Source organism: Kribbella sp. NPDC051587 (assembly GCF_044453945.1).
Taxonomy (GTDB): domain Bacteria; phylum Actinomycetota; class Actinomycetes; order Propionibacteriales; family Kribbellaceae; genus Kribbella.
This window is the reverse complement of sequence record NZ_JBITDE010000013.1, coordinates 1-99,523: the sequence shown is the minus strand read 5'-3', so window position 1 is coordinate 99,523 and position 99,523 is coordinate 1. Positions and strand designations below refer to the sequence as shown.

Annotated in this window: 78 protein-coding genes and 2 pseudogenes (1 of these 80 cut by a window edge); 54 read left to right on the top strand and 26 right to left on the bottom strand. The window is 64.5% G+C overall.

Going from position 1 to position 99,523, the window contains the following annotated elements; all coding sequences use genetic code 11:
- Both ACIA49_RS33970 and ACIA49_RS33965 read right to left on the bottom strand, forming a co-directional pair.
- A protein-coding gene (locus ACIA49_RS33970) for an LLM class flavin-dependent oxidoreductase (RefSeq protein ID WP_396382123.1) crosses the window boundary here: on the bottom strand, positions 1–1,157 show its 5' portion. The gene continues 76 nt to the left of window position 1, outside the view; only the first 1,157 of its 1,233 coding nucleotides appear in the window; its start codon is at positions 1,155–1,157; its stop codon lies off the left edge, out of view.
- Positions 1,154–1,309, bottom strand: coding sequence for a hypothetical protein (locus ACIA49_RS33965; RefSeq protein WP_396382120.1), 156 nt, complete (start codon positions 1,307–1,309; stop codon positions 1,154–1,156). The genes ACIA49_RS33970 and ACIA49_RS33965 overlap by 4 nt, the downstream gene beginning before the upstream one ends.
- 212 nt (positions 1,310–1,521) lie before the next feature.
- On the opposite strand from ACIA49_RS33965, the gene ACIA49_RS33960 reads away from it, so the two are divergent.
- The 18 genes from ACIA49_RS33960 (at position 1,522) to ACIA49_RS33875 (ending at position 20,619) form a co-directional block, all read left to right on the top strand.
- Complete coding sequence (locus tag ACIA49_RS33960) at positions 1,522–2,505, top strand: LacI family DNA-binding transcriptional regulator (RefSeq protein WP_396382118.1); 984 nt, start codon at positions 1,522–1,524, stop codon at positions 2,503–2,505.
- Positions 2,502–3,380, top strand: coding sequence for a carbohydrate ABC transporter permease (locus tag ACIA49_RS33955; protein ID WP_396382117.1), 879 nt, complete (start codon positions 2,502–2,504; stop codon positions 3,378–3,380). Before ACIA49_RS33960 ends, ACIA49_RS33955 begins: the two co-directional genes overlap by 4 nt.
- A complete protein-coding gene (locus tag ACIA49_RS33950; protein WP_396382114.1) occupies positions 3,377–4,210 on the top strand; it encodes a carbohydrate ABC transporter permease in 834 nt (277 codons plus the stop codon). The genes ACIA49_RS33955 and ACIA49_RS33950 overlap by 4 nt, the downstream gene beginning before the upstream one ends.
- 22 nt (positions 4,211–4,232) lie before the next feature.
- Complete coding sequence (locus ACIA49_RS33945; protein ID WP_396382111.1) at positions 4,233–5,504, top strand: ABC transporter substrate-binding protein; 1,272 nt, start codon at positions 4,233–4,235, stop codon at positions 5,502–5,504.
- On the top strand, positions 5,504–6,643 hold the full coding sequence (locus tag ACIA49_RS33940) for an ADP-ribosylglycohydrolase family protein (protein WP_396382109.1): 1,140 nt from the start codon (positions 5,504–5,506) through the stop codon (positions 6,641–6,643). The genes ACIA49_RS33945 and ACIA49_RS33940 overlap by 1 nt, the downstream gene beginning before the upstream one ends.
- Positions 6,643–7,932: an ADP-ribosylglycohydrolase family protein gene (locus tag ACIA49_RS33935; protein WP_396382106.1), complete on the top strand. Its 1,290-nt coding sequence runs from the start codon at positions 6,643–6,645 to the stop codon at positions 7,930–7,932. The genes ACIA49_RS33940 and ACIA49_RS33935 overlap by 1 nt, the downstream gene beginning before the upstream one ends.
- Positions 7,922–8,821: a ribokinase gene (locus ACIA49_RS33930; RefSeq protein ID WP_396382105.1), complete on the top strand. Its 900-nt coding sequence runs from the start codon at positions 7,922–7,924 to the stop codon at positions 8,819–8,821. The genes ACIA49_RS33935 and ACIA49_RS33930 overlap by 11 nt, the downstream gene beginning before the upstream one ends.
- The gene (locus ACIA49_RS33925) at positions 8,818–10,806 is read left to right on the top strand and encodes an SUMF1/EgtB/PvdO family nonheme iron enzyme (RefSeq protein WP_396382103.1); all 1,989 of its coding nucleotides are present in this window, start codon (positions 8,818–8,820) and stop codon (positions 10,804–10,806) included. Before ACIA49_RS33930 ends, ACIA49_RS33925 begins: the two co-directional genes overlap by 4 nt.
- On the top strand, positions 10,803–11,990 hold the full coding sequence (locus ACIA49_RS33920; protein WP_396382102.1) for a CaiB/BaiF CoA transferase family protein: 1,188 nt from the start codon (positions 10,803–10,805) through the stop codon (positions 11,988–11,990). The genes ACIA49_RS33925 and ACIA49_RS33920 overlap by 4 nt, the downstream gene beginning before the upstream one ends.
- A 15-nt stretch (positions 11,991–12,005) precedes the next feature.
- A complete protein-coding gene (locus tag ACIA49_RS33915; RefSeq protein ID WP_396382101.1) occupies positions 12,006–12,818 on the top strand; it encodes an HpcH/HpaI aldolase/citrate lyase family protein in 813 nt (270 codons plus the stop codon).
- Between the two features lie 44 nt (positions 12,819–12,862).
- A complete protein-coding gene (locus ACIA49_RS33910) occupies positions 12,863–13,117 on the top strand; it encodes a type II toxin-antitoxin system Phd/YefM family antitoxin (protein ID WP_396382099.1) in 255 nt (84 codons plus the stop codon).
- Entirely contained in the window at positions 13,114–13,365 is a 252-nt protein-coding gene (locus ACIA49_RS33905; protein WP_396382098.1) for a type II toxin-antitoxin system RelE/ParE family toxin, read from the top strand. Before ACIA49_RS33910 ends, ACIA49_RS33905 begins: the two co-directional genes overlap by 4 nt.
- 10 nt (positions 13,366–13,375) lie before the next feature.
- Positions 13,376–14,971, top strand: coding sequence for a phytoene desaturase family protein (locus ACIA49_RS33900; RefSeq protein ID WP_396382095.1), 1,596 nt, complete (start codon positions 13,376–13,378; stop codon positions 14,969–14,971).
- The gene (locus tag ACIA49_RS33895) at positions 14,968–15,378 is read left to right on the top strand and encodes a TIGR03668 family PPOX class F420-dependent oxidoreductase (protein WP_396382093.1); all 411 of its coding nucleotides are present in this window, start codon (positions 14,968–14,970) and stop codon (positions 15,376–15,378) included. Before ACIA49_RS33900 ends, ACIA49_RS33895 begins: the two co-directional genes overlap by 4 nt.
- Positions 15,379–15,762: 384 nt before the next feature.
- The gene (locus tag ACIA49_RS33890; protein WP_396382091.1) at positions 15,763–16,788 is read left to right on the top strand and encodes a DUF4037 domain-containing protein; all 1,026 of its coding nucleotides are present in this window, start codon (positions 15,763–15,765) and stop codon (positions 16,786–16,788) included.
- A 2-nt stretch (positions 16,789–16,790) separates the two neighbouring features.
- A complete protein-coding gene (locus ACIA49_RS33885) occupies positions 16,791–18,017 on the top strand; it encodes an RNA polymerase sigma factor (RefSeq protein ID WP_396382374.1) in 1,227 nt (408 codons plus the stop codon).
- 86 nt (positions 18,018–18,103) lie between these two features.
- Positions 18,104–19,408 (top strand): acyl-CoA dehydrogenase family protein, encoded by a 1,305-nt coding sequence (locus ACIA49_RS33880; RefSeq protein ID WP_396382089.1) that lies wholly within the window; start codon positions 18,104–18,106, stop codon positions 19,406–19,408.
- Complete coding sequence (locus tag ACIA49_RS33875; RefSeq protein WP_396382088.1) at positions 19,408–20,619, top strand: acyl-CoA dehydrogenase family protein; 1,212 nt, start codon at positions 19,408–19,410, stop codon at positions 20,617–20,619. Before ACIA49_RS33880 ends, ACIA49_RS33875 begins: the two co-directional genes overlap by 1 nt.
- 39 nt (positions 20,620–20,658) lie before the next feature.
- Here ACIA49_RS33875 and ACIA49_RS33870 read toward each other — a convergent pair whose 3' ends face one another.
- Entirely contained in the window at positions 20,659–21,003 is a 345-nt protein-coding gene (locus ACIA49_RS33870) for a tyrosine-type recombinase/integrase (protein WP_396382087.1), read from the bottom strand.
- 2,332 nt (positions 21,004–23,335) lie between these two features.
- Between ACIA49_RS33870 and ACIA49_RS33865 the strand changes: the two genes are divergently transcribed.
- From ACIA49_RS33865 to ACIA49_RS33805, 13 genes are all read left to right on the top strand, one after another.
- Complete coding sequence (locus tag ACIA49_RS33865) at positions 23,336–23,953, top strand: putative sugar O-methyltransferase (RefSeq protein ID WP_396382086.1); 618 nt, start codon at positions 23,336–23,338, stop codon at positions 23,951–23,953.
- Between the two features lie 12 nt (positions 23,954–23,965).
- Entirely contained in the window at positions 23,966–24,751 is a 786-nt protein-coding gene (locus ACIA49_RS33860) for a glycosyltransferase family 2 protein (protein ID WP_396382084.1), read from the top strand.
- A gap of 22 nt (positions 24,752–24,773) precedes the next feature.
- Positions 24,774–25,703 carry an alpha-1,2-fucosyltransferase gene (locus ACIA49_RS33855; protein WP_396382082.1) on the top strand — a complete coding sequence of 310 codons (930 nt, stop codon included), beginning with the start codon at positions 24,774–24,776 and terminating at the stop codon, positions 25,701–25,703.
- A 261-nt stretch (positions 25,704–25,964) separates the two neighbouring features.
- Positions 25,965–26,978 carry a hypothetical protein gene (locus tag ACIA49_RS33850; RefSeq protein ID WP_396382080.1) on the top strand — a complete coding sequence of 338 codons (1,014 nt, stop codon included), beginning with the start codon at positions 25,965–25,967 and terminating at the stop codon, positions 26,976–26,978.
- Between the two features lie 225 nt (positions 26,979–27,203).
- Positions 27,204–28,616, top strand: a complete 1,413-nt coding sequence (locus tag ACIA49_RS33845) for a class I adenylate-forming enzyme family protein (protein ID WP_396382078.1) — start codon at positions 27,204–27,206, stop codon at positions 28,614–28,616.
- Between the two features lie 9 nt (positions 28,617–28,625).
- Positions 28,626–29,618 (top strand): NAD-dependent epimerase/dehydratase family protein, encoded by a 993-nt coding sequence (locus tag ACIA49_RS33840; protein ID WP_396382077.1) that lies wholly within the window; start codon positions 28,626–28,628, stop codon positions 29,616–29,618.
- Positions 29,615–29,890, top strand: coding sequence for a phosphopantetheine-binding protein (locus ACIA49_RS33835; protein WP_396382075.1), 276 nt, complete (start codon positions 29,615–29,617; stop codon positions 29,888–29,890). The genes ACIA49_RS33840 and ACIA49_RS33835 overlap by 4 nt, the downstream gene beginning before the upstream one ends.
- Before the next feature lie 9 nt (positions 29,891–29,899).
- Complete coding sequence (locus ACIA49_RS33830) at positions 29,900–31,015, top strand: DegT/DnrJ/EryC1/StrS family aminotransferase (RefSeq protein ID WP_396382073.1); 1,116 nt, start codon at positions 29,900–29,902, stop codon at positions 31,013–31,015.
- Complete coding sequence (locus ACIA49_RS33825; protein WP_396382071.1) at positions 30,984–32,486, top strand: class I adenylate-forming enzyme family protein; 1,503 nt, start codon at positions 30,984–30,986, stop codon at positions 32,484–32,486. Before ACIA49_RS33830 ends, ACIA49_RS33825 begins: the two co-directional genes overlap by 32 nt.
- Entirely contained in the window at positions 32,483–33,730 is a 1,248-nt protein-coding gene (locus ACIA49_RS33820) for an FAD-dependent oxidoreductase (RefSeq protein ID WP_396382069.1), read from the top strand. Before ACIA49_RS33825 ends, ACIA49_RS33820 begins: the two co-directional genes overlap by 4 nt.
- Before the next feature lie 149 nt (positions 33,731–33,879).
- Positions 33,880–35,040: a glycine cleavage T C-terminal barrel domain-containing protein gene (locus ACIA49_RS33815; RefSeq protein WP_396382068.1), complete on the top strand. Its 1,161-nt coding sequence runs from the start codon at positions 33,880–33,882 to the stop codon at positions 35,038–35,040.
- 25 nt (positions 35,041–35,065) lie between these two features.
- Positions 35,066–35,752, top strand: a complete 687-nt coding sequence (locus ACIA49_RS33810) for a hypothetical protein (RefSeq protein ID WP_396382067.1) — start codon at positions 35,066–35,068, stop codon at positions 35,750–35,752.
- A gap of 11 nt (positions 35,753–35,763) precedes the next feature.
- Positions 35,764–36,918 (top strand): pyridoxal-phosphate dependent enzyme, encoded by a 1,155-nt coding sequence (locus ACIA49_RS33805; RefSeq protein WP_396382064.1) that lies wholly within the window; start codon positions 35,764–35,766, stop codon positions 36,916–36,918.
- 17 nt (positions 36,919–36,935) lie between these two features.
- On the opposite strand, the gene ACIA49_RS33800 is transcribed toward ACIA49_RS33805, so the two are convergent.
- From ACIA49_RS33800 to ACIA49_RS33785, 4 genes are read right to left on the bottom strand one after another with little or no spacing between them, the layout of a single operon-like run.
- Entirely contained in the window at positions 36,936–38,075 is a 1,140-nt protein-coding gene (locus ACIA49_RS33800; protein WP_396382062.1) for a glycosyltransferase, read from the bottom strand.
- A gap of 21 nt (positions 38,076–38,096) precedes the next feature.
- Positions 38,097–38,891 carry an ABC transporter permease gene (locus ACIA49_RS33795; protein ID WP_396382059.1) on the bottom strand — a complete coding sequence of 265 codons (795 nt, stop codon included), beginning with the start codon at positions 38,889–38,891 and terminating at the stop codon, positions 38,097–38,099.
- Complete coding sequence (locus ACIA49_RS33790; RefSeq protein WP_396382056.1) at positions 38,888–39,637, bottom strand: ABC-2 family transporter protein; 750 nt, start codon at positions 39,635–39,637, stop codon at positions 38,888–38,890. The genes ACIA49_RS33795 and ACIA49_RS33790 overlap by 4 nt, the downstream gene beginning before the upstream one ends.
- Before the next feature lie 10 nt (positions 39,638–39,647).
- Positions 39,648–40,667 (bottom strand): ATP-binding cassette domain-containing protein, encoded by a 1,020-nt coding sequence (locus tag ACIA49_RS33785; RefSeq protein WP_396382055.1) that lies wholly within the window; start codon positions 40,665–40,667, stop codon positions 39,648–39,650.
- 57 nt (positions 40,668–40,724) lie between these two features.
- On the opposite strand from ACIA49_RS33785, the gene ACIA49_RS33780 reads away from it, so the two are divergent.
- Complete coding sequence (locus ACIA49_RS33780) at positions 40,725–41,819, top strand: FAD-dependent oxidoreductase (protein WP_396382372.1); 1,095 nt, start codon at positions 40,725–40,727, stop codon at positions 41,817–41,819.
- Positions 41,820–41,847: 28 nt separating this feature from the next.
- Here the strand turns inward: ACIA49_RS33780 and ACIA49_RS33775 are convergent, their stop codons facing one another.
- Together ACIA49_RS33775 and ACIA49_RS33770 are read right to left on the bottom strand one after the other, a co-directional pair.
- Complete coding sequence (locus ACIA49_RS33775) at positions 41,848–42,651, bottom strand: glycosyltransferase family 8 protein (protein ID WP_396382054.1); 804 nt, start codon at positions 42,649–42,651, stop codon at positions 41,848–41,850.
- Entirely contained in the window at positions 42,652–43,491 is an 840-nt protein-coding gene (locus tag ACIA49_RS33770; protein ID WP_396382052.1) for a glycosyltransferase family 8 protein, read from the bottom strand.
- Between the two features lie 170 nt (positions 43,492–43,661).
- On the opposite strand from ACIA49_RS33770, the gene ACIA49_RS33765 reads away from it, so the two are divergent.
- The 5 genes from ACIA49_RS33765 to ACIA49_RS33745 all read left to right on the top strand — a co-directional run bounded on the left by ACIA49_RS33765 (position 43,662) and on the right by ACIA49_RS33745 (position 49,014).
- A complete protein-coding gene (locus tag ACIA49_RS33765; RefSeq protein ID WP_396382050.1) occupies positions 43,662–44,420 on the top strand; it encodes a DUF268 domain-containing protein in 759 nt (252 codons plus the stop codon).
- A complete protein-coding gene (locus ACIA49_RS33760; protein ID WP_396382049.1) occupies positions 44,417–45,769 on the top strand; it encodes a DegT/DnrJ/EryC1/StrS family aminotransferase in 1,353 nt (450 codons plus the stop codon). Before ACIA49_RS33765 ends, ACIA49_RS33760 begins: the two co-directional genes overlap by 4 nt.
- Before the next feature lie 17 nt (positions 45,770–45,786).
- Entirely contained in the window at positions 45,787–46,695 is a 909-nt protein-coding gene (locus tag ACIA49_RS33755) for an aminoglycoside phosphotransferase family protein (protein WP_396382048.1), read from the top strand.
- A gap of 6 nt (positions 46,696–46,701) precedes the next feature.
- On the top strand, positions 46,702–47,457 hold the full coding sequence (locus ACIA49_RS33750; RefSeq protein ID WP_396382046.1) for an SDR family oxidoreductase: 756 nt from the start codon (positions 46,702–46,704) through the stop codon (positions 47,455–47,457).
- Between the two features lie 114 nt (positions 47,458–47,571).
- Complete coding sequence (locus ACIA49_RS33745; protein WP_396382044.1) at positions 47,572–49,014, top strand: alkaline phosphatase PhoX; 1,443 nt, start codon at positions 47,572–47,574, stop codon at positions 49,012–49,014.
- A gap of 111 nt (positions 49,015–49,125) precedes the next feature.
- Here ACIA49_RS33745 and ACIA49_RS33740 read toward each other — a convergent pair whose 3' ends face one another.
- On the bottom strand, positions 49,126–49,782 hold the full coding sequence (locus ACIA49_RS33740; protein ID WP_396382041.1) for a class I SAM-dependent methyltransferase: 657 nt from the start codon (positions 49,780–49,782) through the stop codon (positions 49,126–49,128).
- Between the two features lie 521 nt (positions 49,783–50,303).
- Between ACIA49_RS33740 and ACIA49_RS33735 the strand changes: the two genes are divergently transcribed.
- From ACIA49_RS33735 to ACIA49_RS33705, 7 genes are all read left to right on the top strand, one after another.
- Positions 50,304–51,614 carry an MFS transporter gene (locus ACIA49_RS33735; RefSeq protein WP_396382040.1) on the top strand — a complete coding sequence of 437 codons (1,311 nt, stop codon included), beginning with the start codon at positions 50,304–50,306 and terminating at the stop codon, positions 51,612–51,614.
- Between the two features lie 43 nt (positions 51,615–51,657).
- Positions 51,658–52,530 (top strand): class I SAM-dependent methyltransferase, encoded by an 873-nt coding sequence (locus ACIA49_RS33730; RefSeq protein ID WP_396382038.1) that lies wholly within the window; start codon positions 51,658–51,660, stop codon positions 52,528–52,530.
- Complete coding sequence (locus ACIA49_RS33725) at positions 52,527–53,330, top strand: MTAP family purine nucleoside phosphorylase (RefSeq protein ID WP_396382036.1); 804 nt, start codon at positions 52,527–52,529, stop codon at positions 53,328–53,330. The genes ACIA49_RS33730 and ACIA49_RS33725 overlap by 4 nt, the downstream gene beginning before the upstream one ends.
- Complete coding sequence (locus ACIA49_RS33720) at positions 53,320–54,129, top strand: alpha-1,2-fucosyltransferase (protein WP_396382034.1); 810 nt, start codon at positions 53,320–53,322, stop codon at positions 54,127–54,129. The genes ACIA49_RS33725 and ACIA49_RS33720 overlap by 11 nt, the downstream gene beginning before the upstream one ends.
- Before the next feature lie 30 nt (positions 54,130–54,159).
- Positions 54,160–54,735, top strand: a complete 576-nt coding sequence (locus ACIA49_RS33715) for an alpha-ketoglutarate-dependent dioxygenase AlkB family protein (RefSeq protein WP_396382033.1) — start codon at positions 54,160–54,162, stop codon at positions 54,733–54,735.
- Complete coding sequence (locus tag ACIA49_RS33710; RefSeq protein ID WP_396382031.1) at positions 54,729–55,493, top strand: putative sugar O-methyltransferase; 765 nt, start codon at positions 54,729–54,731, stop codon at positions 55,491–55,493. The genes ACIA49_RS33715 and ACIA49_RS33710 overlap by 7 nt, the downstream gene beginning before the upstream one ends.
- 183 nt (positions 55,494–55,676) lie before the next feature.
- Positions 55,677–56,189: a polyprenyl synthetase family protein gene (locus tag ACIA49_RS33705; protein WP_396382029.1), complete on the top strand. Its 513-nt coding sequence runs from the start codon at positions 55,677–55,679 to the stop codon at positions 56,187–56,189.
- Positions 56,190–56,273: 84 nt separating this feature from the next.
- Here ACIA49_RS33705 and ACIA49_RS33700 read toward each other — a convergent pair whose 3' ends face one another.
- A complete protein-coding gene (locus tag ACIA49_RS33700) occupies positions 56,274–57,590 on the bottom strand; it encodes an MFS transporter (protein WP_396382027.1) in 1,317 nt (438 codons plus the stop codon).
- Between the two features lie 346 nt (positions 57,591–57,936).
- Between ACIA49_RS33700 and ACIA49_RS33695 the strand changes: the two genes are divergently transcribed.
- The 6 genes from ACIA49_RS33695 to ACIA49_RS33670 are packed head-to-tail and all read left to right on the top strand — an operon-like array spanning position 57,937 to position 63,118.
- A complete protein-coding gene (locus ACIA49_RS33695; protein ID WP_396382025.1) occupies positions 57,937–58,731 on the top strand; it encodes a 2-keto-4-pentenoate hydratase in 795 nt (264 codons plus the stop codon).
- The gene (locus tag ACIA49_RS33690; RefSeq protein WP_396382023.1) at positions 58,728–59,624 is read left to right on the top strand and encodes an acetaldehyde dehydrogenase (acetylating); all 897 of its coding nucleotides are present in this window, start codon (positions 58,728–58,730) and stop codon (positions 59,622–59,624) included. Before ACIA49_RS33695 ends, ACIA49_RS33690 begins: the two co-directional genes overlap by 4 nt.
- Before the next feature lie 5 nt (positions 59,625–59,629).
- Complete coding sequence (gene dmpG / locus ACIA49_RS33685) at positions 59,630–60,667, top strand: 4-hydroxy-2-oxovalerate aldolase (RefSeq protein ID WP_396382021.1); 1,038 nt, start codon at positions 59,630–59,632, stop codon at positions 60,665–60,667.
- The gene (locus ACIA49_RS33680) at positions 60,664–61,134 is read left to right on the top strand and encodes a RidA family protein (RefSeq protein WP_396382018.1); all 471 of its coding nucleotides are present in this window, start codon (positions 60,664–60,666) and stop codon (positions 61,132–61,134) included. The genes dmpG and ACIA49_RS33680 overlap by 4 nt, the downstream gene beginning before the upstream one ends.
- Positions 61,127–62,320 carry a trans-sulfuration enzyme family protein gene (locus ACIA49_RS33675; protein ID WP_396382016.1) on the top strand — a complete coding sequence of 398 codons (1,194 nt, stop codon included), beginning with the start codon at positions 61,127–61,129 and terminating at the stop codon, positions 62,318–62,320. The genes ACIA49_RS33680 and ACIA49_RS33675 overlap by 8 nt, the downstream gene beginning before the upstream one ends.
- Positions 62,321–62,332: 12 nt before the next feature.
- Positions 62,333–63,118 carry an IclR family transcriptional regulator gene (locus ACIA49_RS33670; RefSeq protein ID WP_396382014.1) on the top strand — a complete coding sequence of 262 codons (786 nt, stop codon included), beginning with the start codon at positions 62,333–62,335 and terminating at the stop codon, positions 63,116–63,118.
- 413 nt (positions 63,119–63,531) lie between these two features.
- On the opposite strand, the gene ACIA49_RS33665 is transcribed toward ACIA49_RS33670, so the two are convergent.
- The gene (locus ACIA49_RS33665; protein WP_396382012.1) at positions 63,532–64,131 is read right to left on the bottom strand and encodes a peptidase inhibitor family I36 protein; all 600 of its coding nucleotides are present in this window, start codon (positions 64,129–64,131) and stop codon (positions 63,532–63,534) included.
- A 186-nt stretch (positions 64,132–64,317) separates the two neighbouring features.
- Here ACIA49_RS33665 and ACIA49_RS33660 point away from each other — a divergent pair.
- The 3 genes and pseudogenes from ACIA49_RS33660 to ACIA49_RS33650 all read left to right on the top strand — a co-directional run.
- Positions 64,318–65,061: pseudogene (locus ACIA49_RS33660) on the top strand (ATP-binding cassette domain-containing protein); the annotation flags it as partial.
- Positions 65,062–66,422: 1,361 nt separating this feature from the next.
- A pseudogene (locus tag ACIA49_RS33655) lies at positions 66,423–66,609 on the top strand (IS3 family transposase); the annotation flags it as partial.
- 399 nt (positions 66,610–67,008) lie between these two features.
- A complete protein-coding gene (locus tag ACIA49_RS33650) occupies positions 67,009–68,769 on the top strand; it encodes a fatty acyl-AMP ligase (RefSeq protein WP_396382010.1) in 1,761 nt (586 codons plus the stop codon).
- A 2-nt stretch (positions 68,770–68,771) separates the two neighbouring features.
- On the opposite strand, the gene ACIA49_RS33645 is transcribed toward ACIA49_RS33650, so the two are convergent.
- The 13 genes from ACIA49_RS33645 to ACIA49_RS33585 are packed head-to-tail and all read right to left on the bottom strand — an operon-like array spanning position 68,772 to position 96,422.
- Positions 68,772–71,084 carry an amino acid adenylation domain-containing protein gene (locus tag ACIA49_RS33645; RefSeq protein ID WP_396382008.1) on the bottom strand — a complete coding sequence of 771 codons (2,313 nt, stop codon included), beginning with the start codon at positions 71,082–71,084 and terminating at the stop codon, positions 68,772–68,774.
- Positions 71,085–71,097: 13 nt separating this feature from the next.
- Positions 71,098–71,904 (bottom strand): SDR family oxidoreductase, encoded by an 807-nt coding sequence (locus ACIA49_RS33640; protein WP_396382371.1) that lies wholly within the window; start codon positions 71,902–71,904, stop codon positions 71,098–71,100.
- 17 nt (positions 71,905–71,921) lie between these two features.
- Positions 71,922–72,596, bottom strand: coding sequence for a thioesterase II family protein (locus ACIA49_RS33635; protein ID WP_396382006.1), 675 nt, complete (start codon positions 72,594–72,596; stop codon positions 71,922–71,924).
- An 11-nt stretch (positions 72,597–72,607) separates the two neighbouring features.
- Positions 72,608–73,396: an ABC transporter permease gene (locus ACIA49_RS33630; protein WP_396382005.1), complete on the bottom strand. Its 789-nt coding sequence runs from the start codon at positions 73,394–73,396 to the stop codon at positions 72,608–72,610.
- Complete coding sequence (locus tag ACIA49_RS33625) at positions 73,393–74,319, bottom strand: ATP-binding cassette domain-containing protein (RefSeq protein WP_396382369.1); 927 nt, start codon at positions 74,317–74,319, stop codon at positions 73,393–73,395. Before ACIA49_RS33625 ends, ACIA49_RS33630 begins: the two co-directional genes overlap by 4 nt.
- Positions 74,320–74,341: 22 nt before the next feature.
- The gene (locus ACIA49_RS33620) at positions 74,342–75,619 is read right to left on the bottom strand and encodes a SidA/IucD/PvdA family monooxygenase (protein WP_396382003.1); all 1,278 of its coding nucleotides are present in this window, start codon (positions 75,617–75,619) and stop codon (positions 74,342–74,344) included.
- Between the two features lie 13 nt (positions 75,620–75,632).
- Positions 75,633–76,847, bottom strand: coding sequence for a diaminobutyrate--2-oxoglutarate transaminase (locus tag ACIA49_RS33615; protein WP_396382001.1), 1,215 nt, complete (start codon positions 76,845–76,847; stop codon positions 75,633–75,635).
- 12 nt (positions 76,848–76,859) lie between these two features.
- The gene (locus ACIA49_RS33610; protein ID WP_396381998.1) at positions 76,860–77,810 is read right to left on the bottom strand and encodes a TauD/TfdA family dioxygenase; all 951 of its coding nucleotides are present in this window, start codon (positions 77,808–77,810) and stop codon (positions 76,860–76,862) included.
- Positions 77,807–78,016: an MbtH family protein gene (locus tag ACIA49_RS33605; RefSeq protein WP_396381996.1), complete on the bottom strand. Its 210-nt coding sequence runs from the start codon at positions 78,014–78,016 to the stop codon at positions 77,807–77,809. The genes ACIA49_RS33610 and ACIA49_RS33605 overlap by 4 nt, the downstream gene beginning before the upstream one ends.
- Complete coding sequence (locus ACIA49_RS33600) at positions 78,013–92,928, bottom strand: amino acid adenylation domain-containing protein (RefSeq protein WP_396381995.1); 14,916 nt, start codon at positions 92,926–92,928, stop codon at positions 78,013–78,015. The genes ACIA49_RS33605 and ACIA49_RS33600 overlap by 4 nt, the downstream gene beginning before the upstream one ends.
- The gene (locus tag ACIA49_RS33595; protein ID WP_396381993.1) at positions 92,925–93,179 is read right to left on the bottom strand and encodes an acyl carrier protein; all 255 of its coding nucleotides are present in this window, start codon (positions 93,177–93,179) and stop codon (positions 92,925–92,927) included. The genes ACIA49_RS33600 and ACIA49_RS33595 overlap by 4 nt, the downstream gene beginning before the upstream one ends.
- Positions 93,180–93,195: 16 nt before the next feature.
- On the bottom strand, positions 93,196–94,701 hold the full coding sequence (locus ACIA49_RS33590) for an acyl-CoA dehydrogenase (protein WP_396381990.1): 1,506 nt from the start codon (positions 94,699–94,701) through the stop codon (positions 93,196–93,198).
- A complete protein-coding gene (locus tag ACIA49_RS33585) occupies positions 94,698–96,422 on the bottom strand; it encodes an acyl-CoA dehydrogenase (RefSeq protein ID WP_396381988.1) in 1,725 nt (574 codons plus the stop codon). The genes ACIA49_RS33590 and ACIA49_RS33585 overlap by 4 nt, the downstream gene beginning before the upstream one ends.
- A gap of 576 nt (positions 96,423–96,998) precedes the next feature.
- Between ACIA49_RS33585 and ACIA49_RS33580 the strand changes: the two genes are divergently transcribed.
- Positions 96,999–97,985, top strand: coding sequence for a catalase (locus tag ACIA49_RS33580; RefSeq protein WP_396381987.1), 987 nt, complete (start codon positions 96,999–97,001; stop codon positions 97,983–97,985).
- A gap of 76 nt (positions 97,986–98,061) precedes the next feature.
- Here ACIA49_RS33580 and ACIA49_RS33575 read toward each other — a convergent pair whose 3' ends face one another.
- Entirely contained in the window at positions 98,062–99,228 is a 1,167-nt protein-coding gene (locus ACIA49_RS33575; RefSeq protein WP_396381986.1) for a hypothetical protein, read from the bottom strand.
- Between the last annotated feature and the right edge of the window lie 295 nt (positions 99,229–99,523).

The window sequence follows — 99,523 nt, the reverse complement described above, 5'->3', positions numbered from 1 at the left end:
CGTCCGCCGCCCCCCCCCCCCCCCCCCGCCCCCCCCCCCCCCCCCCCCCCCCCCCCCCCCCCCCCCCGCCGGTGCCAGAGGTTGTTGCGGGCCAGGAGGGGTAGGACGGACTCGCCGAACCAGTAGGCCTCTTCGAGGTGGGGGTAGCCGGAGAGGATGAACTCGTCGATGCCCAGGTCGGCGTACTCCTTGATGCGGTCGGCGACTTCGCGGTGGCTGCCGACGAGCGCCGTACCGGCACCGCCGCGGGCGAGGCCGACGCCGGCCCAGAGATTGGGGTAGATCTCGAGGTCCTCGGGGCGGCCTTCGTGCAGGGCGAGCATGCGCTTCTGGCCTTCGGATTCGCTGCGTCGCAAGCCTTCCTGGACCCGGGTGATCGTTTCGGGCGGTAGTGCGTCGAGGAGTCGGCGGGCTTCGCGCCAGGCGTCTTCGGAGGTGTCGCGGGTGATGACGTGCAGCCGGATGCCGAAGCGTACGGTGCGACCGGCGTCGGCGGCGAGCTTGCGGATCCAGGCGAGCTTCTCTGCGACCGCGGCTGGTGGTTCGCCCCACGTCAGGTAGACGTCGCTGTGCGCGGCGGCCACTGGGCCGGCGGCTGCGGAGGAACCACCGAAGTAGATGGGTGGCGTGGGGTCGGGTACTGAGACGAGTCGGGCCTGCTCGACGCGAAGATGCTTGCCTGCATAGTCGAACGGGTCGCCGTGTTCCCACAGCTTGCGCACGATCGCCAAGAACTCGTCGGTCCGCGCATACCGCTCGTCCTTGCTGAGGAAGTCGCCGAACGCCTTCTGCTCGGTCGGCTCACCACCGGTCACCACGTTGAGCAGGAGCCGGCCACCGGACTGGTTCTGGAACGTGGTCGCCATCTGCGCGGCCAGCGTGGGGGAGAGCAGACCGGGCCGGAAGGCGACCAGGAACTTCAGCCGATCGGTCGAGTCGAGTAATGATGCCGTCGACAACCAAGCGTCGTCACACCACAGGCCGGTCGGGGTCAGCGCACCGACGAACCCGAGCTCCTCGGCCGCCGTGACGATCTGCCGCAGGTAGCGCGTCGTCACCCGACGATCCCGGTGTACGACGTCCGCGCCGTGGCCGCCGCCGACGATGTTGCGCGAGTCGCCCGACGTGGGCAGGAACCAGTGGAAGGTGAGGGTCATCGAACAGCTCCATCCAGTACACGCTTGTCAGAGTCGAGAGAACGGCCGAGCGCTCTCGCGGAGAGCAGGCTGATGATCGCGATCAGCACGTTGTACGTCGCCAGCCACCACAGGTCGCCGCCGCCGAGACTCACCAGCCAGGCGGCGATCAACGGGGTCAGCCCGGAAGCGACGATGCCGGAGAGGCGGTGGTCTGTCGGTCATCGAAACTCCCGGGCGGTGGGCAAGGGCTACTAAGTCGATGAGGCTAGTTGGGTTTGGTGGAGTGTGGAGCCGATCCCAGCATGTGAGCTGTTGACGTTGCCGGAGCCGCCGCTTAGGGTCGCTCTGTAAACGATTACAAGAACGATTACAGGAGTCCGCCGTGAGTCGTCCGACGATCGCTGGAGTGGCCCGGGCCGCGGGGGTCTCGGTGGCGTCGGTGTCGCGGGTGCTGAACGGGCTGCCGGCGACCGAGGAGATGGCCGAGCGGGTACGGCGGGCTGTCGACCAGCTCGGATATGTACCGGACTCGCGGGCGCGGTCGCTCAAGGTGGGGCGGACGTTCCAGCTGACGTTGGCGGTGGCGGATGTCGGTAACCCCGTCTACGTGACGATGATGCGCGCGGTCGAGGAGGTCGTGTCCGCGGCCGGGTATCGGCTGGTGGTGACCACGACCGGGCCGGACGTGGTCGACGAGGTCGCGCTGGTGCGGGGGATGGCCCGCGGGTACGCCGACGGGCTGGTGATCAGCCCGCTGCGGGTCGATGACGACCTGATCAAGTCGATCCAGGAGTGCGACGTACCGGTGGTTGTCGCCGGCAACGTCCCGGCGAAGGCCGGGGTCGACACGGTGCGGGCGAACTCGCCGAAGGGGATGACGCTGGCTGTCGAGCACCTGGTCGCCCGGGGACGGCGGCGGATCGCGTTTCTGAACGGCCCGGCGGACACGGTGCCGGGGGAGGCGCGAGCGAAGGGGTTCGCGGATGCGTTGCGCGCCCACAAGCTGCAGCCCGCGGCGCAGGTCGAGGCGGTGGACTTCACGTTCGCTGCCGGCCGTGCCGCAGCTCCACAGTTGTTGACCTCGCAGTTCGATGCCGTGATCGCGGCGAACGATCTGCTGGCGGTCGGGCTGATGCACGAGCTGGCCGCGGCCGGGCTCGACGTACCGAAGGATGTTGCGCTGGTCGGGATGGACGACAGCGAGCTGGCCGAGCAGTGCTTCCCGCCGCTGACGAGCGTGAACCTGGGGTCGGCCGAGCGGGGGCGGCGGGCGGCGGAGTTGTTGCTGGCCCGGATCGAGGACGGAGAGCGCTCCCCGCGCCGGATCATCGTGCAGCCGTCTCTCAGTGTCCGGCGGTCCACATGAGTCGCCCGAAGCAGAACCGGGAGGCGATCTTCCTCTTCCTGCCCGCGCTGATCCCGGTCCTGCTGCTCAGCGTCTACCCGCTGGTCCGGGGAATCGCTCTCGGGTTCACGAACGCGCGCGCCGGCCTGCGCGTCGACACGGACTTCATCGGCCTCGGCAACTTCGGCAAGCTGCTGCACAACGATCTTTTCTGGGAGTCGTTCCGGATCGGCGTGATCTGGACGCTCTCGGTGACGATCCTGCAGTTCGTCGCCGCGCTCGGTCTGGCGCTGCTGCTGAACACCAACCTCAGGTTCCGCGGCGTCGCCCGGACGCTCGCACTGATCCCGTGGGCGATGCCGCCGGTGGTGGTCGCGATCATGTGGCGGCTCCTGCTGCACCCGACCAACGGCCCGGTCAACAAGATCCTCCAGGACCTGCACCTGACCGATCACCCGATCAACTTCCTCGGCGACTTCAGTACGGCGTTGCCGGCCGTGATCGTGGTCGGAATCTGGGTCGGTATGCCGATGACCACCGTGACGTTGCTGGCCGGGTTACAAGGGATAGACCGCTCTCTCTACGAAGCTGCGGCCGTCGACGGCGCGAGTGGGTGGCGCCAGTTCTGGAACATCACGCTGCCGCAGCTCAGGACCGTCGTGGTGGCGATCACCAGCCTGGATCTGATCTGGAACTTCAACTCGTTCGGCCTGGTCTACGTGCTCACCGCGGGTGGTCCGGGCGGCAAGACCATGCTGCCGATGCTGTTCGCCTACAACGAGGCGTTCCGCTACGGGAACTTCGGCATGGCCGCGGCCATGGGTGATGTGATGGTCGTGGTCATCATCGTGTTCCTTGCCTTCTACCTGCGCAACCGGCTCCGGAGCCAGGCATGAAGACACGTCCGCTCGCCCGCGCCTTCCAGTACGTCGCTGTGCTCGGCTACCTGGTGTTTCTCGCGTTCCCGCTGCTCTGGCTGATCTCCAGCTCGCTGAAGTCGCCCCGCGAGTTCGCCTCGATCACCCCGAGCTTGCTCCCCAAGCACCTCGACCTCTCGAACTACACCAGCGCTCTCGAAGAGCAAGGCCTGGTCCGATCCCTCGGCAACAGCCTGCAGATCTCGATCCTGACCACGATCCTGGTGCTGATCGTCGCGCTCCCGGTCTCCTACGCGCTGGCCCGGTTCCGCAGTCGCCTGCGGCCGATCACCAACGGCTGGATTCTGGTCAGCCAGGTGTTCCCGGTGATCCTGATCGTGATCCCGCTCTTCATGATCCTGCGACCACTGCACCTGACCAACACCATCCCCGGGGTCGTGCTGGTCTACCTGGTCTGGTCGTTGCCGTTCGCCCTCTGGATGCTCCAGGGGTACGTCGCCGCTGTGCCGCGCGAACTCGAAGAAGCGGCCGCGGTGGACGGCGCGAGCCGGATCCGGACCATCGTCGCGATCGTGATGCCGCTGCTCCGGCCGGGGCTGATCGCGACCGCGATGTTCACGTTCATCTCGGCGTGGAACGAGTTCTTCTTCGCTCTGGTCCTGCTGCAGGATCCGGAGCTCAAGACCCTGCCGCTGGTCCTCGCCCGCTTCGTGGGCGCGGAGGGGCAGGTCCAGTTCGGCCCGCTCGCCGCCGCGTCCGTGCTCGCGACCGTGCCCAGCCTCGTGTTCTTCGCGTTCCTCCAGCGCCGGCTGACCTCCGGCCTGCTGAGCGGCGCCGTCAAAGGCTGACCCATCCCCTGAGGAGAGACAGATGAGGAAACTAGTAACCGCGTTGCTCGCGGCAAGCGCTCTGGTGACGCTTGCCGCCTGCAACAACAACGACGAAGGCGCCTCTGATCCCAATGAGAAGGTGACGCTGAAGTTCCAGAGCCTCGCCTTCCAGAAGACGACCGTCGCCGCGACCAAGAAGATCGTCGCGGACTGGAACGCCGCCAACCCGAACATCCAGGTCGAGTATGTCCAGGGCAGCTGGGACTCGGTGCACGACCAGCTCGTCACCCAGTTCCAGGGTGGGACCGCGCCGGACATCATCCATGACGAGTCCGCCGACATCACCGGTTTCGTCAACCAGGGTTACCTGGCGGACCTCTCGCCGTACCTGAGCCAGGCGACCAAGGACGCCGTACCGCAAGGGGTCTGGGACACCGTCTCCAGTGAGGGCAAGGTGTATGCGGCGCCTACCCTCCTGCAGTCGTACGTCGTCTTCGCGAACACGACCGCGTTGAAGCAGGCCGGGATCACCACGACTGGGGATGCGCTCAGCTGGGACGACCTGGCGGCCAACGCGAAGAAGCTCACCACCGGTGGGAAGCACGGCCTCGGCTGGGGTCTGAAGAGCCCGACCGCGACCGTGCTCAACCTCGGGATGAACTTCGACGCCAAGTTCTTCGACGGCACCGGCCGTGACGCCAAGGCCGCGATCGGCGATGCCGAGCTCGAGGTCCCGAAGCGGATCCACGAGATGGCTTATACCGACAAATCGATCGACCCGACCTCGTTGACGCAGAGCGGCTCGGACGTGCTGCCGGGCTTCTATGCCGGCAAGTACGCGATGGTTGTCGGTGGCAACTACGCGGCGCAGCAGATCCAGGCCGAGGCGCCGAAGGGCTTCCAATGGGAGGTGCTGCCGCCGCTCAAGGGGACCAGTGCCAAGCAGGCCGCGAACCCACAGACCCTCTCGGTACCGGCGGAGAGCAAGCACGTGAAGCAGTCGGCACAGTTCATCGACTACTTCATGAAGGCCGACAACCTGGCCGCGGTCGGTCAGGGCGACTGGCTGATCCCGACCACCCAGGCGGCCCGGGACGTGATCCTGAAGACGACCGGTGGCAAGGACGGCTGGCAGCAGACGCTCGCCAGCGGTTCCGAGCTGACCAAGGCGCCGTTCCAGAGCGTGGAGAACTACCCGAAGTGGAAGGACCAGATCGCGACTCCCGCGTTGCAGGAGTACCTGGCGAACAAGACCGATCTGGAGGCCCTGGGCAAGAAACTGAGTGACGGATGGGGGCAGGTCAACAGCTGATGCCTGACAGTGCGTTGGAAGACAAGTCGACAGGTGCCCTTGTCGGTTCCGCCGTTGGCGATGCGATCGGTGGCGCCGTCGAGGGCTGGACCCCGACGGCGATCCGCGAACGGCACGGCGGTTGGGTGACCGGCATCGTCGGTCCCTGGTACGACGACTGGCGCACCGCGCGGCCGATCGCGCCGTACCACAAGGGCGATGGGCACATCACCGACGACACCTTGATGACGCACGCGTTGGTCGAGGTGTACGACGAACGCCGGGCGCACCTGGATGCGTACGCGATCGCCGAGTCGCTGGTACCGAAGATGATCACGGGCCGCCGCTGGGTTCCCGAGCTGGAGGCGGACGCGTTGTTGCTGCAACGCGTCTTCCTGGCCGAGAAATGGCTCGTGACCCGGTTGCACTATGGGCATGTCGACCCGCGCGAGGCCGGCGTCGGCAACATCGTCAACTGCGGCGCCGCGATGTACATGGCGCCGGTCGGGATCGCGAACGCCGGTGATCCGGTCGGCGCCTACACCGAGGCGATCGACGTCGCCGGTGCGCATCAGTCGAGCTACGGGCGGGAGGCGGCCGGGGTGTTCGCGGCCGCGGTCGCCGCGGCAATGGTGCCGGGGGCAACAACCGCGGAAGTAGTCGAAGCGGTCCTCGCCGTCGCCAAGGACGGCACCCGGGAGGCCATCCAGGCGGTGGCCGAGGCGGCGAGCGGTGTGACGGACTGGGAAGAGGCGATTCCCCTGCTGCGTAACGCGGTTGAGCCGTTCGACAGCGTCGGTCCGGACTATCGCGATCAGTCGCTGGACGCGAGAAGGCCGAGCCGGACGAAGGCGATCGAGGAGCTGCCGATCGCGCTCGGCTTCGTGCTGGTCTCCGAGGGTGACGTACGGCGCGCTGTCCTCGGCGGCACGAACTACGGTCGGGATGCCGACTCGATCGCGTCGATGGCCGGCGCCATCACCGGTGCACTCGGCGGACTGAACGGCGTACCGGCTGAGTGGGCGGCTGAGGTCGCGGAGGCGAGCCGGACCGATCTGGTCCGGCCGGGGATATTGATGGCGTCGGTGGCGCGCGAGTTGCACGAGGCTGATGCGCGTCGGTGGGCGCGGCGGGCCGAAGTACTGGAGAATCTGTCCTGATGAGATTGACGTGGGTACAGCCGGAGGATCTGCTGCCGCATCAACTGGTCCAGTGTCGGTCGCAGGGTGTCGACGTCGCTGACCTGCAGAAACGCTGGATCGACGCCGGGGGAGTGGCCGAAGCCCCGGTCTCGGGTGCGTCCGACAAGCCGGCCAGTTCCGAACTGCGCGCCTTGGCGCGTGTGCTCCTGAGCCAACTCGATGCACGCACGCCGAATTGGGTCGAGCCCGAAATCCCGTCGCTCCCCCATCTCGGTACCTCGACGGATCGCATTCACGACGCGTGGGTCGGCAGGGCCGCCGGGAATCTGCTCGGGAAACCGGTGGAGAAGATCCCACGCGAGGGCATCCGCGAGATCCTGCAGTCGTCAGGCCAGTGGCCGCTCACGCAGTACGTGACCGCCGTCGGCGTACCGGAGGAGGTCCTGCGGCGGTGGCCGTGGAACCGGGCGTCCGCACCGACCAGCCTGCGGGAGGTCATCGACGGGATGCCGGAGGACGACGACCTCAACTACGCCGTCCTCGCGCTGCGGATGCTCGAACAGTACGGCGAGGCGCTGACCACCGAGGATGTCGCGCAGACCTGGTTGCGGGATCTCCCGGCAGCAAGGGTCTTCACCGCCGAACGTGTTGCCTACCGCAACCTTCTCGACGGTGTGGACCCCAGCAGAGCGGCCGTCGTCGGCAACCCGTTCCGTGAATGGATCGGCGCCCAGATCCGGACCGACGTCTACGGCTGGACACACCCAGGCGACCGTACGGCGGCCGCCCGGCTCGCGCTCGTCGACGCGCGGCTGAGCCACACCGGTGCCGGGGTGGACGGCGCGCTGTGGGTGGCCGCGATGTCGGCCGCAGCGATGGTGGTCGACTCGCCGGTCGAGGCTGCGCTGGCGGGGCTGGACGTGATCTCGGTCGATGGAGCGCTCTCCCGTGCGGTCCGGTTCGGGCTGGCGCTCGCGGGGTACCCGTTGGATGACGCTCTGGATGCGCTCCACGCGGAGTACGGCGAGCTGCACTGGGTACATGCGGTGAACAATTCGGCACTGACCGGATACGCGCTGACGGCACCCGACTTCACGACGGCGATTGGCCGGTCCGTCATGGCAGGGTGGGACACGGACTCGGTCGGGGCCACCGTCGGTGCCGTATTTGGTGCCGTCCGGGGAGTTCCGGCAGAGTGGTCTGCACCACTCAAGAACCGGTTGGCCACCAGCCTGCCGGGGATGGCACGGCTGGCGATCGACGAACTGGCGAACAGGACTGTGGAGGTGGCCCGGGGTGGAGTCTGACGTTGTCGTCGTGGGGAGCGCGAACGTGGATCTGGTCCTCCCCGTGCAGCGCATCCCACGCCCCGGCGAGACCGTGCTCGCGGGCGTGATGACGCGCGGCCCCGGCGGCAAAGGCGCCAACCAGGCGGCGGCGAGCGCGCGGGCCGGCGCACAGACGGCGATGGTCGCGTGCCTCGGCGCCGACGACGGTGGAGCGCTGCTCCGCGACACCCTGACCGAAGCTGGAGTAGACCTCGCCCTGGTCACCACCTCGGACGCCCCGACCGGTACGGCGATCATCACGGTCGAGGCGAGTGGTGAGAACTCGATCGTGGTCGCGCCCGGTGCCAACGGCGAGCTGGCCCTGTCGCCCGAGGCGGCCCACGTGATCGGCGGCGCCAAGATCGTGCTGGCCCAGCTGGAGATCCCGATGGCGACCGTGCAGGAAGCCGCGGCGACCAGCTCGTACTTCATTCTGAACGCGGCCCCGGCGGCCGAGTTGCCGAGCGCATTGCTGGCCGACGTCGACCTGCTCGTGGTCAACGAGAGTGAGGCCGAGGCGATCGGTGGTTCGGACCGCAACGACCTGCTGAAGCTGGTGCCGGCCGCCGTGGTCACACTCGGCGGCGCCGGCGCGGTGATCCTGACCCGGGGGAACGACGAGATCACGGTTCCCGGCGTACCGGCCGAGGTCGTCGACACCACGGCCGCGGGGGACACCTTCTGCGGGGTGCTCGCAGCAACCTTGTCTTCCGGGTCAGCGATCGAGCCGATTACCCCCCGCGACCTGACGAACGCGGTCCGACGCGCTAACGTTGCTGCTGCACTGAGTGTTCAAACCGCGGGAGCCATTGCCTCGGTGCCTCACGGGGATGCGATCGACGCGCGTTACGCGGAGGTGTATCTGTGAGTCCGCACGAACCGAGACCTATCGATCTGCCGTCCCGGGTGGATCTGGGGTTCCGGACCGACCTGTCCTTCCTCGACGACGCCAAGATCCTCGGCGCGCCGGAAGACCCGGCGGATCTGCCGCGGTGGCGGGCCAAGCTCGCCGAGTGGCTGATCGGTTCGTACGAGCGCACGCCGTACAACGGCAGCCAGTACGACGTGCCCGAGCGGGCGTGGACCCAGACGGCGTACTCGGTGGCGCTCGTCTGGTTGTGGGACGACCTGCTGTACGACGTCTCGACCGGGCGGTTCACCCCGGAGAAATTCGTCCGGCACGGGATCGAGCAGTTCGGTGGGCACGACGCGATCGTGCTGTGGCACGCGTACCCGGTGATCGGGATCGACTCGCGGAACCAGTTCGACTTCTATCGCGACGTCCCGGGGTTGCGGGAGCTGATCGATGACCTGCATCGCCTTGGGGTCAAGGTCTTCTTCGACTACAACCCCTGGGATGTCGGGACGCGGCGGGCTGCTCGTCCGGACGCGGCAGAGTTCGCCGCACTGGTGGCGGACTACGCCGTCGACGGCGTCTTCCTCGATACGTTGAAGGAAGGCGATCCGACCTTCACCCGGGCCTTGCGTGCGGCCAATCCGGCGATCGCGCTCGAGGGTGAGTCACGGTTGCCGATGGCAAGGGTCAGCGATCATGCGCTGTCCTGGGCGCAGTGGTTCGCCGACACGCATGCGCCAGGTGTCCTGCGGGCGCACCTGTTCGAGCGCCGGCACATGATGCACCACACCCGCCGCTGGAACCGCGACCACAGCGCCGAGCTGCAGTCCGCGTGGATCAACGGCGTCGGGATCCTGGTCTGGGAGTCGGTCTTCTCCAGCTGGGTCGGCTGGAATGCCCGCGACCGCGCGACCCTGCGCCGGATGGTGGCCGCGCAGCGTGCCTTCGCGCCGGTGCTGATCGACGGCGACTGGATCCAGCTGACGCCCGAGATCCCGGACAAGGCGCGCGTGCACGGCATCTACGGTTCGCGGTTCGACCTGCAGGACATCACGTTCTGGACGTTGATCAACCGGCACGAGGACGACTTCGAGGGCATCGTGCTGCGGTCGGAGGATCAGGTCGGCGACTGGTACGACGTGACGTCCGGCGTACCGATCACGGCGAACGACGACGGCGTCCACCTCGTCGTACCGGGTCGTGGTGTGACCGGAATCGTCCGAGTCGGTGCGACCGCCGGAGCGAGTTGCCGGACGACCGCGCGCAAGCTGGGCACGCTCGAGCGGCCGCATGTCGATGATTCCGCGTTCCCGATGCGGCCGGCCGAACGGTTGCCGGTGTCAACAGTCTCCGGTACGGCGTCGATCGGCCCGACCGTCGACGTACCGGCTGGGGCTCAGCGGCTGACCGTGAAGCACCGGCGTCGCGAGACCGGGTTGTACGACCAAGCGCCGTACGTGGAGGAGTGGAAGCCGTTGCCGCCACGCCTGCACGACGTCCGCACGATCACGCGCGACGTTGAGCTGCCGGGGATCGCGGTCGCGGTCTCCGAGGTGACGAACGCGGAGTACTTCGCGTTCGTGCAGGCGACCGGGTATCGGCCGCTGATCGCCAATCGCTTCCTCGCGCATTGGGTCGACGGTGCGCCGGCGGCCGGTACTGAGGACCAGCCGGTGACGTATGTCGATCTGCCGGATGCACGGGCCTATGCGGACTGGCGCGGTGGGCGGTTGCCGACCGAGGACGAGTGGCAGGTCGCGGCCGGGCTGGACGGATTCACCCGGGCCGAGCCGTTGGTGTGGAACCTGACCGAGAGCGAACACCGCGACGGCCGCAGCCGGTTCTGCATCCTGAAGGGCGGTTCGCATTATGTTGCCAAGGGCTCCGATTGGTACGCCGATGGTGGGCCGCGCGAACCGGAAGTGAGCTTCAAGTTGGTGCTGACCGGTGGTGGTCTCGACCGGTCGGAGACCATCGGCTTCCGGTGTGCGGGATGAGACCTGCTCCTCTTGACGGGGTGAGGGTGCTCGAGGCGGCGACGCTGTTCGCGGGACCGCTGGCGGCGACATTCCTGGGTGACTTCGGGGCGGACGTCACGAAGATCGAGCACCCGGCACGCCCGGATGCGGCGCGCACGCACGGTGCGTCGAAGAACGGCGTCGGGTTGTGGTTCAAGACGCTCGGCCGGAACAAGCGGCTCGCGACGCTCGATCTGTCCCAGGGTCGGGACGTCTTCCTGGATCTCGTGCGGCGGAACGACGTACTGGTGGAGAACTTCCGGCCGGGGACGCTGGAGCGCTGGGGGCTCGGGCCTGAGGTGTTGCTGGCGGCGAATCCGCGGTTGGTGATTGCTCGGGTGACGGCCTTTGGCCAGGTCGGGCCTTGGTCCGGGCGGCCCGGGTTCGGATCGTTGGCTGAGGCAATGAGTGGGTTTGCGGCGGTAACCGGTGAGCCCGATGGGCCGCCCACGCTGCCGCCGTTCGGGCTCGCTGACGGGATCACCGCGCTCGCCACCGCGTACGCCGTACTGGTGGCTTTGCGCGAACGGGATCGGTCCGGAGCCGGGCAGGTGATCGACATGGCGATCATCGAGCCGATTCTGATGATGCTCGGTGGCGGGATCACGGCATACCAGCAGACCGGGTACGTGCAGCCGCGGTTGGGGAATCGGTCGTCGAACAACGCGCCACGCAACGTCTATCAGACCGCTGACGGGCGTTGGGTCGCGGTGTCGACGAGCTCGCAGAGCATTGCCGAGCGGGTGATCACGCTGGTCGGACGCGGCGACCTGGTGGCCGAGCCGTGGTTCGCGACCGGGCGAGAGCGCGCGGAGCATGCCGACGAGCTGGATGAGGCGGTTGGCTCGTGGATTGCCGCGCGGCCGCTTGACGAAGTGATGGACGCGTTCGAGAAGGCCGAGGCCGCGGTGGGGCCGGTGCACGACATCCGCGGGATCGTGAGCGATCCGCAGTACGCCGCACTGCAGACGATCGTTGCCGTGGACGACGATGAGCTGGGCGGGCCGGTCGAGATGCAGAACGTGCTCTTCCGGCTGTCCGAATCACCGGGATCGATCCGCTGGGCGGGGCGGAAGCATGGTGCGAACACCGACGAGGTGCTGGCCGAGATCGGGGTGACTCCGGAACAGCTCGCGGCATTACGTGCAGCAGGCGTGGTCTAGTGGTAGGGGGAGCTTGTGCTGACAGGTTTGTACGTTCCAGCGAATCGGCCGGATCGATTTGCGAAGGCCGTTGCCGCGGGCCCGGATCTGGTCGTGTTCGACCTGGAGGACGCCGTACCGGTCGATGCGAAGGCGACGGCGCGGCAATGGGCGGTGGCCTGGATCGCTGCCCATCCGCAGGATCGGGTGGAGCTGCGGGTGAACGCGCCCGGGACGCCGTGGCTTGCGGACGACCTGGCCGCGGTGGCCGCCGTACCGGGGATCCGGCTGCGGCTGCCCAAGGTGGAGAGCGCTCTCGACGTTCTCGAGGTGCTGGAACAGGTGCCGTCGGCGAAGATCACGGCGCTGATCGAGTCACCGCTCGGGTTGGAGCGCGCCTTCGAGATCGCCTCGGCGGATCCGCGCGTGATCGCGGTCGCGTTGGGAGAGGCGGATCTGCGCAGCTCGCTCGGGGTGGACGGTTCGGAGGGGCTCACCTGGGCGCGTGGTCGGCTCGTGTCGGCCTCGCGGGCCGCCGGGCTGGGCGCGCCGATGATGTCGGTTCACGCGCGCGTCGATGACGATGAGGGGCTGCGCCGGACGAGCTTGGCCGGGCGGGCGCTCGGGTTCGTCGGTCGGATGGCGATCCACCCGGACCAGTTGGCCACGATCGTGGAGTGCTTCACCCCTAGCGCCGCACAGGTCGCCGAGGCACTCGAACTGTTGACGGCCGTCGACCAGACCGGTGGCGTCGTGGTGCTCCCGGATGGCCGGATGGCCGATCCTGCGATGATCGGGCGCGCCCGGGAGGTCACAGCGCTCGCCAGGGAGATAGAGCGCAGGTCGTAGGCGACAGCTATCGACGTACTGACATGAAGTGTACAGTTCTGTACATGAGTGACACGTTGCCGATCACCGAGGCCCGCGGCCAGCTGGGTGCGCTGGTGCGCCGAGCCTCCGCCCGCCGTGAACGGACGACGATCACCGATCACGGTGAGGCCGCCGCGGTGATCATCTCCGCGCAGGAACTGGCCGATCTCGAAGACCAGCTGGCAGTCGCGTTGTACCAGGCCGCGAAGGCGATGGGGCAGGTGCCGACGGTGCCGCACGACGAGGTTAGGCGCCGGCTTGGCATGAGCCAGGCGTGACCTATCAAGTCGTCTGGAGCGAACGTGCTCTGGACCAGGCCGCGGGCTACCTCGAGGAAGATCCCGCCGGGCTCGAACAGCTCATGACCGCCATCGACACCCTCGCCGACGAACCGCGGCCCGAGTGGTCCGTCGAATTCGGGTCGCCTGGAATCCGGCGGATGGACGTCGGACGTTTCCGGGTTCTCTATGACATCTACGCGAGTTCAGTGGTGATCGTCGTCATCCACGCCGGGCAGGCCAGCTAAGGTCGTAGGCATGCTGCCGCGCAGTGTTGATGCCGTGGTGATCGGTTCGGGGCCCAACGGGCTGGTGAGCGCGATCGGGTTGGCCGATGCCGGGTGGGACGTCCTCGTGCTGGAGGCCGCGGACACCTTCGGAGGTGCCGTCCGGTCGACCACCGCTGACGGCTGGGTCAGCGACCGATTCAGTTCGAACTATCCGCTGGGTGTCGCGTCGCCGGTGATCCGGGCGCTCGGGCTCGAGCGGTTCGGGTTGAAGTGGGGGCACGCGCCGCTGCCGCTGGCGCACCTGCTCGACGCCGACGAGGGGACGGCGGTCGCGATTCACCCCGATCCCGAGGACACCGCGAAGTCGGTCGGTGCTGATCATCCGGGTGACGGCGAGGCGTGGCTGCGGCTCTACCAGCAGTACGTCGCGTTGCGGGAGCCGCTGCTGAAGTCCCTGCTCACCGGGTGGCCCCCGGTCGCGCCGGCGGTCAAGCTGGTCCGCAAGCTCGGGTCGGCAGGGGAGCTGCTGCGGTTCGCGCGTTTCATGGCGATGCCGATGCATCGGATGGGCAAGGAGCTGTTCGCCGGGCCGCGAGGTAGTGCATTGCTGGCGGGGAACGCGATGCATGCTGATTCGCCGTTGTTGGGCAGTGTCAGCGGGACGATGGGCTGGTTGCTGGCGATGCTGGCGCAGGACGTCGGCTATCCGGTCGCTGTCGGTGGATCCAGTGCGTTCTCCGGTGCGTTGGTAGCGCGGGCTGAGCGGGCGGGCGTGCTGTTCGCTGCGTCGATGCCGGTGACTTCGGTCGAGGTGACCGGTGGCCGGGCGACCGCCGTACTGACTGCTTCGGGGGAGCGGGTCGCGGTCTCGCGAGCCGTGATCGCGGACACCTCGGCGCCGGCGCTGTACGACGCTCTGTTGTCGGGGGCAACTATCCCGTCGGGGTTGCGGCGTGATCTGGACGAGCGCTTCGAGTGGGATTATCCGACCGTCAAGCTCAACTTCCGCCTGAGTGAGCCGATTCCCTGGAAGGCGGCCGAGGCGCGGTCTGCCGGAGTGGTGCACCTTGGCGGGACGGCCGACGAGTTGGTGCACCTGTCGGCGGATCTGGACACCGGGCGGGTACCGGCGCAGCCGTTCCTGCTGATCGGGCAGACCACGAAGTCGGACCCGTCGCGCTCGCCGGAAGGGACCGAGGCGGTCTGGGCGTATGCGCATCTGCCGCGCGGGATCGCCGACGACGAGGCCGCGGAGAAGTTGTCGGGGCGGATGGAGCGCGCGATCGAACGGTTCGCGCCTGGCTTTGGTTCGGTGGTGATCGAGCGGGAGTTGCAGCGGCCGAGTGTGCTGGAGGCGGGCAACGCCGCGCTGGGCTTCGGAGCGCTCGGCGGCGGCACGATGCAGCTCCAGCAGCAGCTGATCTTCCGGCCGACGATCGGCCTCGGGAGCCCGCGCACCTTCGTCGACGGCCTGTACCTGGGCAGCTCGGCGATCCACCCGGGCGGCGGCGTCCACGGTGCCTGCGGTCACCTCGCAGCCCGTACGGCGTTGCGCGACGCCTCGCTGCTCGGCCCGGTCACTCGCTCGTTCCCCACCGCTGCGCTCCGTCGCCTGCAGAAGTGAAGCTCCCCGAGTCCACCTGCCGCTCCCGTTTCGCGGGAGCGCGAGTGGCCCGGCTGGCGACCGTCAGCGCGGACGGACAGCCGCACCTGATCCCGGTGACCTTCGCAGTTGCCGGCGACGAGGTGTTCATCGCCATCGACCACAAGCCGAAGACCACCACGAACCTGCGGCGGCTCCGGAACATCGCCGCCAACCCGTCAGTGACGCTGCTGGTCGACGAGTACGACGACGCGGAGTGGGCTCAGCTCTGGTGGGTCCGCGCCGACGGCGTCGCCCGAGTGCTCGACACCCCGCCGCCCGAGGTCGAACTGCTGATCGCGAAGTACCCGCAGTACGCCGCGAACCCGCCGCGCGGGCCGGTGATCGCCGTACAGGTCGATCGCTGGAGCGGTTGGGCGTTCGCCTGATCAGGCCCTCCTGCCTGAGGTATCGACGCGCAAGGCACCGATCGAACGCACCGGGCGGCCCGCGCCATGGCTGAACTCCCGCTCCACTGAACCCACCACGCCGTCGCGAGTGAACCCACCACGCCGCCGCGAGTGAACCCACCGTGCGAATGTGTCGTCGAGTGTGCGGACCGTGTCGCCGGAAATCGATGTCCAACGGCACGGTCCGCACACTGGATGGCCGACCGCACACTGGCGGCACTCGCGGGGTCGCGGCTTGGGCGGATGGGGGAGCGCAGCTCGCCGGGAACGGGTAACGCTCCCCAATCTCCCGCAACCAGGTGAGTCGCTGGCGACGTGGTAATTGCCTGTACATCCGCGAGACGGCCGCTGAATGATGGGCCGGTGACGGGATTCAGGTCGGCTCGGGAGCTCAGTGCGGCGTTCTACGCAGACGTGATCAGGCCGGTGGTCGACGTACCGCATGCGGCCGGGTTGCTGGGGTGGGGCTCGGATGTCCTCGGGTACGACACCGAGCGGTCGATGGATCATGGGTGGGGACCGCGGTTGCACATGTTCGTGGATGAGCCGGAGCCGGTGCGTGCGGCGGTTGAGCCGGCGTTGCCGGACGAGTACGACGGGCATCCGGTGCGGTTCGGGTGGGACACGCAGGAGCCGATTCACCACATCACGGTGACGACCCTTGGGGACTGGCTGGTGGACCTGCTCGGGTTCGACGCCTCGCTCGGGGTTGGCACGGCCGACTGGTTGATCACGCCGCAGCAGAAGTTGCTCGGCGTCGTCGCCGGGCAGGTGTTCGCCGATGACGGACGACTCGCGCCTGTCCGGGACCGCTTGCAGTGGTACCCGGAAGAGGTCTGGCGCTGGTCGATGGGGTGTCAGTGGGCGCGGATCGGCGAGGAGGAGCCGTTCGTCCAGCGCACCCACGAAGTTGGTGACGAGCTGGGCTCACGCGTGCTGGCGGCTCGGCTGACCCGGGATCTGATGCGGTTGGCGCTCTTGCAGTCGCGGACCTACGCGCCGTACTCGAAGTGGATGGGAACGGCGTTCGCGCAGCTCGGTCACCCGGACGGACTCGATCGCGTACTGGCTGACGTCCTTGCTGCGGACAACTATCCGGCCCGGGAGCAGGCGCTGACGACCGCCTACCGGTTGCTGGGGGAGCGGCACAACAAGCTGTCGATCACGCCGGCCGTCGATCCGACGCCGCGGCCGTTCCATGAGCGGCCGGCGCTGGTTCTTGGTGCCGAGCGATTTGCCGAGGCCTGTCTGGCGACGGTGACCGATGCGGGGCTGCGGGCGTTGCCGTTGATCGGGACCATGGACCAGTTCTCCGACAACACTGCCCTGCTGAGCAACCCGTTGGCGTACCGTCGGTTGACCGGAGCGGTGGCACAATCGGCGGGGTGAGCATGGAGGAGTTGCTGCGTGAGCTGACGCCGCAGGTGCTCGGGTTCCTGACGCGGCGTTACGCGCAGTTCGATCTGTGTGAGGACGCCGTACAGGAGGCGTTGCTGGCGGCCGCGACGCAGTGGCCTGTGGACGGCGTACCGGACAACCCGCGCGGCTGGCTGATCACGGTCGCGACCCGGCGGCTGACGGATCAGTTCCGCAGCGAGAGCTCCCGGCGCCGGCGCGAAGACTCTGTCGCCGCGATGGCTGGAGCCGAAGAGCTGGTTGCTCCGGCTGCCGATTCCGTCGGCGACCCGGACAGCGACGACACACTCACGCTGCTCCTGTTGTGTTGCCATCCGGCGGTCACGCCGGCCTCTCAGGTCGCACTCACCCTGCGCGCGGTCGGCGGCCTCACCACCGGCGAGATCGCGCGCGCCTTCATGGTGCCCGAGGCAACGATGGCGCCGCGGATCAGCCGGGCGAAGAAGAGCATCAAGGAAGCCGGCAGCCAGTTCGAGCTGCCGCCCGCCGAGGAGCTCGCCGAGCGGATGAAGGTGGTGCGGCAGGTCCTCTACCTGATCTTCAACGAGGGCTACACGGCAAGCTCCGGCGAGTCACTGCAACGCGTCGAACTGACCGCCGAAGCGATCCGGCTCACCCGGATGCTGCGCGCCGCCCTGCCCGACGACGGCGAGGTCGCGGGCCTGCTCGCGTTGATGCTGCTGACCGACTCGCGCCGGATGGCCCGCACGACCGCCGACGGTTCGCTGATCCCGATCGACGAGCAAGATCGCGCTCTCTGGGATCACGCCCAGATCTCCGAGGGCACCACGCTCATCCTGGCCACGATGGCTCAGGGCGGGGTCGGCCCGTATCAGCTGCAGGCCGCGATCGCCGCCGTCCATGCCGAGGCGCCCAGCGCCGAAGCGACCGACTGGCCGCAGATCCACGCGCTCTACGTCATTCTCGAGAAGGTGACGCCCAACCCGATGATCACCCTCAACCGGGCGATCGCCCTGTCCCAGGTCGAGGGTCCGCAAGCCGGCCTAGACCTGCTCGCCACCCTCGATGACAACAAGAACCTCACCGAGTCCCACCGCCTGGACGCCGTCCGCGCCCACCTGTACGAGCGCGCCGGTCAGCCCGGCAAGGCCCGCGAGCACTACCTCGCCGCAGCCCGCCGTACGACGAGCCTGCCCGAGCAGCGCTACCTCACCGCCAGGGCGGACGCCCTCACCTCCTGACCAGCAGCCCCCGGCGAGGCTGCGGCGGGGCTGCTGTGGCCTGGGTCACGTGACTCCAGTTGTAACTTCGGTTTACAGTGGCGGGTATGAGCCTTCTGGAGCGAGAACGGCGCCGGGACGTCATCGGGTTCGGGGTCGCGTGGCTGAACCGGCTGGCGAAGTCGCGCACGATCGACCGGTTCGGGTGGCGCAAGCAGACCGAGCGGGTGGTGTTCGAGGCGACGAAGAGCGGTTTCCGGACGGCGGGAGCGCTCTCCCGGAGTTTCTCGGCCGCGTCGAAGCTGGCGAAACCGTCCCGGTTGCCGGCGGCGCGGGGGACCGGGAAGTTCGACCTGACGCCGACCGAGGATCAGCAGACGGTCGTCGAGGTGGTGCGGGAGTTCGCCGCGGAGGTGCTGCGCCCGGCCGCCACCGCGGCGGACACCGCCTGCGCGACCGATGCCAAGGTGCTGAGCTCGTCCGCCGAGCTGGGGCTGAGCCTGATCGAGGTGCCGGAGGAGCTCGGCGGCATCGTCACCGAGCGCTCCGCGATGACCGGCGTTCTCGTCGCGGAAGCGCTCTCTCACGGGGACATGGGTCAGGCGGTTGCCTGCCTGGCTCCGGCGGCCGTGAGTACGGCGATCTCGCTGTGGGGCGACGAGACCCAGCAGGCGACGTACCTGCCGGCCTTCACCGGAGACTCGGTCGCGGCCGCGGCGCTCGCGATTCTGGAACCCCGCCCACTCTTCGACCCGTTCGACCTGCGCACCCGGGTGACCGGGGGCAAGCTGACCGGCGTGAAGTCGCTGGTCCCGCGGGGTGCCGAGGCCGAGCTCTTCGTGATCGCGGCCCAGCTGGAAGATCGCGGTCCGGCCTTGTTCCTGGTCGAATCCGGTCATCCCGGTGTCACGATCGAGGCCGAGCCGTCGATGGGCCTGCGGGCCGCCTCACTCAGCCGGGTGATCCTGAACGACGTACCAGCTGTTCAGCTCGGCACCTTTGACGACTACCTCGAATGCGTCCGCCTCTCGCGGCTCAGCTGGTGTGCGCTCTCCCTCGGTACGGCGAAAGCGGTACTCGACTACGTGACGCCGTACGTGAACGAGCGCACGGCCTTCGGGGAGCCGATCAGCCACCGTCAGTCGGTCGCGTTCATGGTCGCGAACATCGCGATCGAGCTCGAAGGTATGCGGCTGGTCACCTATCGGGCCGGATCGCGTGCTGAGCAAGGGCTTTCGTTCGCTCGTGAGGTCGCGCTGGCCCGGCGGCTGTGTACCGACAAGGGCATGCAGATCGGTACCGACGGCGTACAACTGCTGGGTGGGCACGGGTTCGTGAAGGAACATCCGGTCGAACGCTGGTACCGCGATCTGCGCGCCATCGGCATCATGGAAGGTGCGGTGCTGGTCTGATGATCAACCTCGAGACGCCTCGCAAGTTCCGGGCCTTCGTCAACCAGGCTCACCAGGTCGCGGCCGAGATGTTGCGGCCGAACTCCCGCCGGTACGACCTGGCCGAGCACGAGTATCCGGTCGAGCTGGACATGCTCGCTGCGATGGTCGACGGATTAGGGGCCTCAGGCACCGGTTCGGGAGCCGGTGCGGCGGGAGTCCGCCGTACCGAAGGCAATGAAGACAGCGGCATCAAGAACGGTTCGAACATGTCCTCGGTGCTCTCCATCATGGAGATGTGCTGGGGCGACGTCGGTCTGCTGCTCTCGATGCCGCGGCAGGGCCTGGGTAACTCCGCGATCGCGTCGGTCGCTTCGGACGAACAACTCCGCCGCTTCGACGGCGTCTGGGCCGCCATGGCGATCACCGAGCCCGAATGCGGCTCGGACTCCGCCAGCATCCGCACCACCGCCCGCCGCGACGGCGACGACTACATCATCGACGGCGAGAAGATCTTCGTCACCGCCGGCGGTCGTTGTGACGCCGTGGTCGTCTGGGCCACCCTCGACAAGTCGGCCGGTCGCGCGGCCATCAAGTCCTTCGTCGTCCCCAAGGACACCCCCGGCGTCACCGTCGAACGCCTCGAACACAAACTCGGCATCCGCGCCTCCGACACCGCCACCATCCGCTTCGAGAACGCCCGGGTCCCCGCCGCCAACCTCCTCGGTTCCCCCGAGATCGACACAGGCAAAGGCTTCGCGGGCGTTATGCAGACCTTCGACAACACCCGGCCCCTGGTCGCGGCCATGGCCGTCGGCGTAGCCCGAGCCTCCCTGGAACTGACCAGGGACCTCCTGGCCGAGGCGGGCGTCGAGATCGACTACGACCGCCCCACCCACCTCCAACCAGCCGCCGCCTCCACCTACCTCCAACTCGAAGCCGACTGGGAAGCCGCCCACCTCCTGGCCCTCCAAGCCGCCTGGATGGCCGACAACGCTCGTCCCAACTCCCTCGAAGCCTCCATCGCCAAAGCCAAAGCCGGCCGCACCGCCAACGACATCACCCTCCGCTGCGTAGAACTCACCGGCTCCCTCGGCTACTCCGAACACCACCTCCTCGAGAAGTGGTCCCGCGACTCCAAGATCCTCGACATCTTCGAAGGCACCCAACAAATCCAGCAACTAATCGTCGCCCGCCGGCTGTTGGGGAAGACGTCCGCGGAGCTGAAATAGCCTTGTCTGCAAGCATTTCAGCCCCGCCCGGGACGGTCATCAGATCAGGTCAGGCCCGCTGTCGAGCTCGGTGTGATCTGGCCCGATTTCGAGCCTGCTCCGTCGCTGCTCCGTGAGCCGCAGAGCAAGTCGCTCAAGCCGGCGATCCACAGCCTGACGAGCGCGGCCGTACGACGAGGGCAGCATATGCGTGTACATCTGCAGGGTGAATCCCGGATCGTAGTGCCCAAGGTACTCGGAGAGCTCCTTGATATTGACACCATCCGCCAGGGTGATGCTCGCGAAGTAGTGCCGCAGCGCATGCATCCCGGCCGTGTAGTCGGACTTGTAGTGCCGACGGCCCCGGGCATCCTTCGTTGGCGGCGGGATCACGCCGGCTGCCACGATGGCGGGCTTCCAGACCACGAGGTTGTACAGGTCCGCCCGGAGCGCTCGACCGTCTGACCAAGTGAAAAGGAGGTCGTTGCTCTGGAGCTCGCCATCGACCTGTTCCCAGGGCAGCCCGTTCCTTGTCGTTCTTGGGCAGCGCAAAGACCCACTGCTGTCCAAGTCTCTTGATCTGACGCCGCACCCTGATCACCTGCTCCTCGAAATCCAGATCCTCGATCGAGAGCCCAAAGATCTCGCCTTGGCGCAGGCCGGCGGTCGACCCGATGGTGGGAGCCAGTCGATACCGCTCAGGGTGAGCCGTGATGATCCGCTCAACCGTCTCGTCCGACCAAGCAACAACCTGCGGGAACCGCCGCGAGGGCTTCTTGACGACCCGGGACTGCCCTGGATTGCGCTTGATGAGCTCATCCGCTGTAGCGAGCTCAAGACATCCGTTCAGCACCAGGAACGCACTCCGTGCCGTCGACGGTCCGTAGGTACCCATGAGGTCCGTCAGCCACACCGCAATCTCGGACGGCAGGATGCTCTTGACCATCCGCTTCCCGAACAGCGGTGCCACGTGTAGTCGCCACTTGGACTCGTACTGAATCGCACTCGCGGGGTCGATCGTCCGCGACTTGATCCACCGATCCCAGATCTCCTCGAGCCGAACCTTCCCCGCATTCGGATCGAGATAATCCCCCCGATCCCGATCCGTCTCCATCCCCGTCGCATGGCGCACCGCCTGCGCCTTCGTCTCAAATGCCTTCGACCGCTCATCCCCGTGCGGATCGATCCAAACCCCCAACCATCGCTTCCCCCGCCCCCACCGCTTCGGATTCCGCTCCCGCGTAACACTCCCATCCGCGTGCGTAACCGCCGTCGTCCACTGATCCTTCGCAAAAGCCACGACCGGCCTCCTAGATCGTCAAGCTGACGAAGCTCAACGTGTGGAGACCGGAGATTTCAGGACCAGGGCCGTGATGCCCTTGGTGAGCTACGGGGATTCAGTGCCGGATCGACACCCTCCAAATACGTAGCGCCGAAGAGCGATGCCCTAGTGCATCGCGTCGAACCCCGGCTTCGCTGATTTCCAGCCGAGACCGACCAGTGATTGTCATATTCGCGTGCAGAATCGCTTGCTGGTACGGGTTCTGATGACCATCTGTTCCTCGCTTGTGCCCATCACTAGCCATCCTCGCGCGTTGATTGAGGTGCGTAAAGAGATGCGTGCAGCAGCAGGTTCGATTGTGTCGGCAGTCGAGCGCGTGATCACTGATTGCTGGCGCGGTGCCTAGGGGGATCGGAGTTAGCTGAGTGAGCCGCCGGTCAGCCGCCGAGACCGCAGTCGTCACCCGCACAACTCGCTGCGACGACTGATCGCTGCTTGTGCCATGGCTTCGCAGACATTGCTCACCTGGCCACCCGCATGTCCTTCGACGCTCTCCCCGTACCGTCGATGGGCTGCGTCAATTGGTTGCCGCACCGCTCTCAGACGACGATGTCAACCGTCGCGAGATATCTGAGACACGCCGCTTGACTTCATCTGAGATTCAGCACATCTCGACAGTTGTCCTGCTCGACCGGGCCGTTCGATCTTCTCCTTGGTGATCGCGGCCTTCGCGCTCCCTGCTGACTTCTCGAACGCCGGCGACGCGGCGCGGCGAGGTGACGCTCGGGATGCTGGCGATTGAAGACGATCGCTATCGCGACCTAGATGGGCCGCCGGCGACGGAGATTTCCGGGCGCTAGCGCGCCTTGGGCGGATGGCCCTCGCCGATCCCGATTGCCAGTACGGATCGGAGTCGACAGGGCGGAAGCGAACCACCCACGATGGAGACCGGATCTATCAAAGGATCATAGATACAACTTTTCCACCTCGCAAACACTCCATGTGCTCGAGGCGTCCACCGCCGAACTGCTCAACTGGCTGACCGAATACGGCGACCATCGCAGGGCTGAAACAGTCCAGCCGGACGCGGAACGCCGAGGGTTCCGCATCCGGCCAAGCCGTCACGGTACTCGCGGGAAGAGCAGGATGGCGGCTAGACCAGTGACCAAACACTTCAGTGAACAGTCACCGCTCACGTACACTGCGGGAAATCTTTAGTTGGGAACGTTCTTCCGGACAGCATGCCGCGAAAGGAGATGCGGATTTTCCGCCTACCTGCTGATGCGAACCAGTCTGACTGACACAAGTACCTTTCGAGATTTCTGTCGAGCTGCCGCAAATAATGTGGACTGCGATTTTCGCAGGGACCGTCGGATAGCATTCGCCCTGGAGCACGTGACAGAGCCAATAGCGCGCGACTACCTCCGAATCTGCGATCAGCAGACGCCCGGACTCGTGCAGCATTCTGCCGTCTTTTCGCAAAACGATGTGCTGGGTAATCCTAAAACATATGAATTTCCTGGGTGGGGGGAGTTGTCGGCGACAACCTGCAGGTACATCAAAGTGCTGAGTGACATAATCAGCTGGTTCCCCCACCTGGCCGAACGTGAGGATCTGCGCATCGCGGAGATTGGCGGTGGGTATGGCGGCCAGGCGAAGATTCTCGGTACCGTCCTGCGCATCGCAGAATATTCGATAATCGATCTTCCCGAGGCGGGGTTGCTGCAATCCTCATATCTCAAGCGCCTCGATCCCGACTTTCCTGTGCATCCGGTGTCCAATGAAGATGTTCAGCTGCTTTCAAATATTGACCTGGTCATCAGCAACTACGCATTGAGTGAGTGTAGGTTGCCGGTCGCCCGACGCTATGTGGACCTCGTTGTAAATCAAGCAAGTCACGGATATATGACCTGCAACTATCTGAGCTATAAATGTCCGACGAGAGAACACTTTCGACGCTGGATCACCGCGGATCTGCAACTACGGGACGAGGATCCGCTGACGAATCGAAGAAACTATATCCTGACCTGGGCGACAGAACCTGAGTCGATGCCTCGGCAACAGAGTCAGTGAGGTGGCGGGATCATGAATTCTTCGGATGTTCGGGTCTCGGTCGTCATGCCCGCCCTTAATGCGAAGTTGACAGCCGGCGAGGCTGTAGTCAGTATTCTAGAGCAATCTGAGGCCAATTTTGAATTTCTCATCCTGGATGATGGCTCGACCGATGGAACAACTGATATTCTCGACGAGCTTGCTGCCCAGGACCCTCGCCTTCGCCTAGTGAAGAACCGGTCCAGCGAGGGGGTCGCAGCCGGACTCAATCGATTGGCGAAGCTCGCTCGCGGCAACTATATTGCGCGAATGGATGCTGATGATGTCAGTCATCAGGACCGCTTGCGGGAGCAATGCGATCTCCTTGACCGCCATCTGAATACGGTGTTGGTCAGTTGTCTAGTCATCTGCGAGTTCGCCGAGAATACCGACATCGTTGCCCGGCGATATTATGAGGCTATCGAGCGCCATCGCCGGACGCTCGCATCCAGGGGGCCGGTCGAACAGGCCCTCGTCCACAAGAACATATTCCATCACGGCGAGGTGATATTTCGGAGGGCTGCTTTCGACGAGGTCGGCGGGTATGCCGAGTGGATGGAAGGCGTCGAGGACTATGACTTGTGGCTGAGAATGATGGCGCGCGGCAATATGCGAATTTCTGCGCGCGAACTCTATACGCGCCGGATTTACCCCTCAAGTGTCTCGATGCAAAACAGGCTACGCGCCGTTCGGCTCGCCAGGCTCGCGCGCATCAGGAATCTTCCGATGTCAGACGCGAAGCGGGAGTTGGCTATGCAGCGTCTTGCCGAGATTCTCTAATACCGCCAAGGTAGGTAGATCCATGGATACGGGAAATTCACGCGTAACATTTTCTCGACTCGGTGAGTTCGGTCAGTTTGGCAATCAACTGTTTCAGATCAGCGGCACGATCGGAATCGCGGCGAGCCTTGGGTTGGAGGTGACGTTACCTGCCTGGCGCTACCGACACCACTTTCCGGCACTCCCCGAGTCTTATTTCTCGCGCGAGCAGAATTCCGGGGCGATCATCGATGCCGCGTACCTCTGTTACCAACGGCTGGGGTACGACGCCTGCCTGTATATGCAGGACCCGACGTTGTGGGCAAATTGCGAACAGCGGGTGCTGACGTACCTGACTCCATCGCTCAGTGTCTTCGATCGAGTCGAGGGGCCAGCACTCGATGCCCTGCGCTTGATTTCAGACGAGTCGCGGACCTGCATTGCTCTGCACGTAAGACGTGGCGACTACATCAATTCTAGCAGCCATGTAGTTCTCCCGATGGACTACTACCGCCGGGCACTGTCCATAGTCGGCCCCGGCGAGATCATTGTCTTCACTGACGACAGAGAGTGGTGCCTGAGAAATTTTGAGTGGTGCTTGCCGAGGGTCGTGGTGTCCAGCCCGAGCGCAATCATCGACTTCGTCCTTATGACTCAATGCGATCGTCATGTGATTGCCAACTCGACATTTTCGTGGTGGGCGTCCTATCTGGCACGTAGCGACAGGGTAGTGATGCCAGACTCGTGGTTCACGGCGAGCGAGCCCAGGCGGCTGGAACTGTCGAGCAGACTCCGGTTTCGTCAGAGCATTCAGGTGGGCTACGACGAAGACGATACGGATGGACGGGTTGATGGCCGTGGTGCCGACGTCTCGTCGACCCGCCGCGGTCAGCGCGGGGCTGTGAAGCGACTTGCCTTCTTGGAAGCGGCCCTAGAAGAACTGATCTTGGCGGTAAGACGCGAGGGATCCTGAGGGGACACCTGGCACCTGAGGTCGCGAACCGTGCATCGAGAGGTGGAGCGTAACCCTGGGCGGCCGGCGCTGCCACCGATGGGCGTGTCATTGCAGCAACGTGCAATGCATGTCTTTACCTATCGACCAACTTAACCGCATGAACTATCGTATTCCGGGTTGCTCAAGTGCCCGTCAGTCGACCTCGGCTGCAACGGCATATTGATCTATCTATGCATATCCCAAGAACTGCTGGATGCCCGCCGGATCCCCAGGAGTGCTATGGATCACGCAGAACAGAACCTGGAATCGAAGGCGTTAATGGATGCTATCGTCAGCGCGCCAACAGGGCCAATTATCGAGATTAAGATCGATGGACTGATCGACTCACTGCAGATTAGATCGAGTGGGGTGATCCAAGATCACGCATTGGCGCTGGCGTTTGCTTCGGACGACCTGCCCCCGATTGTGGTGGACCGGAAAACGGGTGCGGTGATTGATGGCTGGCACCGGATCGAAGCGGCTGTGATCAACGGGAAACAACAAATCCGCGCCGTCTACTTTGACGGCACTGTCGAAGAATCGCTGATCCTCGCAGTTCAGTCCAATGTCGCGCATGGATTGCCGCTGTCTATCGCTGACAGGCGCACAGCTGCGACACGGATACTCGACGTTCGTCCCGACCTGTCCGACCGAATGATCGCGCGCGCCTCTGGGCTGTCAGCCAGAACGATCAGCGCGATCCGCGAGTGTTCGACAGCGCAGCGTCCGCACTCGAACACCCGGACGGGACGCGACGGTCGAGTGCGACCCCTGAGCTCGGCCGAAGGGCGCCTGGCCGCCGTCGAAGTTCTGACGAAGCGTCCCGAGGCATCGCTCCGCGCGATTGCCAAGGAGGCAGGTATTTCGGTCAGCACGGCACGGGACGTGCGAGAACGATTTGTGTCAGGACAGAATCCGGTGCCGGAAAGCCAGCGACCGCGGGACGAGCTCGGCGTGCGGCGCGATGCCAACGCTCCCGCGGGTCGGGCACGGAAATCGAAGGAAAGCGGAGTAGAGGCTGGTGAGATATTGGGCTCGCTTCGCGCGGACCCAAGGCTGAGGTACAACGAGTCGGGCCGAAGTCTCCTGCGCTGGCTCGCATCGCATGCCATGGGTGGTCGAGATTGGAAGGGCCTCCTTGCAAATATCTCGCCCCATAGTGCGGTACTCGTCAGTCGCCTTGCAAGAGAGTATGCCGCCAACTGGGCGCAACTTGCCGATGAGTTGGACAAGCAGAGCAAGAATCTCGCATAGGAAATCACGTTCCTATGCGCGCGAATGTGCGTGTAAGCCCGGGACTATTCTTGTTTCCGGATGGTCGAGATAGCCTGCGTGGGGCGTGGGATGCGATGCCCCGTCTCCCGGCAGCGTGATTTTCATAAACCTGCTTGTTATCCGCAGATCAGGACTGCGGCAATCCGGTCGAGTGGCGAGGGCAGAGCCGTGCTGCACGTTCCGCGAGAGTGAGGAGGGCGCCAGATGATGAATATTGTTGATCTCGTACTCGAGCACACCGGTGACAGTCGGCCGGCATTCATAGACGAAGCCGGCCGGGCGACAAGCTACGCAGAGTTCACCGACCTGATCCGCAGCCTCTCGACCGGCCTGGCGGCGACGATCACGGAGACAAGGCAGTGTCTCGTAGTCGCGCATTCAGAGCTCTTGGTCTGTGTGGCGCTGACCCTCGCCGGCTGGCGAAACGGCTTGCGGGTCGCGGTTGTTCCGCCGTACATCAAGCCTGGCGAGCTTGCTCACGTACTCGAGAAGTGTGGGCCGGGAATTGTTGTAGGGCAGGATGCAGATGCTTCTGGGAGGGTGGCGGTTCGCGATCTCCTCGGGGCCTCGCGGAGCGGCGGAATCGCTCCTCTGGGGGAGCCCTGGCTGGAGACCTTCACCAGCGGAACGACGGGCAAACCGAAGTGTGTGAGCCGCACCGTCGAACGCCTGAGCCGGGATGTGCTGACTCTTGCCGAAGTGACCGGTTTCGGGTCGGCGGACCGGATCACGGCGATGACCAGCGCGTTGTCAACCACATCCGTGCTTCCGGCGCTCGTCGCAGGATCAGCGCTCGTCCAGGTCGGCGTCAGAAGTGGAAGGGACTTCTGGAGGCAGATCGTCGACAGGCACGTGAGCGTCATTTCTGGAACGCCGTACGCCTATGAGATAGGCGCGCAGCACATTCCTGTCGCCGAGGAGATCCGCGATGTCCGGCTGGCGCTGTGCACGTCGGCGAGACTGCGGCCGCGGACAGCCCGGCAGATGATTGCGAAAGGCGTCACGGTTCGGAACGTCATGTGTAGCAGCGAGGCCGGACACATCGCATACAACGACTCAGCCGACTCCGACATCCTGTCGCGATCGGTTGGGCGATTGCTCGACGGCGTCGAAGTCGTCATTCGGGAGCCGGTAAGCGGGGAACCGGTGCGACCAGGAGGTACCGGCCTGATCTCTGTGCGGAGTCCGTACATCGCAACAAGGTATCGGAATGACGTGGAGCGGTCGGCTGAAGTCTTCAGGAACGGCTGGGTCTTGAGTACTGACGTCGGACACATTCATGACGGATTCCTGTTCCTCGAAGGAAGAGACGACCACAAAATTCACGTGGGTGCGGCGAAAGTCGATCCGCAAGAAATCGAGGACGCCCTCCTGAGGCACCCGACCGTCCTGGACTGCGTGGTCGTCGGCGAACCACATCCTCGGCTTGGGCAGGTCATCGTTGCACGAGTGAAAGTCGCCGCCACGGTCAGCTCGAAGGAGTTGTCGGATCACTGTGCCCAAATGCTGAGCTCGATCAAGGTGCCTCGGAAGGTTGAATTCGTTGATGAGATCCCCAGAGACTTCAAAGGACAGCCCGTGCGACCAAAATTTGTGCGCTTCGACGGCGAAGAATAGCGAGCTGTCATGATTCTCTCCGATTCACCGATCATCGTGACCGGCGCTGCGGGATACCTCGCCCATCTGTGTGCTGACGAGATCGCCGGGTTAGCGGCACCAGTCCTGCTCAGCGATCGACGCGCGCACGAGTGCCGACCGGACAGCCGTGTTGAATGGTCCGTCGATGACCTTCGGTCGCCAGACCTCGCTGCGCGGTTGCGGTCAGTGCGAGATCGATTTGGGCCCAAGTGTCGGGTGCTGCACCTGGCGGGTCGCTTCCCGAAGTCGAAGCCGGAACGGGACGCTACGGTCCGCGCCGACTATTTCGCCGACAATGCCGAAGTGGCGGCGAATCTGATATCCAGCCTGGATGCTGTCTTCAGTGAGTACCTTGTGGTCAATACTTCGACTGTGTTCCCCGCTCGGCTGGGATCTGTTAATCCAAATGCTTTGGGTGACTACGCGGAATCCAAGGACCTGGGGGCCGACCATCTGAAGTCCGGCCGTCGGGGGAACTGGATCGATCTGAGTCTGGCGCGGATCCTCGGTCGGCCCGCGAGCTTCGACAAGTGCGCCGCGCCGCAGGTGCACGACGTGATTACGGAGATCTGGTCGAATCGAGCCAGCGTTGACGGCGGCTCGGAGGCGCTGCGCGTGACGAATCCTCGCAACCAGTACTCGTATATTTGGTGGTCGGACCTGGCAAGAGTGGTCAGCGGCGCGCTCTCCGGACGGATTCCGGCCAATCGGCGTTACGTCGTCACACCTGAATCACCGATCTCGTTGTCCGATATCGCCAACACCGTTGCGGACCAGGCAAATTCGAAGTCACCGATCTCGACCACCGTCGAAGAAGTCGAATCTGACGCGCCCCACCCGGTGGTCGTCTGGGAGGCCCCCAGCCCGGAGATCGGGAGCTTGTTGAACTATCCGGAATCTCGATCGGTGGTCCGTGCCGCCGCCGAAAGCTATTGGGGAGTGCTGAATCGCCGAGAAGCCCGAAGGAGCGATAGCCGATGACGAGCGAGATCGAGCTCAGCAAAGTTAAGGATCGCATTATCGAAATCGTTGAAGAAGTGCTGGGATTCGAGGTTCCATCGGATCAGGACGCCCTCGAGCAGGTAGATTCTTTGCATCTCCTCGAGATCCTCGTCACGCTCGAAGAAGAGTTCGGAATCGACACGGATCAGTTGATCGATATGACCGATGGCTGGTGGACGTCGATGGACCGGCTGGTGGCCTTCATTGCTGCGTCCCGCCCAGGCCCAGCTGTTTCCCACACGAATGAATAGGTGGTGGCTATGAGAAGGCTGGATGTTCCCGCGCAGCGACTTGGATTCACGGACCTGCAGAAGGCCAAAGCATTGAGCATGCTCGAAAAGACCCTGACCTCCGGGCATCTGAGCGCAGGGCCATGGGTTGCCGAGCTCGAGGAGCGTATCGGCGTCGAGTCCCGGGGCGCCGAGGTTGTTGCGGTTTCGAACGCGACCACCGGCATGTTCCTCAGCTTGCAAGGACTGGGTGTCACGGGCGCCAGCGTTCTGGTGCCGACAAACACGACGATGGCCACCTTCTCGGCGGTGATTGCTGCCGGCTGTCGTCCGGTGCTCGTGGACTGCGCCCCTGGATCGCTCACGCCGGGCTTGAATGAGTATCGGGAAGCTGCCGTTGATGATGTCGGCGCCATTGTCGCAGTCCACGTGGGCGGCTATCCGTCCAGGGAGTTGCATGATGTGGCTGCGTGGGCACGCATGTCTGGATACGCTGTCGTCGAGGATGCTGCGCACGCCCACGGGCTATGGACGGGCGACGACGTCGGCGTCGGCGACGTAGCTGTCTACTCCCTCTATGCAACGAAGGTGATGACAGCCGGTGAGGGTGGGTTGGTAATCACTGCGAATTCGAGTCTGGCTGCCCATGTCAGGTCGGCGCGGAATCACGGTAAGGGTGCCTCCGACGCCACTCCCCGAGAGATCGTGGGATTCAACGGAAGAATGGGCGAGACGGCCGCTGCGATCGCGTTGGTGAGTTTGGACGATCTGTCCGAGAACATCGCGGCCCGCCTTGAACGGGCGGGCTGGTACGACGATCTCCTCGCCGGCCAGGATGATACTCAATACGCGGCGACGGCCGGAAACGGCTATAAGTATGTTGTCTCTTCTGTGCATGCCCGCGGCGAAATTAGATCGTTCTTCTCCAACCGCGGAGTCGCGCTGGCGGGAGAGGTATTTCCGTTACCCCTGCACCTGCAGCCGGCAGTTGGCATCGCCAATGATTTCCCGAACGCGGACGCAGTCTGCAGGAATCATTACTGTCTGCCGATATTTCCCTCGTTGACCCGGCCTGAGGCCGAATACGTAGCGAGTGTTGCCCTGGAGTACCTCGGTGAGCGAGAAAGGCTTCTGGTCCGCACGTGACGTGGCAGTCCTGATCTCCGCCAGCGTGAAGGTCGTGCAAATGCAACCAGTTCCGGCAATCCTGTTACGCCGCATGCTCCAAAGTGGAACGAAGGTACGGAGCTCCGATCATGTCTGGAGCGTGAGCGATGCGGCTGCGAACGGCGCACGCGCGGCCAGAGCCATGTTTGATGCCGGCGTGCGTGCGGACTCCTCGGTACTGATCCATTATGAGGGCGACGCCTTCGAGACGATCTCCGCGCTGGCCGGCGCTTGGTGGCTTGGTGCTCGCGCCTCGATTGTCGGCCAGACCGAGGGCGAGGTGGCAATCCGCCGCACCGCCAGGGCAGCGGGCGCCATGCTGGCCGTAGGGAACCTGTCGAGTCGGCAATCGGTGGCCAGACAGCTCTCGTTTCTTTCGTACGAGGAAATACGGACCGCTGCGGCGATGGCGGCGCCTGCTGACTGCCTTGCCGCCACGCCCGCCGTGGATTTGACCTCGTCGGGCACGACCGGGCCTCCTCGGGTCGTGAGCTACAGCCACGCTGCGCTCGAGACGAATGCGGAGGGCATCGGATCCCGGCTGGCTCTGGACGCGACAGACCTCGTCTACTCGCCGCTTCCTCTCTATCTGCCGGGGGTGTTGGGTATGGTGTTCCTGCCAGCCGTCATGAGGAACGTGTCGGTCATTCTGGATGATCTCGTCGGCGCGGATCTTGCCCGGGCGTCATCGCGGATCAGCTTGTTCAAGCCGACCGTGCTCTACGGGACGCCGTACCTCTACAACGTTATTGCGCGACGCACCAGAGGTACCGTCCATGACGGGTTGCGGCTGGCGTTCTCCAGTTCCGCACCGCTACCTGAGCAGACATTTCAGCTTGTCTACAAGGGTCTGGGCGTGCCACCCCGGAGTTGTTACTGTCTCGCGGAGGCGGCGACGGTCACCATCAACTCCAGCTCCGCACTCGGCGAGGTCTTTGAAAGTGTCGGTGCACCGCTGGACGGCACGACTATTTCGATTGATTCCCTGCCGGGGGAGCGTGTCGGCCGGGTTCGGGTGTCGGGTCCAGGGTGTGGTTTGGGATATCGTCAGGACGGCGTCCTGAGCCCATTTCCGCATGACGGAATCCTCACCAACGACCGAGGCTATCTGAAGGACGGCCTTCTGTATTTGACAGGTCGCGCCGACAGTACGGTCGTCATTGGCGGGTCGAACGTCGATCTCGATGACGTCACGCGAAAGATCAGCGATTGCCCCGGCTTGGTCGAAGAGTTTGCCGTTGTGGTCGAAGATCACCAGGACATCGGTGCGGTGTCGGTGGTTCTTGTTGAGTCGGAAAGGTTCTCATCGGAACGTATCCGTGAACTGCTCGACTATTGTCGGAGGAACCTGCCGGCGCCGGCGGTCCCGTACCAGGTGCGGACCGTCCGAGAAATCCCACGCGCTGACTCCGGCAAGCCGAGGATGTACGCGGAGCGGGGCACGGAATGAGCTGGGTGCAGGGTGCGCGGGTTATCGTCATCGGCGCGGGAATCTCCGGCTTGAGCACGTCGATCCGACTCGCGAGGTGCGGGGCCGTGGTACGGCTGGTCGACATGAGAGGGGACCCGTCGGCGATCGCCGGCAACCACCCGAGCTTCAATCTGACCCTTGGCGTTCGCGGTATGCGCGTACTTGAGGCCTTGGGAATCGGAGGTGCCGTCAGACGCTCCGCGGTCTTCGCGCTGGAGCGGTGCCTGCATCGAACGGACGGCACCTGTGAACACGAGCGGTACGGCCGGGCCGACGAAGGAATCTACTCCATTCGACGCTCTGCGCTGCTGGGAGAGCTGCTGAGTCTCGCGCAGCAGGAATCGAACATCGAGCTGCAGTTCGGTGCGCGTGCCACCTCGGCGTCGGCCGACGGTTTGGTCGGCCTGAGCTGTGCCGATGGTTCGAATGAAACGGCAGAGTTCGATGCGGTCATTGGTGCGGACGGGGTCAATTCATCGGTTCGTGGATTTATGTCGCAGCTTGCGCCGTCGGTTCTTTCCAGCGCTCGCCCGACCGGTATCTATTATTCTGAGATCTATGTGGGACTGGGGGCAGAGTGCGCTGGCCCGCTTGTTCACATCTGGCCGCGCTCGCCGAGTTTCCTGATCTCTTTTCCGAACCGATCCGGCCCAACAACGGTGCTTGTGTTCATCGACCGCAAGGGAGCGCAGCGGCCATCAAAGGCCGATGTGCTGCGAGTCGCCCGGGCGGCCGGTGTCGGATCTGGTCTGGTCGAGGCAGATCTTGGTCAGATCGCGCAGCTTCGCACGGTGCAAAGCAGTTCATGGTCGAGCGGTCGGCTCGTCGTGATCGGCGACGCCGCCCACGCGATCGTTCCCTTCTTGGGGCAAGGCGCCAACGCTGCTTTGGAAGACTCGGAGGTGTTGCTCAAGGCCATCAAGGAGGCTGCCGACTGGACGTCGGCGTTCGAGCGATTCGAGTTGGTCCGCCGGACCGAGATGGATGCACTGGGGCGGATGGCTGATCGTCACTTCGACGAGCTTTCAGGGGGCCTTGTCGATCCCGACCGTCGTCAGCGCACCAGGCTGCGGGCGAAATTGAGCGTGGACAATCCGGGATCGTTCCGGTCGACGTACAACGCAGTCGCATTCACGCATTCCTCCTATCTGGCTGCGGAGCAGGCATATCAGGAAGAAGAGGCTCAGATAGATCGCCTGCTCACGCAGGGTCGGAACCGATGACCTGGAAGTTCTTGTGGAGGTGATCTCGGATGGAAGAGCAGTACCCATGGTCGGTTCCGCCGGCGCCCCCGGTGGCACGTGACCATCCAGCCAGTCCACTACGGGGTCCAGGTGTCGCCTGGCGAGTGGTCCCCCCGGAGCATCCGGCCTTGAACTCGATCACCCGGCGTGTTCGCCTGAGCGACCGGGAAGGGGCATTCGGACTGATCGAATCCAGTTACGGAACGCCCACGGGAGTATGCATCCTGGGGGACAACATCGCGTCGATGAGTGGCTGGGCGGGACTGAGCGTGGACCGCCAGTACGAGGCGGTCACACGTGGTGCAGGAGTGTTTCCCTGCGGCGGTATGTACTACCTCGAGATCGAGGGACCAGATGCCTGCAATGTGCTGAACTGCCTGACACCTCGTGAAATTGGCTCCCTTGCCGTCGGCCAGGCGACGTTCTGCATCGTGACAACCACCAGCGGCTGCGTCGAGACAGAGGCACTGGTCCTCCGCACAGGTCGCGAGTCATATATCGCCTCGATCGGCGGCGACACGCGGGATCCGACCTGGCTGGCAGATGCTACGAGGCTGTATCCCGACGCCAGGCTGAGCGAGGCCGATGTCAGTTCCTTCAATATCAAAGGCCCAATGCATCTTGCGGCGGCGCTCACGCTGGTCGCTGACGCTGACAAATCTACGGTCGGCGCTCTCCGGACCTTCCGTGCTGCTCCGGTCCGGATGGACGGTGAGACAGTTTGGGTTCTGAAGACCGAGATCGGCCTGGAGATGTGGGCTCCGACCAGGATCATCAAGTCGCTGTGGCAGCGGATGCTTCGCCGGCCAGATCTGTTTGTTCCCTGCGGTTGGGATCTGCTTGCCACGTATCGTCTGGAATGTTCGAGTATCCGATTCAATCTCTGCCCGGTCGACATCAACCACGGAACTTTTCTGCATGACGTCGACCTCGGGCATGTTGTGACTCGGCGGAAGCCGCCGAGCTATGTCGGTGCCGAGGCATTGCGCAATTACCGGTCTCAGGACCGGCGGCAATGGCAGGCGGGTCTGACCGAGGTCGAGCCGCGTGGTCCCGTCCCGGAGGTGGGTGCGCGCGTCTATTCCGACTTGTCCAGTGATCCGGGCTACGTGACCACTGCGGCCTATTCACCTGTGTTCGGTAAGCGGATCGCGTTCGCGCTGCTCCCCATCGAGATGCGAGCCGGCGCAACCGTCGAACTCGCCGACGGCTCGCGATGGGTTGTCTCCGGCCTCCCGTTCGACGCTGAAAAGGTTCTCACTTCACAAGGGCATTCTGCCGCCTTCTGAAACCGTGTCTTCAAGGGGAGTCGAGATGCATTTCGTGCTGATGCTGACCGAGCAGGACCGGACGATACCGGACGCTGTGGATGTCTATCGTGAGGTGTCGGACCTCGATGGCCTCGGATATGTGGCGTTCAAGGACTCCGGTCTCGGCGTTCCGGCCCTTCGGGAACTTGTCAGGTCCATTCACGCTGACCGGAGACAGGCCATCCTTGAGGTTACGGCCGAGCACTTGGACGACGAGCGACGGATGTTCGATCTCGGCGTCGATCTCGGAGTCGATCAGATCGTCGGCGGATCCGAGCTGCTGGCCAGCGAGGTGGGCGATGACGCGCCAGTGGCCTACTGGCCGTTTGTCGGCGAGATGAGGGGGATCCCGCTCCGCCTCGCGAGTGGTCCGGCGGAGCTGGTCGACAGTGTCCGGCGGCTCAGTGCTGTGCCTGCTGTAGCCGGATTGATGGCGATGCCGTATCGCCAGGAACGTCATCGGCCGGAGGATCTTCTCAGATCGATCACCTCCGCCTCTGATCTGCCTGTCCTTGTCGCGGGTGGAATCTCACAACCCGGGCATGTTCGGTCTCTGGAACAGCATGGTGCGTGGGGTTTCACCGTAGGTGGTGCGGTCTTGGCCGGCCGGATAGCGGGCCAGGGTCACGTCAGATCCAAGGTAGAAGCGATGCTGCGGATGGCTAGTTCGCCTGCGGGCGTTGACCAGTGAGGATTCCGACCATGCAATTCGTTTGCCCGCGGTGCAGCGCGACGGTTCCGCTTGAAGAGCTGACGACACTCGGAGAAGAGCTTTGTGGCCACTGCGGCGGCGCTCTCGAATTCTCTCCAGGAAGGGTGAACCGGTGGGCCGACGCGACGGTTGAGCTGCCCGGCGTTGCCCGTTACGCCAGGCTGCTCCCGGTCACGCAGCCCGAACGGTTGGCGTCGTCAGAGGAGGCGCTGGTACCCCTCGAGAGCAGGGCCCTCGCAGAGCGACTCGGAGTAGCGCGCCTGTTCCTCATCCCGCAGACGAAGAATGCTACGGGGACTTTCAAGGACAACGAGGGCGTTATCGTCGCTGCTCGGTGCCATGACATCGGAGTATCGAGCGTTTGCATGCACAGCTCGGGAAATACTGCGCGTGCATATATTCACGCCATGGGCAGGGCAGGAATCGCCTGCGCAACTTTCGTGCCGACGGCGTCTGCCTACAAAGTGGCACGACAGGACGGGAAGTACCGCGCTTCGCTGACGGCCGTTGACGGGGGAATGCAGCAGGCTGCTGATGCGTCGGCACGGTTCGCGGGCGAGACCGGCGCTCTTCGACTGACGCCGAGCCACTGGAAGATCGAAGGAAAAGTACCGCTAGGGCTCATGGTCGCGGAGCGTTTGAACTTCATTGACACGCTCGCGATCACGATCGCGAGCGGGTACGGGCCACTCGGCATCGAGCGCGGCCTCCGGCGGGCGGAGGCGTCCGGTCTGCCGACACTGTCGGACCGGTCGTACCTCATGTTTCAGGTTTCGGACGCCGCAGCCACCGCGCGGGCGGTACTCGATGGAGCAGAGCAGGTGGACCTGAGCCGGAACGTACACCCAGATGAAGCATTCGAGCCGACGCTGCAGTCGACCAACCCGACCCGGACCTTTGAGCAGGTTAAGGGCCTCCTGCAAGTCGGGAACTCAAGCCTGAATATCGTCACACCGGACGAGATCGAGGCGTGTGCTCTGCTGCTGCTGACCGAGTGCCGGAACCTTGGAGTGCCGCTTGACTACGAACTTGAAAAGTCCGCGTTCGTCGCCTGGGCCGGTCTGTGCTCGCTGGCCGATCGAGATGCTTTGGATCCCAACCGGCAGGTTGCGTTGGTGATCAGCGGTTCCGCTCCCTGGGAGTAGCCACGGTCTGGTTGGGTCTAGCCGGCAGCGCGTTCGACGACCCGGAGCGCGCCGGCGGGACCAGATTGTGCCAGCAGCTTCGTACTGGCAGCAGCCGCCGACAGGTTGAAGGCGGCGTCGTCGACGATGGTGGACAGGAGATCGACCAGGCGCGCCGGCCTCAAGTCGCGAGTTTCGGCAAAAACACCGCAGCCGAGATCGGCGATTCGTGCAGCGTTGTATCTGCGCTCGTAGTTGTCTCCAGGACAGACGATGGATGGGACAGCGTGGTACACGCTGGCGAGAGCCGTCCCCTGACCGCCGTGGAACAGGATGGCCTCGGCCCGCGGTAGGAGGGTATTGAGGGGCAGATAGTCGAAGACTCGGCTTCGCGTCGCCAATGACCCGGCAGCGCCGCGGGCGTTCGTCACGCACCACAGCGTCATGCCGAGTCGCTCGACCGTCCGGGCAACAGAATCGATGAGCCTCGGTGAGCTCCAGCCGACAGTGCTCAGATAGGCCAGGACAAGACCGCGAGGTACGTCAGCATCGGCGATCGGCTGTTCACGCTGTGGCGAATCCAGGTAGCCGACGTAGTCGAGTCCCTGAACATTCCTCAGCTCGGGTTCGAACTCGGGGAAGCTGGTTGCGATCTTTCGGTCGGCGGTCCAGTAGAGCAGCTCGGGGAAGCGCGTGATCTGCGGGCCGCCGTAGCGAGAAGTCAGGCGAAGAGCCAGATCGTCCAGCGGACGCGACTCCGGGCCGACCGGCCACCGTGGGTCGGTCGCCGCAGAGGCCAGGCAGACCAGTGGCGTACCCGTCCGGTAGGCGCTGATCGTCGCCGACGGGCGCATATCGGCCACGATGACGTCGGGCTGATACCGGTCGATGACTTCGGACTCGGCCCGTATCAAATAGTGATAATAGCCCTCGTGGTCGAGCCCGAGCGCATGAAAGACATCGTAGATGTCCGCGATCGGCCTCCTGGATTCCGCGGGATCAGCGCCGGCAAAGCTTGCGACCGGAAACCCGTCGGCAATCAGCCGGGAGGACGGTGCGCAGGCATGGAAGAGCACGTCATGGCCCTGCTGGCGCGCCTTGTATGCGATTGCGTACATATAGACCGTGCATCCCCAGGTGCCGGATGTGGATGGGTACGGCATGAAGAGAATCTTCACGATCTGAAGCCTTCCGGTGGGCTAACTGGTTGCGCTGGCATAGTGGCGCAAGGAATAGCGCCAGAATCTGATCGCAAGCGTGCCCGCGGCGATGGCGCAAAGTATGCCGATAGGCCCCCAGAATAGATGCAGCTTGCCAGTCAGTACACCGGTTGGAACCGTCGCTATGAATGCGACAGGAATGATGTATGTGAAAAGGAATCGGAGCGGGTTCTGTAGGAGGGAGGTCGGATACCGGCCGATCTGCCAGGCGGCGTCGTACGTCTCGTCGAGGCTAAAGCCCAGGGACCAGAACGCCGCGGCGGCCAAGATGCTCCGGGTCGCCCACATGACGACCGCTGCCGCCGCGACCAGGGCCAGCCAGAGCAGGATCTGGACAGGAGTCGGCGGTGTTGCGAGTCGCATCACTGATGGGATGAGCAGTGACACTCCGGCGGCCGATTGCATCAGCGCCAGTGGCGACGCGCTGGCCAGTGTCGCGAGGAAAATAGATGGCGCGGGCTGGGTCAGAATCGAATCGAACGTACCGTCGCGTACTTGCGTTCCGTTGTATCGAACATTCGGCTCGACCAATGCCTGTCGCAGTCCGGAGATTATCTGGTAGGTCGAAAGCAGAACGACCGCTTCCGTCGAATCGTAGCCGCCCAGGTTATTTGTGCGACTGAAGACGGCAAAGATGGCTGCGAGCGAGGATGCGAGACCAAGTAGGGTGCCGGCCAGTTCGACGAAGAAGTCAGCTTTGAACGCCAGTTGCCGACGAACCGACAGCGATAACAGCAGGACGTACAGTCGCGCGATCCGGACCGTTGGTTTCATGCTCCCACCGCTGTGTATCTGCGTAGCCCTCGATGCCAAACCGCGACGGCACACGTGATGCTGATGACGAGCCATGCTGCCTGCACCGCGTAGTTGCCGAGGATGCGGTCACTGTCGACGGTGCCCGCGGCCAGCTCGCTCGGGAACCCCAGCATTGACCAGAAGGGGAGAAGTTGCCCTATTCCCGAGATGCGATCACTCAAAACGAACATTGGCACGACAGTTCCGCCCAGGAGAAAGACGAGCGTGTTGGCAACGTTGACCAGGGATCGGGCCTGCTCGGTCCAGAACGCCAGTGATGCGATCATCGTGGTGAAGGCGAAGCGGATAGCGCCGGCGACGATCAGCGCAGGTACGGCGGCAGCAACCTCGGTGCGATCGAGTTCGATGCCCGCCGAGAGGCCGACGACGGCCATGATCGGAAGACCCATGATTGCGTGCCAGAACCTCAGGCTGATGCTGGATCCGATCATTTCGATCACGACTGGCTGCGGCAGGAGCAGGTGATGAGTGATGTGACCTCGGTAGATCATGGTTGCCAATGTGTGGTCCTCATAGCTGACGGTCAGTAGCTGGGTGATGAGGAGGGTGAAGAAGTACCGGCGGATGACTGGATCACCTTGGTAGACCGACGACCAGACCAGCAATCCGATAAGTGGTCCGACCGCCTGGTTGATGACCATGGTCGCCATGAACGATCGCCAGGTCCATTGCTCAAGTGCCTTACGGTGGGCAGAGGCCAGCACCAGGGAGAAACTATTCATCGCCTGTCGCCCCGCGATAGTACCGGTCGAGAACCAACTCGAGCGGCGGATCGGAAATAGTCAGATCCGATATCCGGACCTCCCCCAGAATCCTAGCTGTGACGGCGGCTATCTCTCTGCGCGGAACTCGCAGCTGGACCGTTCGCTCATTCACGGTTGCCTGGTAGGCAGAGAGTTTGTCCATAGCGCCCGGGGTGATGGCGTCGCTGAGGTGCAGCGTTAACTGTTTCCAAGGCGTCAATTTGGATACGAGTCCGTGGAAGGCGCCGTCGAAACGAATTCTGCCGTTGTCAATGAGAACGATCCTCGGGCAGAGTGCTTCGACCTCCGCCATATGATGGCTGGTCAGCACGACGGTCGCGCGCGCAAGTGTGGCGTAGGTTCCTATGAATCGCCGAAACGCCATGGCAACGGTCGCATCGAGGCCGATAGTCGGTTCGTCCAGGAAAAGCACAGACGGCTTGTGGAGCAGTGATATCGCCAACCCTGCTCGCATTCGCTCGCCTAAGCTCAGCGCTCGTATCTGCCGATCGATGATTACGTTGAGATCTAGTATCTCGATCAGTTCGATGGCGTGCTTCTTGTAATCGGCCGAATCCAGGCCGTAGAGGCGACTCCGGTACTGAAGGTTGTCGGCTACTGTCAACTCGGGCGGACCGCCGATCGGCTGGCTCCCGCGCAGGAGCGCGATTTGCTTGAGAAAAGGATACTCACGTTTCTGCGGCAGGTAGCCGGCCACTGAGATGTGGCCGGCAGACGGATAGAGTACGCCGGCGAGGAGCTTCATCGTCGTGGTCTTCCCGGCGCCGTTCGGGCCAATCAGGCCGATCACCTCGCCATGATCGACCTGGAAATCCAGGGCGTCGACCGCATGGACGGTCCGATACTCCCGGCGGAAGACAGAACGAACGGCAGCCCCAATGCCTGGTTGCCGTATCGGAGCTTTGAAAGTTCGACTCAACTGACGCACTGAAATGGCATGCTGCGCACCATTTGTTGTCTGGTAGTCCATAAACAACGATAGTAGTTGGGCGCGCCGACATTGCAGCTGGCGAGTGACCCGGCGGAGGTGTACACCTTGGACTCGTACGACGTAGCAGTAGTGGGCCTGGGGGTCATCGGGAGTGCGTGTCTCCTCGAGCTGGCCCGGCGGGGCTGGCGGGTCATAGGCATCGAACAGTCAGCTGCTTCGAGAGTCGTCGGATCGTCCGCCGGTGACGTTCGCATGCTTGAGAGCCCAACCCCTGTCAGCGCCGCTCGGGCCGCGGCGGAGAAGGTCAGCCGAGTTCTCTGGGGGCGACTCGAGCGAGAAGCTGGGAAGTCATTGATCCAACAGACAGGGTCGGTGACGTTGTCGTCTGGCGGGCGGCGCTGCCCAGCAGACGCAGCTTCCTCCTCTGGTGCTGAAGAACTCGCTCGGTTGATCCCATGGGCACGGATCGAGGAGGGAATGGAGATAGTCCATGATCCGCACGCAAGTCTCGTGCGCGCAGAGCCCGCCGTTCACGCGATGCGACGGCTGGGATCAAGGCGCGGCGCCAAGCTTTGTTTCGACAGCACTGCGTCTCTCCGCAGGTCACCGGGCGTTGGCGGACAGTACGCACTCGAGGTCGGGGGCTCCAGACTTTCGGCGGGTACGGTCCTTCTGTGTCTGGGGCCATGGATGGCCGCGGCCGCGGGAGATGAGCTTCGAGACGGGTTGAGGATCGAACGAGTCGCTACTCACTCGCTATCTACAGCCTCAGTGACATCCATGCCTGGCGACAGCCCTTACGTCTGTTGGCTGGGTGCCGGATACGAATTCGCCGTGATCCCTGTGGCGGAGGGCGCTCGAAGCCGATTCGGCCGATTCGGACTAGGGCCGGCGGAGTCGGTCAGCATGGCCATGCGGCCGATTGCGCCGGCCGAGCTCGACGTCGATCTGGCGCTGTTGAGTCGGTGGGCGCCCGATCTGGCCGGCATTCGGCAAGAGATAAAGACAGTGACATCGGCGTACACCCATACGCTGAACGGGGAGTTCAGACTCCGCCGTCTTGCGAGTCGCGTGCACGCACTGACGGCGTGTTCCGGCCGCGGTTTCAAGTTTGCTCCGTTGCTGGCACAGGAGGTTGCAGACATCCTGGAGGACTGCCCGGATGCGCCCAGGTTGGTCGAGACGCAGTAGGCGACGCAGCTGAACCTCGAGGGGCAGCTCATCGCCCCCAACGGGTTCGGTCCAGATACGAAAGGAAGACGCCGTGCGACAGTTCAGCCCGATCGAGACGAGGGCGTATCCAAGGTTTGTCGGCCGTGTAGTGACGGATGTAGGTCGTCATGTCCGAAGTCACCCTGCCGGCTGTCAGTCGCCGGTGTTGTTGCAGTACGTCGAAGGTGGTGCGGTTCCAACGTTGGTCCAACCGCTGCCACTCACGTTCGCAGATCGCGTTCAGCCCACCCTGATCGAGACAGGCGTGCGACCTTGAGTACTCTAGGGCGCGTGGGCCGATCTCGAGGTCGAACCAACGTTCCCGGTCGATGAGAAGGACACCAGAGTTGAAACGCTCGGTCCGGCCGGGGGCTCCGAGCCTCGCCGTCGAAGAGACATATGCAGTGTAGAGCGAATCGTAGACGGCGCCGATCGTCTTGCCGTCTAAGGGCAATCGAAGCAGCCGGGTGACGTCGGACAACACCACGGTGTCGCTGTCGAGATAGAGAAACCTCGGCGTCCCGATAATCCGGTCGGGGACCAGCAGCCGGCCGAAGACGGCGCGGCTGAATTTTGCCGGGATGCCACTGCCGAAATGCGGGAACTCGGTCGGCCCGACGTCGATAAACTCGATATCGCCAGGCCGAGGAACAGAGGCAAGAACCGTGTTCCTTGAGGAGATCGAGATGCCGTCGGATACGACGATGATGGGAAGACTTGCTGGAGTATTCTCCTGCAGTGAGCGGATCGAAACGGTCAGAGGAAGTGCGTAGCGGTCGTCGCAGGCATACACCACCGTTCCCTCATGCATCTAGTTGCCACGCTTCGACTCGGCTAGCAGGCGCCAGGAATCCTCGTCGTCGAGGCGCTGCCGAAATCTCCTGCTGGCATCGGCAAAAATTGCCATGCCGACGCGGTTGGACCTTTCCTCCCAGGGTTTGACCATCGTGAAGTGCCGCAGCTGCATATCGGAGATCGCCGACACGGAGACGTCGCGCCATCGTCCGAGCGGATGATACATATGTGTCATCACATTCCACTTTCGCGGGAGATCGGCCCAGGCCTCCCCTATCGTGACGTTCAGGGCACGCTGATCGCTGAGGCCGGACCGCTGACACAACTGAAGAGCGCGGTATCCGATATCGGATTCTCTCCAGCGTGAAAGGTTGAGCACCAGAACCCCCGAGTTGAAATAGCGAGGTAGTCCGCTGTCGGCCAGACGCGGTCGGCGCCGGTCATCTGGAATACGTTCCTGCTGTGACCACGATGCAAAGTCGTCTTGCACCGCAAACGCTGTGGATGCGCCGAGCTCGAGAGTAGCGAGCTGCGTCAGGTCACCCAGCGCGACTGTGTCGGCATCGAGGTAAACAATTGCCTGGCCGTCAGGAATCGGCAGATCGCCGATCGACAGCCGCCCGAATGCGGCGGTGGGTAGGCGCCCGTTTCCGGTTACCAGATACTGGTCGGGGATCTGCGCAATATCGATTCTGGTGTCGGGAAAGAGTGATGCGAGCAGACCAATTCGCGGACTCGTGATGTCGGGAGTGAGGACAGTGAACCGGACCGGCGCGGTCGCGTTCGCCATGACGGAGGCGAGCGAGACTGCCATCGGGTATACGTACGAATCATCGATCGAATAGACGACATGCATAGCAGGTCCCTTTCCGCTGCGGTCCGTGCTGTGTCGCGGCGAGTACATAATGCAGTGAATGCATGTCGCGGAGCAAGAGAGCTCAGGCGTTGGCGCGGTACGCCTAGGCCAACCGTACGGATCTTGTTACGTTGATTGCGGAGACCCGAATCGATCGTCAGGAGGCGGGAGTGAGATTCCGATTGGAAGCCATCCATCGGCGGCGACAACGACTCGAAGAGCACATTCGATTCCGTCGCGAATTCCGAGCCTTCGCGTCGAAGGACAGCCGGTTCGATGTCCGATGGTCAGATCGGCGAATGATATATCAACGCGAGCGGACCACCAATGGTTTCGATGCCGAGTACCTCTACCACCTGGCCTGGGCGGCACGCGTGCTGGCGGCGAGCCGACCGGCGAAGCATGTCGACATCGCTTCGTGGGTGTACTTCCCCGCGCTGCTCGGGGCATTCATCCCGGTGGAGTTCTACGAATTCCAGCCCTCGCTACTGAGGCTTTCCGGGCTGAAGGCCGGACGGGCGGACCTGACGAGCCTTCCGTTCGACAACGACTCGATCGCGTCGCTGAGCTGCATGCATACGGTGGAACACGTTGGACTGGGGAGATACGGCGACGCCATCGATCCCGAGGGCGACTTGCAAGCCATGCGGGAGTTGGCCCGGGTCCTGGCCCCAGGCGGGCAGCTCCTGTTCGTGGTGCCAACCGGACCGGGCAAGGTCACTTTCAATGCGCATCGCAGCTACACCTATGCGCAGGTCTTGAACGCTTTTGAGAGTCTCGAGCTACGCGAATTTCATTATATTCCATCCAATGTCAGACTCCGGGGAACAATTCCGGACGCTCAGGAGTCGGATGTGCTCGCCGATCAGCGCGGAGGGTGTGGGTGTTACCTGTTCACAAAGAGCGACTCGGGAGGTGGTGCGTCGTGACTTCGATTGATGCGCGCAGTCTTGCGATTAACGGCGGAGCGGCGGCGGCAAAGGATCTCGAAGGAACTCCGCTGCCGAAGATCGGAATCGACGAATTCCTCGAGGTTGCGGACACCTGGGGGTTCAGCGCGAACCTGGTTCGGCAGATCCGGGAGCTGGTGAAATTCGAAGATCAAACGAATCCGAGATTCACGCGGTACTTCAACAGGCGGCCATCGAAGGTCGCCAAACTCGAAGCGCAGCTAAGCACCTCCTTCGATATGCCTTATGTGCTGGCGGTAAATTCCGGGACTTCCGCAGTCTATGCTGCCTACATTGCTGTGGGTGTAGGGCCGGGAGACGAAATCATTGTCCCTGCGTACACATTTCCGGCGACCGCGTCCGCTGCTTTGATGGTCGGTGCCATGCCGGTGATCGCAGAGGTGGATGAGTCCCTGACGCTCGACCCGGGTGATGTCGCTGCGAAGATCACCTCGAAGACCCGCGCTGTTGTTGCAGTTCATATCGGCGGTGCGTGTGCCGACATGAAATCCATGGTGGAGCTGGCCGATCGCCATGGTGTCGCGCTGATCGAGGATGTGGCGCAGGCCTGCGGAGCGACGTACCGAGGTCAGAGGCTGGGTACCTTCGGAGCTGTCGGGAGCTTTTCTCTCAATGGGTTCAAGCATGTCGGCGGAGGTGAAGGTGGCTTTCTTCTGACCCACGATGAGCGTTACTACCGGCGTGCGTTGAACATCCATGATGTGGGTGCCGCGTGGAGATTGGACAGTTTTCGCGATGTCGAGGACGTGGACAACTTTTTCGGCTTCAATCTGAGAATGTCGGAGCTGGAGGGCGCGGTTGATCTGGTTCAAGTCCTCAAGATGGATGAGAGGATCGGAAGATATCGGTTGGCGAAACAGCGTGTTGTTGAGCAACTCGGGTCGTTCGAAGGAATTGTTCCGCAGGTCCGCCACGATCGCGATGGCGAGCTGGCGGATAACCTCGTGTTCTTCACCCCGAACGCCGCGACCGCCGCGAAGATCGCTGACGCGCTTGTGGCCGAGGGCGTACCAGCCGGCGCTCGGAGTAGCAAAGACTGGCATTCCTATGCGAGTTGGGATCAGCTACTTCGGAGAAGAACACCGTTCCGGACAGGGTTTCCCTGGACGCACCCCAAGGGTGCGAGCGCGCGACCCGAGTACGCCAAAGACATGTGTCCGCGCACCCTTGAGTTGCTGGATCGTGCGGTCCACGTCTCGATCGGACCGCACTGGACAGCAGCCGATTGTGTTCGGATCGCGGAGGCGATCAACAAAGTATTGGACGCCTTCTGCGGTCTGGGCTCAGGTTGTAGCGCGAATCTGTAACCCGGTAGAGTGACCAGATGGACAACGAACTAATTTCGAGGATTGTGGAAAGCTTCAGCGTGCAGCTGCGAAATGACGGACCGAAGCATGGGCTCTCGGGTGCCGGTGTATATTTTGCGACCGCCGATAACGACATGAGCTGCGTTCTCAAAGTTTCGTCGGATGTTGGCAGCGACGGCGAATGGACGGCCGCTCGACGGGAGCTGGAGTTCTATCGGAGTTTGTCGGCGCATACGCAGGTCCGCACGCCGGAACTTCTCGCGGTATATGAAGATGATCAAGCAATCGGGTTGCTGCTATCGGCCGAAGGGTTGGTGAGAGCTGCGCCGTCGTGGTCACGTCAGAACTGGCTGGACCTGGTTGTCGATCTGGCCCGGATCCACAACTCAGATCTTCTCGACGATGGGCGGTGGACTGACTCGAAGTCGCAGTTCGATGCACTGTTGAATCCGGACCTTGCGATGGTGGAAGATTTTTGGCGCGAGCAGTTGGGTGGTCTGCTCGACGTGATCTTCGACAGTCGGACAGCCTTGCAGGCGGCCATTCTCGCCGGCGGTGAGACGTTCGTACACGGTGACTGTCATACGGAAAACATCCTGGTCAATGGCGATGGTGAGTTGGTCTGGATTGATTGGCAGTCGGCTCGGATTGGAAGTGCTTCGCGGGACTTGGCATTTCTCGATGCCCGGGCAACGCCGAGCGGCGCTGGTGTGCCGGCGGATGTGCTCGTCAAATATTGCGAAAGCAGAGGCCTGGATTCGGTTGTGATGCGGCGGTCCGTGGTGGCTGCCGAGCTGGCCGTCTTTATTTTCGAGTGGCCGCCGTACGCGTCTTACGACACGCCGGTCGGAACGCAGCGGGTGCGCCGCCGGGCCAGAGATTTGGCGGCGGAGTGGTGTGAGATTGCTGGTCTGGACTGGGTGTGAGGTGTCATGAGGGTATTGGTGACCGGAGCGAGCAAAGGAATAGGGCTTGAGTTTGTTCGTCAATATGCCTCTGCTGGGCACCACGTAATTGCGACCTGCCGTGCCCCTTGTGAAGCCGCGGAGCTCCGGTCCGTTGCCAACGAGTTCCCACGGGTGGACTTGGCCCAGCTGGATGTCACGGCGGACGAAGATATCTCAGAGATTGCCAAGCGACTGCGTGGGGATCGGCTCGATCTGCTGGTGAATAACGCGGGTCAGTATGGCTACCTTTCGACGAGTTTGGCCGACCTAGACCGGGACGAGTGGCTACGGATGTTCGATGTGAACTGCATCGGCCCGGCCCGGCTCACCGGGGCGCTACTTCCGGCCCTTCGATTGAGCAGTCGCGCACAGGTCGTCGGAATCAGCAGCGTGAAGGCCAGCATCGAGCGCAACGCCATGGGTGCATTTTATGCGTACCGCTCGTCCAAATCGGGTCTGAACGCCGTTCTGCGCAGCCTGGCTATTGATCTCCAAGAGGATCGGATCAGCGTTTTTGCGTTGAGTCCGGGCTGGGTCGATCGCGGCAGCAAGCCGATGACCGGCATTGATCTCAGAGAGCGGTTGGCGAGAGCCAAGCGATGGCGGGCGGAGTTCGGCGATTTTTCGGCGCGGCAGGGACTGACGGATGCCGTGGGCGGAATGATCGTGTTGCTTGAGCGGCTAACCTTTGCTGATTCCGGCGGCTTCTTTGATCACCTGGGACATCCTCTGCCTTGGTGACGCCCTGTACGGGTGGCGTGCTGAAATCCTTGCTGTTCACCTCCTGTTTACCGTACCTTCAGCAGAGTTGCTCATGGGTCGGGACTCGTCGAACAGCAGAGTTGCCGAATCGGTGTGTGCGACCCAATTCATTTACAGGAGGCGTCTGCCGTGTCGGTTGACTCGAATTCGAATTCTTTGTCGAGGCGGCGGTTTGTCGCCGGGGTGGCTGCATCGGGTGCGGCTGTGAGTGTTTTGGGTTCGGTAGAGGCTCTGTACACGGCAGAGCCCGCGCTGGGGACTTCCGGACCAAAGGCCGGCTACGGGCCGTTGGTGGCCGATCCGGCCGGAATGCTTGATCTGCCGCGCGGGTTCCGCTACCAGGTTCTGTCTCGCGAAGGTCTGACTCGCGCGGACGGGGGTCTGATCCCGAGTCGCTTCGACGGCATGGGTGTCTTTCCTGACCGGGATGGGGCCTCGCGGTTGGTACGTAATCACGAGTGCTTGCCGGACGCGCCGGTTCCGGTCAGAGGCCCTGCTGAATGGACCTACGATCCGGCCGCGGGCGGCGGCAATAGCACGCTGCTCGTCGACAAGCGCAACCACGTCACCACGGAGTTCATCTCGCTCGGCGGTACCGCGATCAACTGCTCGGGAGGCAGGACGCCATGGCGTACCTGGTTGACCTGCGAGGAGACCGAGGACAAGGCGGGTGAGAAGGGGTATACCAAAGACCATGGGTTCATCTTCGAAGTCGACCCTTACGACGGCCGTCGCAACCGGGATCCGGTGCCGCTCAAGGCGATGGGCAGATTCCAGCACGAGGCGGTCGCAGTCGACCCTGCCACTGGCGTCGTCTATGAGACTGAGGATGCCTTCCTGCCACCGCTCGGGGGGTTCTATCGATTCCTTCCGAACCGGCCGCGTGGCGGCTGGGGGAGTCTGCGGGCCGGTGGCGAGCTCCAGGCGATGCGCATTCCGGATCTGCCGGACTTGTCGGTCGTGCAGGATGCGGGCACTGTCTTCGATCACGTCGAGTGGGTGAGCGTGCCGGATCCGCTGGCGACAAGTGAGTCCGTCCGGACACAGGACTTCTCCGTGCCGATCACCGGTGGCTACAAGCTGGAGGGTTGCTGGTGGGGCGCGGTCGATCGGTGTGTGTACTTCGTGTCCTCGTTCGCACTCACTGAGCTCGGTCCGAAGGTGGCACACAACGGACAGGTGTGGAAGTTCGACCCCCGCCGCAAGACGCTACGGCTCGAGATGATATTCACCCGCAAGAACCCGCCGGACCCGGACCCAGAGTTCGATTCACCGGACAACATCACCATGTCGCCTTACGGTGGCCTGATGATGTGCGAGGACGGCGTCGGTGAGCAGCACATCTTGGGAACCACTGAGGACGGTGACGTGTTCAAGTTTGCCAAGAACCGGGTCGACATCGGCACGCCGGAGAGCCCCGAGTACGGCGAGTTCACTGGCGCCGGCTTCTCCGCTGACGGCCAGACGATGTTCTTCAATCTCTGGATGCCTGGCGTTACCTACGCGGTGACGGGCCCCTGGCGCCGTCGCCGGTAAGAGGTACGAGGTCAGCGCGGGCGTTTGGCGAGCGTCCCGCGCTGCTACCCGCAGGGGAGCGGCATGGTTGGTCTCACCCGAAGATCCCTTAGCGCGGGTAAGTGGTGGTTGCTACTTAATCGCTTCGAGGTTGAGGCTCATCAGCCTTCCGTCCTTCTTATTCATGTGCGGCAGATGCGCCTGAGTGTAATCATCCAAAGACGAGTGTTCGGTGTCGTGCCAGTCCCAGCGCTGAACGCGCGAGAATCCTGCGTGCTCGAACGCACCAGTCAGTATCACCTCGTCGAATACCATCTTGTGGTAATCGTAATCGTCGCGCTGGCCGCCGACGCAGAGCCCGATGAGATCTCGTAAACCGTTCTCGAGGTGGCCGGATGCGTATTCCTCTGCGATTGACCTGAAATCTGGAACACCAACTCGCAGGAGTCCGCCTGGTCTCAGGACGCGATACCACTCTTTCAATACTCTTAAGTACTCGTGTCGACCGAAGTGTTCAAGAACATGACTTGCGTAGATGACCTCGATCGAGCAGTCGGTGAAAAGTGAGAGGTCCTCGACCGGTCGCACGTGATGAACGTGTGGCAGCGGCTGTGCGTCGATGTGGATGTATCCTGGGATGTACTTCTTCCCGCATCCGAGATGAAGCTTCACGGCAACCTCTTTGCGATGAGTCGGAAGCTGCGGAGTCTGGCTCTTGTCATATATCGGCCAGGCCTCGATGTGGACTGGATGGATAGCCAAAGTGCCTACGGCCAGCTGGCGATCCATTTGTCTCTGATTTCTCAATTGGTGAAGGTAATAGTACTGACCGTACTGTGGATGCCGTCAAGGAATCCGCAAGGGGAAGCGGTAGGTGTGTGCACTCAGAACGGCGCTACCAATTCTTGTCGTCTACGTGCCACGATCAAGATCAGCGTGATGTGCCGGGCTGCTGGCCGCCGCGCTCACGAGCGCGTGTGAATCGGCGAGTGCTCCAGCTCCGAGCAACTGCTCGACGAAGGGCAGTGGCTGACAAAACTGCTGACGACCGAGGTTGGTGGACAGCCGGCGTTCCGGATCGGTGCTATCGGCAATCACCTGCCTTCGCAGGCACCGGTCGCCCGCACGCCGCTGCGATCCCTGGCTGACCTGATCTATGCCGATCAAGGTGAAGCCTGGAGCATTCACCTCGAACGCGGCCGATCCCTAGGAACGACTGTTCGGCGAGATGGGTGGACCGGAGTCAAGTGAGCACAACCATCCGCCCCGCGGGACTCTGGTCTGCAGAGTTCCGCGGGTACAGCGCGGGAATGCTCCTGACGATCATCGTCGCGGCATTCGAGACATACGCAGTAGTAACGATCGCTCCGCTCGTTGCAGCTGACCTCGATGCCCTGCGCTGGTACACGTGGATCTTCAGCGCGGCACTGCTTCCCCAGGTTGCCTGCACGGTCTTCTTCGCCCGGATGGTCGATCGTCGCGGACTGGCCCAGGCCCACGTGGCCGGCCTCGTTCTCACGACTGCCGGTCTCGCGATCGCGGCGTGGGCTCCGACGATGGCTCTGTTGATTGCCGGCCGCGCGATTCAGGGAATTGGGCTTGGCGCGATCGTCAACACTGCCTACGCCTCGATCACTCTCGTGCTGCCGGACGCGCTACATGCTCGTGCCTTCTCGCTGCTTGCCGGCGCCTACGTAGTGCCGGCCATCGTCGGCCCCCTCATCACTGGCGTCCTCGCGGATGCGTTCGGTTGGAGATCCGTCTTCCTGGCGCTCATCCTCGCGGTATGTGTCATTCCGCTCCTCACGATCAAGCCTCTGCGGGCAGTTCGAAAGCCTGAGGTGGGCGCCGCCTTGGGCGCGTCGCTCTGGCACACGTCCGGTCTCTCGGTGGGCCTCGCGACCGCGACGTGGGGCCTCAGTAACCTGGGGAAGCCCTACGGGATTGCTCTGGCCGTCGTTGGTGCGGCTTTGGTTCTGGCTATGGTCACCAAGACTCTCCCCGGAGTCATTCGGTTCAGGTCGGGTAAGCCCGCCGCCTTGCTGGCCCGTGGGCTGACGATGGCTGTGTTCGTCGGCATGGAAGCAATCCTCACCTACGCTTTGACCTCCAGGCATCACCTCTCTGTTACGGCGGTCGGCTTTGCCATCTCGACTAGTGCGGTGACCTGGACCGCGGCCTCTTGGCTCTCGAGCAGATGGGACGACCGCTCGGGCGGTGCGAATCGCGGCCGCCGGGTATTGGTCGGTGCCACCATCGTCTTGGTCGCCGAGAGTGCGATCCTCCTTATCCCTGTCGTGGAGTCAGCGACAACCGCCTTCCTGATCGCCATCTGCGGCCACGCGATCGCGGGCTTCGGAATCGGCATGGTCGAGCCGACTACCGGCGTGATCATCATGTCGACAGCCTCCAGCGGATCCGCCGGCGCGACAGCCTTCGAGATGCAGTTGGTCGACCTGATCGCGCCCGCGCTCACCGTCGCGCTCGTGGGCGCAGCGATCGCCACGGTCGGATCTGGGAGAGAAGGTGCCGCGGTCGAGATCGCCGTGTCACTGCAGTTACTGGTCGCGCTGATCTCGGCGATCGGTGCCAGCCGGATCAGGCAGCCCGCCGCGTCCTGACTCCCATCGTCACCCACAGACGTCAACGGCAAAGGAACTTGACATGGAACCTCTGCTATCCAGAAGAGAAGCTCAATACATCGCTGCAATCCAAGGTTTCGCCTATATGCGCGGCTGGTGCCTTGCCGACGACAGCGATCTCGAGGCGCTGCAGGCTCAGGGCCGCGAGCTCAATCACCGAATCGAACAGGGAGACTTCGTAGAGACAGACTATGTGGAGAAGAGCGCTCAGGACGGCTATGACAGGTGGGCGAGTAGCTACGACTCTGACAACGCAACAAACGTCCTGGTTCGGCTCGAGCAGGAGGCATTGGATCGGGTCCTGAGCGCTGGTGAGGGGAAGAAGGCCCTCGACGCGGCCTGCGGCACAGGACGGCAGGCGTCGCGGTTGACCAAGCTCGGATATGAGATTACCGGGGTCGACGCAACGTCGGCGATGCTCGATGTCGCGCGCCAGAACAGCCCAGAAAGCCGATTCCTCAAAGGGGATCTACGCGACCTCCCAGTACAGGACGGCGAGTTCGACCTGGTCATCTCGACGTTGGCCGTCTCGCATGTCCGCGAACTCGACCTCGTGATGTCAGAGTTCGCCCGTGCAGCCAAGGCGGGTGGGCGTGTCGTGATTGTCGACGTCCATCCAGTGCAGATCATGTTGGGCTCCCATGTGACGGTGCGGGAGAAGGACCGGATGGGCGCTGTCCGCAACTTCCTGCATTGGCCCGCACTCTACCTCGCATCTGCTCGCCAGGCAGGGCTGGAAGTCGATCACTTCAGTGAGCCTTTGTTCGAGAGTTCCGATGTGGATCAGTTGCCAGCAGCAACGCTCATGCCAGACGCCAACCGCGCGGCATTCACGGGCACACCGGGCCTGCAAGTCTGGGCCTTCCGCAAGCTAGGGGCGGCCGGGCAGAGATGACCTTAGGACTGATCGCCACGAGCAGCATGGGTCTCGATTCGCTCGATATCGAGCGCGAGACGCTCTACGTTCCGACGCGGTGGGGCGATGTTCTGACGCAACGGATGCGAGTAGATGGGGACGATATCTACCTCGTACGCAGGGGCAGCATCCGCCACCCACTCGAACCTGGTCTCATCAACACGCGAGCAATCTGTGCGATGTTTGCTCAGCTCGATGTGCGCACCGTTCTCTCGACGTGTGTTGTTGGATCACTTCGCAGGGACCTGCAGGAAGGCACGATCGTCAGCCTGCAGCAGTTCATCGACTTCACCAGCCACCGGCCCCGAACGATCTTTGCCGATGACGGTTTCCGGTTCACCGACATGTCGGAACCATACTGTCCCCAGGTGCAAGCGAGCCTGCAAAAGGCCGCCATAGAGATCGACGTGGACCTAGAGACAGCGATCTGTTACGTCGGAGTGGATGGACCTCGCTACGAAACTGCTGCTGAGGTTCGAATATACTCGCTGCTCGGCGGCGACGTGGTCGGGCATACGGGGGTAGCGGAGGCTATCTATCTGCGTGAGCTGGGAATCTGCCACGGTGCTCTGGGCCTGGTCGCGAACCTGGCGGCGGGTTTGAACGCAGACTCCATCGACAATGAGGTCATCGGTGCCTTTCGGCAGGAGCACGGCGAACACCTTGAGCAGGTCGCCCTGAAGGCGATTGGTCTGCTCACCGATATCGGCGGAGATGAGTGTCAGTGCGCCGGTGCTCCAGGCGCGCTGCAGTCACCACCCTGGATCGATGCCCGGTGATGTCGGCGGGCCGCAAGGTAAGAGGCAGGAGCGCGAGAAGATGCAAGGTTTGAGCGATGTTCTGACCTACCCGCTGGGGACGATGGGCCGGTTGGGAAACCAGCTGTTCCAGCTCACATCCACTGTATGGCTCGGAAATCAGCATGGTCTCCGGCCGAGGTTCGGAAGTCGCCGATTGGCGGCCTACTTCGATCTCGACGAGGCACTGTTCACTTCGCCGCTGATGCTTTCGGATGCCACCGATTCCAGGACACTGGTGTCGGCAGATGTCGAACCCGAGATCGCCGAGTACTTGCAGTCAGCCGAGTTCTGGGGACGCGACAGGGACTTCGCTCGCGACCTGCTTCGACCGAAACCCAGCCTGGCCTCCGAGGCGCACGCCGTACTGGAAGGCGCTGGTGTCGAACCTGGACAGTTCTGCAGTATCCACGTTCGTCGCGGAGACTACTTGGACTACCCGGGAAAGTTCCCGGTCGCGGGTAGCGACTACGTCCGAGACGCTCTCGAAGCCCTGCAGGTCGACAACGAGATCCTGATCTTCTCTGACGATCCCCACTGGTGTTCTACCGAGCTCGCCCCCCTCCTCCCTGATGCACGGGTTGCCTCCGCTGGCCTGCCAGCCACCGACCTGATAGCGATGAGCCTTGCCGCGCAGCTGGTCATTGCCAATTCGAGCTTCTCCTGGTGGGCCGCGTATCTGGCCGGGCACGACAGGGTCGCCTGTCCGGCAACGTGGTTCGGGCCTGAGGTCAGTGTGCCCGGAGACCATCTTCAGTTGGCCGGCTGGCATCGTGTGTGACAGCCACCTGACGTACGACCTGGAGCGACCATGAGCCTGCCTGACTGTTTCGAGCTGTATCCAGCCTGGATCGAGAAGGCCGAAGCCACGGACCTGCTGGCGCTGCTGACAGAGCAGCTTCCTTGGGAGGTGCAGACAATCACGATGTTCGGCCGACAGGTTCCGGTGCCGCGTATGACGGCCTGGTTCGGCGACGAGGCCTACGTCTACTCGGGAGTGGTGAATGTACCGAGCCCAATGCCGCAACCGCTGAGATTGCTCAACCAGCAACTCGAGTCCCAATGCCAGGCGGAGTTCAACTCCTGCCTCGCGAACCTGTATCGCACTGGCGATGAGTACGTCGGGTGGCACGCGGACAACGAGCCGACTCTCGGAGCGCGCCCGACGATTGCATCGATCAGCCTCGGCGCCTCCCGGGACTTCCTGATCCGTCATGAGAAGACTGGTGCCAAGTACGGCGTCAAGCTGAGCCATGGTGATCTCTTGGTCATGCGCGCCGAATCGCAGTCTGAGTACAAGCACAGTCTTCCGAAGAGGAAAACAGTCGCGGAGCCGCGCCTGAACCTGACCTTCCGCCACTTCAGGTCAGGAGGAACGAAATGCTGACCAGCCTGAGCGACTCACGGGACTATCGAGCGGCTCTGTCTCACGCAGCGACGGCGGACGGGCTCAAAGCCTTCAAGCGTGATCCCGAGATCCTGCGCATCATGGAGCATCTGCCGGATGAAATGGCCGGCCCGATGCTTGCGAGAGCGGCGGCGATATGGCCCGAGGTGCTGAGGCGCCTGCCGGACGCCGCCGTCAACGACGAGATAGGTGGCGCCCGCGTCATCGATGTCGAGGGGTTCGGTCGCTACTCAGCCAGCACTTGCAGGTATGTGAAGGTCGCCGCCGAGATCAAAGCGATGTACGGCGGTGACCTCAGCCAGATCGACATCGTCGAGATCGGCGGTGGGTACGGAGGTCAAGCTCTAGTCATCGATCGCCTTTTCTCGCCCAGGAGCTACACGATCGTCGACCTTCCGGAGGCGCTGGAGCTCCAGCATCGATACCTGCAGGCATCAGACTTTCGGTCGAGCCTCCGACTGATCAGCAACGGAGCAATCCCGGCGTCCTGGCCGTCATCGCTCTTCATCAGCAACTACGCATTGACCGAGGTTCGCCGACCTATCGGTATCCGGTACCTGGAGGCGTTCGCCCTGTCCGCAAGCGCCGGCTACGTGATTGGGAACCGCCTGAGCAGCAAGAACCTCACCAAGAAAGACATACTCGCGCGTCTCCCCGAGGCGCGCGTTCAACCAGAGATTCCGCTGACCTTTCGCCACAACTACTTGCTGACCTGGGGTCTCGCGAGGACGGCTTAGCGGCGTGGTGAGTAGACGCGCCCCTGCTCTGATGAACTCGCAAGCGAGCGTCGGTTTCGAGCCAGTCCGCAGGAAGCTCGCCAGTCGGGGGTCGGCCGCTGCTCGGCGGTCGTTTGCCCGCTCATCAATTGCAAGGCCGTCAACGGAAGCCGGGGCACTGCTCAATTGCGGTGACGGTGGGCCTTGGCCCGCAAGCGGCTAGCCCTCGGAGGCTTGATCGGCGCGGCGGGGGGACCTACGGATGTCAGGGCCCTCGCGGCCACCGGCGCGCCGACCGCCGGCACCGAGCGGGCGCTGATCGTCGTACGGTACAAGAGCGCGAAGTACACCATCGAACGCCCACTCCACATCGGCGTTGTCTTCGGCGGCGCCGATACGGCACTCCTCGATGCGTTCACCGCCTACGCGCTGCCGCTCGGTGAGGCGTTCCAGTTACGCGACGACCTGCTTGGCGCGTTTGGGAACCCTCGCAAACCGGCAAATCGCGTCTCGACGACTTCCGTGCTGGCAAACACACGGCACTCGTCGCCGTCGGCCTTGGGCGCCACTGAACTCTCTCCTCGGCCGCCCGGACCTCACCGAGGCGCAGGCCTACCAAATCCGCGCCGTGCTCTGCGCCACGGTGCCCGCGAATGTATCGAGAACTTGATCGAATGTCAGCTTCGCTCAAGTGGATACCCGCCTGACCACCCCTAGTCCGGTTCCTCCCGCTGCTTTGCCGATCCTCCACTGCTTCGCCACGTACGTCCGCGCGCGAGTAGCGATTGCCTTCATCTGACGTCAGACGGAGACCTGAACCTCTTGGGCGGTGAGACGGTAGCGGGCGAGTGGGATGAAGCTGGCCAGGATGAAGAGTGCCGGTACGGCGGAGACTCCGAGGATGATCGCGGTGACAGCGGAGTGTGGCTGGGCGGTACTGCCGGTGGTGGAGGAGTTGTAGCCGCCGGCTGCGAGGACCAGCCCGTAGATGCCGGGACCGAGGGCGAGGCCCACTGTTTCGCCGGCAGTCCAGATGCCGGTGTACACGCCGGCTCGTCGTATGCCGCTCTTGGCGCTGTCGACAGCGACGATGTCCGGAAGCATGGCGAGGGGAAAGACCTGCGCGCCGGTGAAGCCGGCTCCGACAACCCCCATAGCCAGGTAAACGCACCAGGTGGGCAGGACATCCGCTGTGGTGAGCGTGACCGCCTCGGTCGCCAATATCGCCGAGGCCAGCAGATAGGCGACCTTCTTACCGAACCGGTTGCCCAGGGCGAGCCAAAGTGGGCTGACAAGCAGTGCGGGGCCGACGATGCAGACGAAGGCAATGGTCGCTGCTCCTGAGGATCCGATGACGTACCGCGCCACGTAATCGACACCTGCCAGCATGGAACCCATGGCGAGTGACTGGAACATCATGGTCAGGACAAGGCGACGGAAGTCCGGTACCTGAGCGATGATGCGGAGTTGCTCGCGCAGCGAGCCGGTTGCTTCGGTCTCGCGGCCGATAGGAGCGCTGCGGGTGCCGTAATAGGCGCCGACGGTCCCTGCGGCGAGGATCAATGCGACGGTCAGTCCCATCAACCGGTAGCCGCCTCTGCCGCCAATCTGGTCCCGGATGGCCGGTGCGGCGCCGCCACTGACCAGAATCGTCACGGTGAGAACGGCGATCCGCCACGACATGAGGCGAGTACGTTCGGTGTAGTCGTCGGTCATCTCGGCGAGCATGGCGAAGTACGGGACCTGGAAGAACGCGTACGCGGCCGCGCAGCCAACAAAGGCCAGCAGTACCCAAAGGGATTCGACTGCGACGGAGCCCACGTCGGGCGCAGCGAACAAGACCGCGAAGCACGCAGCCAGTGCTATTCCTGCGCGTAGTAGAAAGGGCCGTCGCGGACCGAGCGGTGATACCGATCGGTCGCTGAGCCGACCGGCCAGCGGATTGAGGATGATGTCGAAGACCTTGGGGAGGAGAACGATCATCCCAGCCAACGCCGCCGTCACGTCAAGGGCGTCGGTGAGGAAGGGGAGTAGCAGGAGACCGGGAACGGTGCCAAATGAGCCGGTTGCCACCGATCCAAGCGCATACCCGGCTCGGGTGCGACGAGATAGTTGCATTAGACCCCGCTCCCAAACGAGGAGGCAGTCGCCTGCTCTGCCGGTGCATCCGCGGTATGTCGACTGGTGCCGATGGAACCAAATGCTGTTGTGGGTAGCACTGTGCGTCCAGGATGACCGCTCATGCTGGGTTTACTGCTCGCCTGAATAGCCGGGACTCGTGTCTGCGCTCGCACACTCTCCAGTGTCGAGGGACCAGGTGTACGCCCGATCAACGCCACGGTCGGACGCGCTGTGCGCCTCACAGCATCTCCCAAGTCGGCGCGGCCACCCAGTTCGTCACCGCGTGTTTCACTCAATGGAACGCTGCATAGGCAGCCTGGGCGGTGGAATCTAGCGTTGCGCGATGATCTCCAATACACACGAGGACGTGGCCAGGCGGCTCCGGCTGGCCGAGGACGACGTCACAGCCATCGCTCCGTTGACGGAAACCATTCCTGGCTTCACCGCCGACGACGCCTACGCGGTTCAACTCGAACTCGTCCGTGCATGGGTCGCCGAAGGCCGAGTAGTGGTCGGGCACAAGATCGGTCTTACCTCGCGTGCCATGCGCGAGCAGATGGGTGTCGACGAGCCCGACTATGGACACCTTTTCGCGGACATGGTCGCTGCCGGACACACCATCTACTCGGTCGGCAGTTTCATCAATCCCCGCGTGGAGCCCGAGATCGGCATCATCCTGGGCTCGACGCTCGAAGGGCCTGGCGTGACCTACCAGACGGCACGAGCGGCCATCGAGAGCGTTGTTGCGTCTCTCGAGGTTGTCGACTCTCGGATTTCGGACTGGCGAATCAAGCTCGAGGACACCGTTGGCGACAATGGGTCGGCAGCCCGTGTCGTCCTCGGGCGGAACCGTTTTCCTGCAGAATCCCTGGACCTGGAGTCTCTGAGCGTTCGAATGCAGAAGAACGAGGAGGAGCCGCTGGTAGGTGTGGGGCGTGACGTGCTCGGCTCCCCTGTAGAGGCACTGGCTTGGCTCGCAAATACTCTCGGAGCGCGTGGAGTGCACCTCAAAGCCGGCTCGCTCATCATCCCCGGCGCCATGACCGCGTCGGTGGCAGTCAGCGCCGGTGACCGGGTCACGGCAACTTTTGACGAGTTAGGGACGGTATCAGTCGACTTCATCGGTGAACGGCGATGAGACGAAAAGCCGTGGCGGCCATTGTCGGTCCTGGAAACATTGGGACCGACCTGCTCCTCAAGCTCCGCGCCAGCAAAACCATCGAGGTTCGCTATCTGGTCGGTGTGGATGCTGCGTCCGAAGGGCTTCGTCGGGCGGCCGATCTCGGCGTCGAGGCGAGTGCAGGCGGGGTTGACTGGCTCCTGGAACAAGAGTTGCCCGACATCGTGTTCGATGCAACAAGCGCCAGCGCGCACGAGGTGAATGCGCCACGCTATGCCGCGGCGGGCATCACGGTGATCGACCTGACGCCGGCAGCGGTTGGCCCGCACGTGGTGCCGGTCGTCAACATGTCTGCACATCTCGACGCGCCGAACGTCAACATGGTGACGTGCGGCGGGCAGGCGACGATTCCCATCGTCCACGCCGTATCGAGCATCACTCCTGTCCCATATGCGGAAATCGTCGCGTCGATTTCCTCGCGCTCGGCCGGGCCGGGAACACGGGCCAGTATCGATGAGTTCACACAGACCACCGCGCGTGCGATGGAAAGCGTCGGCGGCGCTCAGCGTGGAAAAGCGATCATCATCCTGAACCCCGCGCGTCCGGAGAAGGTGATGCGGGACACCATCTTCGCAGCGATCAGTGCTGACGCGGATCGGCCACGGATCGCGGAGTCAATCGTCGATCGTGTTGCCGAGGTGCAGCGCTACGTTCCCGGATACCGGCTGACAGCGGACCCACAATTCGACAACCCACAGCCGGAGTGGAACGGGCTGGCGCGGGTATCGATCTTTGTTGAAGTCACAGGCAACGGCGACTTCCTGCCACCGTGGGCCGGAAACCTCGACATCATGACCGCGGCCGCCGCCCGAGTCGGCGAAGCTATGTCCACCGCGATGAAAGCGGCGTGACAGCGATGTCTGTACAGATCACCGACACCACCCTTCGAGATGGCAGCCACGCAGTCCGTCACCAGTTCACCGTTAAGCAGGTTCGCACGGTCGCCCACGCATTAGACCAGGCTGGGGTACCAGTCGTCGAGGTATCCCATGGGGATGGGTTGGGAGGCTCGTCGTTCAATTACGGCTTCTCGGGCACGAGCGACATCGATCTGGTCCGCGCCGCCGTGGACGCGGTGGAGAACGCCAGGATCGCCGTGCTGATGCTTCCAGGCGTCGGCACGGCTGACGACCTTCGAGAAGCCGGCGCAGCAGGCGCAAGCGTGGTGCGAATCGCTACGCACTCCACCGAAGCGGATATCAGCATCAGTCACTTCGGCCTCGCGCGGGAGCTGGGGATGGCGACGGTCGGCTTCCTGATGCTGTCCCATATGAGTGAGCCCGACGAACTCGCCCGCCAAGCTCGGATCATGGTCGACGCCGGATGCCAGTGCGTCTACGTGGTTGACTCCGCAGGAGCCCTCGTGCCCGATGAGGTCGACGCGAGAGTGGCGGCGTTGATCCACGAAATAGGCGCTGATGCCGAGGTGGGCTTCCATGGCCACCAGAACCTCGGACTCGGGGTCGCCAACTCCTTCGCTGCCTACGACGCCGGAGCTCGCCGCATCGACGGCAGCCTCCGGGCTCTGGGCGCCGGAGCGGGAAACACTCCCACTGAACTCCTCGTCGTCGCCTTCGCGGCACGAGGCGTCGCCACCGGAGTGGATGAAGAGCTGATCCTCGCAGCGGCTGAGGAGTCGCTCGCGCCACTGATTCCGGCCTATCCCATCGCTGACCGCGCCGCGATCGTTCAGGGGCGGTTCGGCGTCTACAACTCGTTTCTGTTGCACGCTGCCCGCGCAGGAGAGCGGTACGGCGTGCCTGCCTTCCAGATACTGAAGCGTGCGGGCGAGGCCAAACTCGTGGGAGGACAGGAGGACCTGATGATTGACATTGCGGTTGGGCTCCGAGCAGAACTTGGCGAAGCAACAAAGGATGATGTGAGGGTTCGATGAGTGGTCACGACTACCGCACCGCGCTGTCCGCGGCTGGGCTTGAGCTGTTGAAGCACCCCACCGTAGGTAAGTACCAAGGATTCAGCGTCGTGGGAAACACACTTCATGTTTCTGGCCATATCGGTTGGCGTAATGGCGGCGTGTCGATCGTCGGTACCTTGGGCCACGACCTTGACGTGCCAGCCGGCAAAGAGGCAGCACGTGATGCCGCGCTGGCGGCCCTCGGCACGGTAGAGAAAGCACTCGGGTCGCTTGAGCGGGTGCGTTCGGTTCCTCGGCTCTTCGGCATGGTCAGGGCGTCCGGCACCTTTGAGCAGCACCCGGCAGTCATCGACGGCGCGTCCGAGATCCTCCTCACCGTCTTGGGCGAAGATGCGGGTGCGCACAGTCGATCGGCGGTCGGTATGAGCTCCCTTCCTTTCGGAGCGGCTGTAGAACTTGAGATGATGGTGGTGTTCGATGATTGAACCGGTCGCGCGCGACCGGGAACTGTCGCGAAAGCTGCTTCATCCGCGTCGGGCTGCAGTTCCGATCAACGAGCCCGTCGCGCACCCGATCTATCAGACCGCGGCGTGGCAGTTCCGGGACATCGCGCAGATGGATGAGGTGTTCGCAGGCGAGGTGCCGAACGCGGCGACGTACGGAACCATCGGTCTTCCGAACAACGTCACGCTCGAGCGGCTGGTAGCTGACATCGAGGGGACCGAGGCAGCTGTGGCGGGCAACAGCGGGATGGCCGTCCTCTCGGCTGCTCTCCTGACGCTCCTTACGCCTGGGGACACCGTGATCGTGAGTACTCAGGGATTTGGGTGGACTCTCGGGCTGTTGCGTGATCTCGCGCAGTGGGGCATCCGGCATGTCCAGATCGATCTGACCGACCTCGATGCACTGTACGGCGCCCTCCAGGACGGACCTCAGTTGGTGATCGCCGAGACTATCTCCAACCCCAGGCTCCGCGTCCCCGATCTCCGTCGGGTGGCCGAAATGGCCCACGAGTCAGGAGCCCTGCTTCTGGTGGACAACACGTTCGCGAGCCCGTACACAGCAACGCCTGCTGCGCTCGGAGCGGACGTCGTCGTCGAGAGCCTGACCAAGTTCATGTCGGGGCACACGGATGTGGTGCTCGGAGCAATCGCTGGCTCCGCACTGCTCATCGAGAAAGTCCGGGACCGCATGGTGCGCCTCGGCTCTATCGCCGCTCCCATGGACAGCTGGCTGGCGCTGCGAGGTTTGCAGACCCTCGTGGTTCGAATGGAGCGCGCTACAGGGACTGCCGGAGTTCTCGCTGAGTGGCTCGCCCACCTGCCGCGGGTACGAGAGGCGATCTATCCGGGGCTTCGGCAACACCCTGACCACGAGCTCGCATCGCGCGTTCTCTCGGGCGGCTATGGTGCGATGGTCTCGATCGTTCTCGATGCCGATCGAAACGCAATGAACGCATTCACAGGTGCTTTGGAACTTGTCACACTTGTGCATTCGCTCGGCGGTACGGCAACGACGGTTTCGCATCCGGCAAGCTCGACTCATCGACTCCTCTCGCCGATGGAGCTCGAGGCGGCCGGCTTGCCGATGGGCTTCCTCCGCATTAGCGTCGGTCTCGAGCATCCTGGAGATCTCATCGACGACTTTCAGCAGGCGTTCGACCGGATGTGAGAGGGCCAGAGGATGGAGCGAGGCGAGGGTTCGGGTCTCGACACGTCACCGATCGACCGGACCTTTCGCATTCTGGGGGCGTTCAGGGCCGACGACTTGGGGGTCTCCTTCGCGGAGCTAGCCAGAAGGGCAGCTCTTCCCAGATCGACTGCGTGGCGCATCCTGCAGAGACTTATCGAGCACGGATATGTCGAGGAGCACGGCAAGTTGCTGTGGCTCGGTCTTGGCGTCTTCGAGCTCGGTGAGCTCGCCGGACGGCCGCGCTCTTTGCGGCGCCTGGCTGTCCCTTCGCTCAACGAACTCAGGTGGCAGGTGAGACAGACGGTCAATCTCGCAGTTCTGGATCGGGGAGAGGCGGTGTACCTCGAGATCCTGCATCATCGAGATACGCCGCCTTTGCCATCTCGCGTCGGCGGCCGCGTGCCCGCGCACGCGACCGCAGTCGGGAAGTCCTTGCTCGCCTTCATGCCGCCAACCATGCGCGACCGACTACTCGCGCAGCCATTGGCTGTGCTTGGACCACGAACAATCACCGACCCATCATTGCTCCTGCAGAGTCTTGAGGAGATTCGCGCCAGCCGAGTGGCATACGAATTCGAAGAGTCAGCACCGGGAGTGTGCTGTGTGGCGTGCCCAGTTGTGATCGAGGAGGGCCGCGCAGTTGCGGCAATATCGGCGGCTGGTCGTATCGGCCACTTTGATCCGACTGCGACGGAGGGCGCGGTCCGGCAGGTCGCGGTCGACCTCGCGCGTGCGCTCGCCCGGTCGGGGGCCGTAGGCGCTTTCAGCGGTCAGTAGCAAGTGCGCAATGTTTACCCTTGCTGAAAACCTTCGACACAAGTGCGGTGGGCGCGATGTCCGTCCAGGGCTACGGGTGAGTTGGCGTCCGGCCCGTACGCGCCGGATACGGCAGAACGCGAGATTTGTGATGTGCGTCGGCGTACGCAGCACGAGCGAGGCCGCGGGGGCCGGCCCTGGTCTACCACCAGGTCCGGTCCGATCGGCAGGCTGGATTCGGTGAGCTGGTGAAGAGAGCGAGGTCGCGCACGCTCTGATTCTTGGCGGTGCTGAGTCGCCCAGTGGAAACGAGTCCCGGTGGCGCACTTCGTCACTCGTGACGGTCGGGGAGGAGCCGTTGGGAACCCTTGAGCCATCATCCCTACTGCACCCCCACCCGACCACCTCGCTGTCATCTACGCAAGTGACTGCCATCAACCCTTAAACTTGCAGCCAGCGTCGGTGTGATCGATTCTGGCGAACGAACTGAAACTGTCGTTGTATTTGACGAATGGAGAATCAACGGTCGCGTGATTGCCCGGCCCGAAGTATTGCGGCTGGTACCCTCCGTAATTGGCCTCCTGGTAGAAACAGTAGCCATCTCCGCCGTTGATGACGATTGACGAAATTCGATCATTCCAGTTCTGACCGTTGACGTTCTTGAGATTCGCCCAGTATGGATAGCCGCCCCAAGGGAACAGTAGACCCGGGCCGTTGAAGTTCGCGTCAACAAAGAAGCACATCTGAAACCCGTGCGATGGGCAAATGTCGCCCGGATTAGTGGTCGTGGCAGCGGAGGACGGTTGCGTGGCGAGCGTCAGAATGGCCGCGGCGGCGGCCATTGTGGCGAGGATCATCTTGAACAGACGCTTCTTCAATTTGTTCACTCCCTCTTCCTTTGTTGCTATCAGTCGATGAGCTACTGTCGGAGCGGTGGTGCAGAACGGGCGTCCAACTTCATGAATATCTTCGTCGTCGGTATTACGCGGCAACTGGAAGGTTGTGAGCCACTCGCGCTCCGAGAACTCAGTCATCTCAGCGCGCGCTTGTCGACGGATAGTTGACATCGGGTTGAGGTCAATACTTTTCTCTTCGCCGATCCGACGCTGCTGGCGAAATGGGGTTGATGATGGTGTCCAGTCGGCGAGGGCAACCTTCGCCTACCCGACCGAAACCGGTGAGACCGCGTTCGAAGTCGGCCCGATCGATGTCAGCTTTACCCCGGCACCATCAACTTCGTCGTGGGCGGCAACGGCGGTGGCAAGACGACGCTCACCAAGATGATCTGCGGCCTGTACCCCTTGTCCTCCGGGCGGTTGGAGCTCGACGGGCAGCTGATCGAGGGTGCGACGATCGACAAGCTGCGATCCAACATCTCGGCAGTTTTCGCCGACATGTACCTGTTCGAGGATCTGGACCACCGCGGACTACAGGACGCTCAGATGCTGGCGCACAAGGGCGCCGAGGCAAACCAGGTGCTGTCGCATCTGGCCATGGCCCCAAAGGTCTCTGTCGCCGACGGCGGATTCTCGACTCTCGACCTGTCCACCGGTCAGCGGAAGCGGCTTGCACTGGCAGCGGCGATCGCTGGTGAGCGGTCGATCATGATCTTCGACGAGTGGGCCGCCGATCAGGACCCGGAGTTTCGGGAGTACTCCTACCTGCAACTACTTCCCGAGCTCCGTCAGCGCGGAGCAACCGTCATTGCAATCACCCATGACGATCGGTACTTCGACGTGGCCGACCAGCTCATCAAGCTTGAGCAGGGCCAGATCGTCGAGCGCCGACGCCATGAACCCCACATGATGCGCCCGCCGTATCGGATAACTGGCACGCCCGCTAGCAGTCAGGCAGCAGGTCTCGAGTTGGCATTGATCGGTTGTCGACGGTTTGTTGATCGCGGTGGTGTCTACTTCTCCTCTTCGCAAGGCTCAGCGGAGAATCGCCGTCCGTCCGCGTGCTGACGCATGTCTGTGGACCAGAGGCTCTGCTGGCCTGAGATCGGTCGCTCTGGGCTGGGGTCGAACGAGGCGTGCTGCGTGTCCTTGTTCTCTCACTTCGTGCTCAATGTCCGTTGAGCTCTCGGGGCACGGTGCGGCCGACGTCCGCGCTGGCAGTACCGCAGTTGCGGGCGCAGAGAGGAGCTTGCCTCATGCCGGCGGTCGCAATCTCCGCAGGATGGGTCGAGAGAACAATTCGAACAAGAGAAAGGATTTGATGAACGCGCTAAAGTTCTGCATTCGCGTCGCTGTCGCGAGCGCGGTGGTCGTTATCCCCGCGACGACTGCGGTGCCTGCCGCTACCTCTGCAGCAGGCCCCCTCGTTGTCCGTGAACGCTATACAGGGTTCGGCATGAAGGGACCTGCTGACCTGCCGTGGTGCGATGCCAGTCATCCGCCACCGTGCAGGAATCGCCCCTAGGTGAGCTGAACTGCTTATAGGTCGCTCGGGTGGGCCCGGCATCCGATCTTCGGATGTCGGGCCCACCCACTCCGTTTTGTTTAGACTCAAAGCGTGGTCCACCGTCTGTACGACGGCCCGTCAGCAGAGTCGTGGACGCGTGAACTCATGGATGCAGCGTTCGACCTCAGGCCGTGCGGACGATTGTGTCGATGTTGCGGTTGTCGAGTGTTTGGTCGTGGGCTGGCGAGACCGATCGCGGCGCCATCGATGGTCACCGCCGGGTCCAGCCGTACTCCGTGCATAACGTGCCGCAGTGTGAACTTCACGGTCGGGCAGTCATCCGGAGCGATTGGTCAATCCATGAGTTGGCTACACGACCTACGAGAAGCGTTGTATATCTTGCCTGAATTATCTACGCAACATCATGCGTTCGTCGACGGCGCCATGATTTGATCGGCCTGAGCCTGTCGATTTGATTGGCTCAGACGTCAATCAAAGGGAGGCGCTGAATGCGCGGCAAGGCAATAGTATGGACGATCCTCGGAATCGTCGCTCTGACGTCCTCTGCCCAGGCTGTCGATGCATCTGCTTCTGACTACTATGCTTGCAAAAATAAGCCCACCTGTCGTGTGGAAATCGAGGAAGCAGGATTCGGTCACTATGCAGCTGAGGTGGACAATCGATACTCCGGGGGCGGATCCGCGAGTTGGATCTGGATCAACTCGGATAGCCGGAAAGGCAGTCACGTCGACTACTATCTCAAGGGAGACTCAAATATTTACAAGCTGTATACCGGGCCGTACTCTTCCAACTCGATAGGTCTGCAGAGGGACGTCGACGCATTCAGGGCTTGTGGACCTAATGGCCGCCTTGGCGACGTCTGCTCAGTCTGGGGCCATCCCGCCCAGTAGGTTCCTTGCGGAAGAAGCGCAACTGGCAGTTGGAGCAGGAGAATGAGATTCTGCGCCGGGCTGCTGCGCACTTCGCCGGGACGTCAACCCAAATTGACGTATTCGCTGGTCGTTGACCTTGCCGTCGACGGTATCGCTGGCGCGGTGACCTGCCAGGTGCCCGGCTTCAGCAAGCAGGTCTTCTATAAATGGTGCGCACCCCTGTCGCACAAAGTAGCTGGCGTAGGTGCCGTCGGCCAGCTGGTAGGGGATGTGGAGGTCGGATCGAGACCTTTAGTGTTCTCCCAATATGGCTGGGCTGTCAGCCACACTCGTGGCGAGATCGGCGAGGCTGAGGAGGGCCGTACTGAGCTCATCGAATCGAGGTTCGCGGGACACCGCATCACCATACGGGTGGCCAATTCATTGGCGCACAGTCTTTGGGGCGCAGTCGTAGGGTGCCGCCTTCCGATCATGCCCGCCTTCTGGATGGGCGGACGCCGGGCGCAACGCCCGCGGGGGGAGGGTGCAGACCAGGGGAGTCCTCAGTAGCGACCACCACTGTCACAATCGACTATTCGCATTGATCGGAGTTTCCGAACAGATTTGCGATAGACCTTGGAAAAGGTCAGGACTCAGTGTCAGCGCACAAATCCAAAGCCGATATGTGCGCTGTGTGTGAATCAGGTCTCAATGCCTTTCGGGTGGCGCCTTATCGCGACAGGGTGGAACTCGGAGGTTCGGTGCCCTGTGGAAAGTATTGTTGAGATTTATCGTCAGAAAGCGGCGCGACTGCCGGATGCTTCGGTATTCACGTTCGTGCATGATCCCGGCGTGGACGATGGGGCGCACGTTCTGAGCCACCGGGGACTCGACGAAGCGGCGCAGCGGGTCGCGGCCTGGCTCGGTGAGCATTGTGCGCCCGGCGACCGGGTGTTGCTGGTGCACGGTCCGGGGATGGAGTTCCCCGCTGCGTTCCTCGGCTGCCTCTATGCGGGCATGATCGCGGTGCCGAGCTCGCGGCCTGGCAGGTTCGCGCACGAACGGCGCCGCCTGACCGCCATCGCCCACGACGCGACGGTCAGTGCGGTGCTGTGCGAATGTGCCGGGCTCGACGAGACGGAGAAGTGGCTTGCGGACTCGGGGCTTGAGATTCCGTGCCAGGCCACTGATGAGCTGCCAGCTGCGGTCTTCACGCCGGCCGCCGTCGACGGCGAAACCATCGCGATGTTGCAGTACACGTCCGGTTCCACCGGCTCGCCCAAGGGTGTCGTGGTGCGGCACCGGAACCTGGTGAGCAACGTTGACACCATCGTCCGCACGCTGCAGCTCCGTCCGGACCAGCGCACGGGCAGCTGGATTCCGCTGCACCACGATATGGGCCTCATCGGTCTGATGCTGCCCGGCCTGATCCAAGTAGGTGGTTACGTTCAGATGGACCCCATGGCGTTCCTGCGCAGGCCCGCCCAGTGGCTGCGGATGCTGGACCGGTACGACATCAGCGCCACCGCGTCGCCGGACTTCGGCTACGAGCTGTGCGTGCGCCGCGTCACCGACGAGCAGCTCGCGGACGTCGACCTGAGCAAGGTTGGCGTGGCCGTGTGCGGTTCGGAACCGGTGCGCGCCACAACGATGCGCGCTTTCAACAGCCGGTTCGCGGCCGCCGGGTGGAACGCCGAGACGCTTGTCCCCATGTATGGGCTCGCCGAGAGCACGCTCTTGGTCAGCGGCACGTTGGGACGCCCACCGCTCGTCGCCGAGGTCGACACGGACGCGCTGGCAGGCGGCATTCTCCAGCTCGGCAAGGGCAAGGAGCTTGTGTCGTGCGGCCGGCCGCAGGACACCGACCTGCGGATCTTCGCTCCAGAGACTGTGACCGAGCTGCCCGAGGGTATCGTCGGTGAGATCTGCCTCGCGGGTCCGAGCGTCACGTCCGGGTACTGGAAACGCGAGGAGTTCGGCGAGTACCTGCGCACCGGCGATCTGGGTGCGCTGATGGGTGGCGAGATCTTCGTGACCGGACGCATCAAGGACCTCATGGTTCTGCACGGCCGTAACGTCCACCCCCACGATGTCGAGCAGGAACTGCGCATGCGGTACGCCGAGCTGGAAGGCCTGCAAGGTGCGGTGTTCTCGATACCGGATCCTGAACGTCTCGTCGTGGTGCACGAGATCCGCGCACACTGGGGTCCGGAACGGCTCGACGAACTCCTCTCTGAGATCACTCAGTTCGTGGCGCGGGAGTTCGGCGCAGCGCCTGCGGTCCTCCTGGTCAGGCCTGGTGCCGTTCGACGCACCACCAGTGGCAAGGTCCAGCGGTCGGCTATGCGGGAGTTGTTCCTGCGTCGCGAACTGGAACCGCTCGCCGTAAGCGACTGACGTCACGAGAATGAGGCGAGCAGAGAGCTGATCGTCGGATGGCGGTACAAATCCCGCAGCCGTACGTCCGGCAGGCCACCAGCGCGCATCGCCGAGCCGAGCCGGACCGCGAGCAGCGAGTTGCCGCCCAGATCGAAGAAGTCGTCGTCCACACCGACCTCGATCCCCAGAACCGACGACCAGATCCCGCGCAGCCGTGACGTGAGGTCGCCACCCTCTTCAACATGTACCGCCGGCGGAGCGGGTAGCCGCGTCACGTCGAGCTTCCCGTTGGGCGTCAATGGTAAGGCGTCCACTCCTGTGACGGCGGACGGCACCATGTGCTCGGGCAGCACGGTCGCGGCCCGTGCCCGGACCTCAGCGCTCGAGCCGGAGTTCAGTACGACGTAGGCATCCAGGCGTGCCGTTGTGGCATCGGTTGGATCGCCTTGCCGCAGTACGACGGCCGCCGCGCGCACTGCCGGATCCTCAAGGAGCACTGAGCGGATCTCGTCGAGTTCGATGCGGAAGCCACGCAGCTTCACCTGGCTGTCGATGCGGCCGAGGTGATCGAGGGTGCCGTCCGGGCGCAACCGGCCCAGGTCGCCGCTGTGGTAGACGCAACCCTCGCCGTACGGATCGGGACGGAACCGTTGCGCAGTCAGCTCCTCGCGGTTCAGGTATCCATCTGCGACTCCCGATCCGCCCACCACGATCTCTCCTGCCACGCCTGGTGGCAGTAGCGCCCCGGCAGTATCGGCGACATACAGATGCCAACCGGCCAGCGCTGGACCAACCGAGCGTGAGCCGGCCAGGGCCAGAGCACGCGTGATCGTGCGCGCAGTGACGTGCACCGTGGTCTCGGTGATGCCGAACATATTCACGAGCTCGCACGCGGGATGCCAATCCTGCCATGGCAGCAGCATCCTGGTATCGAGCGATTCGCCGCCGAAGACGACGAGCCGGACACGTGCCGCCTGGTGCTCTGTGGCGAGCAGTTGCGCGAATGCGGATGGTGTCTGGCTGAGTACGGTGACCTGCTCGTCCACCAGGAGGTCGCGGAACGCCTCCGGTTCGCGGGACACGAGGTACGGCACCGGCACGATCCTCCCGCCGGTCAGCAAGCAGCCCCAGATCTCCCACACCGAGAAGTCGAACGCGGCCGAATGGAACCATGTCCAGACGTCGGCGTCACTTAGCCCATAGGTATCCCGGGTCGCGTCCATCAACGCGATCACGTTGCGGTGCGGCACGATGACGCCCTTAGGACGGCCCGTCGAGCCCGACGTATAAATCACATAGGCGGCGTCGGACGGATCGGTCGTCGGCAGGTCTGCGTCTTCGATCAGCTCGTCCGGTGACACGCCAGGGTAAGAGCGGGAGATTACGACATCGAGGCCCGCGTCCTCGACTGTGAAGTCCAAGCGCTGAAGAGGGTACGCCGGGTCCATGGGCACGTACGCGGCGCCGGCCTTCATCACCGCGAGGAGGGTGACGACGAGTTCGGGTCCGCGTTCGAGGCACACCCCGACGCGGTCGCCACGCTTCACTCCCTTCGCCACCAGCCCACGCGCCAGTGCGTCGGAACGTTCGTCCAGCTCGCGATAAGTCATGTCGCCGAGCGCCTTGGCGTCGGGGGCAGCGGCCGCAGTGCGGCGGAACGCCTGGGGAATGGTCAGCGAGAAGCCGGCCGGTGCTGCAGTGCGGCCCAGTCCGGCGATCCGTTCTCGTTCGGCCGCGTTCATCATCTCGCCGGTAGCGTGTGCGCTGTGCAGATGCCGTGTGAACTGCTCTGCCATCGCCGGGTGCACGTGATCGGCGAGGTAGTCACAGCGCAGCACCCAGCCGCGGCTGTCGCGGAACACCGAGAGGGTGACTGCCGCGTCGGGTGCGAGGCAGGGCAGATAGCGGCCAGGCAGCTCGTCCGGAACGAACCGCAGCGTTGCCGCGTCACCTCCGTACACCGCCAGCACGATGTCGAGGGCCTTCGCCCAGTCGGCTGCGTCGCCCGGCTCGGTGAGCAGTTCGAACGTCCCGGGCGGGCCACCGGCCGGTAGTCCCCAGTCCGGTGTAGACGGTGTGGCGCGTGGGATCGGCTGGTGTGCCGGGGCCGGTGAGCCGCCCTCGGCCAGCTCGCTCAATGCCGCGGCGTCGTAGCGTTCCCGGTGGGCGACCACGACCAGTTCCGTCGCTCCGTCCGGGTAACGCAGCCGAACGCGCCGGAAGTCGTCGGTGGCGCGGTGCAGTTCGACATCACGGCGGGTGGTGTCCCGAGCCTCGACCTCCCACGCGTCGACGCTGTCCCCACCGGTTGTGTACAGAGCGTGCCAGGTCACGAGTCGTCCCCCTTCAGCGCGCGGCGAAGCCGCCGTCAACGGTCAGCACCGATCCCGTTACCTGCCTGGACTCGTCGCAGGCCAGGTAGACGACGGCGTGGGCGACGTCATCGGGTTCGACGAGCGAGTTCATCGGCTGGGCCTCGGTGAAGGCCTGCTCGTGCTCGCCGACCGAGACCTCCAGCGCCCGTGCAATCTCGGCGAGCATCCGGCCCTCAGCCGATGTGTCGTCCCGCACGGAACCGGGGCACACCGCGTTCACCCTCACCTTCATCGGCGCGAAGTCGAGAGCGGCAGCTCTGGTGAGCCCGATGATGCCGTGCTTCGCGGCAACGTAGGCCGCGAAGTGCCGGTACCCGACCAATCCGGCGGTGGACGAGACGTTCACGATGCTGCCGGAACGCTGCTCGCACATACGCTTGCCGACGGCCTTGACCATCCGCCACGCGCCGGTGAGGTCGACGTTGATCATCAGCTCCCACTCGTCGTCGCTGATCTCGTGCACGGGTTTTCCGGACGGGGCGGCAATTCCGGCGTTGTTGACGACGACGTCGATCCGGCCGAATCTATCGGTCGTACGTGCGACGGCTTCGTCGATCGCCGACCGCTCGCGCACGTCCACGGCCGCGGTCAGCACGGCGGCGCCTTGCTCGCGGCACAGGTCGGCGGTGTGTTCCAATTGCCCCGGCGTGCCGAGCGGGTACGGAACGCCGGGCAGGTCGGCGCAGATGTCGAGGAGCACCAGGTCTGCGCCCTGCGCCGCGCACTCCCAGGCAGTCACCCTGCCCAGGCCGCGTGCGGCGCCAGTGATTACGACCACCTTGCCCGCCAGGCGCTTCACAGCAGCGCCGAGGTGATCAGGCGTACCAGTGCGGGCGCGTGCTCGGATAAGTACATGTGGCCGCCCGGCAGCTCGACGTGCTCGAACTGGCCCGTGACAACCTTGCTCCACGACTCGGCCTGCTCGTAGGTGACCAGGTTGTCGTCCTCGCCGCGGATCGCCGTCACTGGGACGGTGAGCCCGGAACTCGTACTGGGTCGGTAGTTCTCGTGCATCTCAACGTCGGCGCGCAAGGCGGGCATGATCATGTCTCGCATCTCCTCGTCGGCGAGCGCGTCATGCGTGAAGCCGGCGAACCCCGCGATTCGCGGGAGGAACTCGTCGTCAGACAGGCCTGTCGCGCGGTCCGGGCGTTCGTCGCCGGGACTGGGCGAGCCGCTCACGAACAGGTGTACGACGCGGTCCCCCAGAGCGAGCGCCAATTCGTAGGCGAGCACGGCGCCGAGGCTGTGCCCGAACAGTGCGACTTGCTCGGAGCTGATCTCCGGCAGGACTCCGGCGACGGCGGCGGCGACGTCCCGGTGGGGCTCCTCGTCAATGCGGCGCTCCCTGCCGGGCAAACCGATCGCCTGGACCCTTAGGTCCTCTCCGGCGAGTGCCTGCCAGTGCCCGAACGCGGAGGCTCCGGCACCTGCGAAGGGCAGACACACCAACGTGGTCTTCTTGATCATGGATTTTCTCCTCAGGTCGCGGTGCGACGTCGGTAGCGCCAGGTCGAGAGAGCGCCGAAAGCGGCGATGAGGACCAGCGCCGATGCCGTCCCGTAGACAACCGGGTGCTCAGCGGGCCAGCCGTGCTGGGCAAGGAATCCGGGAGGCGCACTGTTCCCGAAAAGCACGCGCAGCGAATTCGCGAGGCCCGACACCGGGTTCCATGTCGCGACGGTCGCGAGCGGGCCGGGCAGCGAGGTCGCGGACACGAACCCGGACGACACGAACGTCAGTGGAAACAACCACAACAGCCCGATGCTGCCGGCGACCTGGACGTTGGGGGTGACCAGCGCGACGAAGGCACCAATCCACGACATGAGAAACGCGAACAGCACCACCATGAGGTAGGCGCCGAGGACGTGGAGGGGGCCGTTGCGCGGCCGCCAGCCGAGCACGAGCCCGCAGGCGGTGCTGACGGAGACGCTGAGCAGGCAGGCCGTCAGATCGGACGTAGTGCGGGCCAGCAGCAGGGAGACTCGCGCAATAGGCAGAGTGCGGAGCCTGTCGATTGCGCCGTCCTGCAGGTCGTGTGCAAGTCCCATGGTCGTGAAGGTGGCTGAGAAGGTGACGGTCTGCATCAGCAGTCCCGCCACCACGAACTCGCGGTAGGCGGGACCGCCGAGGCTGCCGCCGAACACGAACCCGAGCAGGCACGCGAACAACACGGGCTCAACCAGGCTCGTCGTGAGGGACGCCGGTGAGCGACGCAGGCGGATCATGTTGCGCCAAGCCAAGTCCGCGCTCTGCCTCAACATCGTCATCGTGGCACCAACTCGAGGAAGACGTCGTCGAGGCTCGCGCGGAGTAGGCCTGCCTCGATCACATCGATGTCGTTCAGCCCGGCCATGACAGTGGTGAGTACCTCTTGACCGTTGGTCACCGTCGCCTCGATCCTGCGCAGCGGTAGGTCCGTCTCAGGTTCCGTGCCTGTTGTTCGCGCGACGAGGCCGGCGACGGCGCGGACGTCGCGTTCGTGAGCGGTCACGAACACGATCCTGCTGAGCTGGCGGGCTTTCAGCTCGTCGACGGTTCCAGCGGCGACGACCCGCCCGTGGTCGAGCACGGTGATGCGATCGGCGAGGCGCTCGGCTTCCTCGAGGTACTGGGTGGTGAGCAGGATCGTCGTGCCCGCTGCTGCCAGGGCGGCCACGGCGGCCCAAAGGCCGAGTCTGCTGCGCGGGTCGAGACCTGTCGTCGGTTCATCCAGGAGTACGACGGGCGGTTCGCCGATCAATGCTGCGGCGAGGTCCAGCCGGCGACGCAGTCCGCCTGAGTAGGTGCCGGCCGGGCGGTGCGCATGCTGCGCGAGATCGAATCGTTCCAACAGATCCTCGGCGGACGCCCTTGCTTGCTTCCTGCCCTGACCGCGCAACTTACCTACCAGGTAGAGGTTTTCGGCACCGGTCAGAACACCGTCCACTGTGGAGTACTGACCTGCGGCACCAAGTGAGCTGCGTGCTGCGCCGGGGTTGGTCACAACATCGTGACCGGCCACGCTGGCGGTGCCGGCGTCCGGTCGCAGCAGTGTCGTCAGCACTCTGACGAGCGTCGTCTTACCCGCGCCGTTCGAGCCCAGCAGTGCCATCACTTCACCTTGGGCGACAGACATATCGACGCCGGCCAGCGCGTTCGTACCGGACGCACTACGCCTTGTCCCGGCAAATGACTTGCGAATACCGCACACGTCGATGACCGGGCTCTCCGGCTCAGTCCGCGACAACGGTTCCCGCCAGGTGTTTGCGGATTCCCTCGACGAGCGTGCGTGCCCGCAATGACAGCAGGCTGAACGATCCCGAGTCGCCCAGCCCGTGCGTGGACTCGCACAAGCCGTTCAGGAAGACCGGCACCATGTCCGCGGCCCGTCCGGGAACGAAGTAGTCGCGCTCTACGCGGAGTACCCCATCGCTGTCGGTGTCCAGCAGGGAGACCAGCGGCGCGAGCACGGCGGGAAACGGTTCCTGGTGCTCGGCCGGGCCGAGGTCACGGTAGCCGGTCGCGAGGATCACCACATCGGCGTCGACGTGGCTGTGTTCTCTGGTCACTGTCGAGGCGAGGTCGAGCCGCACGGTCTCTCCGGCGACAAGGTTCGTGACCTCCTGATTGCGTCGTAGCAGCAGGCGTTCCTGTCCGTCGATCGAGTCTTCGTAACGGCGCAGGTAAAGGTCTTCCAGGACATCGAGGTCCACCGACGAATAGTTGCTTGGCCGCAGTTGTGCGTCGAGCGACGCGCGGGCCGCGGGCGTAGCGTTGTAGTAGTAGTCGGTGTGCTCAGGGAAGTACGCCTCCTCCGAGAACGGACTGGTGTCCTTCTGCCGGTATCCGAATCCGCGTGTCACGGCGATCACTCGATCGGTGGAGCCGGAGTGCAGGTCGAGCGCCAGTTCGGCGGCGCTCTGGGAACCGCCCACGACGGCGACGGTCAGCGGCCGTCTCAGCGCCTCCCGGCGAGCGGCAATCCGCCACAGGTATTCGGAGCTGTGGAACACCGAATCACCCAGCACACCCTCGAAGATCGACGGCACGTAGGGCGAACGACCCGTGCCGATCACCAGAGCCCGGCCGCGAAAGGAAGAGCCGTCCGAGGTGGTCACGACGTGATGGCCCGACTCCACCGCGATGTCCACCACCTGCGCCGAGTACCGCACCGAGCCCGATAGTTGTTGCGCCACCCATGTCACGTAGCGGGCGTAGTCGCGGCGCAGGGGGAAATGAGCCGGTAGGTTCAGGAATCCGACGAGTCGCCCGGTCTCGTGTAGGTAGTTGAGGAACGTGTAGCGGCTACGCGGATCCCGGAGGGTGGCGAGGTCCCGGCTCGGGTGGTGCTGTGTGTCGCTGCCCCGCAACAACATTCCCGGTTGCCACGCCGCGGTCTCGCGTGCCTCGAGAAAGAGGCACGACAGTTGGGGCGCCTCCTCCTCGAGTGCGGCTGCCAGAGCGATGCCGCCTGGACCGAAGCCGATTCCCAGCACGTCATGCACAGTCACGAAAGAACTCCCATCAGGCGGACGCGGGTGCGGAGATGTGCGCCACGACCTCGGTAACCACGGCACCGACGGACACCCAGTCGGCGAGCGGCATAGTCAGCGGGGGCACCAGCTTGAGCACGTGTCCGCCGCCTGCTGTCTCGGCGATGACACCTTGGTCGTACAGGTCGGACCGCACGTGCGAAGCGAGCTCGGGATTGGCGAACCGTAGCCCGCTCATGGCGCCGCGCCCGACGACGGTGACCGCACCGCCGGTCATGTTCTGGATGGCCTGCAGCGTGGCTGGGATCGCGTCGGCCAGCCGCGAGACGTGTTCGGTGAACAACGGGTCGGCCCAGCGCTCCATTGCTGCGGTGCCGGCGACAAAACCCAAGTTGTGCCCGCGGAACGTGCCGTTGTGCTCGCCCGGCGCCCACTGGTCCAGCTTGCGCTTGATCAGCACGGCTGCCATTGGCAACCCCATGCCGCTCAACGACTTCGACAGGCACACCAGGTCGGGCAGCACGCCGAAGGGTTCGAAGCTGAAGAACGTGCCGGTACGCCCGCAGCCAGCCTGGATGTCGTCGACAATCAGCAGCGCCCCGGTCGAGTCGGCGATCTGGCGCAGGTGCTGCAACCACGGCCCGGTGGCGGCGCGCAGGCCGCCCTCGCCTTGGACGGTCTCCAGCAGGATCGCTGCTGGTGGCTCGTGCGCCGGGTCGAGTACGACCGGTTCGTTGTACGGCACCAGCGTCACGTCCCTCAGCGGTGTACCGGCCGCTCCGCGTAGCAGTGGCGAGGACGTCGCCGCTAGCGATCCCAGCGACGTTCCGTGGAAGCCGCCGTGGAATGCCAAGACGTTCGTTCGCCCGGTGACCTTGCGCGCCAGCTTCAGTGCCGCCTCTACGGCGAGCGTCCCCGCCGGCCCAGGGAACTGGACGACGTACGAGCCCATCCCGCGCGGTTCCAGGATCACGTCCCGCAGCCGTTCCAGAAAGCTCTGTTTCGCGAGGGTATGCAGGTCCAGTGACTGCACCGGGCCGCCCGAGTTCAGGTACTCGATGACGCGGGCGACCATGTCCGCGGGGTTGTGCCCGTAGTTCAGGGCACCCGCACCGGACAGCAGGTCGATGTAGCGCCGGCCGTCGGAGTCCCAAAGGTGATGGCCCTCGGCGCGGGTGAAGACGGCCGGGAAGTCGCGGCAATAGCTGCGAACGTTCGACTCTTGGTTGGTGAAGACGTCAGTCATGTTCAGGATTCCTCACTGGGTGAGTACTTCGCCGTCGCCGGGACGATGATCCCGGGAGCGGCGCAGGTCGGAGAACGCGAACCCGCGCTGCAGCCACCGGTCGCGGCCGTCGTAGCGCGGGACGAAGGACGAGCGGCCGTGCAGGGCCACGCGGTTGTCGACGATCGCGATGTCGCCGTGCCGCAACCGGACACCGTCGGCGTGCTCGCGGATCGCCTCGTTCAGGACGGCGAGGGCGACTTCGCCCGCGGCCGTGGTCGCGCGGGTGGCAGCCTGGTCGTAGCAGAGGTCGGGGTCGTCGGCGTCGCCGCTCAGGATCGAGTGGGCGGTGCCTGCAGCTGCGCCACCGAATGACGGCGGCGCAGAGGTCAGGAACTCGTTGCGGTGCAGCGTCTTCCGTGCATCTGCCGGGAGCTGCGGGAGCAGGCGGCGTACACAGGCAGTCCGGAGTTCGGCGACCTCGTCGTGGTCGGGACGCAGGCACAACAGCATCACGTGGTCGGGGCGGTGCGGGTGGAAGGCGTTCTCGGTGTGGAAGGTGAGTTCCGCCGACCCGACGTTGCCCTGCACGTGCTCCTGGCCCCGCACCGGTACGACGTCCTGCACAAGCGCGCCCGACTTCTCCGCCAGGAACGAGCCGGGGTCGCCCAAGCCGTGCGCGAACAGCAAGAGAGTGACGGCAGGGACAGTCGCCTCCCGCTGCACGGACCCCGCGACCTTAGGGGTGTCCGGCACGTCACCAAGTGGCAATCCGGTGACAACCAGTCTGCCGTCAGGTCCGGAGTGCCGCCGGAAGCTCCTGATCGTTGAGCGCAGCGCGACCGGCACGTCTTCCCATGACCGCCGCACTTTCGCGACGAACCCGGGCTCGTCCACGGAAGAGCCGTCCGCGAGCCGCGCCGCGATTTCGGCCAGCCCGGCCAGGTCCTCGGCGTGCAGCGCATCCGTTGTGGCTGTGGTCATTCGCCCATCGCCTCGATCAGGCTCTTCGGCCGCAGGTCCGTCCACTCGCGTTCCACGTACTCAAGGCACTCGACGCGTGAAGCAGGGCCGTGCACGCACGTCCAGCCATCCGGCACGGCCGCGAACTCCGGCCACAGCGAGTGCTGATTCTCGTGGTTGACCAGCACCAGGAACACGCCGTCGGGATCGTCGAAGGGATTGGTCATTGCTCATTCCTCTCGATCAAGCGGGCGAGTAGCCCGCCGATTTCTTCTGCGGGTTGCTTGTCGAGCAGCCCGTCATGAGTGGCGTCGACCGGGTACGCGTCGATGCGCCCGGTGATGTGCGACTGCCACAGTTCGGGGCTGCGCAGGGTCTCCCCGTCCGCGAGGCGAGTGGCTTGGACGAAGGCGATCTCGCCGTCGAAGGTCCGCGGCACATGCTGGGCAGCGATGGCGTCGTTGTTGACGAACACCGCATTGGCGGTCCTCAGATGCTGCAGTTCCGGGGGAAGCTCCAGTTGTTCGAGGAGCTCTTTCTCGGACGGGGTTGCCGCCGTGCGGGGATAGGTGTCCAGCAGCGCGAGCACGGCGACCTCGGCACCGGATTCTTGGAACTGCGCCGCCATCTCCTGCGCGACGTATCCGCCGAACGACCACCCGACCAGGTGGTAAGGGCCGATCGGCTGAATCTCACGGATCCGGGCCACGTAACGGGCGGCCATCTCCGCGATACTGCCCGGCAGTTCGCCATGACCGTCGAGTCCATCCGCCTGCAGCCCGACCAGTCCGAACTCGCCGCTCAGGTTGGCGTAAGGCCAGGCGAGGCTTCCCACCGGGTGAACGCAGAACATCGTCGGAGAGCCAGTCCGCAGCGTGATCACGGGAGCCAGCGGGTCCGTGACAACGGAGTGCCCGCCGGGTGTCGACGTCAGCGCCGCGAGCAACGCAGGCGTGGGCGCGCTGAACAACGAGGTCAACGTGATCTGCCCGCCCAACCGAGTCTGCACCCGGTTCACGATCTGGGCTGCGAGCAGCGAATGACCGCCCAGCGCGAAGAAGTCGTCGTCCACGCCGACCCGATCCACGCCGAGTACCTCGGCGAAGATCTCGCAGACGGCCAGTTCGGTCTGGGATGCGGGGCGGTGGCTCGTTGCCGCCGGTTCCGGCAGGCGAGCCCGGTCGAGCTTCCCGTTGGGATTCAACGGGATTTCGTCCACCTCGACGAACACCGACGGCACCAGGTGCGCGGGCACGATTGCGGCCAATGCACCCCGCAATTCGCCCGGCTGCAAAGGCCGTGCCGCTACGACGTAGGCGACGAGCCGACCGGCGCGCGCGATCACCGCGGCCTGACGCACCCCGTCGACAGCGGACAGCGTGGCCTCAGCCTCGGCCGGTTCGACCCGGAACCCGTGGATCTTCAGTTGGTCATCCGTGCGCCCCGCGAACTCCAGTCTGTCGCGGACCCAGCGCACGCGGTCGCCCGTGCGGTACATGCGTTTCCCGCCGTGGAACGGGTCGGCGATGAATCGCTGCGCCGTTGGCCCCGGCTCGTCGCGGTAACCACGAGCCAGGCCGGCACCCGCAACGTACAGATCGGCCCAGACACCATCGGGCACCGGCTGCAGCAGGTGGTCGAGCACATAAACCCGCGCGTTGCCGATGGGCGTGCCGATCGGCACGGCCCCCTCGGTCTCGGCGACCTCCCAGATCACACAGCCGACGGTCGCCTCGGTCGGTCCGTATTCATTGACTATCAACGCGGAGGGGTTAGCGGCGCGCCAATGCCGCAACACCTCCGCGTCCAGCGCCTCGCCGCCGACGACGAGGTTCTGCGCGGACGGGAGGTTCATCAACCGCAGGTGGCTCGGCGTGACCTTCAGCAGTCCGGTCGTGCCCTCGAGCTCACCGAACCGCACGTGACCGCCGGCGAGCAGTGGTGTGAAGAGAGTCGTGACCGGCATGTCGAACGCGACGGACGAGTGCACCAGCGCCCCGTCTGCGGCGGCCGGGTAGAGCCGAACCGCCTCGGCCAGGTAGGCCACGAGCGAAGCGTGCTCGATCACCACGCCCTTCGGCGTACCGGTAGATCCGGAGGTGTGGATCACGTACGCCGCCGACCGCGGATGCACGTCGACCTGCGGCCGCTCTGTCGGGAACGCGTCCAGCCCGTCGAACGACTCCGGCTTGATGACCGTGGTGCAGCCGCGGGTCATCAGCTCGATCCGGGCGGCGGGGTAGTCCGGGTCCACCGGTACGTAGGCCGCACCGGACTTCAGCACCCCGAGCAGCGCCACCATGAGATCCTGATTGCGGGGAAGGACCACACCGACCAGATCACCAGGACCGCTGCCGATCTTGCGGGCGAGCTGGTTCGCGCGGGCATCGAGTTCCGCGTAGGTCAGGGAGCCGGCCGCCGGCGCGTCCGGCGTCCGATCGACCTGTGCCTCGAACAGCGTGGGCAAGACCTCTCCGGACAGTGGCCTCTCGGTGGCATTGCGGGTGACCAGAACCTCGTGCCGTTCGGCTTCGGTCAGGATCGGCAACCCGCTGATCGGCTGCGCTGGATTTGCCATGACAGCGCCGAGCATGCGCAGGAATCGCGTCACGATCGCGGATGCGGTCGCCCGGTCGAACAGGTCGGTCGCGAACTGCAGCGATCCGCGCCACCCGCCGCCGTGCTCGGTGAAAGCGAGCAGCAGGTCGAACTTCGCCCGACCTCCGCCGAACGGGAGCAGCTCGACGTCGAGTCCGGGTAACGTGGGCGTGAAGGGCTCGCCGTCCATGGACAGCATGACCTGGAACAACGGGTGGCGCGCGGCCGACCGCGCTGGATTCACCGCCGCCACCAGCCTGTCGAACGGTACGTCGGCGTACGTATAGGCGGCGATATTTGCGTCTCGTACTCGAGCGAGCAGGTCGGTGAACGCCGGGTCGCCTGACAGGTCCGTGCGCAACGGCAAGGTGTTCGTGAACAGACCCACCAGATTCTCGAACGTCGTGTCGCGCCGCCCGTCGACTGGAGCGCCGAGCACGACATCATCGCCGGCGCCGAGCCGGCTGAGCAGCACCGCAAATATGGCCTGCAAGACCATGAACTCACTCACGCCGTCTCGACACAGTCCGGCCAGCGCCGTTCGGGTCGCGGCAGGCACCGTGAACGGCACCTCGTCGCCCGCGAACGACTGCACCGCGGGGCGGTCCCGGTCGAACGGCAGGTCGATCTGCTCCGGCACCCCACGCAACACGTCGGTCCAGTGCGCGAGGGCCTCTTCATGGTGCTGCCGCAACGTGAAGTCCGCGTACTGAGCGGGCAGCGGCGTCCACTGTGGAGCGATGCCGCGGACCCGTGCCTCGTAGGCCAACGCCAGATCACGCGCAAGCGGCCGCATCGATCCGCCGTCGCCAGCGATGTGATGCAACGTCACGAGCAGCACCTGGTCCGGTGACAGCACAGCGCGGATTGGTAGCTCGCGATCGAGGTCGAACGGCCGGGCCACCGCCTCGCCGAGTGAGAATGGAACCTCGTACTCGTCCAGCACCCGCTGGAACGGACCGGCAGGGTCGACGATCGTCCGTAGCGCCTCGTGTCGGTCCAGGACATCGCCGAACGCCGTCCGCAGTGCGTTCACATCCACCTTGCCGCGCAACCTCAGAGCGATCGGAATGAGGTAGGTCGTGGATGGGCCTTCCAGCTGGTGCAGGAACCACATCCGGGCCTGGGCAGCCGACAACGGCACATCAATGGGCTGAAGCGCGGCCTCTTCGCGCGCCGATGGACGCAGCCTCTCGGCGAGACGAGCCACGGTCGGCGCGGCGAACACATCCCGGATCTCCACGGCGGCGCCGAATTCATCGCGCAGCCGGTTCACCAGCCGTACGACCAGCAACGAGTGACCACCCAAGGCGAAGAAGTCGTCGTCCGCTCCCGGTTCAACACCGAGCACGTCGGCGAACAGCTCCGCGACCCGGCTCTCGACACCCGGTGCCGGTGGCCGCGACACAACCTGCGGAGTCTCTGGTGCGGGCAGCACCTTGCGGTCGATCTTGCCGTTCGGCGTGCGTGGCAACGCATCCAGCACCACGAAGGCCGACGGGACCATGTACTCAGGCAACGCCTGTGCCAGCACGTCGCGAACAGCGCTGACTTCCGCATCGCCGACCAGGTACGCCACGAGCCGTCGGTCGCCCGGCTGGTCCTCGCGCACCATGACGGCCGCCTGAGTCACCCTCGGTAAGGCCGTCAGCGCGGCCTCGACCTCGCCCAGCTCGATGCGGAAGCCTCGCAGCTTCACCTGGTCGTCGACTCGTCCGGCGAACTCCAGTAGACCGGCCTCGGTCCACCGCGCCAGATCACCGGTGCGGTAGATCCGCCCCGCGCCGTACGGGTTCGCCACGAACCTTGTCGCGGTCAGGCCGGCGCGTCGGTGGTAGCCGCGCGTCACCAGGTCACCGGCCACGTACAGCTCGCCGACCACACCGACCGGCGCGAGTCGCATGCGTGCGTCCAGCACGAGAATCTTCGTGTTCCACACTGGCGTGCCGATGGTGATGACACCAGATGGCACTCCGTCGTCTGGCTCGATCCGGAAGGTCGTGCAGCCGACGGTCGTCTCGGTCGGGCCGTACTCGTTCAGCACGGTCGCACCGGGATGCTTGGAGCGCCATACATCCAGAGCGTCGCCGAAAAGCGACTCGCCACCGAGGACGAGCTGGGCGCCGGGGGAGTACTCGTCGCCGATGACGTCGAGCATCTGCAGGTGGCTCGGTACGGCCTTCACGAAGTCCGGCTTCGTTACCGAGACTCCCGCCGCCGGTCCGGTACCGCTCCACGGCACCAGCTCGACGCAGCCGCCGGCCAGCAATGGCCCATACAGCCCGGTTGCGGTGAGGTCGAACGAGATCGGCGAGTGCACCAACGTTCGGCCCCGCAACGAGGTGTACTCACTGGTCGCCCACACCAGGTAGGCGACAAGCGACTGATGCTCGACCACGACCGCCTTGGGAGTACCCGTCGAGCCGGAGGTGAAGATGACGAATGCGGCGTTTTCCGGCCGGACCTCGACCTCGAACGGCTCGGCGTCCTCAATGGTGGTCAGGAACTCCGGAGTCACCACTGCGACCGGCGCGATGTCGCGGACCATGAAGTCGATCCGCTCCGCCGGGTGCGACGGATCCAGCGGGAGGTATCCGGCTCCGGTCTTCAGTACCGCGAGCAACGTGACCAGCACGTCCACACCAGCCGGCAGCGACACCGCGACGAACCTCTCCGGCCCGGCTCCGATTCGGGCCAGATGCCGCGCCATCCGTGCCGCCGCCGCGTCCAGCTCGGCGTAGGTCAGCACTGTTTGTCCACAAGCGACAGCTGGGGCGTTCGGTGTACGTGCCACCTGAGCCTCGATCAACGAGGTCAACGTGCCTTCTGGCAACGGGTGTGCGGTGTCGTTCCAGCTGTCCAACGCTGCGCGCTCGTCGGCCCCGACCACCTCCAGCAACCCGATCGGCAGGTCCGGCGTCACGACGACGGCCGCGAGCAGATCCGCGAACCTGTCTGCCAGTCGTTGCGCCGTCGCCTCGTCGTAGAGGTCTGTCGCGAACTCCAGGAAGCAGTCCAATCCGTCGACGCTCTCCCGCAGGAAGAAGGACAGGTCGAATTTGGCCGTCCGTGACGTCAGCTCGATCACTTCGGTCCCCAGACCGGGTAGGTCGACGTTGACGACCATGTCCGCGTCCACCCAGTTCAGGCTGACCTGGAACAGAGGGTGCCGCGCAGTCGAGCGGACGGGATTGATCGCCTCTACGATCCGTTCGAAGGGCACGTCCTGGTGCGAGTACGCGGCCAAATCGGCGGCTCGCACCCGCGCGAGCACCTCGGTGAAGGTGGGTGCCCCGCTGACGTCCGTGCGCAGCACCAGATTGTTCACGAAGAAGCCGACCAAACCGGTGAGTTCCTCGTCGGTTCGGTTCGCGACGGGCGAGCCGATCACCACGTCCTCACCCGCGCCCAGCCGGTGCATCAATGTGACAAGCGCGGCCTGCACCACCATGAATGTTGTTGCGCCGCGGTCGCGACCCAGAGCCACTAGTCCGCGGTGGACTTCGGTAGGCACGGCGAACCGCACCACGTCACCCCGGTACGACGAGACGGCCGGGCGTGGCCGGTCGGCCGGCAGTTCCATTTGTTCCGGCAGCCCAGCGAGCGCGGATGTCCAGTGCGCGAGCTGCTTCGAGATGAGGCTGTCGTGGTCGGCGGCAGACCCGAGCAGATCCCGTTGCCACACCGCATAGTCGGCGTACTGCACCTGCATCGGGCCCCAGTCGGTCACTTCCCCGCGCAGCCGTGATTCGTAAGCGGCCAGTACGTCGGCGGCCAGCGGTGGCATCGACAGCGCGTCACCTGCGATGTGGTGCAGCAACAGCACCATTACGTGCTCGCCTGCCGATACCCGGAACAGCATCGGCCGGAACGGCGGCTCGGTGGCGAGGTCGATCGGCGTCGCCACGGCCTCCGCCAGAGCGGCGTCCAAGTCGGTGACCGGTCGTACGTTCAGCGTCGGCGCGGCCGGAAGCACGACCTGATGAGGTCCCTCCGCATCCTCGGCGAAGATCGTCCGCAGTACTTCATGCCGTGTGACGACGTCGTCCAGCGCTGCGGACAATGCCGTGACGTCGAGGTTTCCGGTGAGGCGCACTGCGATCGGCAGATTGTAGGCGGCGGACGGACCTTCGAACCTGTAGAGGAACCAGAGCCGTTCCTGGGCGTGTGACAACAGCGTCCGGCCCGGTGCCCGACGGGCGAGCGCGGGCCGGCGTTCGGACGCGCCGTCCAGCAGTACGGCGACCTGCGCCGGAGTCGTTGCCTCGAACAACGCTGATAGTTCGACCTCGACGCCGAGCACGGTCCTGATCCGGTTCGCGAGCCGTGCCACCGACAGTGAATGCCCGCCCAGTGCGAAGAAGTCGTCGTCGAGAAACACCTCGGGGACCCCGGTGATCTCTGCGAACAGCCCGCACAGCAGCTCTTCCCGTGCGTCGCGGGGAGCCCGGCCGGTCGACGGGCCGAAGTCCGGCACCGGCAGCGCCGCCCGGTCCAGCTTGCCCGTGGGCATGGATGGAAAGCGATCCATCTCGACGATCGTGGGCGGCACCATGTACTCCGGCAGTTTCTGTCCCAGAGCTCGGCGCAGCTCTTCGTGGTCGACAGCGGCGGTCGTGACGACATAGCCGACGAGCCGTTGGTCGTGTACGGCGGCAGCAGACCTGGCCACGCCGGGGAATGCGTCCATTGCGGACTCGATCTCGCCCAGCTCCACCCGTTGCCCGCGTAGCTTCACTTGTCCGTCCGCGCGGCCGAAGTACTCCAGTTCGCCGTCTTTCCATCGCACCAGATCTCCGGTTCGGTAGAGACGGGAGCCGTCGGCGGCGAATGGGTTCGCCACGAAGCGGTCCGCGGTCAGAGCCGGCTGGTCGAGGTAGCCGCGGGCGACTTGCAGGCCACCGATGTACAGCTCGCCGCGCACACCCGGTGGTACCGGGCAGAGCCGCGCGTCGAGCACATAAGCCGTGGTGTTGAGAACGGGACCGCCGATCAGCACGGTGTCCGGTTCGGCGGGGGTCGGCCAGCGCGTGACGTCGATAGCGGCCTCGGTCGGCCCGTAGGCGTTCGTCATGATCGCGTCCGGGTTGTCGCGGTGGAACCGCCTGATCAGCTCGGCGGGCATCGTCTCGTCACCGGATTCGACATAGCGAATTGACTGCGGCAGGTCGGCCTCGGCGAGGAACGCGGCGAGCCGTGACGCGCCGAGGTGCGCGACTGTCACTTGCTCGTCGTGCATGAGCTTCGACAGGTAAACGGGGTCACGGTGACCGCCGGGCTTCGGTACGACCAGCGTCGCGCCTCGCGAGAGCGTCCAGAAGACCTCCCACACCGAGACGTCGAAGCCGGTTGGCGTCGCCTGCAGCACCCGGTCGCCCGGTCCGAGGCCGACGTCTTTCTGCATCCACTGGAACCGATTGACCATGCCGGCGTAGGTATTGATCGTTCCCTTGGGACGTCCGGTCGATCCGGAGGTGTAGATGATGTACGAGCTGTTGTCCGGGTGGGCGAGTGTGCCGAGGTTCTCGGCACTCTCGTCCGGGGCGCCGACCGGCAGGCGCTCGAACCCCTCGACGTCGTGCTCGGCCATGATCAGCGCGGCACCGGAGTCGCGCAGGATGTACTCGATCCGTTCGGCCGGATAGCCGGTGTCGACCGGCACGTATGAGGCGCCGGCCTTGATCACCGCCCACAGAGCCACGATCAGGTCGACCGAATAAGGCAGCATGATCGCGACCCGGGTCTCCGGCCCGACGCCACGGTGCCGCAACGCCCGGGCGAGCCGGTTGACGCGCGCGTTGAATTCGCCGTAGCTGACCCGTTCGCCAGCGGCGACCACTGCCTCCAGCAGCGGGTCCTGGGCTTCCATCTGCTCGACGAACGACCAGTCGGTGATCTCAGCGGAGGTCGCGTTCCAGCCATGGACGACCAGTTCACGTTCCGCGGCTGACATCACGTCAACCTCGGAGAGTCGCAGGCCCGGCTCCGCGGTCACCACCTCGAGCACCCGCACGAATCGTTCGACCAGGGTCTGGGCGGTCTGCTCGTCGTACAGGTCGGTGGCGTACTCCAGGCGGCATGACAGGCCCCCGTACTCGTTGGCCACGCAGTCGAAGTGCGCGTCGAACTTCGACGTGCCGTTCATGATGACGTCCGGCGCCACGTCGATTCCGGGCAGCGTGATCGTGGCGTCGGTGAAGTCCAGCAAGGCCACCATGACCTGGAAGAACGCGTGCCGTGACCGCGACCGCTCTGGCTTCAGGTCCTCCACGAGCCGTTCGAACGGCACGTCCTGGTGGGCATAAGCGGCCAGGCCCGTCTCCCGGACGCGGGTCAGCAGGTCTGTGAACGTCGGATCGCCGGACAGGTCGAACCGGTAGACGAGCGTGTTGATGAAGACGCCGACGACTTCGTCGAGCGCAGAGTCGGTGCGTGCGGCGATCGCGCCGCCGATCGGCACGTCCTCGCCGGCGCCGAGTGAGGTCAGCAGCATCGCGACCCCGGCCTGCAGCACCATGAACGGCGTGCTGCGGGTCTGGCCCGCGAGATTTCGCACCCGTCCGTACAGCTCGGGTGAGATCTCGAACAAGGCGTGGGCGCCCTCGTACGACGGTGCGGCCGGACGTGGCCGGTCGGCCGGGAAGGTGACCTCCTGCGGTAGGCCCGCCAACTGCTCGGTCCAGTAGCCGACCTGTCGGTCGAGCTCATCGGTCAGCGATTCCCGCTGCCATACGGCGAAGTCCGCGTACTGCACGGGAAGTGGCGCGAAGTCCGGCTCGGCACCGGAGCTCCGGGCGGTATACGCGGCGGACAAGTCGTCAGCCAGCGGCGTCAGCGACGCGCCGTCCGCGGCAATGTGGTGCACGATCAGCAGCAACACGTGCTCGTCGGTGTTGCGGGAGAACAGCGTTGCCCGCAGCGGCAGGTCACAAGTCAGATCGAACGGGACAGCGGCCAGTGCTGCGAGGTCGGGGTTCTCCGTCGAACGCCCCATCGTGAACCCACCGGCAGGCAACAGAACCTGATGCGGGCCCTGCTCGTCCTCTGGGTAGATCGTGCGTAGCGGCTCGTGCCGCATGATCAGATCCTGGAGTGCGGCATCCAGCGCGTCGGCGTCGACGGGTCCAGTCAGGTGGATCTGCAACGGGATGTTGTAGGTGCCGGAGTCGGCCCGCATCCGTTGCAGGAACCACATCCGTTCCTGCGTGAACGACAGCGGTATCCGGGCCGGGCGGTCGCCTGCAGTGATCCGCGACTGCCCCTGTTCCCCTCGAGCCAGGAGGCCGGAGATGCCCGCAACCGTGGGCGCGGCGAAGACTTCGCGTAGTGACAGCGCGACGCCGAACTCGTCGCGCAGCCGATGCACCAGCCTGATCATCAGGATGGAGTTGCCACCCCGTGCAAAGAACTCTTCGTCCGCACCGATGTCATCGACCCCGAGCACCTCGGCCACGATCTGTCGCACTACCGCATCCGCACCGGAACCGGTGGCCCGGACGGCTCGGCGGGTGGTGTCTGCCGCAGAACGGCTGCGCACCTCGAACGCGCCGGCCGGTCGGTCCAGCGAATCGGCGGCCTGGTGCAGTACGGCGATCAGATCGTCGGCGAGTGCCGTGATGTCCAGCACGCTCGTACGGGCCGCGAACCGCACCCGTAGCGACGCCTCGGGAAAGACTGCCAGCGAGATCGGATAGTGCGTCTGCTCGCGCAGCTCGGCATCAGCGAGCCGGAGACCGCCCGCGGAGAGGTTCTGCGGCAGCGGGAAGTTCTCGAACGCCACCACTGTGTCGACCAGTTGACCGCGGCCAAGGTCGGCAATGCCGAGGTGGCGGTGCGGTACCAGTGCGGCCTGCGCACGTTGAAGGTCGGTGAGCACGGCGCTGAGGGGACGGTCGTCCAGTTGGACGCGTACGGGCACGGTGTTGAGGAACAAGCCGATCATCCGGTCCGCGCCGGGCACATCGGCGGGCCGGTCCGCGACGGCCGCGCCGAAGACCACGTCGTCGCGACCGGTGACAGCGCCGAGCAGCACCGCCCAAGCGCCCTGGATGACCGTGTTGAGTGTCAGCCCGTGGGCGCGAGCGGCCTTCACAAGTCGTGTCGTCGTCTCCTCTGGCAGTACTGCCTGGTGGATGAAGTGCTCGCTGTCGGTCGACAGGAGCGGAGCAGGCTCGAACCCGTCGAGTTCCTCGTTCCAGGCGGTGAGCGCAGCTTCGCTGTCCTGGCCGCGCAACCAGCGCAGATAGGACTGGTACGACGGTGCCGGCGGCAACTTCTCTTCGCCGTACAACCTGAACAGCTCGGTCACGAGCAACGGAAGCGACCAGCCGTCGAGCAACAGGTGATGGCGAGTGATGACGAAATGATCCCCGACGGCAGCGAACCGGATGAGCGGCGGCCGAACCACGCTGAAACCACGCGCCCGGTCCCGTGCCAGATAATCGTCCAGGTTGTCTGGTTCCGCCCAGATCACCTTGACCTCGGCCGGCACCACCTGAATGGGCTCACCGGCAGACCGGCTGCGGAAACCGGCCCGTAGTTGCGGATGTCGGGCCAGAAGGGCTGCGGCGGCGTCGCGCATCCGGTCGGGATCGAACCCGCCTTCGATCCGCAGTACCAGTTGACCGACGTACGGGTCCTCTTCCTCGTACAGAGCCAGGAAGAGCAAACCCTGCTGCAACGGTGACAGCGGTTGCACGTCCGTCATACCGCGCAACCGGTCCAGCTCTGTCTGGGTGATCTCGACCAACGGGACATCCGCCGGAGTCAGCCCGTCCGGCTCTGCCGCGATCCTGTGCAGCGCGCCCACCCAAGCCTCCGCCCGCTGCTGGATCTCGTCCGCACCGAACAGCTCCTGCGGGAACGCCCACTCCGCGACCAGTTCGGTGCCGCGGATGTAGGTGGTGATTTCGATGTCATGTGCGAGCGCGAGCCCGTCGGCAAGCAGCGCGAACTCCACGACATCGGCGGGCATCTCACCGAGGTGGTTGACCGCGATCCTCGGTGTTCCGGTCACCTCGGTGCGCAGATCTTCCTTGGCCTGCCGCAGTTGCTGTGTCGCCGTATGCAGGGAGAACGTGCGGAAGTCGGTGAACCAACCGACGGTCGACGCCGTATCAGCGTCACGGCCGTGACCTTCAAGGTGCACGAGCAGGTCTTTGCCGTGAGCCGCGACCAGAGCCGCGAGCAACAGTTCGTCCGGTGTGGCGTGTGGCTTGGTCAGCAATGAGGCCGGCGCGGTGACCTGAATCGTGCGCGGCGTGCCCGGCCGTGGATCGATGGCGATGTCGGGACGACGCTGACGTAGTGCCCAGGCGCGGAACGACGTACCGGGTGCGGACAGCGGGCGGCCGTCGAGTGCGTTGTGCAGATCGTCGAGCAGCACCCGCCACGAAACGCCGTCCACCACGTGGTGATGCAGCACGAACCGCACGCGGTCCGGCGACCACCGAACCCAGCCGCTGTCGTCACGGGTTACCACGTCGGCTGCGTTGATTGCGCCGACCGGCAGGATCTCGGTGCCCCGCATGCGCAACGCGTCGTGCCGGTCGAGCATCTGTTGCCACGCGGCGACCAGGGCGTCGTACTGGATCTTCGCAGCGATCGTCACCGACTGAGTCAGCCCGGAGCCGTCACCGCGCCGCGCGAGCCACCGCATCGTCGGTGTCGCGGGGAACTCGCCGACAGGCTCGTCCTCGATGGGCTCCACGGGTACGGCGACCGCTGCCAGCCCGGCGACGGTCGGGTGCGCGAACACATCCTGCGGCGCGATCAGCCAGCCCTGCTGCCGCAGCCGGGCCACCAGAGCCAGCGCGGAGATGCTGTCCACGCCGAGCGCGAACAGGTCGTCGTCCACGCCGGGCGAGACCTGCAGCAGATTGCTGACAGCCTCGACCAAGGCGGTCTCGATCTCACCTGCGGCCGGTCGGGATTCGGTCGGCGCAGGTGTGGGCAGCGCGTTCCGGTCGAGCTTGCCGTTGGCGGTCGTCGGGATCGTGGCGATCATCAGGACGAACGCGGGTACCATGAACGGCGGCAGCCGACGGGCCAGCCACTCACGTGGCTCCTCGCTCGGCGTACCGGTGACGTACCCGGCGAGTTGAGCACCTCGTGCGATCACGACCGCCCGCTCGACCCCCGGGAGCTGTGCCAGCACCGCCTGTACCTCACCAGGCTCGACGCGCTGGCCGTTGATCTTGACCTGGCCGTCGACCCGGCCGACGTAGTCGATCACACCGTCGGGGCTCACTCGTGCAAGGTCTCCGGTGCGGTACATCCGTTCGCCGCTACCGAACGGGTTCGCGACGAACCGCTCCGCGGTCAGGTCCGGCCGGTCAAGATACCCGCGGGCCAGCTGAACGCCTGCCAGGTAAATCTCACCTATGACGCCAGGTGCAGCAGGTGCGAGCGCTGCGTCCAGCACGTACACGCGGGTGTTCGCGACCGGCCTGCCGATCGGTACGACGTCCGCCACGACGCAATCGTGGATCGTCACCTCGATCGAGGCCTCGGCCGGGCCGTAGCAGTTGTACAGCCGCACCCCGGCGTTGGTCTCGAAGAACCGTTGCACGACAGCAGGTGGGAGCGCTTCGCCGATGCACACGACGAACCGCGCCGACGCGGGCAGCACGTGCTCAGCCAGGAACGCGGCCAGCATCGACGGTACGAAGTCCGCGACGGTGACCTGCTCGTCACGCATCAGCCGCGCGAGGTACGCCGGATCACGGTGACCACCTGGCTTGGCCAGTACGAGTGTGGCGCCCTGCGTGAACGGCCAGAACAGCTCCCCTATGGACACGTCGAATCCGATAGGAGTCTTGTGCAGCACGCGATCCGCGGTTGTGAGGGGGTGTTCGGTCTGCCGCCCGGCGATCCGGTTCGTGATGCCCTCGTGAGTGATCACAACACCCTTGGGTGTCCCGGTCGACCCGGAGGTGTGAATCACGTAGGCCGCGTCTCCACGTGGGACGTCGGGGTTGTGACTGCCCCCGTCATACGAAGTGGTCTCGTCGATGACGAAAGCGGGCTGGATCCGGGCGAGTAACCCGTCGGCGGGGGTGTCCGGATCGATCGGCACGTAGACCGCGCCGGCCTTGAGTACGCCCCAGACCGCCGCGATCAGCTGTACCGACCGCGGCAGCCGCACCACTACCAGGGCTTCCGGGCCGATCCCCTTGCCGAGCAACGTGTGCGCGACCTGGTTGGCTCGCGCGTTCAGCTCGCCGTACGTCAGCCGTTCGTCCCCGACTACTGCCTCGGAGGTGGGGTCTTGCGCCTCGAACGCAGCGACGAGGTCCAGGGCCGGCAGATCGCGATCTGTGTGCTGCCAGGTATTGAAACGCTCGCGATCGGCGCTGCTCAGCAGGTCCACGGCGCTGACAGGCAGGTGCGGGTCAGCAGTCACCAGCCGGACGAGCCGGTCAAGGTGTGTTGCAACAACCTCCGGTGTGAACCGGCCGGGGTGTGCGCCGACCGTGAGCTGCACACCGTCGCCGTCAACCGCCGCGTCCAGTGACAGGTCCCGCACCGGTCCCGACGACAGATGATGCACCACCAGGTCTCCCATGGCGATGGTGGCGAACGGCATCAGGTTCACTGTCGGACCCAGCGGCTGTACGTCGAGCGCGCGCCGCAGTTCGGTTGCGGGGAAGCGCTGATGGCGTTGGGCCTGGGAGAGCCCGGCCGTGACCTGTTCGGCCAGCTCGGTGAGTGTGGTCTCCGGCCGCACCCGCACCCGCAGTGGTACGTCGTTGACGAGCATGCCGGGTGTGGTCATCGCGACCGGTCCCTGCCGCGCGGCCAGCAGTACCCGCAGCACCACATCAGATGCGCCGGTGACGCGGTGAGTGTAGGCAGCCATCGCTGCGATGACCTGCACGGACCAGCGGCCGGTCAGCGGCACGTGGGTGCTGACTCTAGGCAGGCTCGCCGAAAGACCATCCGCACCCGTGCCGAGGTCCGTGGGCTCTGGCCCGTCGGCGAACTCAGTGGTCCAGTACTCGCGGTCCCTGAGGTGACGCGGTGAGGTGAAGTAGGAGCTCTCCGACTCGACGAGATCGTCCAGAGTGCCGAATCGCGAAGGCACAGGCTCTTGGCCGGTGCGGAGTGCGTCGTGGATCGTCACGAGCCGTTCGGTGTAGAGCTTGAGCGAGAATGCGTCGAGCAGTACGTGGTGGTAGCGGAAATACAAGAGGACGCGTTCCGGTGCGACGCGGAAGAGTACGTGGGTGAACAGTCCGCCGTCCGTCATGGACCGAGGCCTGGCGAGGTCGGTGTCCATCCAGGCATGGGCCGCATCCTCTGCGCAGGTGATTTCCTCGAGGCGGCCGGTGATGGTGTCGTCGAGGACCTGACGGCCATCCGGCGTTATCCGGATGCGCACAGCCTCGGTCTCGGCGACCACCCGGCGCACAGCCTCGCTCAGGTGCTCGGCGCTGCCGAGTTCGAGGTACACCGCGCAGTTGAAAGCGGGGCTCGAGGCGGCGAGTTGCTGGGCGACCCAGACGTCGTGCTGGGCGGCAGTCAGTGGAAGCCCAGTCATGCCTGGGACTTTTCCGCGATCATGGTCGCGATGACGGCGGCAAGCGCCTCGATACTGGGGTGGTCCCACGCCAGCACAGGATCAACCTCTAGGTCGTACTCGTCTTCGAGGTCCGCGCACAGCGCCACAGCAGTGAGTGAGTCGAGCCCGTACTCGGCCAGCGGTCGCGAGCTCTCGATGCAGGCGGGGTCGCGGTCGAGATAGACGGCGACCCTGCTGGTCAGCCAGGTGCGGAGGGTGTCGTCGGCCATGTTGCTTCCTTTGGGTTCAGTACCGGCCGAGCAGGTTCGTGAACGCCTGCTCGTCGTCTTGGTGGTGGGGTGTCTCGGTACCGAAGACCCGCAGTACGCAGGCCTTCGTAAAAAGCTCGGCGTAGCGGGTCGTCAGGTCGTAGTGGGCGGGCGCGGCGTCTACCCCGAGCTGGGACGGAGGCAGTGCGGAGCAGACCTCGGCGAGATCCTGGAGCTCGGGCGTGCCGTGCAATGTGGACGTCACGGGGTCGAATCCGCTGGCGTTGACCGCGAAGGCGTCAAATCGCAGCGGTGCGATCTCGCCGTCCACATCGAACAATCCAGGTACCTCTCGAGGCGGCTTGCTCCACGATCGCTTTGCAAGCAACGGCAGTTGCGGCAGCAGGCTCATCTGACAGGCCGCCCTGGCGACGTGCCCGAAGCCCACCAGTCGCACATCCCGCAGCAGTTTCTGCACCATTCCGGTCGGCCCCTCCCGTAGGTACGAGTAGGCGCCGAGCAGATCCGCCACGCGGTCGAGGGCACTCAGTAGCAACCCGGATACGACGAACTTCACGACCGCCGACGAAACGCTTCCTGCACGAGGGGCAAGGTGCAGCACGCGCACCCCGACCGCGCTGACGACCTCGGCGGTCAGCAGATCGCGGTATGCGCCTACCAGTTCGGCCCTGACGTGCGGCAGGTCGACGGCCCGGCCTCTGTAGAGCGTGCGTTCGGTGAGATGCTCGACCGCTATGCGCAACGCGGTGTCCAGCACACCGACCGCCATGGCGGGCAGCGAGGTCCGGGTTACCTGGAAGGCCTTGAGGAGATGCTCCAGCCCAGAGCCCGGCTGTCCGAGGACAGCGTCTGTCGGCGCGAGGTGCCCGGTGAATTCGAATCCGCCGAGCTTCACGCCGCGCACGCCGTCGGTACCGTAGCGGGGGAGCGTCACGAGGCTGTCCTCGTCCCCACGGTCGAGCCACATCAGCGAGTGCGCCCGCGGGCCGCCGGCCGGGTCGGTCCGGGCGAACACCACCATCGCGTCGGCTCTCTCAGCGTTGGTGATCAGCTCCTTGCGGCCGTGCAGCTCCCAACCGCCCTCGGCTCGCGTGGCGGAGAGCTCTGCCGCCGTGAGGTCGTTGCCGTGGGCCAGTTCCGTAACCGCCACTGCGAGCCACTCGCCGCTCAGCAGGGCGTCGGCACAGCGCTGCCTCTGCGCTGTATCTCCCGCCTGCCATACGAGGAGCGAGGCGATGAATGGCCCACCGGCGTTGGCCAGCGCCAGCGCCGGGTCGCGGCGGTACAGCTCGCGACCTACCTCGACGAGTCGGTCGAGCCGGGTGAATCGCCCGCCGAACTCCGCCGGTACGAACTCTGCGGCGAGCCGCAGGGCGCGCAGTTCGGCCTCGCCGGAGAGTTCGGCACGTTCGTCAGCGGCTAGTACTGCCTCGAAGCCGAACAGGCTGGTCGGATCGCGGGGCGATCCGAGGTCGAGAAGATTGACTCCGACGTCCAGGGCGCTCACGTCCTCGTGGCTCATGCCAGCACCCCGTCGGCCAGCGCTTCGAACGCCTCGTCGTCCGTCCGCGTCTCCAACACGGCCATACACCCCCGCAGCGCCGCGGCCGTCCACTTCGGGTCCCCGTTTCGGGCCAGCGCGTGACACGAAGCGGCCGCGTAGAGCCGCTCGTATCGCGCGGCCAGCTCGAACGCGCTCTCCGGTAAAGCCGCGACCGGAACGAACCCCGCCATCTGTGTCAGCAGTGCCTCCCGGTCCGCCGCGATCTCCTGGCAGGCCTGTACGAGGCTGCACCCGGTCCGTGAGGACAATGTGAGCCGAGATCGGTCGAAACTCTGCAGCGGCATCGCGGCATCCGTGACCGTCGACAGGCCGTCAGCCTGTCGGCCGGCAGACCGCGACAGGCGCGGGAACTGGGCCGCCAGCGCCGCGCGGTTCACCGCCGTGCTGCCGTCGAAGATCGCGCAGATCCGGTGGTCACGGTCGAGCTTCGCGTACCCGTTGCCTGGCGCTGAGGTGAGGAAGGCCCGCGCACCGAGCAGACTGGCGACATCGGCCAGCGCCTCGTGCACGATCGTAGGCACGAAGGCCTTCGCGATCGGCGAGATCACGCTCAATTCGCCGGGCAGTGCGTGCACCGAGCGGCTAGCGGTCGTGCTCACGGCCTCGGCCAGGAGAAGACATGCGGCGACGCGGCCGATCAGGCGGCGGGCGTGGGGAAGTGTGGCGAGCCGGCGACCGTAGAGCACGCGGGAGAGGGCAAACTCGCGAGCCAGCTGCAGTGCGTGGTCACCGGCGCCGAGTGAGAGTGCGGTACAGGCGATTCTGGTGAGCTGTAATGTCTTCAGCACGACCGGCAGTCCGTCGCCGACCTCACCGATAGGCTCACCCAGTGTCCCGGCAAGCGTGAATCCGCTGATGTCGGCGCCGCGGATGCCGTGCGTGCGTACCTTCGGCAGGTTGTGCCATGCGTCTGAGCGTTCGACGAGGAACATCGTGAGACCGCGCGGGCCGTCACCCGTTCGAGCGAGCACCGAGCCGAACCCGGCGCGCGAAGCGTTGTTGATCAACCACTTCTCGCCGCTGAGTCGCCAGCCGTCGGGGCCGGCGACAGCGGCCATCTCACCGGCAAGCAGATCGGCGCCGTGCCCGCGTTCGGTCAGTGCCAGGCACACCGGCACGCCTGCAGAGACACGACGAGCCATCGCGGCGGTCTGCTCCAGGCTGCCGGCGACCCACACAGGGGCGGCGCCGAGGAACGTCTTGCCGTGCGCGATGGCGGCGGTGAGATCGTGTGCGGCGATGACCCGGAGCGTGTCGATCGCGACCGTGAAAGAGCTCTCCTGGTCGAGTTGGTAGACCGAGGGAACTCCGAGGGCATCTAGATGTGCGAGCGCGGCCGTGGGCAGCTCGTCGCGGGCGTCAAGCTCGGCGATAGACCTGCGCGACCATGGCCCTCGACGCAGGGAAAGCTCTTTCTCGACAGTGCGGGGCAGCTCGGTAAATCGTGACCGTTCGTGATATCGACAGGGAGTTTTCACCTGTTCGTCATCGTGGAGACAAGGCTTCTCAAAGGCATTCACATCGAGGAACACCCCATCCCTTCCGAATCGATTCGCATGGCGACAGGTGATACGCGATCCGGACGGCTTCCTTCGTCGCATCCGGGCGTCATAAAACGCGCCGAAGTACAACTGAGAGTCATTGAGATCAATCCTTAATAAATTACTTGCTGTCGTCAACTATCTCATAATAACCACCACGATCAACTTGCCGTCAAACCGGTCGACTACCTGTCAAGACTTGCCGATGCTGGCCGATCAGTCGAGTTCAGGCGCGACGTGATGAAGCGGCGATCGGGTGAAGTGGGGTCCGCAGGCTCTGAGGGGAACGATGCAGCAGGTCTGGCGTCTGGCCTGCTAAGCCCGGGCGTCGATAGCCATACCGGGAATCGGGGTCCATGGCTCAATGCATGCATCACGCACCATGTCGTGCACCTGTGTACGCGTTGTCTACTTGACGTTGATCGCGGCGTGGTTGGTTGGTGGTGATAAGCACATCATTCAGCCGAGTTCGCGTCATCGGAGACGCCTCGCTGATACGTGAGGGCAACGGCTCCGGGCGTTTCCGTCGCCTTGTATGCCTTTTGATCTCTGCGGCTCGGCGAATTGCACCCGAAACAAGACGTTCAGGAGCGAGGGCCGGCCGCTGATGTCCGGATGCATGCCATTTTCCTGGTATGAATAGAAGCAACCTTGACGCATCAGGAAATTCGGCTACCTCATCTGCCGGTGACGACCGTGCTATAGGAGCGATAAGTGACTGACTTCCGCAAGCCCCCAGTCGACTCGCCGGCCGCCGAGGATTTCGACTCGACGATGGTCGACGCTTTGGAGGAGATGGCTGGCGAGCATCCCGGATACCGCAGAATCCATGCCCGGGGGCTGCTTCTGGACGCCCGCTTCGTTCCCACGGGCCATGCGGCAGCGTCCACTGTCGCTCCCCATCTGCAAGGCAGCGAGGTGCCGGCCGTCGTCAGGTTCTCACACGTCAGCGGTGACCCGACCGCAGCGGACTCGATGCCGACGGTGCGAGGAATGGCGGTCAGGTTTCTTTCTCCCGGGCAGCCTGAGTCCAACCTCGTCAGTGTCAACATGCCGGTGTTCGTCGCCTCGACGCCACCGAAGTTCCTCGAGTTGACCCGGCGCTTGACGGCCGCACCGCTTCCAGGCCCCGAGCGTCAGGCTCAGGTCACATCGTTCATCACAGCTCATCCCGAATCTCTGAGGGCCTTCGAGTTCGCTGCAGCGCTGAGCATCCCCGAGAGCTATGCGACGACGCAGTACTGGGCGAATCATGCGTTCGTCTGGGTAGGGCCTACTGGCGGCCGCAGGCACGTCCGGTACCGCTGGGATCCTGTAGCGGGTGTGCAGTCGGCGACGCCCGAAGAGATCGCCTCCTGGTCTCCCACACATCTCACCAACGAGTTCTACAGGCGCATGCGGCGCGGAGCGATCTCCTTCGTCTTACGTGTTCAGTTCGCGGCTGCCGACGATCCTCTCGAGGACAGCACACAGCTCTGGCCGAGTGACAGAGAGGAGATCGAGGTGGGAACCCTTGAAATCAGCCGGCCATCGCACAGAGCAGGCGCGTGGGATGCTGTGACGTTCGACCCCCTCAGGGTTGGGCAGGGGATCGAGCCGTCGAACGATCCCGTCCTACTTGCCAGAAGCGCGGTATATGCGATCTCGCAGCATCGCCGCGCTCGCGAAGCACTCAATGCGTTCGTCCCCGATTCGCTGTAGACGGAGAAACACCGGAAGTGCGTCTTGGCTGAGCTGCGGTGGGCGGCCGGGTTCGCAGGTCCCTGCCGCCCCTCTGTCAGTGAACGGCGTCTGGGGCTACGAGCACAGGCAACACAGCGTCGAAGAGCGCCGCGAAGGTTCGGCTTGGCATGATGTGGCCTCTGTTCGGAGCCGTGATCACCAGCCCGTAAGCCCAGACCGCCGACCTGGTTCGCTGATCAGGAGTTCCGTGATGCCCCGGATCCGTGAAGCCGCAGTCACCAATCGAGTGGAAGACGCGCACAAATGTCTGAACTCGATGCCACTGAAGGGCTGCTCCCCGAGCGTGGGCCAAGAAGTAAGCCGCGAAGGCGTCTGCCATGAGCTCAGTGCGACGACTGGCTTCGGCGCCCGTGAGCGGCGAACTGAACAAGCCGTCCTCGTACTGGATGTGATGTCCGAATTCGTGGGCCAGCACGCTCTGCGGTGAGACGTCGCCCAGCCCTAGCGCCGTGAACGCCTGTTGAATTCCGTCACCCATCACAATCGCATCGGGCAGCGCGGCGAGGCCCGGATTGCTGTCACCGACGCCGCTGAAAGCGAACGCGTTCAGAGTCAGCAATGGCGCATCGCCGAGACGTGCGATCAGTCCCTTGGCCCAGTTCGAGTAGGTATCGGCGAACCGGCTGGACGTGGTTTCGTCGCGCCCGAAGATCGTGCGGAAGGTGGTGTAAAGCGCCGATCGGTCGGTCATGATCGATCCGTGCATCGGCAGCAGGTGGATGTCATCGGATTTGATGTCCCAGAAGGCCCGCAGCCTGCCGAAGGTCTTGGTGATCGGCTTGGTGAACTCGCCATGTGGACCGTAGCTTGGCGCGGTGTCGGGCGAAACGACCATACTCGCGTAGCCGGCCAGATTTTGTAGCGTAGCGCCGTACAGGAACAGCTGATCTTCGACTGTCCAGCCGTGCAACTGCGACTGTACCCAGGTCGTCATCTCGGTGGGGGTGCACTGGTAGTCGTGCGGATCGATGACGTCAATGAGAGCTCGTTGGACTGGCGACAGTTCGATGCCCAGCCTCTCCGATGTCTTGGTCGCCACCCACAGTAGGTCCGGCGTCACGAACGCGCTGACCTGCTCAGTCGTCGGCCCGGTGCCGATCGCTTGGACCTCGGCCGGTGCGGCCGCAGTCGCAGGTGCAACCACCACTGCCGCTAATCCGAAGACAGCTACCGCGGTGGGAAGAACAAAAAACCTCTTCATGGCTCTCCTCTGAGTTCGGTGCCCGCCACTTGGATGAACTGGCGTGTTACACCGATGGGGACAAACTGCGGCGGGCGAAGCCGCCCTTTTGATGGCAAGATCCGGCATGACGGAGGCTGACAGCCGGCCTCATCCGGTGTTCCGACTCGCACCTGGCGATCGGGCCATCGTGTTGCATCGCAGGCGTGCGCACTTGGCGTGTGGCGGCGCGCACCCCCCACACCCACCCCCGGTAAACCCGCCGCGCCCCGTGGGAGCCACCGCGGGGTGTTGAGGACCCGGTGGGGGGGGGTGG

Excerpts from the sequence above, each read along its gene's own strand:
- ACIA49_RS33695 (WP_396382025.1), top strand. The coding sequence starts at position 57,937 with ATGATCTCCAATACACACGAGGACGTGGCCAGGCGGCTCCGGCTGGCC.
- ACIA49_RS33610 (WP_396381998.1), bottom strand. The coding sequence starts at position 77,810 with ATGACCACAGCCACAACGGATGCGCTGCACGCCGAGGACCTGGCCGGG.
- ACIA49_RS33725 (WP_396382036.1), top strand. The coding sequence starts at position 52,527 with ATGACCTTAGGACTGATCGCCACGAGCAGCATGGGTCTCGATTCGCTC.
- ACIA49_RS33600 (WP_396381995.1), bottom strand. The coding sequence starts at position 92,928 with ATGACTGGGCTTCCACTGACTGCCGCCCAGCACGACGTCTGGGTCGCC.
- ACIA49_RS33940 (WP_396382109.1), top strand. The coding sequence starts at position 5,504 with ATGCCTGACAGTGCGTTGGAAGACAAGTCGACAGGTGCCCTTGTCGGT.
- ACIA49_RS33605 (WP_396381996.1), bottom strand. The coding sequence starts at position 78,016 with ATGACCAATCCCTTCGACGATCCCGACGGCGTGTTCCTGGTGCTGGTC.
- ACIA49_RS33835 (WP_396382075.1), top strand. The coding sequence starts at position 29,615 with ATGACGAGCGAGATCGAGCTCAGCAAAGTTAAGGATCGCATTATCGAA.
- ACIA49_RS33635 (WP_396382006.1), bottom strand. The coding sequence starts at position 72,596 with ATGATCAAGAAGACCACGTTGGTGTGTCTGCCCTTCGCAGGTGCCGGA.
- ACIA49_RS33945 (WP_396382111.1), top strand. The coding sequence starts at position 4,233 with ATGAGGAAACTAGTAACCGCGTTGCTCGCGGCAAGCGCTCTGGTGACG.
- ACIA49_RS33900 (WP_396382095.1), top strand. The coding sequence starts at position 13,376 with ATGCTGCCGCGCAGTGTTGATGCCGTGGTGATCGGTTCGGGGCCCAAC.
- ACIA49_RS33805 (WP_396382064.1), top strand. The coding sequence starts at position 35,764 with ATGCAATTCGTTTGCCCGCGGTGCAGCGCGACGGTTCCGCTTGAAGAG.
- ACIA49_RS33700 (WP_396382027.1), bottom strand. The coding sequence starts at position 57,590 with ATGCAACTATCTCGTCGCACCCGAGCCGGGTATGCGCTTGGATCGGTG.
- ACIA49_RS33910 (WP_396382099.1), top strand. The coding sequence starts at position 12,863 with ATGAGTGACACGTTGCCGATCACCGAGGCCCGCGGCCAGCTGGGTGCG.
- ACIA49_RS33830 (WP_396382073.1), top strand. The coding sequence starts at position 29,900 with ATGAGAAGGCTGGATGTTCCCGCGCAGCGACTTGGATTCACGGACCTG.
- ACIA49_RS33810 (WP_396382067.1), top strand. The coding sequence starts at position 35,066 with ATGCATTTCGTGCTGATGCTGACCGAGCAGGACCGGACGATACCGGAC.
- ACIA49_RS33615 (WP_396382001.1), bottom strand. The coding sequence starts at position 76,847 with ATGACTGACGTCTTCACCAACCAAGAGTCGAACGTTCGCAGCTATTGC.
- ACIA49_RS33955 (WP_396382117.1), top strand. The coding sequence starts at position 2,502 with ATGAGTCGCCCGAAGCAGAACCGGGAGGCGATCTTCCTCTTCCTGCCC.
- ACIA49_RS33755 (WP_396382048.1), top strand. The coding sequence starts at position 45,787 with ATGGACAACGAACTAATTTCGAGGATTGTGGAAAGCTTCAGCGTGCAG.
- ACIA49_RS33855 (WP_396382082.1), top strand. The coding sequence starts at position 24,774 with ATGGATACGGGAAATTCACGCGTAACATTTTCTCGACTCGGTGAGTTC.
- ACIA49_RS33840 (WP_396382077.1), top strand. The coding sequence starts at position 28,626 with ATGATTCTCTCCGATTCACCGATCATCGTGACCGGCGCTGCGGGATAC.
- ACIA49_RS33675 (WP_396382016.1), top strand. The coding sequence starts at position 61,127 with ATGATTGAACCGGTCGCGCGCGACCGGGAACTGTCGCGAAAGCTGCTT.
- ACIA49_RS33575 (WP_396381986.1), bottom strand. The coding sequence starts at position 99,228 with ATGAAGAGGTTTTTTGTTCTTCCCACCGCGGTAGCTGTCTTCGGATTA.
- ACIA49_RS33820 (WP_396382069.1), top strand. The coding sequence starts at position 32,483 with ATGAGCTGGGTGCAGGGTGCGCGGGTTATCGTCATCGGCGCGGGAATC.
- ACIA49_RS33670 (WP_396382014.1), top strand. The coding sequence starts at position 62,333 with ATGGAGCGAGGCGAGGGTTCGGGTCTCGACACGTCACCGATCGACCGG.
- ACIA49_RS33775 (WP_396382054.1), bottom strand. The coding sequence starts at position 42,651 with ATGCATGAGGGAACGGTGGTGTATGCCTGCGACGACCGCTACGCACTT.
- ACIA49_RS33845 (WP_396382078.1), top strand. The coding sequence starts at position 27,204 with ATGATGAATATTGTTGATCTCGTACTCGAGCACACCGGTGACAGTCGG.
- ACIA49_RS33595 (WP_396381993.1), bottom strand. The coding sequence starts at position 93,179 with ATGGCCGACGACACCCTCCGCACCTGGCTGACCAGCAGGGTCGCCGTC.
- ACIA49_RS33740 (WP_396382041.1), bottom strand. The coding sequence starts at position 49,782 with ATGGATCGCCAGCTGGCCGTAGGCACTTTGGCTATCCATCCAGTCCAC.
- ACIA49_RS33795 (WP_396382059.1), bottom strand. The coding sequence starts at position 38,891 with ATGAAACCAACGGTCCGGATCGCGCGACTGTACGTCCTGCTGTTATCG.
- ACIA49_RS33920 (WP_396382102.1), top strand. The coding sequence starts at position 10,803 with ATGAGACCTGCTCCTCTTGACGGGGTGAGGGTGCTCGAGGCGGCGACG.
- ACIA49_RS33860 (WP_396382084.1), top strand. The coding sequence starts at position 23,966 with ATGAATTCTTCGGATGTTCGGGTCTCGGTCGTCATGCCCGCCCTTAAT.
- ACIA49_RS33590 (WP_396381990.1), bottom strand. The coding sequence starts at position 94,701 with ATGAGCCACGAGGACGTGAGCGCCCTGGACGTCGGAGTCAATCTTCTC.
- ACIA49_RS33690 (WP_396382023.1), top strand. The coding sequence starts at position 58,728 with ATGAGACGAAAAGCCGTGGCGGCCATTGTCGGTCCTGGAAACATTGGG.
- ACIA49_RS33710 (WP_396382031.1), top strand. The coding sequence starts at position 54,729 with ATGCTGACCAGCCTGAGCGACTCACGGGACTATCGAGCGGCTCTGTCT.
- ACIA49_RS33880 (WP_396382089.1), top strand. The coding sequence starts at position 18,104 with ATGAGCCTTCTGGAGCGAGAACGGCGCCGGGACGTCATCGGGTTCGGG.
- ACIA49_RS33680 (WP_396382018.1), top strand. The coding sequence starts at position 60,664 with ATGAGTGGTCACGACTACCGCACCGCGCTGTCCGCGGCTGGGCTTGAG.
- ACIA49_RS33630 (WP_396382005.1), bottom strand. The coding sequence starts at position 73,396 with ATGACGATGTTGAGGCAGAGCGCGGACTTGGCTTGGCGCAACATGATC.
- ACIA49_RS33875 (WP_396382088.1), top strand. The coding sequence starts at position 19,408 with ATGATCAACCTCGAGACGCCTCGCAAGTTCCGGGCCTTCGTCAACCAG.
- ACIA49_RS33715 (WP_396382033.1), top strand. The coding sequence starts at position 54,160 with ATGAGCCTGCCTGACTGTTTCGAGCTGTATCCAGCCTGGATCGAGAAG.
- ACIA49_RS33950 (WP_396382114.1), top strand. The coding sequence starts at position 3,377 with ATGAAGACACGTCCGCTCGCCCGCGCCTTCCAGTACGTCGCTGTGCTC.
- ACIA49_RS33850 (WP_396382080.1), top strand. The coding sequence starts at position 25,965 with ATGGATCACGCAGAACAGAACCTGGAATCGAAGGCGTTAATGGATGCT.
- ACIA49_RS33665 (WP_396382012.1), bottom strand. The coding sequence starts at position 64,131 with ATGACTGAGTTCTCGGAGCGCGAGTGGCTCACAACCTTCCAGTTGCCG.
- ACIA49_RS33785 (WP_396382055.1), bottom strand. The coding sequence starts at position 40,667 with ATGGACTACCAGACAACAAATGGTGCGCAGCATGCCATTTCAGTGCGT.
- ACIA49_RS33770 (WP_396382052.1), bottom strand. The coding sequence starts at position 43,491 with ATGCATGTCGTCTATTCGATCGATGATTCGTACGTATACCCGATGGCA.
- ACIA49_RS33735 (WP_396382040.1), top strand. The coding sequence starts at position 50,304 with ATGCTCCTGACGATCATCGTCGCGGCATTCGAGACATACGCAGTAGTA.
- ACIA49_RS33730 (WP_396382038.1), top strand. The coding sequence starts at position 51,658 with ATGGAACCTCTGCTATCCAGAAGAGAAGCTCAATACATCGCTGCAATC.
- ACIA49_RS33720 (WP_396382034.1), top strand. The coding sequence starts at position 53,320 with ATGCCCGGTGATGTCGGCGGGCCGCAAGGTAAGAGGCAGGAGCGCGAG.
- ACIA49_RS33935 (WP_396382106.1), top strand. The coding sequence starts at position 6,643 with ATGAGATTGACGTGGGTACAGCCGGAGGATCTGCTGCCGCATCAACTG.
- ACIA49_RS33885 (WP_396382374.1), top strand. The coding sequence starts at position 16,791 with ATGGAGGAGTTGCTGCGTGAGCTGACGCCGCAGGTGCTCGGGTTCCTG.
- dmpG (WP_396382021.1), top strand. The coding sequence starts at position 59,630 with ATGTCTGTACAGATCACCGACACCACCCTTCGAGATGGCAGCCACGCA.
- ACIA49_RS33750 (WP_396382046.1), top strand. The coding sequence starts at position 46,702 with ATGAGGGTATTGGTGACCGGAGCGAGCAAAGGAATAGGGCTTGAGTTT.